Source organism: Namhaeicola litoreus (assembly GCF_042679565.1).
GTDB classification, from domain to species: Bacteria; Bacteroidota; Bacteroidia; order Flavobacteriales; family Flavobacteriaceae; genus Namhaeicola; species Namhaeicola litoreus.
The window spans coordinates 115,344-230,686 of record NZ_JBHTMY010000004.1 but is presented as its reverse complement, the minus strand read 5'-3'; the positions used below and the strand labels follow the sequence as shown (position 1 = coordinate 230,686).

The 115,343-nt window shown below is 33.8% G+C and carries 100 protein-coding genes (2 of these 100 cut by a window edge); 69 read left to right on the top strand and 31 right to left on the bottom strand.

Going from position 1 to position 115,343, the window contains the following annotated elements; all coding sequences use genetic code 11:
* Together ACFQ39_RS14995 and ACFQ39_RS14990 are read right to left on the bottom strand one after the other, a co-directional pair.
* Window positions 1–109 carry the 5' portion of a SulP family inorganic anion transporter gene (locus tag ACFQ39_RS14995; protein ID WP_377180459.1) on the bottom strand. Its footprint begins 1,511 nt before the window's first position, so only the first 109 of its 1,620 coding nucleotides appear in the window; the start codon lies at window positions 107–109; its stop codon lies off the left edge, out of view.
* Between the two features lie 56 nt (window positions 110–165).
* A complete protein-coding gene (locus ACFQ39_RS14990) occupies window positions 166–768 on the bottom strand; it encodes an NUDIX hydrolase (RefSeq protein ID WP_377180457.1) in 603 nt (200 codons plus the stop codon).
* Window positions 769–775: 7 nt separating this feature from the next.
* On the opposite strand from ACFQ39_RS14990, the gene pyrE reads away from it, so the two are divergent.
* A complete protein-coding gene (gene pyrE / locus ACFQ39_RS14985) occupies window positions 776–1,417 on the top strand; it encodes an orotate phosphoribosyltransferase (RefSeq protein WP_377180455.1) in 642 nt (213 codons plus the stop codon).
* A gap of 3 nt (window positions 1,418–1,420) precedes the next feature.
* Window positions 1,421–1,810, top strand: coding sequence for an SRPBCC domain-containing protein (locus ACFQ39_RS14980; RefSeq protein WP_377180453.1), 390 nt, complete (start codon window positions 1,421–1,423; stop codon window positions 1,808–1,810).
* Here ACFQ39_RS14980 and ACFQ39_RS14975 read toward each other — a convergent pair.
* Window positions 1,804–2,538, bottom strand: a complete 735-nt coding sequence (locus tag ACFQ39_RS14975) for a biotin--[acetyl-CoA-carboxylase] ligase (protein WP_377180451.1) — start codon at window positions 2,536–2,538, stop codon at window positions 1,804–1,806. The two genes, ACFQ39_RS14980 and ACFQ39_RS14975, sit on opposite strands and share 7 nt — an antisense overlap.
* Window positions 2,539–2,610: 72 nt before the next feature.
* Here ACFQ39_RS14975 and rsfS point away from each other — a divergent pair, with 72 nt between their 5' ends.
* From rsfS to ACFQ39_RS14940, 7 genes are read left to right on the top strand one after another with little or no spacing between them, the layout of a single operon-like run.
* Window positions 2,611–2,982, top strand: coding sequence for a ribosome silencing factor (gene rsfS / locus ACFQ39_RS14970; RefSeq protein ID WP_377180449.1), 372 nt, complete (start codon window positions 2,611–2,613; stop codon window positions 2,980–2,982).
* Window positions 2,983–2,992: 10 nt separating this feature from the next.
* Window positions 2,993–5,026 (top strand): ATP-dependent zinc metalloprotease FtsH, encoded by a 2,034-nt coding sequence (ftsH, locus tag ACFQ39_RS14965; protein ID WP_377180447.1) that lies wholly within the window; start codon window positions 2,993–2,995, stop codon window positions 5,024–5,026.
* A gap of 37 nt (window positions 5,027–5,063) precedes the next feature.
* Entirely contained in the window at window positions 5,064–5,654 is a 591-nt protein-coding gene (locus tag ACFQ39_RS14960; RefSeq protein ID WP_377180445.1) for a hypothetical protein, read from the top strand.
* A gap of 4 nt (window positions 5,655–5,658) precedes the next feature.
* A complete protein-coding gene (locus ACFQ39_RS14955; RefSeq protein WP_377180443.1) occupies window positions 5,659–6,480 on the top strand; it encodes a phosphatidate cytidylyltransferase in 822 nt (273 codons plus the stop codon).
* Window positions 6,481–7,134, top strand: a complete 654-nt coding sequence (locus ACFQ39_RS14950; protein ID WP_377180441.1) for a phosphatidylserine decarboxylase family protein — start codon at window positions 6,481–6,483, stop codon at window positions 7,132–7,134.
* Window positions 7,131–7,397, top strand: coding sequence for an acyl-CoA-binding protein (locus tag ACFQ39_RS14945; RefSeq protein ID WP_377180439.1), 267 nt, complete (start codon window positions 7,131–7,133; stop codon window positions 7,395–7,397). The genes ACFQ39_RS14950 and ACFQ39_RS14945 overlap by 4 nt, the downstream gene beginning before the upstream one ends.
* A 6-nt stretch (window positions 7,398–7,403) precedes the next feature.
* Window positions 7,404–8,024, top strand: a complete 621-nt coding sequence (locus ACFQ39_RS14940; RefSeq protein ID WP_377180437.1) for a YceI family protein — start codon at window positions 7,404–7,406, stop codon at window positions 8,022–8,024.
* A 69-nt stretch (window positions 8,025–8,093) separates the two neighbouring features.
* Here ACFQ39_RS14940 and ACFQ39_RS14935 read toward each other — a convergent pair whose 3' ends face one another.
* Window positions 8,094–10,724: a valine--tRNA ligase gene (locus ACFQ39_RS14935; protein ID WP_377180435.1), complete on the bottom strand. Its 2,631-nt coding sequence runs from the start codon at window positions 10,722–10,724 to the stop codon at window positions 8,094–8,096.
* Between the two features lie 111 nt (window positions 10,725–10,835).
* Here ACFQ39_RS14935 and ACFQ39_RS14930 point away from each other — a divergent pair, with 111 nt between their 5' ends.
* Entirely contained in the window at window positions 10,836–11,249 is a 414-nt protein-coding gene (locus ACFQ39_RS14930) for a DUF1573 domain-containing protein (protein WP_377180433.1), read from the top strand.
* A gap of 27 nt (window positions 11,250–11,276) precedes the next feature.
* On the opposite strand, the gene ACFQ39_RS14925 is transcribed toward ACFQ39_RS14930, so the two are convergent.
* The 4 genes from ACFQ39_RS14925 to ACFQ39_RS14910 all read right to left on the bottom strand — a co-directional run bounded on the left by ACFQ39_RS14925 (window position 11,277) and on the right by ACFQ39_RS14910 (window position 13,801).
* On the bottom strand, window positions 11,277–12,605 hold the full coding sequence (locus ACFQ39_RS14925; protein ID WP_377180431.1) for an aspartyl protease family protein: 1,329 nt from the start codon (window positions 12,603–12,605) through the stop codon (window positions 11,277–11,279).
* Window positions 12,606–12,701: 96 nt separating this feature from the next.
* Complete coding sequence (locus ACFQ39_RS14920; RefSeq protein ID WP_377180429.1) at window positions 12,702–13,040, bottom strand: hypothetical protein; 339 nt, start codon at window positions 13,038–13,040, stop codon at window positions 12,702–12,704.
* Window positions 13,041–13,067: 27 nt separating this feature from the next.
* Complete coding sequence (locus ACFQ39_RS14915) at window positions 13,068–13,421, bottom strand: phage holin family protein (RefSeq protein ID WP_377180427.1); 354 nt, start codon at window positions 13,419–13,421, stop codon at window positions 13,068–13,070.
* A 14-nt stretch (window positions 13,422–13,435) separates the two neighbouring features.
* Window positions 13,436–13,801, bottom strand: coding sequence for a YtxH domain-containing protein (locus ACFQ39_RS14910; protein ID WP_377180425.1), 366 nt, complete (start codon window positions 13,799–13,801; stop codon window positions 13,436–13,438).
* A 130-nt stretch (window positions 13,802–13,931) separates the two neighbouring features.
* On the opposite strand from ACFQ39_RS14910, the gene ACFQ39_RS14905 reads away from it, so the two are divergent.
* Complete coding sequence (locus ACFQ39_RS14905; RefSeq protein WP_377180423.1) at window positions 13,932–15,122, top strand: pyridoxal phosphate-dependent aminotransferase; 1,191 nt, start codon at window positions 13,932–13,934, stop codon at window positions 15,120–15,122.
* Complete coding sequence (gene murB, locus ACFQ39_RS14900) at window positions 15,119–16,129, top strand: UDP-N-acetylmuramate dehydrogenase (RefSeq protein WP_377180421.1); 1,011 nt, start codon at window positions 15,119–15,121, stop codon at window positions 16,127–16,129. The genes ACFQ39_RS14905 and murB overlap by 4 nt, the downstream gene beginning before the upstream one ends.
* Before the next feature lie 67 nt (window positions 16,130–16,196).
* On the opposite strand, the gene ACFQ39_RS14895 is transcribed toward murB, so the two are convergent.
* On the bottom strand, window positions 16,197–17,438 hold the full coding sequence (locus tag ACFQ39_RS14895) for an exo-beta-N-acetylmuramidase NamZ family protein (RefSeq protein ID WP_377180419.1): 1,242 nt from the start codon (window positions 17,436–17,438) through the stop codon (window positions 16,197–16,199).
* A 17-nt stretch (window positions 17,439–17,455) separates the two neighbouring features.
* Between ACFQ39_RS14895 and ACFQ39_RS14890 the strand changes: the two genes are divergently transcribed.
* Window positions 17,456–18,691, top strand: a complete 1,236-nt coding sequence (locus ACFQ39_RS14890; protein WP_377180417.1) for an ABC transporter permease — start codon at window positions 17,456–17,458, stop codon at window positions 18,689–18,691.
* Between the two features lie 52 nt (window positions 18,692–18,743).
* On the top strand, window positions 18,744–20,132 hold the full coding sequence (lpdA, locus tag ACFQ39_RS14885) for a dihydrolipoyl dehydrogenase (protein ID WP_377180415.1): 1,389 nt from the start codon (window positions 18,744–18,746) through the stop codon (window positions 20,130–20,132).
* A gap of 216 nt (window positions 20,133–20,348) precedes the next feature.
* Here the strand turns inward: lpdA and ACFQ39_RS14880 are convergent, their stop codons facing one another.
* Together ACFQ39_RS14880 and ACFQ39_RS14875 are read right to left on the bottom strand one after the other, a co-directional pair.
* Complete coding sequence (locus tag ACFQ39_RS14880; RefSeq protein WP_377180413.1) at window positions 20,349–21,035, bottom strand: hypothetical protein; 687 nt, start codon at window positions 21,033–21,035, stop codon at window positions 20,349–20,351.
* Between the two features lie 167 nt (window positions 21,036–21,202).
* The gene (locus tag ACFQ39_RS14875; protein WP_377180411.1) at window positions 21,203–23,071 is read right to left on the bottom strand and encodes a helix-turn-helix domain-containing protein; all 1,869 of its coding nucleotides are present in this window, start codon (window positions 23,069–23,071) and stop codon (window positions 21,203–21,205) included.
* A 521-nt stretch (window positions 23,072–23,592) separates the two neighbouring features.
* Between ACFQ39_RS14875 and ACFQ39_RS14870 the strand changes: the two genes are divergently transcribed.
* The 11 genes from ACFQ39_RS14870 (at window position 23,593) to ACFQ39_RS14820 (ending at window position 33,460) form a co-directional block, all read left to right on the top strand.
* Complete coding sequence (locus ACFQ39_RS14870) at window positions 23,593–24,237, top strand: peroxiredoxin (protein WP_377180409.1); 645 nt, start codon at window positions 23,593–23,595, stop codon at window positions 24,235–24,237.
* A 50-nt stretch (window positions 24,238–24,287) separates the two neighbouring features.
* On the top strand, window positions 24,288–24,602 hold the full coding sequence (locus ACFQ39_RS14865) for a thioredoxin family protein (RefSeq protein ID WP_377180407.1): 315 nt from the start codon (window positions 24,288–24,290) through the stop codon (window positions 24,600–24,602).
* A gap of 7 nt (window positions 24,603–24,609) precedes the next feature.
* Complete coding sequence (locus tag ACFQ39_RS14860; protein ID WP_377180405.1) at window positions 24,610–24,867, top strand: DUF6952 family protein; 258 nt, start codon at window positions 24,610–24,612, stop codon at window positions 24,865–24,867.
* Between the two features lie 86 nt (window positions 24,868–24,953).
* Complete coding sequence (gene tpx, locus ACFQ39_RS14855; RefSeq protein WP_377180403.1) at window positions 24,954–25,454, top strand: thiol peroxidase; 501 nt, start codon at window positions 24,954–24,956, stop codon at window positions 25,452–25,454.
* 10 nt (window positions 25,455–25,464) lie between these two features.
* The gene (locus tag ACFQ39_RS14850; RefSeq protein WP_377180401.1) at window positions 25,465–25,848 is read left to right on the top strand and encodes a diacylglycerol kinase family protein; all 384 of its coding nucleotides are present in this window, start codon (window positions 25,465–25,467) and stop codon (window positions 25,846–25,848) included.
* Between the two features lie 66 nt (window positions 25,849–25,914).
* Window positions 25,915–28,314 (top strand): FtsK/SpoIIIE family DNA translocase, encoded by a 2,400-nt coding sequence (locus tag ACFQ39_RS14845; protein WP_377180399.1) that lies wholly within the window; start codon window positions 25,915–25,917, stop codon window positions 28,312–28,314.
* A gap of 12 nt (window positions 28,315–28,326) precedes the next feature.
* Window positions 28,327–28,968: a LolA family protein gene (locus tag ACFQ39_RS14840; protein WP_377180397.1), complete on the top strand. Its 642-nt coding sequence runs from the start codon at window positions 28,327–28,329 to the stop codon at window positions 28,966–28,968.
* Between the two features lie 16 nt (window positions 28,969–28,984).
* Window positions 28,985–30,421 carry an LptF/LptG family permease gene (locus ACFQ39_RS14835; protein WP_377180395.1) on the top strand — a complete coding sequence of 479 codons (1,437 nt, stop codon included), beginning with the start codon at window positions 28,985–28,987 and terminating at the stop codon, window positions 30,419–30,421.
* Window positions 30,422–30,443: 22 nt separating this feature from the next.
* On the top strand, window positions 30,444–31,586 hold the full coding sequence (gene ribB / locus ACFQ39_RS14830; RefSeq protein WP_377180393.1) for a 3,4-dihydroxy-2-butanone-4-phosphate synthase: 1,143 nt from the start codon (window positions 30,444–30,446) through the stop codon (window positions 31,584–31,586).
* A gap of 46 nt (window positions 31,587–31,632) precedes the next feature.
* Window positions 31,633–32,676 carry a tetraacyldisaccharide 4'-kinase gene (gene lpxK, locus ACFQ39_RS14825; RefSeq protein WP_377180391.1) on the top strand — a complete coding sequence of 348 codons (1,044 nt, stop codon included), beginning with the start codon at window positions 31,633–31,635 and terminating at the stop codon, window positions 32,674–32,676.
* Entirely contained in the window at window positions 32,648–33,460 is an 813-nt protein-coding gene (locus tag ACFQ39_RS14820) for a purine-nucleoside phosphorylase (RefSeq protein ID WP_377180389.1), read from the top strand. The genes lpxK and ACFQ39_RS14820 overlap by 29 nt, the downstream gene beginning before the upstream one ends.
* Before the next feature lie 180 nt (window positions 33,461–33,640).
* Here the strand turns inward: ACFQ39_RS14820 and lipA are convergent, their stop codons facing one another.
* From lipA to ACFQ39_RS14780, 8 genes are all read right to left on the bottom strand, one after another.
* A complete protein-coding gene (gene lipA / locus ACFQ39_RS14815) occupies window positions 33,641–34,507 on the bottom strand; it encodes a lipoyl synthase (RefSeq protein WP_377180387.1) in 867 nt (288 codons plus the stop codon).
* 65 nt (window positions 34,508–34,572) lie between these two features.
* A complete protein-coding gene (locus tag ACFQ39_RS14810) occupies window positions 34,573–35,802 on the bottom strand; it encodes an Nramp family divalent metal transporter (protein ID WP_377180385.1) in 1,230 nt (409 codons plus the stop codon).
* 1 nt (window position 35,803) lies between these two features.
* Window positions 35,804–36,367 (bottom strand): RNA polymerase sigma factor, encoded by a 564-nt coding sequence (locus tag ACFQ39_RS14805; protein ID WP_377180383.1) that lies wholly within the window; start codon window positions 36,365–36,367, stop codon window positions 35,804–35,806.
* Between the two features lie 9 nt (window positions 36,368–36,376).
* Complete coding sequence (locus tag ACFQ39_RS14800) at window positions 36,377–37,477, bottom strand: glycosyltransferase (RefSeq protein WP_377180381.1); 1,101 nt, start codon at window positions 37,475–37,477, stop codon at window positions 36,377–36,379.
* An 18-nt stretch (window positions 37,478–37,495) separates the two neighbouring features.
* The gene (locus tag ACFQ39_RS14795) at window positions 37,496–37,705 is read right to left on the bottom strand and encodes a membrane or secreted protein (protein ID WP_377180379.1); all 210 of its coding nucleotides are present in this window, start codon (window positions 37,703–37,705) and stop codon (window positions 37,496–37,498) included.
* 86 nt (window positions 37,706–37,791) lie between these two features.
* Window positions 37,792–38,550 carry a GNAT family N-acetyltransferase gene (locus tag ACFQ39_RS14790; protein ID WP_377180377.1) on the bottom strand — a complete coding sequence of 253 codons (759 nt, stop codon included), beginning with the start codon at window positions 38,548–38,550 and terminating at the stop codon, window positions 37,792–37,794.
* An 84-nt stretch (window positions 38,551–38,634) separates the two neighbouring features.
* The gene (locus tag ACFQ39_RS14785; protein WP_377180375.1) at window positions 38,635–40,737 is read right to left on the bottom strand and encodes an elongation factor G; all 2,103 of its coding nucleotides are present in this window, start codon (window positions 40,735–40,737) and stop codon (window positions 38,635–38,637) included.
* A gap of 104 nt (window positions 40,738–40,841) precedes the next feature.
* Window positions 40,842–41,369 carry a YkgJ family cysteine cluster protein gene (locus tag ACFQ39_RS14780; protein WP_377180372.1) on the bottom strand — a complete coding sequence of 176 codons (528 nt, stop codon included), beginning with the start codon at window positions 41,367–41,369 and terminating at the stop codon, window positions 40,842–40,844.
* Between the two features lie 50 nt (window positions 41,370–41,419).
* On the opposite strand from ACFQ39_RS14780, the gene argS reads away from it, so the two are divergent.
* Both argS and ACFQ39_RS14770 read left to right on the top strand, forming a co-directional pair.
* Window positions 41,420–43,198, top strand: coding sequence for an arginine--tRNA ligase (gene argS, locus ACFQ39_RS14775; RefSeq protein WP_377180370.1), 1,779 nt, complete (start codon window positions 41,420–41,422; stop codon window positions 43,196–43,198).
* A gap of 92 nt (window positions 43,199–43,290) precedes the next feature.
* The gene (locus ACFQ39_RS14770; protein WP_377180368.1) at window positions 43,291–43,821 is read left to right on the top strand and encodes a DUF4468 domain-containing protein; all 531 of its coding nucleotides are present in this window, start codon (window positions 43,291–43,293) and stop codon (window positions 43,819–43,821) included.
* Between the two features lie 3 nt (window positions 43,822–43,824).
* Here ACFQ39_RS14770 and ACFQ39_RS14765 read toward each other — a convergent pair whose 3' ends face one another.
* Both ACFQ39_RS14765 and gldJ read right to left on the bottom strand, forming a co-directional pair.
* On the bottom strand, window positions 43,825–45,102 hold the full coding sequence (locus tag ACFQ39_RS14765) for a UDP-N-acetylmuramoyl-tripeptide--D-alanyl-D-alanine ligase (protein ID WP_377180366.1): 1,278 nt from the start codon (window positions 45,100–45,102) through the stop codon (window positions 43,825–43,827).
* 67 nt (window positions 45,103–45,169) lie between these two features.
* Window positions 45,170–46,858: a gliding motility lipoprotein GldJ gene (gene gldJ / locus ACFQ39_RS14760; RefSeq protein WP_377180364.1), complete on the bottom strand. Its 1,689-nt coding sequence runs from the start codon at window positions 46,856–46,858 to the stop codon at window positions 45,170–45,172.
* A 188-nt stretch (window positions 46,859–47,046) separates the two neighbouring features.
* Between gldJ and porU the strand changes: the two genes are divergently transcribed.
* From porU to ACFQ39_RS14740, 4 genes are read left to right on the top strand one after another with little or no spacing between them, the layout of a single operon-like run.
* Window positions 47,047–50,823, top strand: coding sequence for a type IX secretion system sortase PorU (porU, locus tag ACFQ39_RS14755; RefSeq protein ID WP_377180362.1), 3,777 nt, complete (start codon window positions 47,047–47,049; stop codon window positions 50,821–50,823).
* Between the two features lie 26 nt (window positions 50,824–50,849).
* Window positions 50,850–51,992, top strand: a complete 1,143-nt coding sequence (gene porV / locus ACFQ39_RS14750; protein ID WP_377180360.1) for a type IX secretion system outer membrane channel protein PorV — start codon at window positions 50,850–50,852, stop codon at window positions 51,990–51,992.
* Entirely contained in the window at window positions 51,992–52,474 is a 483-nt protein-coding gene (gene cdd / locus ACFQ39_RS14745; RefSeq protein WP_377180358.1) for a cytidine deaminase, read from the top strand. Before porV ends, cdd begins: the two co-directional genes overlap by 1 nt.
* Before the next feature lies 1 nt (window position 52,475).
* On the top strand, window positions 52,476–52,862 hold the full coding sequence (locus tag ACFQ39_RS14740; protein WP_377180356.1) for a group III truncated hemoglobin: 387 nt from the start codon (window positions 52,476–52,478) through the stop codon (window positions 52,860–52,862).
* Here ACFQ39_RS14740 and pepE read toward each other — a convergent pair.
* Entirely contained in the window at window positions 52,857–53,552 is a 696-nt protein-coding gene (gene pepE / locus ACFQ39_RS14735) for a dipeptidase PepE (protein ID WP_377180355.1), read from the bottom strand. The two genes, ACFQ39_RS14740 and pepE, sit on opposite strands and share 6 nt — an antisense overlap.
* Window positions 53,553–53,627: 75 nt before the next feature.
* Here pepE and ACFQ39_RS14730 point away from each other — a divergent pair, with 75 nt between their 5' ends.
* A complete protein-coding gene (locus ACFQ39_RS14730) occupies window positions 53,628–54,398 on the top strand; it encodes a hypothetical protein (protein ID WP_377180354.1) in 771 nt (256 codons plus the stop codon).
* A gap of 3 nt (window positions 54,399–54,401) precedes the next feature.
* The gene (locus tag ACFQ39_RS14725) at window positions 54,402–55,133 is read left to right on the top strand and encodes a hypothetical protein (RefSeq protein ID WP_377180352.1); all 732 of its coding nucleotides are present in this window, start codon (window positions 54,402–54,404) and stop codon (window positions 55,131–55,133) included.
* Here ACFQ39_RS14725 and ACFQ39_RS14720 read toward each other — a convergent pair.
* Window positions 55,130–55,726, bottom strand: a complete 597-nt coding sequence (locus tag ACFQ39_RS14720) for a DNA-3-methyladenine glycosylase family protein (protein ID WP_377180350.1) — start codon at window positions 55,724–55,726, stop codon at window positions 55,130–55,132. The genes ACFQ39_RS14725 and ACFQ39_RS14720 overlap by 4 nt on opposite strands.
* Before the next feature lie 59 nt (window positions 55,727–55,785).
* On the opposite strand from ACFQ39_RS14720, the gene ACFQ39_RS14715 reads away from it, so the two are divergent.
* Both ACFQ39_RS14715 and ACFQ39_RS14710 read left to right on the top strand, forming a co-directional pair.
* Complete coding sequence (locus ACFQ39_RS14715) at window positions 55,786–56,283, top strand: DUF6702 family protein (protein ID WP_377180348.1); 498 nt, start codon at window positions 55,786–55,788, stop codon at window positions 56,281–56,283.
* 67 nt (window positions 56,284–56,350) lie between these two features.
* The gene (locus ACFQ39_RS14710) at window positions 56,351–58,627 is read left to right on the top strand and encodes a M1 family metallopeptidase (protein WP_377180346.1); all 2,277 of its coding nucleotides are present in this window, start codon (window positions 56,351–56,353) and stop codon (window positions 58,625–58,627) included.
* 35 nt (window positions 58,628–58,662) lie between these two features.
* Here the strand turns inward: ACFQ39_RS14710 and ACFQ39_RS14705 are convergent, their stop codons facing one another.
* Window positions 58,663–59,121 carry an Lrp/AsnC family transcriptional regulator gene (locus ACFQ39_RS14705; RefSeq protein WP_377180344.1) on the bottom strand — a complete coding sequence of 153 codons (459 nt, stop codon included), beginning with the start codon at window positions 59,119–59,121 and terminating at the stop codon, window positions 58,663–58,665.
* A 148-nt stretch (window positions 59,122–59,269) separates the two neighbouring features.
* Here ACFQ39_RS14705 and ACFQ39_RS14700 point away from each other — a divergent pair, with 148 nt between their 5' ends.
* Window positions 59,270–60,499 (top strand): aminotransferase class I/II-fold pyridoxal phosphate-dependent enzyme, encoded by a 1,230-nt coding sequence (locus ACFQ39_RS14700; RefSeq protein ID WP_377180342.1) that lies wholly within the window; start codon window positions 59,270–59,272, stop codon window positions 60,497–60,499.
* Between the two features lie 466 nt (window positions 60,500–60,965).
* A complete protein-coding gene (locus ACFQ39_RS14695) occupies window positions 60,966–61,511 on the top strand; it encodes a hypothetical protein (protein WP_377180340.1) in 546 nt (181 codons plus the stop codon).
* A 1,590-nt stretch (window positions 61,512–63,101) separates the two neighbouring features.
* Here ACFQ39_RS14695 and ACFQ39_RS14690 read toward each other — a convergent pair.
* Entirely contained in the window at window positions 63,102–64,049 is a 948-nt protein-coding gene (locus tag ACFQ39_RS14690; protein ID WP_377180338.1) for a phosphoribosylaminoimidazolesuccinocarboxamide synthase, read from the bottom strand.
* Between the two features lie 14 nt (window positions 64,050–64,063).
* Window positions 64,064–65,002, bottom strand: a complete 939-nt coding sequence (locus ACFQ39_RS14685; protein WP_377180336.1) for a PhoH family protein — start codon at window positions 65,000–65,002, stop codon at window positions 64,064–64,066.
* A 169-nt stretch (window positions 65,003–65,171) separates the two neighbouring features.
* Here ACFQ39_RS14685 and ACFQ39_RS14680 point away from each other — a divergent pair, with 169 nt between their 5' ends.
* The 6 genes from ACFQ39_RS14680 to ACFQ39_RS14655 all read left to right on the top strand — a co-directional run bounded on the left by ACFQ39_RS14680 (window position 65,172) and on the right by ACFQ39_RS14655 (window position 70,127).
* The gene (locus tag ACFQ39_RS14680; RefSeq protein ID WP_377180334.1) at window positions 65,172–66,002 is read left to right on the top strand and encodes an SAM hydrolase/SAM-dependent halogenase family protein; all 831 of its coding nucleotides are present in this window, start codon (window positions 65,172–65,174) and stop codon (window positions 66,000–66,002) included.
* Window positions 66,003–66,009: 7 nt separating this feature from the next.
* Window positions 66,010–66,306: a putative quinol monooxygenase gene (locus tag ACFQ39_RS14675; RefSeq protein ID WP_377180332.1), complete on the top strand. Its 297-nt coding sequence runs from the start codon at window positions 66,010–66,012 to the stop codon at window positions 66,304–66,306.
* Between the two features lie 10 nt (window positions 66,307–66,316).
* On the top strand, window positions 66,317–67,036 hold the full coding sequence (gene gldF / locus ACFQ39_RS14670) for a gliding motility-associated ABC transporter permease subunit GldF (protein WP_377180330.1): 720 nt from the start codon (window positions 66,317–66,319) through the stop codon (window positions 67,034–67,036).
* Window positions 67,037–67,041: 5 nt separating this feature from the next.
* Complete coding sequence (gldG, locus tag ACFQ39_RS14665) at window positions 67,042–68,697, top strand: gliding motility-associated ABC transporter substrate-binding protein GldG (protein ID WP_377180328.1); 1,656 nt, start codon at window positions 67,042–67,044, stop codon at window positions 68,695–68,697.
* A gap of 83 nt (window positions 68,698–68,780) precedes the next feature.
* Entirely contained in the window at window positions 68,781–69,623 is an 843-nt protein-coding gene (locus ACFQ39_RS14660; RefSeq protein WP_377180326.1) for a DUF2911 domain-containing protein, read from the top strand.
* Between the two features lie 12 nt (window positions 69,624–69,635).
* The gene (locus tag ACFQ39_RS14655) at window positions 69,636–70,127 is read left to right on the top strand and encodes a DUF2911 domain-containing protein (RefSeq protein WP_377180324.1); all 492 of its coding nucleotides are present in this window, start codon (window positions 69,636–69,638) and stop codon (window positions 70,125–70,127) included.
* A gap of 45 nt (window positions 70,128–70,172) precedes the next feature.
* Here the strand turns inward: ACFQ39_RS14655 and ACFQ39_RS14650 are convergent, their stop codons facing one another.
* Window positions 70,173–71,849 (bottom strand): sodium:solute symporter, encoded by a 1,677-nt coding sequence (locus ACFQ39_RS14650; RefSeq protein WP_377180322.1) that lies wholly within the window; start codon window positions 71,847–71,849, stop codon window positions 70,173–70,175.
* Between the two features lie 118 nt (window positions 71,850–71,967).
* Complete coding sequence (locus ACFQ39_RS14645) at window positions 71,968–74,487, bottom strand: PIG-L family deacetylase (RefSeq protein WP_377180320.1); 2,520 nt, start codon at window positions 74,485–74,487, stop codon at window positions 71,968–71,970.
* Between the two features lie 210 nt (window positions 74,488–74,697).
* Here ACFQ39_RS14645 and dnaN point away from each other — a divergent pair, with 210 nt between their 5' ends.
* The 3 genes from dnaN (at window position 74,698) to ACFQ39_RS14630 (ending at window position 78,046) form a co-directional block, all read left to right on the top strand.
* Entirely contained in the window at window positions 74,698–75,816 is a 1,119-nt protein-coding gene (gene dnaN / locus ACFQ39_RS14640) for a DNA polymerase III subunit beta (RefSeq protein WP_377180318.1), read from the top strand.
* A 710-nt stretch (window positions 75,817–76,526) separates the two neighbouring features.
* Complete coding sequence (locus ACFQ39_RS14635; protein WP_377180316.1) at window positions 76,527–77,222, top strand: hypothetical protein; 696 nt, start codon at window positions 76,527–76,529, stop codon at window positions 77,220–77,222.
* 128 nt (window positions 77,223–77,350) lie between these two features.
* Window positions 77,351–78,046 carry a hypothetical protein gene (locus ACFQ39_RS14630; RefSeq protein ID WP_377180314.1) on the top strand — a complete coding sequence of 232 codons (696 nt, stop codon included), beginning with the start codon at window positions 77,351–77,353 and terminating at the stop codon, window positions 78,044–78,046.
* A gap of 517 nt (window positions 78,047–78,563) precedes the next feature.
* Here the strand turns inward: ACFQ39_RS14630 and ACFQ39_RS14625 are convergent.
* From ACFQ39_RS14625 to ACFQ39_RS14615, 3 genes are all read right to left on the bottom strand, one after another.
* Complete coding sequence (locus tag ACFQ39_RS14625) at window positions 78,564–83,846, bottom strand: choice-of-anchor D domain-containing protein (protein WP_377180312.1); 5,283 nt, start codon at window positions 83,844–83,846, stop codon at window positions 78,564–78,566.
* A 170-nt stretch (window positions 83,847–84,016) separates the two neighbouring features.
* Entirely contained in the window at window positions 84,017–87,598 is a 3,582-nt protein-coding gene (locus ACFQ39_RS14620) for a right-handed parallel beta-helix repeat-containing protein (protein WP_377180310.1), read from the bottom strand.
* 333 nt (window positions 87,599–87,931) lie between these two features.
* Entirely contained in the window at window positions 87,932–91,756 is a 3,825-nt protein-coding gene (locus ACFQ39_RS14615) for a T9SS type A sorting domain-containing protein (protein WP_377180308.1), read from the bottom strand.
* A gap of 588 nt (window positions 91,757–92,344) precedes the next feature.
* On the opposite strand from ACFQ39_RS14615, the gene ACFQ39_RS14610 reads away from it, so the two are divergent.
* The 23 genes from ACFQ39_RS14610 to ACFQ39_RS14500 all read left to right on the top strand — a co-directional run.
* Window positions 92,345–93,157 carry a sugar transferase gene (locus ACFQ39_RS14610; protein WP_377180306.1) on the top strand — a complete coding sequence of 271 codons (813 nt, stop codon included), beginning with the start codon at window positions 92,345–92,347 and terminating at the stop codon, window positions 93,155–93,157.
* Window positions 93,158–93,697: 540 nt separating this feature from the next.
* Window positions 93,698–95,134 (top strand): MBOAT family O-acyltransferase, encoded by a 1,437-nt coding sequence (locus ACFQ39_RS14605; RefSeq protein ID WP_377180304.1) that lies wholly within the window; start codon window positions 93,698–93,700, stop codon window positions 95,132–95,134.
* A 62-nt stretch (window positions 95,135–95,196) separates the two neighbouring features.
* Window positions 95,197–96,066, top strand: a complete 870-nt coding sequence (locus ACFQ39_RS14600) for a hypothetical protein (protein ID WP_377180302.1) — start codon at window positions 95,197–95,199, stop codon at window positions 96,064–96,066.
* Between the two features lie 37 nt (window positions 96,067–96,103).
* Entirely contained in the window at window positions 96,104–96,526 is a 423-nt protein-coding gene (locus tag ACFQ39_RS14595; RefSeq protein WP_377180300.1) for a sugar 3,4-ketoisomerase, read from the top strand.
* Entirely contained in the window at window positions 96,498–96,932 is a 435-nt protein-coding gene (locus ACFQ39_RS14590) for a sugar 3,4-ketoisomerase (RefSeq protein WP_377180298.1), read from the top strand. Before ACFQ39_RS14595 ends, ACFQ39_RS14590 begins: the two co-directional genes overlap by 29 nt.
* A complete protein-coding gene (locus tag ACFQ39_RS14585) occupies window positions 96,922–97,857 on the top strand; it encodes a hypothetical protein (RefSeq protein WP_377180296.1) in 936 nt (311 codons plus the stop codon). Before ACFQ39_RS14590 ends, ACFQ39_RS14585 begins: the two co-directional genes overlap by 11 nt.
* A 2-nt stretch (window positions 97,858–97,859) precedes the next feature.
* Entirely contained in the window at window positions 97,860–98,816 is a 957-nt protein-coding gene (locus tag ACFQ39_RS14580; protein ID WP_377180294.1) for a DegT/DnrJ/EryC1/StrS family aminotransferase, read from the top strand.
* 3 nt (window positions 98,817–98,819) lie between these two features.
* Window positions 98,820–99,941, top strand: a complete 1,122-nt coding sequence (locus tag ACFQ39_RS14575) for a DegT/DnrJ/EryC1/StrS family aminotransferase (RefSeq protein ID WP_377180292.1) — start codon at window positions 98,820–98,822, stop codon at window positions 99,939–99,941.
* Window position 99,942: 1 nt separating this feature from the next.
* Window positions 99,943–101,430 (top strand): O-antigen translocase, encoded by a 1,488-nt coding sequence (locus ACFQ39_RS14570; RefSeq protein WP_377180290.1) that lies wholly within the window; start codon window positions 99,943–99,945, stop codon window positions 101,428–101,430.
* A 9-nt stretch (window positions 101,431–101,439) separates the two neighbouring features.
* Window positions 101,440–102,342 (top strand): glycosyltransferase, encoded by a 903-nt coding sequence (locus tag ACFQ39_RS14565; protein ID WP_377180287.1) that lies wholly within the window; start codon window positions 101,440–101,442, stop codon window positions 102,340–102,342.
* A gap of 1 nt (window position 102,343) precedes the next feature.
* Window positions 102,344–103,033: a hypothetical protein gene (locus ACFQ39_RS14560; RefSeq protein WP_377180285.1), complete on the top strand. Its 690-nt coding sequence runs from the start codon at window positions 102,344–102,346 to the stop codon at window positions 103,031–103,033.
* Between the two features lie 42 nt (window positions 103,034–103,075).
* Complete coding sequence (locus ACFQ39_RS14555) at window positions 103,076–104,416, top strand: oligosaccharide flippase family protein (RefSeq protein WP_377180283.1); 1,341 nt, start codon at window positions 103,076–103,078, stop codon at window positions 104,414–104,416.
* Entirely contained in the window at window positions 104,409–105,407 is a 999-nt protein-coding gene (locus ACFQ39_RS14550) for a sulfotransferase family protein (RefSeq protein WP_377180281.1), read from the top strand. Before ACFQ39_RS14555 ends, ACFQ39_RS14550 begins: the two co-directional genes overlap by 8 nt.
* Before the next feature lie 4 nt (window positions 105,408–105,411).
* On the top strand, window positions 105,412–106,146 hold the full coding sequence (locus tag ACFQ39_RS14545; RefSeq protein WP_377180279.1) for a sulfotransferase family 2 domain-containing protein: 735 nt from the start codon (window positions 105,412–105,414) through the stop codon (window positions 106,144–106,146).
* A complete protein-coding gene (locus ACFQ39_RS14540) occupies window positions 106,139–107,056 on the top strand; it encodes a sulfotransferase family protein (RefSeq protein WP_377180277.1) in 918 nt (305 codons plus the stop codon). The genes ACFQ39_RS14545 and ACFQ39_RS14540 overlap by 8 nt, the downstream gene beginning before the upstream one ends.
* Window positions 107,040–108,383 (top strand): O-antigen ligase family protein, encoded by a 1,344-nt coding sequence (locus ACFQ39_RS14535; RefSeq protein WP_377180275.1) that lies wholly within the window; start codon window positions 107,040–107,042, stop codon window positions 108,381–108,383. The genes ACFQ39_RS14540 and ACFQ39_RS14535 overlap by 17 nt, the downstream gene beginning before the upstream one ends.
* A complete protein-coding gene (locus ACFQ39_RS14530) occupies window positions 108,380–109,228 on the top strand; it encodes a sulfotransferase domain-containing protein (RefSeq protein ID WP_377180273.1) in 849 nt (282 codons plus the stop codon). The genes ACFQ39_RS14535 and ACFQ39_RS14530 overlap by 4 nt, the downstream gene beginning before the upstream one ends.
* A gap of 12 nt (window positions 109,229–109,240) precedes the next feature.
* A complete protein-coding gene (locus ACFQ39_RS14525; protein WP_377180505.1) occupies window positions 109,241–109,999 on the top strand; it encodes a glycosyltransferase family 2 protein in 759 nt (252 codons plus the stop codon).
* A gap of 9 nt (window positions 110,000–110,008) precedes the next feature.
* A complete protein-coding gene (locus ACFQ39_RS14520; RefSeq protein WP_377180271.1) occupies window positions 110,009–111,190 on the top strand; it encodes a glycosyltransferase in 1,182 nt (393 codons plus the stop codon).
* A 4-nt stretch (window positions 111,191–111,194) separates the two neighbouring features.
* Window positions 111,195–111,926, top strand: coding sequence for a WecB/TagA/CpsF family glycosyltransferase (locus ACFQ39_RS14515; RefSeq protein ID WP_377180269.1), 732 nt, complete (start codon window positions 111,195–111,197; stop codon window positions 111,924–111,926).
* A complete protein-coding gene (locus ACFQ39_RS14510; protein ID WP_377180267.1) occupies window positions 111,923–112,927 on the top strand; it encodes a Gfo/Idh/MocA family protein in 1,005 nt (334 codons plus the stop codon). The genes ACFQ39_RS14515 and ACFQ39_RS14510 overlap by 4 nt, the downstream gene beginning before the upstream one ends.
* 15 nt (window positions 112,928–112,942) lie before the next feature.
* Window positions 112,943–113,800: a hypothetical protein gene (locus tag ACFQ39_RS14505; RefSeq protein WP_377180265.1), complete on the top strand. Its 858-nt coding sequence runs from the start codon at window positions 112,943–112,945 to the stop codon at window positions 113,798–113,800.
* Between the two features lie 39 nt (window positions 113,801–113,839).
* Window positions 113,840–115,343, top strand: partial view of a GumC family protein gene (locus ACFQ39_RS14500; RefSeq protein ID WP_377180263.1) — the 5' portion only. The gene runs 806 nt beyond the window's last position; only the first 1,504 of its 2,310 coding nucleotides appear in the window; it begins with the start codon at window positions 113,840–113,842; the stop codon falls past the right edge of the window.

Below are 115,343 nucleotides of genomic sequence, written 5' to 3'. Positions count from 1 at the left end.
CGACAAAAGCAAAAGCAACTGCCTCTGGCACCAATGCCAAGGCAACGGTGATTCCTGATAAAATATCATTTTTTGCCGTTGGTATTTGTTTTGTGATAAATTCTCTCATGGTTCAACTTTAAAAAGTTGCAAAAGTACATTTTTAAAATGAAAGAGAAATTTACCCTAATACTCACCTTTTAAATATTCCAATATCACTTCTTTAATGTTTTGAAAAGTATTTTGAAAAACAACATCGAGGTTGTCAATAGTAGTCCATTTTACCTCAGTAATCCCCTCTTCCAACTGGGGTTGAAGGTTTTGTGTTTGTGAAGTTTCCATTAAAAACCAATGCGTGGTTTTAAAATAATGCTTCGAATTTAAATCGTATAAATGATAAGTCTTACCCAAAACATGCTTTATTTCAATGCAATCAATCCCACATTCTTCTTGAACCTCTCGCATAGAAGCGACATCAATTTCTTCATTATCTTCTACTTTACCCTTTGGTAAATCCCATTTCCCGTTTCTAAAAATAACAAGGAGTTCTTTTGAAGAATTTAGGACTAGACCTCCCGCTGCTATAATTGATGTGAATTTTGACTTGAACTGTACGAATAACGTCTCTAGATCATGGTAGTAAAAAAACAAACGTTCTGGATACCTCAAAATCAATTGATTAATAAAATCAACATCTTGGTTATCCCAATAAAAAAACGCTGGCTCGTTTCGGTTCGTCAAAGAATCGACTAAAAAAATTGTACAATCATCTTTAAAAATTCTATACATTTGCGACATGATTTCGGACAAAAATACAGCAAAAAAAACTGCCGAATTGCTTTTATCAATCAAAGCAATCAAACTGAATCCCGAAAAGCCTTTTAAATGGGCTTCAGGTTGGAATTCCCCTATTTACTGTGATAATCGCGTAACATTATCTTATGTTCATATCAGAAATTTCATTCGAGAAGAATTATCTAATTTGATCTTGGAAAAGCACGGCAAACCTGATGTCATAGCCGGTGTTGCGACAGGAGCTATTGCGATAGGAGTATTGGTAGCGCAAGAATTAGGGTTGCCATTTGTATATGTGAGACCAGAACCAAAAAAGCATGGTAGGCAAAACCAAATTGAAGGTTATTTGGAAAAAGGCCATAATGTTATTGTTGTGGAAGATTTAATCAGCACCGGAAACAGCAGTTTAAATGCGGTAAAAACTTTGAAGGAAAATGATGCTGTTGTTAAAGGTATGGTGGCTATTTTCGATTATGGATTTGATATCGCAAAAGAAAATTTTAAAAAGGCTAATTTAGAACTCACAAGCCTTAGCGATTACGATCACCTTATTGAACAGGCGATCGATACAGATTATGTGACCGAAAAAAACAGAGAAACATTATCAGCTTGGAGAGAAAATCCTGCTGAATGGAAAATATAAGTTATGAATTTAGAAAGCCCTAAAATCACGATCCCCAAATCAAAACAAGAAATTTTTGATTTTTTGAGCAATGTTGAAAACTTTGGTAAAATAATGCCGGAAAATATAGACAAATTTGAAGCGGCTGAAGATTCTTTCATTTTTGCACTTAAAGGTATGCCTGAAATAAAATTAAAATTAAAAGAAGTTATACCTGGAGAAAAAATTGTTTTAGGTTCGGCAAGCGAGAAATTACCTTTTTCACTTACAGCCAATATAGTAGAAAAAGAATCAAATTCTAGCGATGTACAATTGGTATTTGATGGGAATTTTAATCCGATGATGGCAATGATGGTTAAAAGCCCTTTGCAAAAGTTTATCAATACCTTGATCTCAAATATTCAGAATCAGTAAATAAACTGAATTTCCTTAAAACCGTAGGAGGACTTTATTTCATCTGAGTCTTCTAATATCAATTTTCCCAAATCATCGACATCTATAATTTTTGCCATCATCAATTCATTTTGTTGGGTGCGAAACATTTGTGGTTGCTGATATTTATAAAGTCTTTGTAAATACATTGATTTTAACATCTTTTTCTGATCATTTTCGAGCATAAGCATCGTTTTTTTGAGCTCACTTATTATGTTGAGCAGTATCTCATCTCGATCAAATTCTTTGTCCGATAAAATTGCTAAAGAAATGGCTTGAGGCAGATCATCAGGAAATTTTTTTTCGTTCACGTTGAGGCCAATTCCGATGATCGAATGAATAATTTGGGTATTTCTCATCGAATTTTCTATCAGAATACCAGCAATTTTTTTATTTCCTGCCAAAATGTCGTTAGGCCATTTTATTCTCAAGTCTTGTTCCAAATGATTTTGCAAAGCAGAAATTAGACCGAGTGAAATACTCATATTCAAATAAAAATGATCTTCTGCTTTTAAGCATTCAAATTTTTTAAACACACTAAACAACAGGTTTTTACCTTTTCCAGAATACCATTTTGTTTCTCTTTGCCCACGTCCTTTTTCCTGAAAATCAGTTGAAATTATAGTAAAATCTTCAAGTTCATGCGCTAATAAATATTCTTTCAAAAGAGTATTGGTAGAATTTGTGGCATTAACTTTGAAGAGCTTCATGTAGAATGCAATTGTATTCAACTAAAATGACAAAAATGTAATACATTTGCAAATAATTATCAAAATTAGTGAATGACGAAAAAAACAGCAAATCCTGACATACTCATTACCGAAATTATTAAGGGAATTGAAGAAGTAAAAGGACAAAATATTACCCTACTCGATTTAAGAGAAATTGAGAATACTGTTTGTGATTATTTTATTATTTGCGACGGTACATCTAACACACAAGTAAGCGCGATTTCAGGATCAATTCAAAAATCTGTAAGCAAAAAATTAAAGGAAAAACCTTGGCATATAGAAGGCGAATCTAATGCAGAATGGATTTTAATGGATTATGTAAACGTAGTTGTAAATATTTTTCAAAAAAGTACAAGAGAATATTACAACTTAGAAGAGTTGTGGGGAGATGCAAAAATTACAAACTTCACGGAAGTGAAATAAGGATGACTAAATGAGTAAAGAAGATAAAAAACCAGAAAAAAAAGATAATAACAACCCATTAAAACAGTTCAATTTTAAATTCAATTTTTATTGGATTTACGGTGTTATTTTCGCCCTAATATTGGGTTATCAGTTTTTGAATAGTGCCGATATGGTAAATTCTAAACTGACAGAAAATGAGTTTAATGATATTCTCAATGAAAATGACCTAAGTAAAATTGTCATTGTTAACGGTGATTATGCGCAGTTGTATTTAAAAAGTGAAGCTTTAGACAAAGAAAAACACTCAAAAAATTCAAACCCTTCTATTTTCAATGCAGCAAGTCCAACTTATACTTATGATTTTGGAGATCTTCAAAATTTTGAAAACAAATTGAACGAAGCAAAGCAAGAAAACAATCTCGATTTTGATAAAGATAATATTACTCAAACCAGCTTTTTCGATACTTTCTTAGTTTGGTTACCTTTTATTTTTATCATTGCTTTATGGATATTTTTCATGAAAAGAATGTCTGGTGCCGGAGGCGGTGGCGGACCAGGAGGTCAGATTTTTAACATTGGTAAATCTAGGGCAAAAGTTTTTGATCAAAATACCAAAGTTAGAACTACTTTCAAAGATGTAGCAGGATTAGAAGGAGCAAAAGAAGAGATACAAGAAATTGTGGAATTCTTAAAAAATCCTGACAAATTCACCAAGTTAGGAGGTAAAATCCCAAAAGGCGCTTTATTGGTGGGTCCTCCGGGAACAGGTAAAACATTGTTAGCCAAAGCCGTTGCAGGTGAGGCTGATGTACCCTTTTTCTCTTTATCCGGATCTGATTTTGTTGAAATGTTTGTAGGTGTAGGAGCATCTCGAGTAAGAGATTTGTTCAAACAAGCACAGACAAAGTCTCCTTCAATCATATTTATTGATGAAATTGACGCGATCGGTAGAGCAAGAGGGAAAAACAATATTACCGGAGGAAACGATGAAAGGGAAAACACGCTAAATCAACTTTTGACTGAAATGGATGGTTTTGGCACTGATACAAACGTAATTGTTTTAGCCGCTACCAACAGAGCTGATATTCTAGACAAAGCCTTAATGAGAGCGGGAAGGTTCGACCGTCAGATTTATGTAGACTTACCGGATAAGAATGAGCGATTCGAAATATTCGAAGTTCATGTGAAACCCTTGAAACTTGATAAAGATGTCGATTTAGAATTTTTGTCAAAACAGACCCCAGGGTTCTCGGGTGCAGATATTGCAAATGTGTGTAACGAAGCCGCTTTGGTTGCTGCGAGAAAAGATCACACAACAGTGCATCACCAAGATTTTCTCGATGCTGTAGATCGTATCGTTGGAGGATTGGAGAAAAAGAATAAAATTATCACAAACAAAGAGAAGCGAACTATAGCCTATCATGAGGCCGGTCATGCCACTGTAAGTTGGATGTTAGAACATGCTGCTCCTTTGGTAAAAGTAACTATTGTACCTCGTGGAAAATCATTAGGCGCAGCTTGGTATTTACCTGAGGAAAGACAAATCGTTCAAACAGATCAAATGTTAGACGAAATGTGCGCTACCCTAGGTGGTAGAGCTGCCGAGAAAATTATGTTTGACAAGATTTCGACAGGGGCTTTGAACGACCTTGAAAAAGTTACCAGACAAGCAAAAGCTATTGTTACGGTTTACGGTTTAAATGATAAAATCGGAAATATAACCTATTACGACTCTAGCGGTCAAAGTGATTATAGCTTTAACAATCCCTACAGTGAAAAAACGGCTCAGGTAATTGATGAAGAGATCTCTCGTATTGTGGAAGAACAATACCAAAGAGCTATCAAAATACTAGAAGAACATAAATCTGAATTAACTGTTTTGGCTGAATTACTCATGGAAAAAGAGGTAATTTTTGAGGATGATTTAAAACGAATTTTTGGAGGAAGACCTTTTGCTATAGAAGAAGAACATCTCGTAAGTAATCATCCGATTGAAAAAAGTATAAAAGCTGATGAAAAAAGCGAAAGTGAAAGTGAAATTTCAACAGAAAACATAAATTAATCATTTGTTTTTGTAAATTTGATTTTTACCATTTTCAATGAGCCTATTTAAAAAGTTTTTCCAACAAAAAAAAGCACCAGCCGATTCTCAAAAAGAAGAACTTTCTAATATCAATCTATCTACGGATGAATTATTTGTAAAAAAGTTTATTCAAAAGGGAGGAAAGTTCCTCTACTGCAATAATAAGCAAGAGGTTACTGAACATTTGATAAAAATATTAGCCGAGAATAATTGGAATAATGTTGTTTGTCTGGATGAATCGCTCAATAAAATTCTATCAGAAATAAAAAGTGCGAAAACATCAAAAATTCTGTTGAACCTGCCCTTTTTTGCATCATGCGAAGCTCTCGTGGCAGAAGACGGATCAATTATGTTTTCCACAGAGCAATTAGGAGACAATAAACTTAAAGATTTACCTACTAATTTTATCGTCTTGGGTAAAACCAGTCAACTGGTAAAAACCATTAGCGACGGTGTAATGGGGGTGCGTTTGAGAGCCACAAAAAACAAACCTACCATTGTAAGCTCAGTTAAAGATTATCTCCCCAATAAATCTGAAGTTGATTTTTTAACCTATGGCAATACCAATTCTAAAACACTCTATTTACTGTTGTTAGAAGACCTATAGAGCCATGAACAACTTTACCCTACGCATTATTTTCGGTTTACTATATGCCCTATTAGTTATTGGAGGTACTTTAGGCGGACATCTTTTTTTGTACCCATTATTTTTGATTTTCATGCTGTTATGTATCTATGAGTTTTCAAAATTGATAGATCTTCAAAGTGGTTATCCAGTTGTGTTGGCGATAACATTTTTTTCAGCGGCAATTATAACAAATGAAGAAAAAGTATTAAACAACCAAGATCTAATCCATAAAATACTTGTAGCACTTTTTGGTTTTGCTTTATTTTTTACTTTTATTTCTGCCTTAATTTCATCACGTAAAATAGCGATACAATATTTAGGAAAAATTTTCCTGGTTCTCATTTATATTATTATTCCGTTTTCCTTATTTGTAAAAATTCCATTCATTAATTCTACCAGCACTTATGATCCATATGTGGTTTTAGGTATTTTTGCACTTATTTGGAGTAATGATGTGTTTGCCTATTTAATTGGAAAAAACTTTGGAAAGCATAAATTAATTGAACGAGTTTCTCCAAATAAAACAGTTGAAGGATTTATTGGGGGATTTATTTTCACCTACATAACGGGGTATTTTATTAGCCTTTATTGCGATTCACTCCTTTCTTATCAATGGCTAGCTATTGCTATTATAGTGAGTGTATTTGGCGTTTTAGGCGATTTGATTGAGTCTATGTTTAAAAGACAAGCCGGCGTAAAAGATAGTAGTAACCTAATCCCTGGCCATGGTGGTTTTTTAGATCGATTGGATAGTATTATCTTTGCAACACCATTTATATTTGTTTATTTATATTTAACTGCATAAATGTTTCACAAAGAAGGTTATAAGATCATATTAATTGCATCGTTGATTCTGGTATCGATGATGTTAATTGTCGACCATTTTATCACGATTTGGTGGTTGCAAAAAATATTAATGATTGGCTTTTTGGTACTTTATTTGTTAATCCTTAATTTTTTTAGAAATCCGAAACGAGTAACTGTTTTGAATGACAAAGAAATTATAGCACCCGTAGACGGCAAAGTTGTGGTGATTGAAGAAGTTACTGAAAATGAGTTTTTTAAAGACAAAAGAAGGCAGATTTCAATTTTTATGTCGCCATTAAATGTTCATGTAACACGTTACCCAATTAGCGGAGAAGTACTTTTTAGCAAATATCACGCAGGAAAGTATCTGGTTGCTTGGCATCCAAAATCATCTGAAGAAAACGAGCGAACTACCATTGTGGTTGAGAATAAAACTGTTGGACCAATTCTTTACAGACAAATTGCGGGAGCAGTAGCGAGAAGAATTGTAAATTATGCAAAAGTAAAACAAGAGGTTATCCAAGGCCAAGATGCTGGTTTTATAAAATTTGGATCGCGAATAGACGTTTTTATTCCCTTGGATATGAAAGTTCACGTAACCTTAAATCAAAAAGCAAAAGGAGGTAAAACAGTTATTGCTTCGGTTGAATGAAAGATTTAGATCAAAAATTTAAAAAAGCTTTTGAAATTGCTTCTGGCATGACGGAAAAATTACCTCCGGATGTGATGCTCCAATTTTACGCTTATTATAAACAAGCCACCGTTGACACTCCTTTTTATTCTCCATCAGGAGAAGACGAAGTTAGAAATGCATTCAAATTAAATGCCTGGTTTCAAGTGAATCACTTGAGTCCTGATGAGGCAAAAGAGAAGTACATTCAGCTTGTCGAAAAATACAATCATATAAAACTATAAATCAAAATGAGAAAAAAAATTATTTACATACTACTAGTAGGCGTACTTTTCACTTCTTTTTCATGTAAAAAAGCGAATAAAGAAGAAGTAATTGAAGAAAAAATAAGCAGCTATATCCTATCTTCTGATAGCATTAACTTGGAATGGACAGCCTATAAGACAACAGAAAAAGTACCTGTAAAAGGAACCTTTACCAAAATTGAATTGATCAATATCCCAAGCGGTAAAAACCCTCAGGCAGTTGCGGGAAATGTGGAATTTAGTATCCCTATTGAAAGTATCTTTACGAAGGATACCATAAGAGATGGTAAACTAAAAAAGTTCTTCTTTGGAAATTTGATGGGAACTTCTAATATTACGGGTAAAACCTCATTAAAGGAAGATGGAACAGGCGAAGCAACCATTACGATGAATGGTGTCGAAAAAACAGTTCCGGTTACTTTCACCACAAATGGGAATGATGTAGAAATTAACGCTAATTTAGACTTGGATAATTGGCAGGCTCAAATGGCTTTAACTGCTTTAAATGAAGCTTGTTACGAATTGCATAAAGGCGCTGATGGTGTGAGCAAAACATGGAATACAGTTGATGTTTTGGTGAAAGTTTCTACCAAATTACAACCTTAAATTAAAGTTTTATATATAAAAAAAGCGAGTGATTTACACTCGCTTTTTTTTTGCTATGTGCTTTCTAAATTAACTTTTTAAGTTTTCTATACTTTCCTCTAACACCTTTATCTTGGCTAGCGCATCAGCTTCTTTATTCCTTTCATTCTTTACTACCTGTTCAGGTGCTCCTGCCATGAATCGTTCGTTTTTTAATTTCTTTTGAACAGATAATAAAAATCCACGTGTGTAATCCAGTTCTTTATTCAATTTTTCAATTTCAACATCAACATCTAAATGAGCCGAAAGCGGAATGAAGTATTCATTACTTTTAACTCGAAAAGAAATGGCTCCTTCCAATTTATCTTGAATATATTCCAATCTGGAAAGATTTGCCAATCTCACTAAGACCTCATCAAAATAGTTGGTTTGAGATTCAGAATTTACTATACTCACCTCTAAGCTTTCTTTCTGAGCGATACTCTTGTCTTTTCTTACAGACCTAATACCAGAAACAACATTCTGCATAAATTCAAAATCTTCTACCAAGGTATTTTCTTGCTCTTCTACTTGAGGCCAAGAACTAACTATTAACGCATTTTCTTTCGTTCTTTCCTCAATGGTTTGCCATATTTCTTCAGTGATAAATGGCATAAATGGATGAAGGATTTTTAAGATACTTTCGAAATTACGAAGTGTTTGATTCAAGGTAGTGGCATCTATGGGTTTTTGATAATCGGGCTTCACGATTTCCAAATACCATGCGCTAAAATCATCCCAGATAAATTTATAAGTGGTCATTAATGCCTCCGAGATACGATAATCCTGATAACTTTTTTCTAAACTTGCTAAAGTTACAGCTAACTTTACCTGGAACCATTTATTTGCTTTCTCCGCATATTTTGGTTGTGGCAATTCATTGCTCACCTCCCATCCTTGCACCAACCTAAAAGCATTCCAAATTTTATTTGCAAAATTTCTTCCCTGTTCGCATAATTCTTCGTCAAAAGGTAAATCATTTCCGGCTGGTGACGTTAATAGCATTCCAACCCTCACCCCATCTGCGCCATATTTTCCCATCAGTTGAATTGGGTCTGGTGAATTTCCTAAGGACTTAGACATTTTTCTACCTAGTTTGTCCCGAACAATTCCCGTTAAATAAACTTTTGAAAAGGGCTTTTCATTTCTGTATTCATATCCCGCGATGATCATTCTCGCTACCCAAAAAAACAAAATCTCTGGAGCTGTTACTAAATCTTGTGTTGGATAATAATAATTGATCTCTTTATTATCAGGATTTCTAATTCCATCAAAAACAGATATAGGCCACAACCAAGACGAAAACCACGTATCTAGAGCATCTTCTTCCTGCCTAAGATCATTGATTTCATATTTTTTTCCAGTCCTTTCTTCGACTTTTTTAATCGCCTCATCTGCTGTTTTTGCCACAACAAAATCCTCTTGTCCGTCTCCGTAATAAAAAGCTGGAATTCGATGACCCCACCAAAGCTGTCTCGAAATATTCCAATCTCGAACATTTTCCATCCAATGACGGTATGTATTCTTAAATTTTTGTGGAACCAGAAGCACATCGTCTTCCATGACAGCTTTTAGAGCCGGTTCAGCCAGTTCTTTCATTTTTAAGAACCATTGGATCGAAACTTTGGGTTCGATAACAGCTCCTGTTCTTTCAGATGTACCTACTTTATTTGTATAGTCTTGGATCTTTTCAATATGGCCTAAACTTTCTAATTCCTTCACAATTTCTTCACGTACCACAAATCTGTCCTTGCCTTTGAAATGTAAACCAAATTCATTTAGTGTTGCATCATCATTAAAAATATCAATTACTTCTAATTGATGCTTTTCACCAATAATCTTGTCATTTGGATCATGTGCCGGTGTAATTTTTAAGCAACCAGTACCGAATTCCATATCCACGTAATCATCAAAAATAATAGGTACTACCCTATTCGAAATTGGAACGATAACCTGTCTTCCTTTTAAATGTAAAAATCTTGAGTCATTTGGATTTATACACAAAGCTGTATCTCCCAAAATTGTTTCAGGCCTGGTCGTCGCAATCGTTACAAATTCTTCACTGTCTTCAATCTTATATTTTACATAGTAAAGTTTCCCTTGTTTCTCTGTATAAATAACTTCTTCATCAGACAGCGTAGTTTTCGCCTGCGGATCCCAATTTACCATACGGTAACCTCTGTAAATCAAATCTTTATTATATAGATCTATAAAAACATCAATCACAGATTCTGACAGATCCGGATCCATGGTAAATTTTGTCCGATGCCAATCGCAAGAAGCACCTAATTTCTTAAGCTGTTCCAGAATAATCCCCCCGTGCTTATGCGTCCAATCCCATGCATGTTCTAGAAATTCATCCCTGGTTAAGTCCGATTTCTTTATCCCTTCTTCATTTAATTTTGCGACGACCTTTGCTTCGGTTGCGATGGAAGCGTGGTCTGTACCGGGCACCCAACAAGCATTAAAACCGAGCATTCTCGCTCTTCTAATCAAAACATCTTGAATCGTGTTGTTCAACATATGACCCATATGCAAAACTCCGGTAACATTTGGCGGAGGAATAACAATGGTATATGCCTTTCTTTCATCCGGAACAGAGAAAAAATACTCATTTTCCATCCAGTATTGATACCATTTTTCTTCCACAATTTTGGGATCATATTTGCTCGAAACAGACATATTTTATATTTTGAAAACGTTTGCAAAATTACAACTTTAAGCAATATTTTAGCTTTATTTTAGTTAGTATTTTGTTTAAAATATTACCTTTGAACCTTAAAATTTAAGTAAATGAAAAAATTAGTTTTTGCATTATTTATTGGATTTTTGGGACTTAACTTAAATGCCCAAACGAAAGAAGAAATTAAAAAAGATTTTACCGGACCAATTTTTGAATTTGAAAATGAAGTCATAGACTATGGCGATATTGCCAAAAATAGTGATGGAGACAGAGTTTTTGTTTTTAAAAATACAGGAAAATCACCTCTAATTATTTCAAGTGTAAAAGGGAGTTGCGGTTGTACTGTTCCAACAAAACCAGAAAAACCAATTATGCCCGGTGAAACTGGTGAGATTAAAGTGAAGTACGATACAAATAGAGTAGGTCCTTTCTCAAAATCAGTTACAATCACTTCTAATGCCTTTGAAAGTACGAAAGTCTTGAATATTAAAGGACGTGTTCTTGCTGAAGAAGTAAACGGTTAAAAAAAAGCTCCATAAGGAGCTTTTTTTTTATAGCATTCCTTTTAATTTGAATTTGTATTTTATTTGTCTGCCGCCACGGTCGACCAATACATTAATTTTCTGACCTTCTTGTTTTGAAAGTGTTAAGATAATTTCATGCAACTTTTGGTCGTACGCAGGTTTTCCGTTTATTTCCAGGATAATATCACCAACTTGTAATCCTGCTTCCAAAGCCGGAGATTCAGGCCTTAAATATGAAATTTGGTAAGAGGGCTTAAAGCTCAAACCAAAAGCATAACTTATTTCTGAGAATGAACTTTGGTTTTTTATGTTTTCAGGACCAATAAACTGTGCCTTACTCTCTTTTACCAATACATCTCCCCCATGAACCAGCTCCATGCCACTTTTGTTATACAAAAATGGATCTGAAAAACCTTTATTTGGTCTAATGGATAACTGTTGGTTTGAATAATCAAAAATCACTCTAAACCTACGTAATACTTCTGCCCCTAAAGTACCATTTCTTTGCTCATTTTGCATAGCTGTAAAAACAGAGGATGAATCTGGAAAAGATGTTGACGGGTTTTCTATAATATAATCGCCGATGATTAATTCTTTAATTCTACTTCGTTTACCATAAATATTTCCACTGAGCCCTTTACCTAAAAAATCTTTAAAATAATTATCAGGAACACTGATGTCTTTTTCATCATTGGCAAATAACCACAAAGCATCACTTCCTCCTGAATCTATTAATAACTTCACTTGTTTAACGGTCTCCTTATGATCCTTTATTTTTAAATTGACATAGGGTTTATTCTTTATAAATTCTAACGGGATAATTTCACACTTCGAACATAAATTGTTCGATTTATAAGAAATTGGATCATAAAAAGTGATTTTTTTTGTCCTGTAATTGATATCTACAATAAAATCTTCAAACAATTCGCCTCCAATTATTCCATTAATGTTTTCTCCCATTTTAGCAGAAAGATCAAAGGTTTCATCCAGCACCACATAAACCATATGGTCAATATTTTTGATATTGCCTATGGTTACCCTATTTTTTGTAGAGCGCAGGGCATCAAGTGCTTCCCCTTCTCCAAGTCCATAAAGTTTGATTTGTTCTATATTGTGTAGCTCAATTGAATCATTGAGCTGAAGATTAAAAAGTATGGTTTTATCTACACCCGTATCTAGAATAAAAGAAAGTTCCTTACCATTTATCTCGAGTGGGATTACCACAATGTTATTGATCAATTTAAAAGAAAGAGATTGCTTTTGTTTATATTCAGACAACAAAAATCTGTCTTGGGCCTGCATATTTAGTATAAACAACAAGAAGAAGAATAATCCGAAAAACAGTCTTTTTGACACAATATTATCTTAATCAATCTCTCTAAGTTATAAATTAAACTTATAAAAGTCAATGATTTAAGAAATATTTAGCTTAAAATTAAGAAAGATGATTATCTATTTTTTGAGAAAATCTTGAATTTTCATTATCGTAAAAGGAATCATTTCTTTAGCAACAGTATAGGCAATAAAGTATTTACGGGTTGATTTACTCGCTAATAAAAGCGTGCTTAAAATTCCTTCGGCGCCAAACTTTAAATTAACGTCTTTATTAAAAGATAAAGGGTGTTTAAAAGGATTATCACTTTTCGATTTAAATCCACCAATCAAACTGTTTGATATTTTCATAATCGGATTATTACGAAAGCTTTGCTCCTGCGCACGAATTTCGTTTTTTAACCTTTGTTTTTCATTCCTCAATTCTTCAAAAGAATTGATTTTAATAGAATTTCCCAAAATAAAAATCTTTGAAGATTAAAGTGTTTATAACTCTTCGTAATCAGTTGAACCCTCAGATTCATCTACACTATCATATATAGCCTTTACAACGGCATCTTTAATTTTTCTGTCAATTGTATCTTTACTGACCATCATATAAATTATCAAAAAAAGGGCATAAATCCCTCCAACAATTGCAAAACCTCCAGCATTGCTATTTACCAAATCCCCAAGGTAAAAGCCAAGTGCAAAACTCAGCATCACCACAATAATCATCCCTATCACTAGCAATACAATGGAGCTAACCAAACTCGCAGCCACATTGGCTGAGGCTCCGGTAAGCTCCAATTTTAATAATTGCAATCTATTGTCGACATATTTCATCAAAAGATCGTACATAACAATAAAGTAGTTTAGACAGCTTTAGACGCTTCTTTTTCGAGTTCCTTAGCTTGTTTTTGAAGATCTTCTATTTTCTTTGACAACTCTTTTTCCAGATCTTTTACGCTTGAAGCTACGTGAGCATATTTCTCTTTTAAAGCTCCTTTAACGTCATAGAATTTCTCTTTAAAGTCATCAACAGAATCTTTCTCAAGACTACTTATTTTCTTGGAAATTTTCTTGTATTGTTTTTCGAGATCACTACCTACATCACCAGCTTTACTGGCAATTATTTCGCGGGTTTCTTTACCTGAATATGGAGCAGCCAATAAACCGGCTACAGCACCAGCTACGGCTCCAATTACCAAGCCTGCTATAAAATTAGATTCGTTAGACATAAATTTGAATTTGGTTAATAACGTAAAGATACGGTAAAATTTATGGATTCTAAAATGGTCATATAATAATTTAAATTATGTCTAAAAGAATTGATAATATTTCGCAAATTTGTGCTTCAAAATATTTGTTATGCCTAAAATTTCGAGTAAGGGTAAAAACATGCCCGAATCACCGATTAGAAAATTGGTTCCTTATGCGGAACAAGCTAAAAAAAACGGAACAAAAGTTTATCACCTCAACATAGGACAACCTGATATTAAAACCCCTGAAGTTGCACTTAATGCAGTAAAAAACGCTGACATTAAAGTGCTCGAATATGCCAGAAGCGAAGGTTCTGAGACCTATAGAGAAAAATTGACCAGTTATTACAAAAAACATAATATTTCTGTTTCTGCTCAAGATATTATAGTAACAACAGGTGGATCGGAAGCGCTACTATTTACATTGGGAAGCATCTGCGACGCTGGTGATGAAGTGATTATACCTGAACCCTTTTACGCCAATTACAACGGTTTTTCTACCGCGAATGGGATAAAAGTAATTCCAATTATTTCTTCAATCAATGATGATTTTGCATTACCTCCAATAGAAGATTTTGAAAAGCTAATTACACCAAAAACAAAAGCTATTTTGATTTGTAATCCGGGAAATCCCACCGGCTACTTATACAGTGAGGAAGAAATAAACCAGCTAAAAACTTTGGTATTAAAACACGATATTTTCTTAATTTCTGATGAAGTTTACAGGGAATTTGTTTATGATGGAGTGAAACACAATTCTATTATGACGGTTGAAGGCCTGGAGAATAATGCTGTAATTATTGATTCTGTCTCGAAAAGATATAGCATGTGTGGTGCGCGAATTGGTTGTATTGTTTCTAAGAATAAAGACCTTATTCAAACTACGCTTAAATTTGCTCAGGCCAGATTAAGTCCTCCAACTTATGCCCTGATAGCAAGTGAAGCCGCATTAGAAACCACCGATACTTATTTCATCGAAGTCAATGAAGAATATTTAAAAAGAAGAAATACACTGATCCAAGAATTGAAGAAAATTCCTAATGTTAAAGTTTCAGTTCCTAAAGGTGCGTTTTATTGTATCGTAGAATTACCAGTAAAGGATGCAGATCACTTTGCCCAATGGATGTTAGAAAAATTTGAAGACAAGGGAGAAACGGTAATGGTAGCTCCGGCAAGCGGATTCTATTCGACTCCGGGTTCAGGAAAAAATCAAATTCGAATTGCTTATGTTTTGAATAGAGAAAGTCTTGTACGCGCTGTTGAACTCATTGGTCTCGCCTTAAAAAAGTACCAAGCTTGATTAAAAAAGAAAACATATCTCTTAAACTTTACAACACTTTTGGCATCGATGTTATTGCCCACCAATTTATCGAATTAGAAGAAATTACTGAAATTCAAAGTTTTATAAACAAAGAAAAAGATTTTTTCATTCTCGGTGGCGGAAGCAATATCCTGTTAACAAAAAACATAGAAAAGCCGATATTAAAAATTGAAACTAAAGGTAAAAAAGTACTAAAAAACTCCGATAATGATTTTGCCTACATACAGGTGGAAGCCGGTGAAAACTGGCATGAATTTGTTTTGTGGTGCATCGAAAATGGTTTCGGCGGAGTTGAAAATTTATCTTTGATTCCAGGAAATGTAGGTACAGCGCCCATGCAAAATATTGGAGCCTATGGGGTTGAATTAAAAGATGTATTTCATTCTCTGCAGGCGCTGCACATTCCAACAAATCAAATTGAATCATTTTCTAAAACCGACTGTAATTTTGGGTATAGAGAGTCGTTTTTTAAGAATGAAGGCAAGAATCAATATATCATTCTTAATGTTACTTTTAAACTCACAAAACAAAATCACCACATAAAAACAGATTACGGAGCCATTAAAGATGAGTTGTCTAGAAAAGGTATAGCAAACCCGAGTATTAAAGATGTTTCCGAGGCCGTTATTTCTATTCGACAATCAAAACTTCCCGATCCAAAAGACATTGGTAACAGCGGTAGCTTTTTTAAAAATCCTGTGGTTTCTATTGCTCATTTGCAAAAGCTTCAATCAAAATATGAAGTTATACCACACTATATTCTCTCCGAAAATGAAGTTAAAATTCCTGCCGGTTGGTTAATTGAACAATGTGGTTTTAAAGGTAAAAGATTTGGTAACACGGGTGTACATGAAAAACAAGCTCTAGTTCTTATAAATTATGGAAAAGCAACTGGTATTGAAGTGCTTGACCTTGCGAAATTAATTCAAACACAAGTTAAAGAAAATTTTGAGATTGATTTGGAGATGGAGGTAAATATTATATAAATTTCACATCCTTATCTTCATTCATTTTGAAATCTCAATTGGTTGGAAGGCAAAATAAATTACTCAACTATTTATAAATTAAATACTTATTTCTAATTAACTTAAATTTTTCTATGTCCTTTTGCCATGATTTTCTGATCTCTTCAGCACTCAATCCAGCTTCTATTTGTTCTCTCAATTTTTCTGTGCCTGCATGAATGGTAAATGAGTCGCCAAAAAACTCGTCTTTTTTAGGCGTTTTTTGATATGCATCAATAAGATAAGAAATGTTGACAAAATTTAATTTTTCCACCTTACTTAAATCTACACCATAACATGATTCATTTTCAAACTTAGGATGCTTAGATCCGAAATTAGGTTTTGGCCTATATGAAAACTCTGATTTCGGAAAAAATGGAGCGCCATAGCGCTGAAATTGAAAATCTGTTCCGCGACCTGCGTTAATGATAGTTCCTTCAAAAAAGCCCAAACTTGGATATAAATTAATCGACTGATCATTAGGTAAATTTGGTGAGGGTCTCAAAGGCAAAGAATAATTATTTTGATAGGTATAATTAAGCATTTCTACAACATCCAGTTTGCATTGAATTTCATTATCCAACCACTTTTCTCCATTTACCATTTTAGCATATTCAGCCATGGTCATTCCATAGACTAGCGGAATGGGATGCATACCAACAAACGATCTATGCTCTAACTCTAATGTTGGACCATCTATATAATGCGCATTTGGATTTGGCCTATCCAAAACAACTACAGCAATTCCCTTTTCTGCGCAAGCCTCCATTACATAAGTCAAAGTAGATATATAGGTGTAAAACCGAACACCGACATCTTGAATATCAAATAAAACTATATCAATTCCTTCTAAGGAAGATTGCGAAGGTTTTTTGTTTTTCCCAAACAAAGAAAAAATAGGTAAACCGGTTTTTAAATCAACATCATTTGCAACATGTTCTCCCGCATCGGCTTCCCCTCTAAAACCGTGTTCAGGTGCAAAAACTTTTACTACTTCAATTCCGCTGGAAAGTAAGGTATCTACTACATGAGAATAGGTTCCGTCAGGTCTAAAAACAACGGAAGTTTGATTTGCTACTACCCCCACTTTTTTACCTTTTAATAAGGGTAAATATCTTTCTGTTCTATTCGCCCCTACCACAATCTCCTTTAATTCAATTTTATCTTTGCTTATGCCATCCAGGGCTATGTCATCTGATTTTGCCGGACTTTTACAACTTAGAATGATTAGACCAAAAAGAAAAAAACTGAAGGTTTTCACTAAAATTAAATATGTACTTTTGAATTTCATTTTGTGAACGCTTTAAATTGAACTACGAATTATTTATTGCCAAGAGAATTATTGCCTCAAAAGGGCACAAAAGTAGTGTATCCTCTCCTATTATAAAAATCGCGATTGTAGCAATTGCTATAGGTATTGTTGTAATGATATTATCTATTGCTACTGGAATTGGTTTGCAAAAAAAAATCAAAGAAAAAATTTCAGGTTTTAATGGAGACGTGCAAGTAACTTTTTACGACGCCAACAACTCAAACATCACCTTAAATCCAGTTAAAAAAAACCAGGATTTTTATCCAAATTTTGAAAAAGTTCCCAATGTAAAAAAAGTTCAACCCTTTGCAACAAGTGCCGGTATTATTAGAACCGAAGAGAATTTTGAAGGGGTGATTTTAAAAGGAGTAGATAGTGACCATGACTGGACATTTTTTAAGGATTACTTAGTCGAAGGTGATATTCCCGTTCTTTCAGAAAAATTATCAAATGATGTGTTGATATCATCAACAACAGCAAATAAATTAAAGTTGAAGGTGGGTGATCATTTTTACATGTTTTTTGTAAAAGATGATCCAAATAAAGCTCCAAATACAAGAAAATTTTTTGTTTCAGGCATATTCAATAGCGGATTTCAGGAAATTGATGAAGGATTTATTGTTGGAGATATAAAGCATATCCAGAGAATTAATAAATGGAAAGAGGACGAAGTAGGGGGGTTTGAAATATTGTTATACGATTTTGATGATTTATATAATACGGGCAATGAAATTTATCAAAATATAGATCCCAACTTAAATGCCACAACGGTTGCTGAAAAATTTCCAGCCATTTTTGAATGGTTAGATCTTTTCGATACCAATATTGTTGTAATTATTTTTATTATGATTTTGGTTGCAGGTATCAATATGATTACGGCACTTCTCGTATTAATTTTAGAAAGATCGCCAATGATAGGCGTGTTAAAAGCGCTTGGAGAATCTAATTGGAGCATTCGGAAAATTTTTCTTTACAACGCGGCTTATCTTATCGGAGTGGGATTATTTTGGGGAAATTTAATTGGACTTGCGCTTATTTACGCCCAAAAAACATTCGGAATTATCAAGTTGAATGCAGAGAATTATTATGTAACTGAAGCACCGGTCCATATTGATTTAACACAAATATTCTTGCTGAATTTAGGCACTCTCTTATTGTGTTTGACGATGCTGCTCATACCGTCTTATATAGTCACCAAAATTAGTCCTGTGAAAGCCATAAAATTTAATTAAATTTGCAGGGCAAAATCAAAAAAATAATTTCAAATCAAATAAATACACAAGCATGAAATATGACATCATTGTTTTAGGTAGTGGACCAGGTGGATATGTTACGGCCATCAGAGCTTCTCAGTTAGGCTTTAAAGTAGCTGTTATTGAAAGAGAAAACTTAGGAGGTATTTGTTTAAATTGGGGATGTATACCAACGAAAGCACTGCTAAAAAGTGCACAAGTCTATGAATACCTTAAACATGTTGATGAATATGGTCTAAAAGCTAAAGAAATTGATAAGGACTTTGATGCCGTCGTAAAGCGCAGTAGAAATGTGGCGGATGGAATGAGCAAAGGAGTGCAATTTTTAATGAAAAAAAATAAAATTGATGTCATCTACGGTTTCGGAAAGTTAAAAGGCGGCAAAAAAGTTGTCGTTACAGACGATCAAAACAAAGAAACAGAGTACAGTGCAGATCATATTGTTATTGCTACAGGAGCAAGATCTAGAGAATTACCTTTTTTACCAATAGATGGAGAAAAGGTAATAGGCTATCGCCAAGCGATGACCCTTCCAAAACAACCTAAAAAAATGATCATTGTGGGTTCAGGCGCCATTGGAGTTGAATTCGCTTATTTCTACAATTCAATGGGTACAGAGGTCGTTATTGTTGAATTCTTACCCAATTTAGTACCCTTAGAAGATGAGGAGGTCTCAAAACAATTTGAAAAATCCTTCAAAAAATCAGGGATTAAAGTTATGACCAATTCGAGCGTGACTAAAGTTGACACCTCAGGTAAAGGAGTAAAAGCCACGGTAAAAACCAAAAATGGTGAAGAAGTCATCGAGGCTGACATATTGCTTTCTGCTGTAGGAATTAAATCAAATATTGAAGGTATCGGATTAGAGGATATCGGGATAGTTGTAGATAAAGACAAAATACTTGTCAATGATTATTACCAAACCAATTTACCTGGATATTATGCCATTGGTGATGTAGTTCCGGGTCCGGCTCTAGCGCACGTTGCATCTGCAGAAGGAATTACCTGCGTAGAAAAAATTGCGGGTCTGAATCCCGAACCAGTAGATTATGGAAATATCCCCGGATGTACATATGCTACCCCGGAAATTGCTAGCGTAGGATTAACAGAAGCTCAGGCGAAAGAAAAAGGTTACGATATCAAAGTTGGTAAATTTCCGTTTTCGGCATCGGGTAAAGCGTCAGCTGCGGGAACAAAGGACGGTTTTGTTAAAGTGATTTTTGATGCTAAATATGGAGAATGGCTAGGTTGCCATATGATTGGTGCTGGTGTAACTGATATGATCGCTGAGGCGGTAGTAGCCAGAAAATTAGAAACAACTGGACATGAAGTATTAAAAGCCATTCACCCTCACCCAACAATGAGTGAAGCTGTAATGGAAGCAGTAGCGGCAGCTTATGACGAAGTGATTCATTTGTAAAATATAAAATATTTTGCTCATAAAAGAACCGGACACCATATGTTGTCCGGTTCTTTTTTTTGAAGGAAGAAAAATTCAATACAAATACATTTGTGTTTGCTTGTGATTTGTTTATCTAAACGGAAAGTTATTGTACCAATATCCTAAATTGTAAATCCAAATATTATAATTTAAACAAATTTGATACTTATTTAAACGGTTGAATACGAAATACATTTAATTTTTCATCTTGTGATTACCCAGACCCGGAGAAGTTGAATTCTTATACGAATCACTCGTAAATGGGAATGGAGGTTCTCCTGTCGTATTTATTTGGACTATGATCAAATCAGGCCAATCAGACGCATATCCCAGCTCATTACCATTTCTGTCGTACCAAATACCATTTATAAGCTCATCCGAAGATCTGGCAGCAACTAGTTTTTGAAATTGTGACCAATTCTTGTGATTATTTATGCCACTATAGTGAAAAGTTATCCAACTACCGCTGTTGAACCAATTATCCGGATAAACCCCAAAATCTGATATCAGAGTTTTGCTCCAGTGCATAACAAGATGAATATTTCTAAAACTCCAAAGCATTTGATATTCCTCGAGAGCTAGCCAAGGATATTTTGCCAAATAAGCTTCATCGTCACCATTATATGGATCAAGACCCATGGCAGGATTACCATTTTCATCAATATAATCTCCAAAAATTGCATTCATTACGACTCCATTAAAGTGATGGGCCTGCCAATTGTAACCGAATTCATTAAAACCGGTATATTTTGAGTTATTTTGTTTGTTTGCCTCGAAAGACTTACTCAACTCAAAAGATTCATCCATTTCATCTCTATTGCACGATACATTTACTAGTAAAAAAATGGATATCATTCCTGTAAAAAGAAGTAATTTTTTCATGATAAAGAATTTTAATTTTAAATTCTAAAATTCATCATAAACTAAGTGAGGTGCATAGCAATTTTATTGCAAAATATAATAATCATAAAGCAAGATTGACAATTATAAAGCATGAATTATATTCTTAAAGTATCTACTGATTTTATTACTTATCAAGATTAGTGAAATTATTCTCTTATGGGTCTTGAAATATGTACGCCTGTCTTTTCTAATAAATCTATAAATCTCGAATCGTCATAAAGCGATTCGAAATGAGGCTTGAGTAACATCTTTGGTAGATCGCCATCTCTCATTGCATAAGCAGCCTCAAGATAATCAAGAGCATTGTCTTTCTCGTCCATAAATTGATATACCATAGCTATTTGACTTGGATTTGAGCAATATAGGGGCGCCTTCCCTTTGGCTTTTTCTATAAAATATGCAGCAGCTTCATCAAGTGTGTTTAATCGCATTTTTTCTTCCATATCTCGGTTCTTCATCAACTTTTGAAAATTTACAAACGATTGTCGAGCTCCATCTTTATCTCCTGTAACCCATTGCACATAACCTAAACCATCCCATCCAAAAGCGTAATTAGGATGTAACTCAGTAATTTCTTGAAATTTTTTTAGCGATTTGTCGAATTGTCTATTATAAAAATATTGCTCTGCAACTATGCAGCTTACCCGCGGATTAAGTGGATCTAATTTTTCTGCCAGAACTGCCTCTTCAATTGCTTTATTTAAATCATTCATGAACAAATAATATTTTGACATTTGGGTATGACCATATGAATGATTTGGGTCGAGTGCTAGACCCTTCATTGTCATATGGCGCATCCCTTCCCAGTCCCAATTAAATTTTTCATAAATATGGCCTTTTGTTATAAAGGCTTCCGCTAAATAAGGCCCCTTTTCAAGTGATTTATCAATGGCCGTCTGCCCTAATTTGATATTCCTTTCTTTTTCATTTTCATCACTATTGAATTTATTCATCAATATATATGATTCGGCGAGAGTTGCGTAAGCAGGAGAAAAATTAGAATCGATCTGCACTGATTTGTTTAAACATTCGATAGCATTTTTAACCGTTTCTGGTGTCTGTTGGACGTACAGATGTTTCCCTCTTAAATAAAAATCATATGCCTCGGGATTCAAAAAATAAGTATCACTCTTTTGATCAAATGGTAATATTGCCAGATGAATCTCTCTAGCAACCGAGGAAGAGACCTCATTGATAAAATGAAATACATTTTCAATCTTTAATTGATACTTATTTGCCCAAAGATGTTTCTCCTTAGGCAAAGGTTCAATCAACTGGGCTACTACACTCAGACTATCCTGAACAAATAAGATGGAACCTTCCAATAATAGATTTACATCTAGTTCCTTCGCAATATCTGCATAAGACTTTTTGGTACCTTTTAATGCCATAGATGATCCTCTGGAAATCACCCTTAAAGACGAATTTTTTGATAACTCAAGAATTATCGCATCTGTAATACCGTCAGTAAGATATTGAGAATTCTCCTCTGAAAGATTTAAGAATGGAAGCACTGCTATTGCATATTCCTTCCCTGATTCTCTCTTGTGATAAGCATCTTTTAAAAAATGAAAAACTAATATAACCAAAAGTACAGTTAGGGTTCCTAAAAGTGTTTTTGTCACATAATTTTTATGGTGGGATTCTCCACGATAAGAATTTAAATCATTTCCGTTAATGATTAATTCGTTTTTTTGGCTGGCTTTGTAATCCCCGGGAGTTATTTTAAAATGTTCGTGAAAACACTTATTAAAATATGATGGACTTCCAAAGCCTACACGGTAAGAAACTTCTGATGCCGTAAGGTCTTCTTCACGAAGCATTCGTGCAGCTTCCTGCAAGCGAACATTTTTAATTAATTCTGATATGGTTAAATCTACTTCAGCTTTTAACTTTCTCAATACTTGCGACTTACTATAACCCAACTCCTGCGATAATTCACTTACCCCAAAGGATTCGTTATCGATATGTTCTAAAATTATTTGCTTCGCTCTATTGACAAAAGGACTGTCCATAAATCTTGCTTCAAGAAATGATTTGAGGCATTAATTTACAATTTTTGATCTCAAAAATCAAATATTCTCGAGTTATTTCCATTTTAATATCAGGTTATTATCCAGATTATTACGCATCAGAACTACAAAATGTTAATAGGTAATACATGATGATAAAACAATTTTACTTCCCCCTTTTAAATTTAAATATTATATAAACTGTTAAGAAGCAGACTTGATTACTCGAATTTGTGAAATGCTCCTGATTTTAAAAAAAATACAGGTGGATCTAATTAATTTCCATAAATACATCCGGGATATATTGCTGAAATAGAAAAAACTATAAGACACTGCTTTTTGAACATTTAGATTTCTAGCGCCGGAATAAGGATTTATGAAAATTGAACACAGTTATTTTAGAAAAATATTTGATAAAGAATATTTATAGTTCTATAAGAAGAAAAAATTTAAAATGCACTAACCCTGGATTTCTAAAATCTATTTTTGCCCTTTAAAAAATAAATCATTAAAACAATTATTATATGTCATTAGTAGGAACAAAATTTCCAAACCTAGCTGTCGATGCAATGAACGACATGGGAGAAACATTCAAAATCAACGTTTTTGAAGAAGCAGTAGAAAAAGGCAAAAAAGTATTACTTTTTTGGTATCCAAAAGATTTTACCTTCGTGTGCCCCACAGAAATTCTTGCTTTTCAGGATGCATTGAAAGAATTTGAAAAAAGAAATACCATTTTAATCGGTGCTTCTTGTGATACTGCTGAGGTTCATTTTGCTTGGTTAAACACATCAAAAGAAAATGGTGGTATAGAAGGAGTAACTTATCCTTTGTTGGCTGACACCAACAGGAACCTTGCGGCACAATTAGACATTTTAGATATCGGTGAAGAAAGGTATGATGATGATACAGATAACTTAATCATCACTGGTTCTTATGTAACTTACCGCGCCACATATTTAATCGATGAAGAAGGTAAAATTTTCCACGAAAGTATCAATGATATGCCATTAGGACGAAATGTAAACGAATACCTCCGCTTAATTGATGCCTATACGCATGTTCAAGAAAAAGGAGAAGTTTGCCCTGCCAATTGGGAAGAAGGTAAAGAGGCCATGTCAGCCACAAGAGACGGTGTTGCAAATTATTTGAGTTTACACCAAAACTAAATAACAAAAAATGTGGCTAGAAATAGCCACATTTTTAAATTACACGTATTATGATAAAAGAATTAGAACAAGATAATTTAGCAGAAATTGTAGCTAACAACCCAAAAGTGATAGTACAGTATTCTGCATCATGGTGTGGAAATTGTCGTATCATGAAACCCAAGTTTAAAAAATTAGCCTCAGAAAATGAAGAAATACCATTTTATTTGGTTGATGCAGAAAAATTTCCTGAATCGAGAAAACTTGCTACAGTAGATAATTTACCAACTTTTGCTTCCTTTCATCAAGGAAACAAGGTAAATCAAGTTCAAACAAATAAATTTGAAGTGCTTCAAGATTTAGTGAATGATGTTTTAAAGAATTAGATCAACTATGAAATTACCAATTATAAAACACCTGTCAAATTTTATCGAAAACAACGATGAAGATTATTTGGTTGAAACCATTGAGGTTCTAGAAGATCTTACTGAAGTACCCTCACTAAAAGATGAGGAGTTAGATGTCTTAGGCGAACTGATATCAAACATGTATGGCGCATTAGAGGTTCATAAAGAAATGAAAAATGGTGTGAGCAAAAAGGAAGCTCTCAATGGTTTTATGAAGCGCGTCGTTGGATCGATAGATCAATAACCGATTCTCCAAACTTATCAAAACTCTCTTGCAAAAGAGAGTTTTTCTTTTTGTAACTTTGACAATTAACATAAAAAATTCTGACCATGACAAAAATAACCCTTAAAGGGAACGAGACAAAGACAATTGGCAAATTGCCCAAAGTAGGCAAAAAAGCCCCTGATTTTAAGTTGATCAAAAATGATCTTACAAAAGCAAGTTTAAAGGATTTTAAAGGTTCTAAGATTTTATTAAATATTACTCCAAGTTTAGATACCGGGGTGTGTGCAACTTCTTTGAGAAAATTTAATGAAGCAGCAGCAGCTATAGAAAATGCTGTCATCATTAATGTTTCTAGAGATCTACCTTTCGCACAAGCGAGGTTTTGCGGAGCTGAAGGCATAGAAAAAGCGATAACGCTTTCTGATTTTAAATCAGGTAAATTTGGTAAAAAGTATGGAGTTACCATAAAAACTGGACCTCTAAAAGGCTTGCATTCCCGAGCGGTTGTTGTAGTTGATGAAAAAGGAAAAGTTTCTTATACAGAACAAGTTCCTGAAATTACACAAGAGCCAAACTACGAAGCAGCATTGGCAGCTTTAAAATAGTTTTTCATCCATGAAAAAATCATCCGATGAGAGTTTTTTGATCAATCGAATCAAAAGTGTAAAGTACGCAGTAAATGGAGCGGTTCACCTTCTCAAAACAGAAGGCAGTATCCAAATTCAAGTCAGCATTGCACTCATCATGACTGTCATCGGATTTTTCTTTCATCTTTCTCCTTTTGAATGGATGGCACAATTCTTAGCCATGGGCCTAGTAATTACAGCTGAATCTTTAAATACTGCCATCGAAAAATTAGCAGATTTTATTCACCCGGATTATCATCTTAAAATTGGAATTATAAAAGATATTAGCGCTGGTGCCGCCGTTTTCGCTGCTGTTGTAGCGATTATTATCGGCGCCATTATATACATGCCAAAAATTCTCTCTTTCTTCTAAATATTTCTTTTCATCCTATATTTTTGTTTAATTTGAACCAAAATTATTTATGTACTTTTGTGGCTTATGGCAAAAAGGAAAAAGAGTAGTGTAAAAGCTGCTGGGCAGGAGAAAAATAAGAAGAACTTTCTATCGTTTTTTAAAAGACAAGAAGTGCACCTAGCTTTTGGGGTATTGGTGTTTTCTTTTGCTATTTTCTTAATTCTATCTTTCTATTCTTTTATTAACCATTGGAAACAGGATCAAAGTCAACTGGGTAACTTCACGGATAAAAGTACCACCGTAGAAAATATGCTAGGAAAATCAGGAGCTTCTATCAGTCATTTTTTTATTTATGATGGTTTTGGTCTCGCTATTTTCATTTTCCCTGTTTTGCTTTTTTTTACGGGCCTATACATTATTTTAAATATTCCAGTACATAAATTAAGGAAGTATTGGTTTCACGGTGTTTTAGGGGTCATTTGGCTTTCTTGTGCACTTGCCTATTTGTTTCCTTCTAGCGATTTATCAGGAGGAAAAATAGGCTATGAAGTAAACGACTACATCCAAATTTATCTCGGGAAAACAGGAGATTTACTTTTATTGATTTTTACTCTGCTATTGTTCTTTATTACCTATTTCAAAATTACACCATCAAAGATCAAATCTTGGATTCCTGAGAAAAGAGTGAATGAAAATTTAACTACTGAGGATATTACTGACGAGGGATTTATCATTGGCACCATCCATGAAAATGAAGATAAATCTGTCGATTTCAACTTAAAAAAGAAAGAAAAAGCAGAAGAGCTATCCACGCAAGAGTTGGTACTTAATACCCTCGCCGAAGAAAAGGACAATAGGCTTAAAACCACAACAGAAGAGGAACCGCAACCTAATTTGACAATGGAAGTAGAAAAACCCATATCAGAAGAACAGGTTGTTGATAATTTGTCGAATAAACTGGTTGAAGAATTTGGAGAATTTGATCCAAAATTAGATCTACCTAAATTTCAATTTCCTTCCATCGAGTTACTCAATGGTTATAACAATGAAAATATACAAATCAACAAGGAAGAGCTAGAAGAAAATAAAAATACCATCGTTGAAACGCTGAGCAATTACAATATTGGAATAGAAAGTATTAAAGCAACCATTGGCCCTACAGTTACTTTGTATGAAATAGTGCCAAAAGCGGGTGTGAGAATTTCGAAAATAAAAAATTTGGAAGATGATATCGCTCTTTCCTTAGCTGCCTTGGGAATTCGAATCATAGCCCCAATCCCTGGAAAAGGGACAATTGGTATAGAAGTACCTAATAAAAATCCTTCGGTGGTATCGATGAAATCTGTATTGGCTTCGCAAAAATTCCAATCTTCAAAGATGGAATTACCCATCGCTTTAGGAAAAACCATATCAAACGAAACTTACGTTGTAGATTTGGCAAAAATGCCGCACTTATTAATGGCTGGAGCCACAGGTCAAGGAAAATCTGTAGGACTAAATGCCGTTTTAGCCTCATTGATCTATAAAAAGCATCCTGCAGAAGTTAAGTTTGTATTGGTAGATCCTAAAAAAGTAGAACTCACCCTTTTCAACAAGATTGAAAGACATTATTTGGCGAAACTACCAGATACAGAAGAAGCAATAATTACAGATACCAAAAAAGTAATTAATACTTTGAATTCTCTGTGTATTGAAATGGATCATCGCTATGACTTATTAAAAATGGCTTTTGTTCGAAATATAAAAGAGTACAACGAGAAATTTAAACAACGAAAATTAAATCCCGAAAACGGACATCAATACCTGCCTTATATTGTTTTAGTAATTGATGAATTCGCCGATTTGATCATGACGGCAGGAAAAGAGATAGAAGCCCCTATTGCACGTCTTGCTCAGTTAGCGAGAGCCATTGGGATACACTTGATTGTAGCTACACAAAGACCCTCTGTTAATGTGATCACCGGTATTATTAAAGCTAACTTTCCAACTCGAATTGCGTTTAGGGTAACTTCGAAAATAGATTCAAGAACGATTTTAGATTCTCAGGGCGCAGACCAATTAATAGGAAAAGGCGATATGCTTATTTCGACCGGAAGTGAATTGACTCGTTTACAATGTGCATTTATCGATACACCTGAGGTTGAAAAAATCACAGAATTTATCGGTTCACAGAAAGCCTATCCTGATGCGCATCTTTTGCCTGAATATAGCGGAGATGATGAGCTTGGCACCAATCTTGATATCGACATTTCAGAAAGGGATCCTTTGTTTGAAGAAGCTGCCAAAGTGATTGTAATTGCACAGCAAGGTTCAGCGTCACTCTTACAAAGAAAATTAAAATTAGGGTATAACCGAGCCGGCAGATTAATTGACCAACTAGAAGCGGCAAATATTGTAGGCCCTTTTGAGGGAAGTAAAGCCAGACAGGTTTTGGTAAATGATATGCTCTCCTTAGAAACACTTCTGGCGAGCGAACAACAATAAAGAAAAAATATTATGAAAAAACATGTTGTATTAATTGCATTTTTAGTCTCTTGCAGTCAGCTTTTCGCTCAAAACAATCCAGGAAAAGCATTACTCGACAAAGTTCATAACAACATCAAGAGTTTCAAAAATGTGGTTATTGAATTTGACTACACTTTAGAAAATAAAGCAGAAAATGTAAAACAAACCAATTCAGGTAAGGCAGCATTAGAAGGAGAAAAATATCGTGTAGACCTTTTCGGAACAACACAGATTTTTGATGGTACAAAAACCTATACCATTGTACCTGATAATGAAGAAGTGAATATATCAAACACTGAAGAAAATAATGAAAATACGCTTACGCCTTCAAAGTTTTATTCTTTTTACCAAAATGGTTACACGTATAAAATGTTGGGCGCCAAAAGTGAAGGAAACAAGAAAATTGAGTTTGTTCAACTAGATCCTATTGATAGCGAGTCTGATACCGAAAAAATTGTAATTGGCATTGATGCTAAAAAAAATCAAATAGAAAACATAACCGAAACCGGTAAAAATGGAACACAAACCATACTCTCTGTGAAGAAATTTTTATCCAATCAATCGCTACCGGCAAATACATTCAACTTCGACGAAAAGAAATATACCTCCATGGGTTATTTGATTAACGATTAACCCTTTTTGAGACTTTGTGAAAATACTCAGTAGATATATCATCAAAAGTTTTTTGGCACCTTTTTTAGCCACTTTTCTTATCATTTTGTTTGTTTTAATCATGCAAGCCCTTTGGCTTCAATTTGATAAAATAGCAGGGAAAGGAATTAGTCTCGCTATTATTTTTAAGTTCTTGGGCTATTTATCCTTGATGATGGTTCCAACGGCACTGCCAATTGCCATTTTGTTATCATCAATTATGACGCTCGGTGGTATGGCCGAAAATTATGAATTGGCTGCGGTAAAATCAGCTGGGATTTCATTGAGAAGATTTGTTATTCCATTGTTGGTCATGATGCTTTTATTAAGTGGATTTAATTATCTTTTTTTGAATTATGTCTTTCCCTATGCCTCCTTAAAATCTCAAAATCTTATTTATAACATGAAGATGAAGGAGCCTTCATTGGCTTTGGTTGCAGGTACTTTTAATACAGAAATTCCAGGATACAGTATAAAGTTTGAAGAAAAATATGGTGAGGATGAGAACCTGTTAAAAAATGTATTAATTTATCAAATACCTGATAACGAAGTAAATAACAAAGTTATTACTGCTCAAAAAGGAACAATTTTAAGTGAAGAAGGTAGCCGCTACCTCACCCTAGTTTTAGAAGATGGAAACTATTACGAGGATATTCAAAAAAGACGACCAAGCAATGCAGAAAAGAAAAGAATGGCTTTTAATAAAGCCAAGTTTGAGGAGTATACGGTTAATATTGATATTTCTAGAATAGGAAACTTTGATCCCGACAGTGTGAGGTATAAAACTGGAAAAGAAATGCTGAGTCTGAAACAATTAGATTTTTACATTGACTCACTTACACCTCATTATCAAGAGTATTTAAACAATAAAAGTAGGCGCTTTTATTTAACACTTCGGGCAAATACCTTGTTGGCAGATTCGATACCTCCAGGAAATCTAAACCCTGAAATCATCACTAACTTTGAGGGCGAGAATAAGTTAATCGTATATGACAATGCTATCGTTCTTGCACAAAGTAATCTCGACAACCTCAACTCTTATCGAGATCTCGCTAAAGGAAAACAGAGAATTATTAATGCTTATGAAACAGAATACCATAAAAGACTGGCTTTCTCTGTTGCTTGCTTGGTGCTATTTTTTATTGGAGCCCCATTAGGTTCTATTATCAGAAAAGGTGGATTTGGACTACCCATGATCATCGCTATTATTATCTTTGTGATCTATTTTTTCCTATCAACTTTAGGTAAAAACATGGCTGAATCAAATAAAATTTCACCCTTTATTGGAGGATGGATGGCAACTTTTGTTCTACTTCCCTTTGGGTTGTTCCTTTTAAAACGAGCCACAAATGACAAAGGATTATTTAGTATGGAGAGATTTTTATCACCAATAAATCAAATCGTTAGACGCTTTAAAAAAACAGAAAAATCATAGGATGATGTTAAACAAAGAATTGATGATGAACAAAAATAAAAAATCTGTTTTAGACTCAATAGAAGATGCTATTACCGATATTAAACAAGGTAAGATAGTCATAGTAGTTGATGACGAAGATCGAGAAAATGAAGGCGATTTTATTGCAGCAGCTGAAATGGTAACTCCTGAAATGATCAATTTTATGGCTACTCATGGCCGTGGATTGATCTGTGCACCGATCACCGAAAAAAGATGTGAAGAGCTGGGCTTAGAATTGATGGTCGGTAAAAATACGGTACTTCATAATACCCAGTTTACCGTGTCTGTAGATTTAATCGGAAATGGCTGTACAACAGGTATCTCTGCACAGGACAGAGCCAAAACTGTAAAGTCACTTACTGCATCAGAAACAAAAGCTGAGGATTTAGGTAGACCGGGACATATTTTCCCATTAAGAGCCAAAGAAGGTGGGGTCTTGAGAAGAACAGGGCATACCGAAGCGGCGATTGATTTAGCCCGATTAGCCGGATTAAAACCTGCCGGAATATTGATTGAAATTTTGAATGAAGATGGTACCATGGCTCGCCTACCCGAACTTGTAAAAGTGGCAAAGAAATTCGATCTTAAAATAGTTTCTATTGAAGATCTTGTGGCTTACAGAATGTTACACGACTCTTTAATTCGTAAAATAGATAGTTTTGATATCGAAACTCGTTTTGGTACCTATACTCTGCATGCCTATAAACAAACAACCAATGACCAAGTGCATATTGCGCTCACCAAGGGAACCTGGAAAAAAGATGAACCTATTTTGGTTCGCGTAAATTCAACCCTGGTGAATAATGATATCATCGGTACTTTGGTCAATAATCCCGATGATAAATTAGGAAAAATGTTTGATGTAATTAATGCCGAGCAGAAAGGAGTACTTGTTTTTATTAATCAGGAATACAATACCTACGACTTAATTCAACGATTAAAAGAGCTAAAAAAACACCAGGAAACAAATGAAGGTGATTTACGCGTAAAAAAAATGGATGAGAAAGATTTCGGTATAGGTGCTCAGATTTTACACAATTTAAATATTCATAAAATTAAATTGATATCGAACAACCCCTCAGCGAAGAAAAGAGTTGGAATGATTGGTTACGGACTCGAAATTGTGGACCACGTTACTTACTGAGAAGTGATTTTTAATTCTTATTAATGATTTTCGTACTTTAGTTGTGATGAAAAAAATCAGAAAAATACTTTATCCTCTTTCTCTGGTTTACGATCAAATTACAAAGGCGAGAAATATGGCATACGACAAAAACGTACTTAATGCCACTACGTTTGATTTACCCATCATTGCAGTTGGAAATCTAAATATGGGAGGTACTGGAAAAACCCCAATGATCGAATACTTGATACGATTATTAAAAGATGAGTTTAGAACAGCTGTCTTGAGCCGTGGCTACAAAAGGAAATCAAAAGGGTTCCAACTCGCAACCACAAATTCCACATTTGAGGATATTGGGGATGAACCGCTTCAATATCATAAAAAATTTGACCCATTAATGGTAGCTGTGGATGCCGATCGTGTAAATGGAATTAACCATTTGTTGGAGCAAAATCCTCATCCAGAAGTTATTTTATTAGATGATGCTTTGCAACATAGAAAAGTAAATCCCGGAAGAACCATTCTCCTTACATCATACGATAAGCTTTATATCGATGATCAGGTATTACCTGCGGGTGAACTTAGAGAAGGTAAAACTGGCGCCAAAAGAGCTCAGATTATAATTGTGACGAAATGCCCTGAAGGATTAACTGAAATAGAGCAATTCGAAATTGCTAAAAGATTAAAACCCGAACTCGATCAAACAGTTTTTTTTACGAGTATCTTTTATCCGGATGAGATTTATTCTAAAACAGATACGATTCAAATTAAAAACCTTAAAGATTTTAAAGTTTTATTGGTAACAGGTATTGCTAAAACAACACCTTTAACTAATTTTTTAACCCAGCATAAAGTTGACTTTGAGCATATCAAATTTGGAGATCATCACAACTTTAGTGAAAATGACATACAAAAGATAAATCAGAAGTTTGACAACATCCCATCACAAAAAAAATTAATTCTTACAACAGAAAAGGATTTTATGAGGATGTACGATTATGCTTCTCAACATATGTTTTTCTTACCCATTCAAACAAAATTCATAGGCAATGGGAAAGATTTTGATAGCCTGATACTAAATTATGTACGACAAAATTCAAGAAACAGTTAAATTCCTTCATAATAACGAAATTGGCCATATAGATTACGGAATTATCATGGGAACCGGTTTAGGTTCTTTAGCAAATATCCTAGATAATCAAAAAGTCATTCCCTACGCTAATATTCCACATTTCCCAACTTCAACGGTCGAAGGCCACTCTGGAAATATGATTTATGGAGAAATAGGAGATAAAAAAGTACTGGCTCTTCAAGGAAGATTTCATTTTTATGAGGGCTGGACAATGGAACAGGTCACTTACCCCGTCCGAGTTTTAAAATCATTAGGTTTAGATAAATTAATACTCTCAAATGCCTCAGGTGGCGTAAACTCAGATTTTTCTGTTGGTGATATTATGATTATAAGCGATCATATAAACTTAATGCCCGAACATCCATTAAGAGGTAAAAATGATAATAGATTTGGATCTAGATTTGTAGATATGCACGAGCCTTACGACAAAAAAATGATCGAGCATATAAAAAAAATTGCATCTATAAATAGCATTGAGCTAAAAACAGGTGTTTATTTGGCGTTGCAAGGACCTACTTTTGAAACACCAGCAGAATATAAAATGGTTCGTATACTCGGCGCAGATGCGGTTGGCATGAGCACGGTGCCCGAGGTGATCGTTGCTAAACATATGGGTATGAAATGCCTTGGTATATCTGTCATCACTGATTTAGGAATTGAAGGAAAAATTGAATCTGTCTCACATGAGGAGGTGCAAAAAGCTGCACTGAAAGCTGAAAAACCGGTTTGCTTTTTGGTAGAAAATTTCATCAAAACCTTTTAGTATAAGGCTTTAAATAAAAAACATCCGCCGCAGCGGATGCTTTCTAAACTTACTAACTCAAAATTAATTATAATGAAAACAAAATTAGTGGGGAATTCTGCTATTCGATAAATTATTTACAAGAAACATGCCAAAGTTTCATTGCATTGTTAAGTTTTTGTTAAATAACAATATGCTATTTTACTCAATATGTTTATGAGCTTTATAACTAGACCTAACCAATGCCCCACTCTCTACATGCCTAAAGCCCAGTGACAAACCTATCTCTTTATATTTTTCGAACTGCTCTGGCCGGATAAATTCTTTTACAGGTAAATGCTTTTTGGTAGGTTGTAGGTATTGCCCCAAAGTAACAACATCGACCTTGGCATCTCTCAGATCATGTAAAGATTCGATCACCTCCTCTTCTTTTTCACCTAACCCAAGCATAATACCGGATTTTGTTCTTCTTTGTCCACTATCCTTAATATATTTTAACACAGATAAACTCCTTTCATATTGCGCCTGAATTCGCACTTCTCTTGTTAACCTTTTAACAGTTTCCATATTATGCGAAATAATTTCAGGGGCTACAGCCACTACCCTATCAATATTTACTTCAATTCCTCTAAAATCGGGAATTAATGTTTCTAAGGTGGTTTGCGGACTTGTCCTTCTAATTGCTTTAATCGTTTCTGCCCATATAATAGAACCTCCATCTCGCAAATCATCTCTATCAACAGAGGTGATAACAGCATGCTTGATATGCATAATTTCGATTGATCTGGCAACTTTTTCTGGTTCATCCCATTCCACATTTTCCGGTTTGCCGGTTTTAACCCCACAAAATCCACATGAACGAGTACAAATATTTCCCAAAATCATAAAAGTGGCGGTACCCTCTCCCCAGCATTCACCCATATTCGGACAGCTTCCACTGGTACAAATAGTATTTAACTTGTACTTATCTACCAAACCACGCAATTGTGTATATTTTTTACCAACAGGAAGCTTTACCCTTAACCAATCGGGTTTTTTATGCGGTAGTATAACTGATTCTTCTGCCATATTGAAAATTTGTTTGCAAAAATACGAATAAATTGAAACAATTTCTTTTGAAACATAGAGGAACTCTAGAATAAGCTAAGAACGTACCATACACCAAATCCAATAAGAAAAAGAATTCCCAAAACACTCCAAACGTGCATTATTCGACCAGGGCGATAAGAGGTAGGCGTGTGCTTACTTTTGATCAACACATAATTACAGATAGCATAAAAAGGTGCCGTTAGAAAAGAAAGTATAGTCGCAATTTGAATAAGGGTAGCCATGTTGGATAAAAAAAAGTTCAATATCACCATTGTTCCAATTACCAAAAACAAAATCCAAAATAAGTAACTCCTACTTTTACTGGAATTAAAAAGTAATTCAGTTGTTCTAGCCATCGATCTCGGAGAAGCATCTAAAGTTGTTAAAGTCGTACTAAACATGGTAGTAAATGCCGCTAACGAAATGAAAATTGCGCTTTCTTTTCCTAGACTTTTGGTGTACAAATTAATTAATTGTTGAGAAAACTTTCCGGCAGAGGATGAAAATACTTCTTCAGATCCATACATTACCAATGCTCCTAAAGACAAAAAACAAATTCCTAAAAATACCGTAGACACATAGCCAATATTGAAATCAAAAAAAGCTCTTTTACCGATAAAATCTTTATTGCTTTTTCTTTTCTCAACTGTCCACAGAGATTGCCAAACAGAAACGTCAAGTGGCGCTGGCATCCAACCCAAAAAAGTAATCAGAAATGAAATTTCTATCGCTCCTTCAGGGAAAACCTGTTTAAGGTTTACTGTTCCATCATAATTGAAATAGGCTATACCGAGCGCAACAATTGTACAAATAGTGAGCACAAGCACAACCAATTTCATTACTTTATCCAACAAATTGTATTTCCCGAACAACAGTAGGCCTAAGCTAAAAAGTGTTATGATCATACTCCATTGTGTTATGGATATATCAACACCAAATAAATTGGCAGCTAAGCCGGCAGTAACAATTGTGACTGCGGCCTGAATAGTGAACATAGTGAGGAAGGTAATTGCAAAATAGGCCCAAAGAAAACCTTTACCCAACTTATTATAACCGTCAATTAAACTATCGCCGGTGGCCATCGCATAGCGGAGTCCAAATTGCATGAAGGGATATTTGAATAAGTTGACGATAAGTAAAGCCCAGATCAAACCAAAACCAAAATCTGCACCTGCTCTGGTAGATTGTACCAAATGAGAAACACCAATTGCCGCCCCTGCAAAAAGTAAACCCGGACCTAATGACCTAAAAAAAGAAAGTAGTTTTACCCGCATTTTATGGCAAATCTTTAGACAAAATAATCTCAGATAAAATCTTTTTTGCCCTCAATAGACGGACTTTTACATTACTCAAAGGTTCATTTAAAACCACAGAAATTTCTTTATAACTCAAATCCTGAAAATACCTCAAGTGTATAACCTGTTGATAATGTGGCTTTAGTTGCTGAATATAGTGCTTTAATTGAAGTAAATTCTGTTCCTGAATCAATAAATCAGCTGGAGAAGGCTCTTCGTCTATTATACCCAGCAATCTATGTTTTTCTTTGTTCATTGAAACAGTTTCCCCTTTTTGGGATCTGATGTGATCCACAAAAATATTCGCAGAGATAGTGATCAACCAATTCTTGAAAGAATAAGTTTCGTCAAAAGTTTGTATTTTATCAAATGCCTTCGCAAAAGATTTTATGGTAATATCTTCGGCTTCGTCTTCATTATTACTCTTGCTAAATTGAAAACGATAAACGTCTTTCCAATAAGTATTTAATAAAGTAGTGTACGCATTTTGATCTCCTTGTTTGGCGCGTTGAATTACCTCAGTTAGTTGCTCTTTTTCTTTCATCAATTTAAATTACCATTTTTTCGAAGGAGAAAATAGATTTGCAATAAATATATACAATTGAAAACAAATTAAACAAAATTCTAGCCAAACTGATCTGTAGATTAAATCATCCTCATCCAGTACTTTTGCGTTGTGTTTAATCTTGGCATGCCAAAAAAAATATCTAACTAAAACCAATGCTAGAACGATATATACTTGAATGTGATGAAATAACAGATAAAAAGATAAAATCCAAAACAGTAACTGGCTTACATAAAATAAGGTGAGTAAAAACTGATGTTTAAACTGGTAATGTACAGAAGTTGTTATATGTCGCCTCTTCTGCCTTATCCAGGTTTTCATTGTTTCGGGTGGCTCTGAAGTGACGAATGATTCTTTCGACAAACAAATGGCCGTATTCTTATTATTAGCCACTGCACTTACAAAAAGATCATCATCACCCGAAAGGATACTTTTATGCGATTCGAATCCATTCTGACTCAAAAAAACATCTTTATGATAGGCCAAATTCCTACCTACACCCATATAGGGAATCCCTCTTTCAGCATAGGAGAAATACTGAATTGCGGTCATAAGCGTTTCAAATCGTATTAATTTATTCAAGAACGATTTTTGTATTTTGCGATATGGGCCATAACCCAATACAATTTCTCTATCCAAGTTTAAATCGACGGTCATTCTTTCTAACCAATTTATAGAATGAGGCAAACAATCAGCATCTGTAAATAATAGGTTCTTAAATTCAGTTACTTCGATTCCTTTTTGAATAGCATTTTTCTTACCTGTTATCTCTGAATTGCTGAGATCTACAATTTTTATAGGGCGATCTAATTTGTTATGTGCTTTTTTAAAAGATTCCAAAATGGAAAGTGTTCCATCTTTCGAACGGTCATTCACCAACACAATCTCATATTTTGGATAGTTCTGACTGGCTAAGATTGGCAATAAATGAGGTAAGTTGTTTGCTTCATTCTTTGCACAAACAACAATGGATACACCAGGAGGACATTCTAATTTATGCGAAGATTTAGACTGAAGTTTCTTAAAAAAAAACGAGAAGAAAAATAATTGGACAAAAAAAACGAGAAGAAAGACTATAAATACAGTCATTTTTTAAATCGCCACCTTTTATTGGGCAGCAATGTTTTCTTGGGCTAATTTTTTATTACTGCACCCCTCTTCATTTCCACAACCACAAGTTATTCCTTTGGCTTTCATTTTAGCATTACTTCCTGCACATGTTCCATCGAATTCACCATCTTTCTTTGCCCAAATTTTAATGGCGATTCCTGCAAAAGCCAATCCTAATAAAATAATAGAAATAATGAGTAGTTTCATGCGAAATAAATTTGTGCAAATTTAAGCATTTTTCCAGTTTTAAAAGGGATATAATTAGCTTTTAACAAATGTTTCTATTTACAAAATTAAACATCGAGAAAGTAGTTTTTATCTCGCTTAAAATGATCCAATTCAACTGAAGCATCATTTTTACATTTTTCTTTTAATAACTTCATATCATTATTCCACACATTTCCATCAAAGAATTCGAGTCCTTTAAAATCTCTGGCTTTATAAAGCGCCTTTTCTCCATAACATGTACCTAAATAAACAGCTTCCATTTTCTGTTCGAAAGCCCATTTGATGACGCTAAACATCATATATTTTCCCAATGAATAAGCGGGGTAATTGAGATCAAAAAAAGAAAACCAATAATGTAATGTCCCACCATATAGGATACAAAGAACAAAACCTACTTTTTTGTTGTTTAAAGAAAACTCGAAAACATGACTCAAACTTTTCCATTTCAGTATATACTCAATCCGCTCTATTGAAATAGGTTCTGTGAATCTTTCTTTAGCAAACTCGAAGCAAAAAGTTTTGAAAGATGCTTGCTCAGTGTCAAACTCATTTATGGGTATAACTTGAAAGCTTGGATTAAGTTCTTCTATTTTTTTTAAAACCCTTCTGTTCTCAGAAGTCTCTTTAAAATCTGACATATTAACTCTTAGGCTTCTAGCCATATAAAAGAGTTCTTTTTCTAATTTCAAATCATTAGAATAGGGTAAAAAGCCCAAGTTGTAAATATCCGGTATTTCTTTATCTTTTTCCTTCAAACAATAGAGGGCATAATTAAAGGTATAAGAACTGTATTGCACTAAACTTTCTGATAAGAATATTTTCATGGTGAGAATCTATTTGGTAAACATAGGAAAACTTGCAGAATCCCCTTTATGTTATTCTGCAAGTTCAAAAACCTAATTTTCCTTTTATTGTGAGACCAATTCTTCTTGAATATTTGATGGAACTACTTCAAAAGAAGCAAATTTGGTCTTGAATGTTCCACGACCCTGTGTGATTGATCTTAAATTTGTAGAGTATTTATACATTTCAGCCAATGGGATTTTTGCTTTGATGATCTGGTATTTTCCATCACTATCCATTCCCACAATAATGGCTCTTCTCGTTTGAAGATCAGTCATAACATTTCCCATTAATTCCTCTGGAACTTTTACCTCTAGATCGTGTATAGGCTCTAACAATCTCGGTTTTGCATTTAAAAAAGCTTCTTTAAAGGCATGTGCCCCGGCAATTTTAAAAGAAATATCGTTAGAATCTACGGAGTGCATTTTTCCATCATAGACCATGACTCGGATATCCCTTGCATAAGAACCTGTCAAGGGTCCTTCTTCCATCACTTCCAAAATACCTTTGAGAACAGAAGGCAAATATCTTGCGTCAATTACTCCTCCGGTTATACAATTGTAAAAAACAAGTTTACCTCCCCATTTTAAGTCAACCTCCTCTTTACCTCTAATATTAAATCCCTCAGGTTCAGGCATTCCTTCTTGAAATGGTTCTATCTTTAAGTGTACTTCACCAAACTGGCCCGCTCCACCAGATTGTTTTTTGTGCTTGTAATTAGCATTGGCAGGTCTTTGAATTGTTTCTCTATAATTCACCTTGGGTTTACTGAGCTCAACATCAATACCATAAACATTCTTCAATGTCCATTCGATAATTGATAAATGAAGTTCTCCCTGACAAGATAGAATTAATTGTTTCGATTCTGGCGAATATTTTGCTTCACAAGTAGGATCTTGGCTAAACATTCTTTTTAAAGCCTCCCCTAGTTTCTCTTCATCTTTTTTCTCTAACGGTTGAATTACTTTTTTAATTCTTCCATCAGGAAATTTGATCGGTTTAATTGTGATTTTTTTACCGGCAGTATGCAATGTGTCGTTCGTTTCAGTATCTTTTAATTTGATGGTAGCGCCTATGTCTCCTGCAGAAAGTTTTTCGACCGATTCGCGTTTTTTTCCATCCATAATAAATAACTGGTTTAAGCTTTCCAGTTCTCCGGTTCTGGAATTTTCTAATCGATCACCCACTTTAACTTCACCAGATTTAACTTTGAAGAAATTAATTTTACCAACACTCGGTTCAAAAAATGTTTTAAAAACGAAAAGTGCTGCAGGCTCCTCTGGTTTGCAAACTACATCGTTCCCTTCTACACTTTGCTCAGGTTTCAATTCTCCTGCCGCAGGGGCCACATTATCAATAAATCCCATTAATCTTCCGGTACCCATATCTTTTAGTGCAGAAACGCAAAAAACAGGAAATAATTCATGGTTCATCATTCCTTTCTTAATTCCTTGACGCATTTCTTCTTCAGACAGTGTTCCTTTATCAAAATAGAGTTCCATTAAAGCTTCATCGTTTTCTGCTGCTCTTTCTACCAATTCGTTGTGCAACTCATCGGCCATACTTTTGTGCTCATCAGGAATAGCCAATTTTTCTGGCTTACCTCCATCGGGACCAAATTTATAGGCCTTCATTTTTAAAACATCTATGATGGCTTGGGCTCCATCAATAATAGTTGGATATTGAATTTTTACAGTATTCTTGCCTGCTAAATTGACAATGCTATTGTAGGCTTCATCGTACTTGGCATTGGGATGATCGATCTGATTAATGACGAATAGTGTAGGTTTGATAAATTTATCCACATATTCCCATATGATTTCCGTCCCAATTTCTACCCCATGCTGGGCGTTCACTACAACGGCAATTGTGTCTACAACACGCATGGTACTGGCAATTTCGCCAATAAAATCATCCAAACCGGGTGTGTCAATGATATTGATCTTATAATTTCTCCACTCAGTGTGCAACGGAGTTGCAAATACAGAAGTCTGCCTAATTTGCTCGATATCTTGAAAATCTGAAATGGTATTTTTGTCTTCAACAGTCCCTCGGCGATTGATCAATCCGGCTTCAAACAACATAGTTTCGGCAAGCGTGGTCTTGCCGCTGTTATGAGAGCCAACAAAAGCCACATTTTTGATGTGTTTTTCGTCATATATTTTCATAATAGTGTTTTAAAGGTTAAGAAGTCTAAATTTAGCAAAAAATAGGGCTTCTAACTTATGACGAATGTTAGGAAATACAAAAAAATACTTTTTTTTTGAAAAATTTAAAGTGGTAACTTTTTCTTGAGTTCTTCGAGAATATGAAAAACGGCCGGGCAAATTTCTGCGTTTTTAAGGGTCAGATCAGCAATACCCAAAAATTTTTTTCTGTTTGTGTGCGGATACTCTCTGCATGCTTTAGGTCTGAATTCATAAATAGAGCAACTATTATCATCATCTAAAAAAGTACAAGGCGCAGATTGTAAGACCATAAATCCATCCTCATCCATCCTCAAATAATTTTTGACAAAATCAACCTCCTTCATTCTCAATTTTTTAGAGATCGATGCGATGTCTTTATCGGTAAACAACGGACTGGTAGTTTTACAACAATTGGCACAAGTCAGGCAATCCATTTGATCAAACTCTTCGTCGTGTAAATCTTGCATCAACAAATCCAAACGTTTAGGCTTTCGCTTCTTCAACAACTTTATAAATTTTTTGTTCACTTCTAAGTTATCCAAAGCTGCATTGGGCAAGTTTTCTGGTCCTATTCTCATATGATTATATCTGAAAGCATTTCTTGTTTCCATGCTAAAATTCCTGTAAAATTAGCTATTTTTGCAGCCAAATTTATGTTTTCATGCAGATTTACAATATTTTAGAAAGTGAAGTAAAAAAGGGAATGAACCAAATTTTCAAGGTCGATATTCCTAACGTTGATTTTCAGGAAACTGTAAAAGACTTTGAAGGAGATTTAACCATATTAATATTTCCTTTTTTGAAATATGTAAAAGGTAATCCTGCTGATATAGCTACCAAATTAGCTGAATATTTAAAATTAAATGTCGAGGAAATTAAGGATTTCAATGTCGTAAAAGGGTTTTTGAATATTAGTTTAACTGATCAATATTTCCTGCAAACCTTTCAAGACATTACATCGCAATCTGATTTTGGGATTACGAAACCTGATCCAAAAGGGAAATCTGTCATGGTAGAATACTCTTCGCCGAACACCAATAAGCCTTTGCATTTGGGCCATATCAGGAATAATTTGTTGGGCTATTCTGTCGCTGAAATTATCGCTGCCAATGGAAAAAAAGTGTACAAAACGCAGATTATCAATGACCGTGGGATCCATATCTGCAAAAGTATGCTGGCCTGGCAAAAGTTTGGTGAAGGCAAAACTCCTCGAGATTTAGACCTTAAAGGTGATAAATTTGTTGGAGATTTTTATGTGAAATTCGACCAATTATACAAAACCCAAATTCAAGAATTGACAGAAAAGGGGATTTCTGAGGAAGAAGCTAAGAAATCAGCTCCTGCCCTATTGGAAGCTCAGGAAATGCTTATCAAATGGGAAGCTGGAGACCAGGAAGTTATTGATCTTTGGAGAAAAATGAACGGATGGGTCTATGAAGGATTTAATAAAACCTACCTTGAACTTGGCGTTGACTTTGATGTGAACTATTACGAAAGCAACACATACCTATTGGGCAAAGATGTTGTTCAAGAAGGCTTAGAAAAAGGTGTATTTTATAGAAAAGAGGATGGCTCTGTTTGGATTGACCTCACAGAAGAAGGCCTCGATGAAAAAATTGTGTTAAGGGCAGATGGCACGGCAGTTTATATGACGCAAGATATAGGCACAGCTATTCAAAGAATAAAAGATTATACAGACATAGACACACTTGTTTATACTGTTGGAAATGAACAAGATTACCATTTCAAAGTTCTATTCTTGATTCTGAACAAATTGGGTTTTAGTTGGGCAGAAAATTTATATCATTTATCTTATGGAATGGTCGATCTCCCTTCCGGTAAAATGAAATCCAGAGAAGGTACAGTGGTAGATGCTGATGAATTAATCTTAGAAATGACCAATACCGCAAGAGATATTTCTATCGAACTCGGTAAACTGGAAGGTTATAGTGAAGAGGAAAAAGAACGACTCTATAAAATTATTGGCTTAGGCGCACTTAAATACTATATTTTAAAAGTTGATCCTAAAAAAAGAATTCTGTTTGACCCCAAAGAATCTATTGATTTTAACGGTAATACCGGGCCATTTATACAGTATACCTATGCGAGAATTCAATCTATTCTTCGAAAGGCAGATTTTGATTACGCTGAGCCTATTACCAACCTCAACCTGCATGAAAAAGAGCGCAATTTAATTCGATTTTTAGAGAATTTTCCGAATGTTCTTCAACAAAGTGCTGAGCAATTAAGCCCTGCTCTGATGGCTAATTATACATATGAGTTAGTCAAATTGTATAATTCTTTTTATCAGACCGTCCCGATTTTAGGTGCTGATAATGATAAAGAAAAGATCTTTAGAATACAATTAACAGAACAAGTTGGCCAGATTATTAAGCGGTCTTTCGCCTTATTGGGAATTGAAGTACCAGAAAGAATGTAACCATAATTTTAAATCCTTTTTTTTTTGAATAAAAATTTATGTTAACTTCGTACCCTTGGCGACATAAATAAGAGCCCCCTAACTTTTATACTATGAAATTGAAAAGATTAATATTTTCCCTCGTATTTATCTTTGTTTTAACCAGTATCCAAGCCCAATTGATAAAAATTGACGGTGAGACAGGTGAATTTAAATATGAAGAAGTAGTTCAGGCCGATGGCCAATCAAAAGACATTCTACTTCAAAAATCCGAAACATGGCTTTCTAAATTCTACAAAAATGCTTTAATCAAAAGTGATACTGCATTTTCTATAAGTGCTACTATTCCTTATAGCTTTTCATGGAAGTTCATCTCAAAACCATTACCGGTAACATTAATTTATGATGTGCAAATTATGGCAAAAGATAATCGATATAAGTATTCTTTTACCAATTTTAGAATTGGCAAAGTTTATTTGGATGAAATTGATGCCATTAGTTTAAAAACTTATATGGATCGATTTCCAAAAAAATATCTTCTAGCTCTTGAAGAGCCGATTGATGCAGAAATTAGTCGAGCCATGGCTAGCTTGGAAAATTACATTCAAACCGGTAAAATGGAAGAATCAGAAGAAGATTGGTAAACCCTATAGTAATTCCAGTACTCTTTCCAAAGCCATTCCCCGAGAAGCCTTCACTAGCACCACTCCTCTAAGAAATTCATTTTTGTTTATTCCTGCTTTTAGTTCATCAAAAGTAGGATAGACAACAATTTTATTTTCATCATAATTTGTTGCAGCAAAATTTTTCCCTACTAAAATAATTTTGTCCAAATCGGAATTTTGCAAAAGATCTGTGATTGCTTGATGTTCTTCATGGCTTTTTTCTCCAATTTCGAACATATCCCCTAGAATTACCATTTTTTTATTATCGCCTAGTTGAAACAAATTCTCGAGCGCAGCAACCATGCTATTAGGATTAGCATTGTAGGCATCTAAAATAATTTTCAATTCACCTTTTTGAATAATCTGTGAACGGTTATTTTGAGGGATATAAGCCTCAATTGCTTCTTTAATCTTAAACGGTTCAACTTTGAAATAACAACCAATCGCAATGGCTGCACAAATATTGGCAAAGTTGTATTTCCCTATTAATTGACTACTCACCGACATATGATTGAATTCAACCACTACAAAAGGATCTGCCTTAATAAATGAGATTGGGTAATCAGATCCTTGCGGACCAAAAGTTTTCCTTAGCTGATCTTTTGATCTTTCCAATTGTACTTCATCATTTGCATTGACAAAAACCATTTTGTTTCTCGCGGCTAGTTCTCTATACATTTCAGTTTTCGATTGAATCACACCCGCCAGATTTATAAACCCTTCTAAATGGACTCTACCAAAATTTGTGATATAACCAAAATCTGGTTCGGCAATTCTACATAAAAAGTCAATTTCTTTGGGATGATTCGCCCCCATTTCAACAACCCCGATCTCCGTTTTGGGCGTCATAGAAAGTAAAGTCAAGGGCACACCAATATGATTGTTCAAGTTACCCCTTGTAGCACCGCAATTAAATTTTTTAGATAAAACGGCTGTAATTAATTCCTTTGAAGTAGTTTTTCCATTGCTACCCGTCATGGCCACTATGGGTAAATCAAGTTTCCTTCGATGAAACCGAGCCAGCGCTTGTAATGTTTCCAAGACGTTGTCAACCAAAATAAACTTGTCATTCTTTGCAAATTCCAATTCATCAACTACGGCATAAAGTGCTCCTTGAGCCAAGGCCTTTTCTGCAAAAAGATTCCCATTAAAACGATCTCCTTTAAGCGCAAAAAAAATGGCATTTTTCAGATCTTTTCTCGTATCTGTTTCAACCTTATAATGCTCTGAATATAGGTGGTATAATTGTTCTAATTTCATGGTATAAATATAAAAAAACTCAACACCGTTTCCGATATTGAGTTTTTCTTTTATGAATTAATTTAAATTATTTTACTTTTCTTCCTTCTTTTCTTCTTTTTGAGTAAGACATCTGTCCTAATTTATCCGTAGCACATCTGAAACCGATATAATTTGTAGCCATATACTCTGGCAAATATCTTCTTTGAGATGGATCTAACCAAAATGCTCTGTCTTTCCAGGAACCTCCTTTGTAAACTCTAGTTTGATCACTAATCAGAGTGTGTCTTGTCTTGGTATCATACTGCTGAATGATTAAACCGCTCTCTCCAATTTGTCTTGGAATTTCTGGTGAATTGTACATTCTTGGTTTGATATCATCGTCCATTTCATCATCCATCATCTGGAATTTATTCGTCGAAGCTAAATCTCCATCTCTGCTGTCAATATTGTAAGCTTTCTCGTAATTTCTACGCATAAAAGCATCTCTTTTCGTAATAGGAACATATTTAATCGAGCCTGGTAAATCTTTGGGTACTAATTTTCCGTTGTCTAGTGTGTCAAATTCAACAGAATTATAATCTACCACAACTACATTTCCAAATTCATCTATTTTCTTTTTCTCGAAAACATTTCCTCTAAAATAGCTAAAGTCATTAGCATCGTTATCAATAATTGGACGGTAAACATCAGCTACCCATTCTGCTACGTTACCTGACATATCATATAGTCCAAACGCATTGGGCTTATAAGATTTAATTCGCATTGTAATATCAGCACCATCATTACTCCAACCGGCTAGCCCACTATAATCTCCCTTTCCTTGTTTGAAGTTAGCCAACTGATCTCCTTGATATCTTCTTGAATCCTCTCTTGTGGTATTACCATCCCACGAATATTTCTTGCGACCTCTAATTGAATTGTACTCTCTGTTTTCTACTTCTGCTTTTGCAGCGTATTCCCATTCTGCCTCTGTAGGCAATCTAAATCTTTGAGCAAGAATACCATCAGATATTTTTACATGTCTTCCTGTAAACGAACCTTTAGGTTTCTCCCCAGATTTTTTTGAATAATCCTTAATTCCTTTATAGTAAATACTTGAATCTCCGTCAAATAATAAATTCGGGTTTGCTAGATATGTTTCTGTATCAAATCGATTTGCTCCTTCAACTTTTAATGAATCATGATCAAAAAGGGTATGTAAAACACCTTTCTCTATCAATATTTTTTCATTTACACGGTCGGTTCTCCATTTACAATATTCAGTAGCTTGTCTCCAAGAAACACCTACAACCGGATAATCTGCATAAGCAGGGTGACGCAAATAGTTCTCTGTTAACAATTCGTTATACCCTAATGTATTCCTCCATACCAATGTATCTGGCAAAGCTGCTTGATAGATTTTTCTGTAAGTATCATCTGATGGTGGGAAAACCTTTTCTAAATATTGAAGGTACAATACATACTCGCGATTTGTTACTTCGGCCACATCCATATAAAATGAACGCACCTGCTGCTTCACCGGAGTTGTATTCCAGTCAAACATCACATCGTCTTGAACAGACCCCATCGTGAATGTTCCTCCTTCAATTAATACCATCCCCGGTGGTGGTGGAGTTTCCCTAAAACTAGGATTTGTCTCAAATCCTCCATATTTCGGATCGTTGTATTCCCATCCTGTTAAGGTAGAAACACCCTTACTGCTTTTATTACAACTCGTAAGAGCAACCGCAGATAGAAGAATGATTAATAATTTGTTACTGCTAAACTTTTTCATAATTTTTTGTTTGATTACAATGTAGAGCAAATGATTTTAAAATTTTCTCGTCAATTACTGCCGTTCGGAAAATTAGGAACGGTTCAAGTATAACGATTGTTTTTTTTCTTTATTATGTTTAATGTTGTATTTTCATTGAACTTTAGTATTTAGCCGCAATTTTTATGCCTCAAATCAAATTCTTCTTGATGATTTTTACATTACTCATGTCTTGTAAAATGATTGCACAAAATACTGAAAACAATGTGGTTAACCTTCATTGGAAGACTACCCAAGTAGTTATTAAATCAGGGGTGCAAGTTACGATTCCTACCTTGGAGAATGAAATTTTTAATGAAAATCTTTTACCTGTTTTTAGTACCGATATACCTATATCTGATTTAAACCAAAGTTATACTTATGATTTTATAGACATCAAAACGCAAATATTCCTAAAAAATGAACTTCCACAGAATAGTTTAGCCTTTATTCCTAGTCAACCTCAAATTACACATCATAAAACGTATCACAACAAACAATGGGTTGACAGAATTTCTGTTATACCAATTTATAGAGAAAATGGTGCTATTAGAAAGATCATTTCATTCTCCTACAAACAAACTCCTGCACAGAACAATCAAAGTCGAAACAACCTTAATAAGTCAGTGGTATCAAATTCCGTGCTTTCCCAAGGAACTTGGTATAAATTCTCAATTGATACGAGTGGAGTTTTTAAACTCGATAGAGATTTTTTGAATAAACTCGGGATTAGTACCCAGAATATAAATCCTAACAATATTAGAATATTTGGAAATGGCGGGAAACTGCTTCCCCAAGCCAACAGCATTGCAAGACCAGCAGACTTAATAGAAAATGCGATTAAAGTAGTAGGTGGAGAAGATGGGCGATTTGATAATAACGACTATATCCTTTTTTTCGGTCAAGGACCTGAGAGCTGGAATATCGAAAAGATACTACAAAACAGCAACCATGTGAATCATATTTATTCTGACCTGTCCTATTATTTTATTACAGTAGATCAAGGTAATGGTTTGAGAATAGGAGAAAAAGAGCAAGTAGAAATCCCAAACCCTATCTCAATAAACACCTATCATGATTTTTATGTCCATGAATTAGACGAACGCAATTTATTCGCCAATGGTCAACAATGGCTCGGTGAAGATCTTAGCTTTTCCAATAGCCTGAGTTTAAACCTTCCTTTTGAGAATATGGCAGCAAATGAAGATCTATGGGTCAGATTTCGAGGTGTTACGATTTCCAGTACATCATCTCAGATGAGTCTTTCTGTAAATGGAGTCCAAACCATTGACCTTAGTTTTGCGCCAGTCTCAAACAATTCTCTTCGATTGGCAAGTACGGCTGAAGGAATTCAATTAATTCCAGCACCCAATACCAGTTTAAAAATAGATGTTAATTTTAACAACAATGGTAATCCTTCCGCCCGAGGTTTCTTAGATTACATCGAAATTATTGGTACTAAAAAACTAGTGGCCAATGGAAATCAATTTATTTTTAGAAATACTCAGGTTACAGAAAACAATGGTTATGAGTTTACAATCGATGGTAAACAGAACATAGACGAGTTATGGGACATTTCTGACCCATACAACCCCATAGAAATTAAAGATAATTCTACCGATAACACTTTTAAATTTCAAGCAAGAGGCGGTGAAAATAGTGCTTTTATTGTGTTGAACGATTCTGATTTTTACACGCCGACTATCCCCGAAAACAGTAAAGTTGCAAATCAAAATCTCCATTCACTCAAAGATGTGCAATATGTTTTGATTACTGATAAAACATTGATATCAGAAGCGAAAAGGCTTACAGATTATCATCAAAAAAAAGGTTTAACCACCGCCTTGGTAGATATTGAGCATGTTTATAACGAATTTAGTTCCGGCGCACCGGATGTGACCGCCATTCGAGATTTTGTTAAATTCCTTTATGACAATGCAAGTTCGACCACTACCCGAATTAAATATTTATGCCTCTTTGGAGATGCTTCTTTTGACTTTAAAGACGGAATTGATCAAAACAACAATATTGTCCCGGCATTTCAATCTTATGAAAGTTTTGATTTAGCCAGAGGATATGTGACCGATGATTATTTTGGCATGATGGCAGGTAACGCAGGACTTCTTTCCGGTTCAGATCAGCAAGAGGTTGCAACTGGTCGAATTCCAGTCTCTAATTTAATAGAAGCAAAAGCAGCTATAGATAAAATTTTAACCTTTGAAAATAATTCTTTTGGAGATTGGCGTAATGAGATAACAATGGTTGCTGATGACCCTGATGACCCATCCGAATTTGTGCTTCAACAGGCAGTAGATCAAATAGCCCAGGATATAGAGCAAAATCATCCGGTTTTTAATATCAAAAAAATATATGCAGATGCCTATCAACAGGAAACCTCGGCTGGTGGCGAAAGATATCCAAGTGTAAACTTAGCCATTGACAATGCAATTAACGCCGGAACACTTTTAGTCGATTATTTTGGTCATGGGGGTGTTGATGGATGGGCAAACGAACGCATACTGGAAGTCCCTCAAATTCAAAATTGGACAAACACTCCTTATTTTCCTCTGATGATTACAGTTACCTGCGAGTTTTCTAGATTCGACAATCCTTTGCGTCCCTCGGCAGGTGAGTATGTTTTCTGGAGTCAAAATGGGGGCTCGTCAGCCATGATAACAACCACCCGCGAAATTTTTATCAGCACCGGACAAATTTTTAATAGAAGTTTGATCAAAAACTTATTAAACCTCGACAATCGGCAGTCTATGGCCGAGGCATTAATGCAAACGAAAAATCAAAATTTTAGCACTCAGAAATTCTTTGTCTATCATTTTGGTGATCCTGCTATTCAATTAGGTAGAGCCCAACCCAATGTGCAAATCAGCAAACTGAATGGCATAGATATAACTCAATCGAAAGATACCCTTAAAGCACTTTCTAAAATTAAAATTGAAGGATGGATTACCAATAGCAACAATCAGATTCTAGATGACTTTAATGGAGAAATTAGCACAACTATATTCGACAAACCATTGGATAAGACAACCTTAGACAATGATAATTTCGGACGAAAAATGGAATTTACTTCAGTTGAAAGTAAGATTTTCAGAGGTCGGGCTACAGTGTCCAATGGAAAATTTGAACTTACTTTCGTTGTTCCCAGAGATATCCGTATTGCTTTTGGAAAAGCAAAATTCAGTTTCTATGCGAATAATTCAGCCTTAGAATTTGCCGGACTGAACAATGAGATATTGATTGGGGGTTTGAATGAAAATGCGGAAGAAGATAACCTTGGTCCAGAGATAAAACTTTTTTTGAATGATGAGTATTTCGTGGAAGGAGGAAATACGGACAGTTCGCCTGTGCTTATCGCAAATTTATTTGATGCTTCGGGCATTAATACTTCCATAACGGCGGTTGATCACGATATCATTGCTATTTTAGACAATGATGAAGCCAATCCCATTGTGCTAAACGACTATTATAAAACAGAACTTGATGATTTTACCAGGGGTGAGGTGAGATATAAATTATCAGATTTAGAACCCGGCGTTCATACTATTTTATTTAAATGTTGGGATACATACAATAATCTATCCGAATCTGCGTTAAATTTTGTTGTAGTAGACGATAGTGGATTAGTTTTAAGTAATGTGCTAAACTATCCCAACCCCTTTGTAAATTATACTGAATTTTGGTTTAATCACAACAAGCCCAATCAGTTACTCGAATCACAAGTGCAAATTTTTACCATTTCCGGTAAATTGATCAAAACCTTGCAATCGAGTATTCAGACAAATGGTAATTTATCGAGGGAGATAAATTGGGACGGATTAGATGATTTTGGAAATAAAATCGGAAAAGGTGTGTATATTTATAAATTAAAGGTAACAGTCCCATTATCAAACCTTACTGCAGAAAAAATAGAAAAATTGGTAATTTTATAGCCTGAAACCCTTGTAACAATTCTTAGATGAAATCATTAAGCGCTCTACTACTAATCACCTTACTATCCTTCAATCTTTATGCTCAAGACGAACCTAATCCTATTACTACAGCAGCACCCTTTTTATTAGTAGCACCAGATGCACGTGCCGGTGGTTTGGCAGATATGGGAGGAGCAACCTCAGCAGATGCCAACTCATTGCAATACAACGCGGCGAAATTCGCTTTTTCTCAAGCACAATATACCATTGGTCTTAACTATACTCCTTGGCTTCGAAACCTCACCAACGACGTTTTTGTGGGGAATTTAAATTTTAGTCAACGATTAAATGAAAGAAGTGCATGGGCGACAAGTTTAACTTACTTTTCTTTAGGCACAATTGATTTAACCGATGATACGGGACAAATCATTGGATCTGAGAATCCGAATGAATTTGCCTTGGCCGGTGCATATGCGCTCAAATTAAGTGAAGAGTTTTCCATGGGAGTTGTGCTCAGGTATATCCGATCTGATTACGCCCTACGGGTTGAAAACTCAGATTTGAATAGGGTGAATACTTTTTCCGTGGATATCAATGGTTTTTATCAGACCGAAGAAAAGTACTACAATAATTTTAACGGTCGCTGGAGGGCAGGTTGGAACATCTCCAATATTGGTCCTAAAGTACAATTAACCGGTAGTGGCGATGAGAGTTTTATCCCAACCAATTTAAAATTAGGAGGTGGATTTGAATTTATTTTAGACAATGTCAATTCTATTACAACAACTTTAGAATTAAATAAGTTGCTTGTTCCCACTCCTCCAATTATTGATAGACAAACAGGAGAAATTATTGCCGGAAAAGACGATAATGTGAATTTTCTTGAAGGAATGGTTCAGTCTTTTTATGATGCTCCTGATGGATTTTCTGAAGAAATGAATGAAATTATTTGGTCTTTGGGTGCCGAGTACATGTACAATAATACGCTTGCTTTGAGAGCAGGATATTTCCATGAAAATGAAATGAAAGGTGGCAGACAGTATTTTACTTTGGGAGCTGGTTTTAAATTCAGAAGTAGTATGTTAGACATCTCCTATTTGGTAAATACATCGGATGTAAATAATCCGCTTGAAAATACGTTACGTTTTTCATTGACCTTTAATTTAGGTGATCTTTATGACAACTATTAATGAAAGATCTTGAACATCAAATTAAATTTATCGAAATAGAAGATCGTTTATCTTTGAACGAACAGGAAAAAGAATTGCTCAGTATAGCCGAATCGGCACGTGACAAAGCCTATGCGCCTTATTCAAAATTTTTAGTTGGCGCGTCTGTCCTATTAGAAAATGGCAAAATCATTACAGGTAATAACCAGGAAAACGCTGCCTATCCTTCGGGAATGTGCGCAGAAAGAGTAGCTGTTTGGAAAGCCATGTCCGAATTTCCTGAATTAGAAATTAAATCTGTTTTTATCGTTGCGAAATCTTTAAATCATAAAATTACCGAACCGATACCTCCTTGCGGCGGTTGCCGACAAACGCTTTTGGAATATGAATTCCGTCAAAAGAAGCCTATAACAATCTACTTCTCAGGCGAATCAGGTAAAATTATTAAAGTTGAAAGCATCAATCAACTTTTGCCCTTTGCCTTTAATCCCAATTATTTGTAGCATGAGAGACATACAGAATCGGACAGATCTCAAAGTGATCGTTGAGTTGTTTTATGAGAAACTGTTGTCTGACAAAAAGATCAATCATTTTTTTGAAAAATTTAGAGACCCAAAAACCTTGGCAGAACACCTGGATATTTTAGTCGATTTCTGGGACAATATCGTTTTTTACTCTGGAACTTACCAACGCAATGCTATGGCGTCCCATTTGATGCTCCACAGAGGACACCCAATGAAACCGGAGCATTTCGACACTTGGCTCAACCATTTATCTGCCGCTATAGATAAAAATTTTCAAGGCGATAATTGTCATATCTTAAAAACAAGGGCCTTATCCATCGCTACGGTCATGAGAATCAAAATCAATGAGTTGGATCAAAATTCATAAAAAGGTTCCTGATTCTATTTCAATTGTAGGCTCATCCTTTCTAAAAATTCTCGCTTTCAAATCACCTTTTAAAACAATTTTTTCACCAATCACTTCTAACCAACTTCCTTCTCTCAGCCCAACCACGGGCGAATCATTGAGCGTATGGTATTCCTTTATCCTGGTTTCTCTGGTTTCTCCCTGATGTTTTGAATTTGGGTCAGGGTCCACATAATGCGGATTGATCTGATAAGGAATACAATTCAAAGTTGTAAAACTAGGCGGATAAACAATAGGCATATCATTGGTCGTTTGCATGGAAGGACCGGTTATGTTACTTCCGGCACTTGTACCTAAATATGGTGTTCCAGATTTAATGCTGTCAGACAAAACGTTCATCAAGTCTAAATCGTGTAATGTTTTTACCAATAGAAATGTATTACCACCGCCTGTAAAAATTGCATCGGCATTGCAAATGGCATTTCTTGGGTCTTCAAATTCATGTATCCCACTGAGTTGTTTGCCTAATTTTGAAAATGCTTCTTGCGCTTTAAATGTATAATCATCGATAGCAATCCCTCCAGGTCTGGCATAAGGAATAAAAAGAATTTCATTTACCGATTTAAAAAAATGGATTAATTCTGGCAGCAAATACCCTAAATATTGACCTCCATATATAGTGGAAGTACTGGCGATGATCATTTTTTTCATATAAATTATTTATTGTTCAATTTAACAAAAGTTTATTAGACAGATTTTATATCCTTCTCTTTATTTTTACGGTCGATGAAAAAACTTACCCTTCTCATTTTATTATTGACAGGTCTGGCAAATGCTCAAAACGACAGAGTTGTTTTGAGGGGTTTAGTGCATGCAGATTCGATCCGCATTACAGATGCCCATGTCATTAACCTGAGTTCGAAAAGAGGAACATCCACAGATGATCAGGGTGTTTTTACCATTTGGGCAAAAGTGTCTGACACAATTATCATTTCAAATCTGGCGTACTACGATAAAAGTTGGGTGCTTTCTAAAGAAGATATAAAAAATACAACAACCTTGTTCAGATTAACTCCCAGACGCATCGAATTAGAGGAGGTACTTTTAAAAAAAACAAATAATATGGCCGGTGCGCTCAACCTACCCAATGCCGGAAAAGAACCTCTGACAAAATTAGAACGACAATTGAATCAATACAGTCAGGCGAGCACACCCCTTGTAGTTCTCGGAGCCCTGTTGGGCCAAAAAGGTGGAATCAGCGATCTCTATAATATCATTAGTGGCAACAGAAAAAAACATAGAAAACTAAATCAATATATACAGGAAGACATGGAGCGAGATCGATATTTCTTGATTTGTGAGGAAATACAAGAACATTTTGGAGAAAGCTTTTTTACAGAAATATTAAAGATCCCTAAAGAATGGATTAATCCATTTTTACTACATTGCAAAAAGTTTAATGTTTCCTATTTGTTTGAAGAACAAAGATACCTCGAACTCACTGATGTGTTCATAAGAGAAAAAGGCTATTTCTTGGAAGCTGTTCAAAATGAATAAATCGTGCTAAAAAAATTAATTCTATTTTGTTTTCTTCTTTTCATCGCATTTACCTCAAATGCACAGGAAGAGCGCATTGTTTTAAGAGGTGAGTTAATCAATGAAGAGCAATCAACAGAAGATATTCATATCATCAATCTTACGAGCAGAAGAGGCACCTTGAGCGATGCTTTGGGGCACTTCGAAATTGAAGCCAAAGCATCAGATACGCTCTTAATTTCGAGCCTTATTTTTGATAAAAATGAAATTATCGTCACCCAAAAGAATATTTCAGATCAAGTAATTACAATCAATCTAAACATCAAAGTTGAAATTTTACAAGAAGTTTTTGTAAAAAACAAAGAGTTATTGATCGTAACGGATACCCCCGCCGTTAAAGTTAGCGCTAAAACCTTGGCCTTGCCAAATAATGACGCCCGTATATTAACTCCAATAGAAAGAAAAGTAAATTATTACAATAAAGGAGGGAATATAGATAAGTTATACGGAATTCTATCAGGCGATTCTAAAGCGCTAAAACAAATGCAATCTGCTGTGAGTGATGATGAAGTGTTAGACTTGATCCAAATTTATTTTTCAGAAAAATATTTTATCTCTTTACTCGGAATCCAGGAAGATAGAATAACAGAATTTTTAAATGTCTGTCAGCAAAGAAACATCGCACAATTGTATAGAAAAGAAGCATTTAGCGAACTCATTTCTACCCTGGAAGATTGCAGTAAAAGTTTCGATTAAATTTTCCAAATGTACTTGCTGGCCAAACTTCTATAGGGTCGCCAACACTCAGAAATCTCGATCATTTTTTTCTTCAATTCGGTTTTTTCTTCATCTAATTGATAGAGTCTTTTTATACCTTGTTGTATCCCTAAATCGTCGATAGGAAACACATCAGGTCGGTCTAAAGGAAACATCAAGATCATTTGAGCCGTCCACTTTCCTACTCCTTTGATCTGCGTCAATAAATCGATAATTTCTAAATCAGACAACAAGATCAACTTCTCAAAAGACAGATCGTTTTGCAAAGAAAATTCAGCTACATTCTGCAAATACCTCGCCTTATTGAAAGATAAACCGGCATTGCGTAATTCAATTAAATCGTTATTAAGTAATTTTTCTGGCTCAGGATAAAGGTCAAACAAATCTAAAAAACGCTTCCAGATGACATCGGCTACTTTACCTGATAATTGCTGCGAAACAATTGATCGTAATAAGGATTGATAAATGTCGGTCTCAATGGATGGAGTAATGCGCAAACCGGATGAAAGGATGGCATTGTATAAAATCAGATCGCTTTGGTAATGCGGGATAATTTCTTGGTAGGCTTTCAATTGGGTTTTCTTTAATTGGTTTAGATTTGCATTTTTTACGAAGTTAACAAATATTCAATATGAGGTTTTCCAAATCTATTTTTATCCTGGTTTCTCTTTTTTTCTTGTCTTTTACTGTGCATAAGTATTATGTGAGCGTAACAGAGATCAAATTTGCAGAACAAAAACAGGAATTGCAGATCTCGATGCGCTTTTTTATTGATGATATTGAACTAGCCTTAAATCAACGCTTCAATAAAGAATTTGAATTGTCGACCGTAAAAGAACCTCTTGATACGGATAAATTTCTGGAATTATACATCGCTCAAAAATTTCAGATTAAAATAAATGGTAAAACTATTTCAACCCGCTATTTAGGCAAAGAATATGAAAACGATGTGGTCTATTTTTACTTGATCGCCGAGAAAATCAATGCTGTGGATGTAATAGAAGTTACAAATAGTATATTATTTGAACAATATGAAGATCAGGAAAATTATATCCAGCTGAATATCAACGACAAACGCAATACATTTATCTTGACAAAGAGAAATGATAAAGAAATGTTAAAATACTAAAATAAGAACCTTTAAAAAAACGGAATTATCCTATATTGGCGACGGATTTAAAGGAAAAAAATACAAAATGAGAAAAACGTTATTTTTAACATTATTAAGTGGAATTTTAGCTCTTTCGGGATTTGCACAGGAAGAGAAGCCTGCCGCAAGAGAACAAGGACATTACAACACGAGTAAATTCAGACAATTATACCAGGAATTGCCTACGCCAAACAACTACAGAACGGCATCAGGAGCGCCTGGTCATGAATATTATCAGCAACAGGCTGATTATAAAATGGATATTGTTTTGGAAGATGAAAAACAACGTATCTATGGCGAAGAAACAATCACCTATCACAACAACTCACCGGATGATTTAGATTATTTGTGGGTTCAATTAGACCAGAATATCAGAGCTGCCGATGCAAAAACACAAGATGTGAAAGAAGGCGGACCGGGGGTTTTTTACAGTCCTGAAAAATTTACCCAATCCTTTTTAGGAAAACCTTTTGACGGTGGTTTTAAAATCGACTACGTACAAAATATGACAGGCGGAAAACTGCCTTACACAGTGAATGGTACCATGATGCGTGTGGATTTGCCAACTACCTTAAAACCTGGAGCCAATACGAGCTTTAAAATAAAATGGTGGTATAACATACCAGAGCATACGGTAGACAGATCGAGATCTGGATTTGAACATTTTCCAAAGGATGGTAACAATACCTATATTATTGCTCAATTTTTTCCTAGAATGGCAGTCTATAATGATGTAGAAGGATGGCAAACACTACAATTTTTGGGTACCGGTGAATTTGCCCTTCCTTTTGGAAATTATGAGGTGAACATTACTACACCTGCTGACCACATTCTAGATGGAACTGGCTATGTATTGAACAGAAAGGATATGCTCACCAAAGAGCAATGGAAAAGATATGAGCAAGCAGAAAACTCTTTCGATAAACCAGTTGTGATTGTCACGCAAGCAGAAGCTGAAGAAAGCGAAAAATCTTTTGCGAAGAAAACCAAAACATGGAAGTTAAAAGCCGATAATGTGCGTGATTTCGCTTTTGCGAGCTCTAGAAAATACATTTTAGATGGTCAAGCTGTAAAAGTGGGTAACAAAAAAGTGATGGCCATTTCGTTATATCCAAAAGAAGGAAATCCATTATGGGAAGAATATTCTACAAGAGTGGTTGCTCATACTGTTGAAAGCTATTCTAAAAGGATGTTCGATTACCCTTACCATAAAGCGATTTCTGTGCATGCCAAACAACAAGGGATGGAATACCCTATGATCTGTTGGAATTTTGGTCGACCAAATGAAGATGGAACCTATTCCGAAAGAACGAGAAATGGAATGATCGGCGTAATTACGCATGAGGTTGGCCATAACTGGTTTCCGATGATCGTTAATTCAGATGAACGTCAATGGGGTTGGATGGATGAAGGTCTGAATACCTTTGCAGAACTTTTGGCAGAACAAGAATTTGAACCGGGTTTTCCATCGAGAGGATTTCCTAAAGATGTTGTGCGATATATGGGTGGAGATCAGAGTAGAATTGCTCCCATCATGACGCAACACGACAACGTTTACAGTAGTGGCTCTAACGCTTATTCTAAGCCTGCAGCAGGTTTGTATATGTTGAGAGAAGTAATTCTCGGACATGAACTTTTCGATAAAGCCTTTAAAACTTATGCCGAAAGATGGAAATTTAAACACCCAACGCCTGCAGATTTCTTTAGAACCATGGAAGATGCTTCAGGCACAGACCTCGATTGGTTTTGGAGAGGTTGGTTCTTTACCACAGATTATACAGATATCGGTGTAAAAGAGGTGAATAAATATGTCGTGACAGATCAACCAACGGAAAGAGCTAAAAATATGGCGGCCAGATATGGTATGAAAGTAGAGGATTTCTTGCCTGCACTTTTCTTGATCAATCCTGATAGTGAGGAGTACAATAAGGAGATGGCAAAGGATGTTGATCCGATGAAAGATTATAAATTTTTAAGTGACTTCTTAAATGAGAATTACTCAGCAGAAGAAAGACAATCTTTAAAAAACACGAAATTTTTCTATGAAATTGTATTTGAAAAACCGGGAGGTTTGGTGATGCCCATTTTAGCAGAATTTACTTATGCAGATGGTACAAAAGAACAGAAATATTATCCTGCTGAAATCTGGAGATTCAATGACAAAGAGATTAAAAAATTAGTAGCCTCTGATAAAGAAATTGTAGAGATCAATGTCGATCCGAATAATTTAACCGCTGATATAGACCAATCAAACAACAGTTGGCCTAAAAAACAAGAAGAAACAAAGTTTGACCAGTTCCAAAAGAACAATGTAAGTCAATAAATTTAAAGAAGGCTGTTCGAAAGAGCGGCCTTTTTTTATACCCTTATTTGAACAGAATTTTTCACCTCATTGATGATAAATGTAGAATAGGCACTTCCTATATAATCCAACATGGTGAGTTTGTTATTCAAAAATTCACGGTAAGCCTTCATGTTTTTTACCGCAACACGCAATATATAGTCGTATTCACCACTCACATTATAACATTCCAACACCTCATCAAATTGCAAGACTTCTTTCTCAAATTTCTTTACCAAGTCATGCCGGTGCTGCACCAGTTTGATCTGACAAAAAGCGATAAATGATTTGTCAATTTTTTCAAAATCAACCAATGCCACATATTGTTTGATGACGCCTGTTCTTTCCAATTTTCGAACACGCTCATAAACCGCTGTATTCGACAAACCCAATTGATGTGCCATTTGTTTGGTAGTAGTCTTGCTGTCGGTTTGTAAAATCCAAAGAATTTCCTGATCAATCTTATCGAACTTCATGAAATATTTTCTATAAACATCTATTAAATCACAAATTTATAGAATATTTATCTAATTACACTAATATTATAGTTTTATAAACTACTTTATAAATTAATAATTGTTATTTTATCTAATTATAACGAATTTTGTAGAAAAATAAATAACTATGGCTTCAGATTTTAAACCCGCAGACAGAATACAAGACTTACAATATTTTGGAGAATTTGGTGGTGTAAACCCTTCTATTTCAGACTCTTCTACCTATACTTTTTTGGCAGCAAAATCGATGATGGACACTTTTGAAGGAAACACCGAAGGTTGTTATTTGTATTCTCGCCATAGTAGTCCTAGTAACCTATATTTAGGTCAGGCGCTAGCCGCGATGGAGGGAACAGAATCGGCCAATGTAACCTCTTCCGGAATGGGTGCCATCACAGCTGCTTTGATGCAAATTTGTCAAGCCGGCGACCATATCATTTCGGCGAGAACCATATACGGAGGTACTTATGCTTATTTTAAAAATTTTGCTCCAAAATTTGGTATGAACACCTCTTTCGTAGACATTACCAATTTAGAACAAGTTGAAAATGCGATCAACGAGCATACAAAAGTGATCTATTGCGAAAGTGTAAGCAACCCATTATTGGAAGTTGCTGATATCAAATCACTGGCAAAAATTGCTAAAAAATATGATCTCAAGTTGGTAGTAGACAATACCTTTTCTCCTTTGAGTATTTCTCCTGCGATTTTAGGTGCAGATATCGTCATCCATAGTTTGACAAAGTTCATCAACGGAACCAGTGATACGGTGGCAGGTGTCATTTGCGCCAGCAAAGAATTTATCGATGCAACGAGAAATGTGAATGACGGTGCTTGTATGTTATTGGGCTCTGTGATGGATAGTTTGCGTTCTGCCAGCGTGTTAAAAAATATGAGGACGCTGCATATCCGTATGAAGAAACACAGCGAAAATGCCATGTATTTGGCAGAAAAATTCGAGCAGGATGGTATCAAAATGATCTATCCCGGATTAAAAAGTCACCCGCAACACGCGTTGTTTAAATCTCTTTACAATCCGCAATACGGTTTTGGTGGAATGTTGGCATTTGACGCTGGCTCATTGGAAAAAGCCGACGAACTGATGGAACTCATGCAAAAACGAAATTTGGGTTATCTGGCTGTGAGTTTAGGTTTTTACAAAACCTTGTTTAATGCACCTGGTACGGCAACCTCATCGGAAATTCCTGTTGAAGAACAAGAAGCCATGGGACTTACCAATGGTTTGATCAGATTTTCTATCGGTTTAGACAATGACATTGAAAGAACCTATGCAACCATGAAACAGTGCATGCTCGATCTGAATATTTTACAAGAAAAAGCAACTGTACAGGCCTAAAAGAAAATAAACAATTTATATCGTAATAAAGCCGCCTCAAAATTTGAGGCGGCTTTATTTTGTTTAAGTTTTAACACATGACAATTCCTTCCTGAATTCATTTTTTTGGAAACTAAATTACAAGGTATCAACATGCCGCAACTTGACATGCCAATGTGCTGATAAAACTTTTGCTGGATGCTGATGTATTCATCCGTGCATGCTGATAAAAAAAATAAAGATGCCGCATGTATTTTTAAAATAAACAATATTTTTAACCGAGAAGTAAAAACTATAAATTTAAAAATCCTGAAGGTCTGTTTTTTATATGCTTTGTACCGTGAGGTAGGGATTGAGTGGCTTAATAGGTACCAGAAAAGTATAAAAATAAGAAATAGCCACAAGATACAATCGCGCGGGAGCGAGGGTTTTACCACCCTCAAAGTGGAACATATATTCATTATAATAAAGATTTTATTCAACAGCAATGAAAAGATTGATATTATTGGTTTTCTTAGTTCTTACAAGTTGCCAAGAAAATAAAACGGAAATTGTAGAATTCAAAAAAGGTGAACTAACTGACGCTTCAAAAGAGCTTCTAGAGATTTATTGTAATGATTCAATGTTAGATTCTCTTAAATATGATATTGATTTCATAAAAAGAGGTATTGATACTCTAGAAATATTAGCAGTGGTGCGTGAGGAATTTTTTGGTGACAAAACACACTTAAATTACTACGTAGATTATTTCAAAGGATTCAGAGTTTTCATATGGATGAATAAAGATGATAGATTTTTCTATTCTTCGGGGAAAACTTTGAAAAAAGATGTTTATATAGATATAGCAGATATTAATAAAGAAAAAGATATTCCATTAACCTATGATACTCCTTATTGGATCATGATTTTAAAAGAAAATAGGATTTCCCACTTTGAGTGTCAATTTTGTACTCCCATTAAGGAGTTGTTAGATGAAATTAAAGCAATAGAATTCCCCCGCTACCACACGAAATCGAAGATTCAACGTAGCTAAATGAGATTTAGCGAAGCTAATCCTTCGCGTGGTAATAGAGGATTTGTCAGTTCTAGTGATTTTGAGTGACGAAAAATCGTATCGAGAACTGCTATAAAAGTTTAAATTCTAATTCTCGATACAAATTTTATTCATTTCATTCTTAAAATTCACTCGAATTGACAGAATTTCATCCCCTCGTTCTCGCCCGAAATGAAATTCAAAGAAGACAGATCGAAGATTCAGTGTAACTAATCCCCCCGCTACCGCGCGACATCGAAGATTCGACGAAGTCAAATCGAAGATTCAGCGTACCTAAATGAAATTTAGCGGAGCTAATCCTTCGCATGGCAATAAATATATATTATCGATTAGATAGTAGAAATTTTAGAATAAAACAATATTTTTAAGCGATGAGTAGAAACTATAAATTTAAAAATCCTGAAGGTCTGTTTTTTATATGCTTTGTACCGTGAGGTAGGGATTGAGTGGCTTAATAGGTACCAGAAAAGTATAAAAATAAGAAATAACCACAAGATACAATCGCGCGGGAGCGGGGGTGAATGATAAAATTAGAAAACTATGAAAATTTTGTTTTTGGTATTGTCATTGCCTGTTTTTACAATAATAAAATATTTTTTGTTTTTTTTCCTTTCTTATATTGATGATAGTTTAGAATTTCGATCATTCGATTTATATTCGGTCATTTGCTTTTTGATTTTCTATTACTTTGTTTTTTTTTATGGAAAAGAATCTAAGTTGTTGAAGTTTGTCAAACTTAAGATTAAAAATATGTCAGATAAAAGGTTCTCTGAGGTTATATTTGTTATATTTTTTATGATTGATTCAATGTTAAGCCCTATTCATTTGATCCGATTTGTAATTTTGAAACGAACGAAGGATATGAAATTGTTTTGTGAAATGATTATTAGGCAAATAAGTTTTGCTCCTTTATCATGATAATGTTAAAGAAAATCCGATTTGTGATGTTTGAATTCGCAGTTAGTTTTTTTATGTCGGCTTTCTTACTTGATTTTATGTTTGATTATGTTTCTATAATTTTAACCATACCCCTAATAATTATTTTTAATTTTTTTTGGCATTTTATTATCAGGAAGTCCCCTACGATGATAACTTTTCACATTTGTTTGAATGGTAAAAGTCATATTAGTTTTCAAGAAAAAATCATATTTGAATTATTATATTTAATAGATTTTGCTGCTAGTATAACACTTCTTTTTACTGTATTATTTTACAATCCGGAGAATTTTAAATTGATTTGTGAAAAAGTAACAGGTTTTGAATTTGTTAATTGTTGAACTACCACACCTTGACATTTAAAATGGCAAAACAAATGTTATTTATTTCTAAAATAGAATACATTTACGATGTCACAGGCGTAAAACAAAAAAATATCGTGAGTACCGGTACAACTACAGAATATGCTGGCAATTATATTTACGAGAATGGCAGTTTGCAGTTTTTCCACACCCCCACTACCGTGCGACATCGAAGATTCAGCGTAGCTAATGTATCGCGTGACCATTGAAATTATACGATATTTTCATAAATACCTACGAAGTCTCATCTACCCACTAAATCTTAAAAAAACTAGGCTTTTAAATAATCCAGAACATTTCGTTCAATTCTCTCTAAAATATGGGTAGTATCTGCCTTTTCAAATTTTTGACCGGTAATGTTTTCAAACAATTCGATATAGCGATTTGAGATCTCTTCAATCTTTTCATCAGTCATTTCGGGAATTACTTGTCCTTCAAGACCTTGAAAGCCATTTTCGATCAACCATTGGCGCACAAATTCTTTAGACAATTGTTTTTGAGGCAGGCCTTGATCTTGTCTTTCCTGGTAACCATCAGCATAAAAATAACGTGAAGAATCAGGGGTATGGATCTCATCGATCAAGACGATCTCACCCTCCTTTGTTTTACCAAATTCGTATTTGGTATCTACCAATAATAAACCTCTTTTCTTTGCGATCTCTGTTCCTCGTTTAAAAAGCTTTCTCGTATAATCTTCCAAGACCAGATAATCCTTTTCATCAACAATACCTTTGGCTAAAATATCTTCTCTAGAAATATCCTGGTCGTGCAAACCACTGTCAGCTTTTGTAGTCGGTGTAATTATAGGTTCTGGAAAACGATCATTCTCTTTCATTCCATCAGGCATAGCAACCCCACATATCATTCTCTTTCCTGCTTTGTATTCTCTCCAGGCATGACCGGATAAATAACCTCTTATCACCATTTCAACCTTGAAAGGAGTACACAATTTTCCCACAGAAACATTTGGATCCGGACTTGCCATTAACCAATTCGGTACGAGATCTTTGGTTTCTTCCATCATCAACAAAGCGATCTGGTTTAAGATTTGACCTTTGTAAGGGATTTGTTTTGGCATCACCACATCAAAGGCAGAAAGGCGATCGGAAGCGATCATCACCAACAACTCATCGGCAATGTTATATACTTCTCTTACTTTTCCTTTGTAAACATTTTTCTGACCGGGAAACTGAAAATGGGTATCGTTAATGGTTTGCATCCTTTTATAATTTGTTAGGTTGTTTCTAAATTTTTAAACGCTGCCAAAATTTTACTGACTAATTTATGGCGAATGATATCTCTTGCATCAAGGGTGACAAAAGAAATTCCTTCAATGTCTTTAAGTGTGACAATGGCTTCTTTTAAACCCGAAATTTGCTTAGCGGGCAAATCTATCTGCCCGGGATCACCGGTAATAATGAACTTTGCATTTCTTCCCATTCTCGTCAAGAACATTTTCATTTGGTTATGCGTAGTATTTTGCGCCTCATCCAAAATTACAAAAGCCGAATCCAGCGTTCTACCTCGCATAAAAGCCAAAGGCGCAATTTGAATCACCCCTTTTTCTAAATAAGACACCAATCTTTCATGAGGAATCATATCGTGCAAAGCATCGTAAAGCGGCTGCATATACGGATCTAATTTTTCTTTGAGATCACCAGGTAAAAAACCGAGATTTTCACCTGATTCAACCGCAGGCCTTGTAAGAATAATTCGCCTTACCTCCTTCTCTTTCAGTGCTTTTACCGCCAAAGCAACGGCAGTATACGTCTTACCCGTACCGGCAGGACCAACTGCAAAAAGCATATCATTTTCTTTGATCTCATCCACCATTTTTTGCTGATTTGGGGTTTGAGCCTTGATCAGCTTTCCTCCTACACCATGCACAATGGTATCCGATTTTTTATGATCTTTGGTTTTACTGGTTGTTAGGATTTGCTCGATCACATGAGCATCCAGTTTATTGTATTTTTGAAAATAGACTACCAGACGATCTATGTTTTTCTCAAACTCGTCGAGAATCGCTGCTTCACCAAAAGCATATACCTTATTTCCTCTTGCGACAAGTTTTAACTTGGGATAATACTTCTTGATTTCATTAAAATTCTGATTGCTAATGCCAAAAAAATCCTTGACATTTAGGTCTTCAAGTATAATTGATCTTTCGTTCAAATGCTGTTGTTTTTCTATTAAAAATTAATCAGAGATTACTTGGTTAAACAAGCCTATTTTAATTAGATTTGTAATGCAAAAATAGCATTTTAAGTCAAGAAAAAACGCATAGATTTGCAAATAGCAAACAGTTTTTTTATTACAAAAATTCAAATTATCCAGCTTCTTTATGCCTCTAATTACGCTTACTACTGATTTTGGAACCAAAGACCATTATGTGGGAGCTGTAAAAGGAGCCATTTACGGAGAACTGACCGATGTAAAAATTGTCGACTTATCGCATCACATCACTCCGTTTAGCATTACTGAAGCCGCCTATGTGATCAAAAATGCTTACACAAATTTTCCTAGTGGCACAATTCATATCATCGGTGTAGATGCAGAAGTAAGTCCGGAAAATGTTCCCATAGCCATTCAATTAGATAATCAGTATTTTATTTGTTGTGATAACGGTATTATTTCAATGATACTCTCTGAAATAAAACCCGAAAAGATTGTTCAGATTACCATTCAAAAAAATTACGATATCCTTTGTGATACGCTGGATCTTTTTGTGAAAGTGGCTTGCCATTTGGCCAGAGGCGGTACTTTGGAAGTTATCGGGAAACAAATAGACCAGATCAAACAGATCAAAGAATTGCAACCTTCCATCAATGCCGAAAAAAATCAAATCATGGGTAGCGTGATTTATATTGACAATTTTGGCAATGCCATCAGCAATATCTCAAAACATATTTTTGAGAGTGTGGGCAAAGGAAGAGAATTTGAAATCGTTGCCAAAAGACATACTTTTCAAAAAATCTATAGCAAATACAACGATATTGTCGATTTTGCTCTTCCCCTGGACAAAAGACAAGACGACGGTAAAAGCTTGGCTTTATTTAATAGTTCTAAATACCTCGAGTTATCTATTTACAGGAGCAACAAGAGAACCGTTGGTGGTGCATCAAGTTTGTTGGGCTTAGATTACCGAGATAATATTACGGTAAAATTTAAATAAAATAAGTATGTTTGCCAGAATCGTGAAAATGACCTTTCAACCCGATAAAATTGATCTTTTTTTAGAAAATTTTCACAAGAACAAAATGAAGATCAGAAATTTTGAGGGCTGTGTTTCACTTGAACTTTTTCGCGATAAAAATGATCCATCTATCTTTTTCACGTATAGTTGGTGGAAAACGGAAAATGATTTGGAAAAATATAGAAATTCAGACCTGTTTAAAACGGTTTGGTCTGATACAAAAGTTTTATTTAGCGATAAACCCGAAGCTTGGAGTATAGACAAGATCGAAAGTTTACACTAAACTGAAAAAAATGTTTTCAATTTTTAAAAAAGAAATCAATACTTTTTTTGCCTCTTCAATTGCTTATTTGGTCATTGGCGTATTTTTATTGATTAACGGTTTATTTCTCTGGGTTTTTCGTGGTGATTTTAATATCCTCGAAGCAGGTTTCGCAGATCTCAATGCCTTCTTTTTTATTACACCTTGGTTTTTTATTTTTCTGATTCCCGCTGTAACCATGCGCAGTTTTAGTGATGAAATGCGTCTGGGCACCATCGAAATATTGAAAACCAAACCCATTACCAATTGGCAGATCGTTTTGGGAAAATATGCGAGTGCAGTTTTACTCATCGTCATCGCATTAGTGCCAACCATCGTCTATGTTTACTCTATTTTAAAGCTTGGTAATCCTGTCGGAAATTTAGATTGGGGTTCAACCATTGGCTCCTATTTGGGCTTAGTTTTGTTGGGCGCTGCTTTTACTTCAATTGGATTATTTACAAGTACCCTGTCTAGTAACCAGATCATCGCATTTTTAATTGGAGTAATCCTGAGTTATTTGCTATTTGCCGGTTTCGATGCTTTACAAGAAATTGATTTCTTGGGCTTCGATTTTTTATCGTCTATCGGAATGAGAAGTCATTTTGAAAGTATCAGTCGTGGAGTGATAGATACACGTGATGTTCTTTATTTTGTCTGTGTGATCTACTTTTTTCTGGCTTTAACCAAACTCAATATCGATAAAAAATAAAGATGATGGAGCAAATAAGAAAAAAGGAAAGTATACAAATGATTTGGGTAATCGCAGTGATTGCAGTTATTCTAGGCATTAGTAATTCCTTTTACCATCGTTTTGATTTAACGACAGACCAGCGCTATACTTTATCTGAAACAACAAAGGATATTGTAGATGAGATCGAAGGTCCTCTTTTTGTAAAAGTGTATTTGGAAGGTGATTTTCCCGCTGAATTCAAAAGAATTCAAACAGAAACTCGACAACATTTAGAAGAATTGAGATCTTTAAACAAAGACATTGTCTTTCAATTTATCAATCCGCTTACCAAAACAAACGAACTGATCGAGAGCGGTTTACAACCTTCAAAATTATCAGTTCAAGAAAACGGACAAGTATCTCAAGCCATCATATTTCCTTATGCTGTACTAGAGTACAAAGGAAAAAAGCAAAATGTATCTCTTTTGAGTGAAGCACCTGCAACCTCACAAGAAGAACAATTACAGAACAGCATTCAAAACTTAGAATTTGCCTTTACAGACGGAATCAATAAATTAGTTCAAGAAAAACAGAAGTCGGTTGCAGTATTGCGCGGAAACGGTGAGTTAAGCGATCTATATTTGTACAGTGCGCTAAAGAAACTAGGTGAATATGTGCATTTGGCAGAGTTTACACTAGATTCTTCTGAAACAAATCCACAGAACACATTAAAAGAATTACAAAAATACGACCTTGCTCTGATCGCGAAACCAACAAAATTATTCACCGAAAATCAAAAGTTCACTTTAGACCAATTCATTCTGAACGGAGGTAAAACGGTTTGGTTCATCGACCAAACCACCGCAGAGCTTGACAGTTTAATGGATACGGGCAACTCATTGGTTATGAACCGTGACCTAGGATTGACCGATTTGTTATTTGCTTACGGCGTAAGAGTTAATTACAATTTAACAAAAGACATGTACGCGAGTACCATACGTCTGGCGGCTGGTAATTCAGGCAATCAGACCCAATATGAAGATTTTCCATGGTTGTATTTTCCGCTGATCTTTAGTAAAAACAACCACCCTATCAATACGAATCTGGACCCTGTTTTTTTGAGATTTCCAAGCACCATAGATACCCTGAAAAATAGCATAGAGAAAACGATTTTATTACATAGTTCTCCATATGCAAAAATCATCGGAACTCCAGCGGATGTTTCACTTAACGAGATTGCAGAAAACCCAACGCAAGAAAGTTTTAACCAAAAAAACCTGATTTATGGTGTTTTGCTCGAAGGCGAATTCCAATCTGCTTATAAAAATAGAATTAAACCTTTTTCTATTCAATCTGCCACGGATGAATCGGTTTACAATCAAATGGTCGTTGTTTCTGATGGAGATTTAATTGCAAATGATGTACTCAGAGGTGAACCTCTGCCTTTAGATCAAGATAAATGGACAAAAAAGCCATTGGGAAATCAACAATTTCTTTTAAATACCGTACTCTTTTTGTTAGAAGATCAATCCATTTTAGAATTGCGCGCAAAACAGGTGCAGATCAAATTTTTGGATAAGGAAAAGGCCTACCGAGAAAAAGGGTTTTGGCAAATTCTTAATGTGCTTCTACCACTTATTCTTTTAATGCTTTTTGGAATAATCTTCAATTATATTCGAAAGAAAAGATATACTTCTTAATTTTTTGTTAAAAAATTGTTCTTTCCGAATTGATGTGACAATTGTCACTAAATTAGAAACTCTATTAATTAAAACATAATTCAATGAAAACAAAGCTTTTAACTATTTTAATGATGTGTTTTGCATTCGTTTCGCAGGCACAAATCACAGCTCCACAACCTAGTCCAACAGCAAAAGTTGAGCAAGTAGTGGGATTAACCGATATTACCTTAGAGTATTCTCGTCCTTCTTTAAGAGGAAGAAGTGCTTTTGGTGAGTTGGTTCCCTTTGGTCAAACCTGGCGTACAGGAGCTAATGCCAATACCAAAATTACCTTTGGCACAGATGTCACCATCGACGGAAAAAAATTAGCCAAAGGTACTTATGCATTATTTACTGTTCCCAATGCAAATTCTTGGGATGTTATTTTTTACAACGATGCAACAAACTGGGGTACACCGCAAAAATGGGATGATAGTAAAGTGGCCTTAAAAACTTCGGCCAAGCCAAGTACTTTAGCGAATAAAGTTGAAACTTTTACGATCGATTTTAGTGATTTGGGTGACTTTACTTATGGTCATTTAAATATTTTATGGGACAAAACGGCGGTTGCTGTAAAAATTGAGGTTCCAACAGATGAATTGACTTCTGCTAGTATTCAAAAGGTAATGGCCGGACCAGATGCCAACGACTATTTTAATGCGGCAAGTTATTACAGAAAATCAGGTAAAAGCCTTGATCAGGCAAAAACTTGGATAGACAAAGCGGTTGCTATGAGACCAGAGGCCTTCTGGTACATGAGAGAACAATCGTTGATTTATGCAGCTATGGGTGATAAAAATGGTGCGATTATCGCTGCCAAAAACTCTTTAGCTTCTGCTCAAAAAGCAGGAAATCAAGACTATGTAAAAATGAATCAAGATTCCATTGCAGAATGGAGCAAATAAAAATTTAATAAGATGAAAAAAATAATGATTTTATTGGTGATGGTTGCAAGTGTAACCATGGCCTGTGCACAAAAAAGCCCAAGAGAGCAAGCCTCGGGAACGGTTAACGGTATCAATGTGGCTGTAGATTACGGTGCTCCCAGCGTCAGAGATCGTGAGATTTGGGGTGAATTGGTTCCTTATGGCAAAGTATGGAGAGCGGGTGCCAATGAGAACACCACCATCACATTTGATAAAAATGTAACGATAGCAGGGAAACAATTAGCTGCAGGAAAATATGGCTTTTTCATGATTCCAAATCAATCTGGAGACTGGACAGCTATTTTTAGCAAGAAAAATGATGCTTGGGGCTCAAATGGTTATGCCGAAAGCGATGATGCACTTAGAGTAAATCTGTCACCCAAAATGGTTTCAGACAATCAAGAGCAATTAAAGTTTTCTGTGGGAAGTAATGGAATTGATTTTGCTTGGGAAAAAGCTAGATTATCTATTCCAATCAAATAATACATCAGTTTAAGATATGAAAACCTCGATTTAATCGGGGTTTTTTTATGCCCTGATTTTTCTACTATTGAATTGCTGTATCAACATGGCCAAGATAATTACGAGCACACATCCCAATAAGTTCAACCAAAGAAAAGGAAGCAAATCCATTTTAAAAATAGCAATAATGATGACTTGAGTGATGATTGCCGCAACAAAAACAGCATTAGCTTTTACATATTTTATAAAAAAGGCAAGTAAAAAGATTCCTAGTATATTGCCATAAAATATAGAGCCGATAATATTCACCAACTGAATAAGATTATCAAAAAGACTTGCCACACTGGCAAAGATAATTGCCAAAACACCCCACATCACGGTAAACCATTTAGTAGCCGACACATAGTGTTGGTCATTCTCTTCTTCTCTTACACTTCTTTTATAGATATCAACAACAGTGGTAGAAGCTAAGGCATTGATTTCAGAAGCAGTAGATGACATAGCTGCTGACAGTATCACGGCTAACAGTAATCCGATCAATCCTCTGGGTAAATTGTGTAGTATAAAATGAATAAAAACATAATCTTTATCGTTGGTCTCTACTTTATCATCAGCCAAAATAATCAATTCCTTTGCCTTTTCTCGATTTTCAATTTCCTGCTCATTTAAAACAGTAATTTGTTTACGTGTCTGCGCATCAACTTCTGGATTCGCAAATTTTAATTGAAGTACTTTCTTTTCTTCTAAAATTCTAGTGTGCTCCTGTTCTAAGGAATTATAGGCTGCTGCCTGTTCTGAATTTTGGACGGCAATTGTCGCAGCCGGGTTAAAATTTAAAGGAGAAGGATTAAACTGATAAAATACAAATACAGATACGCCAACCAATAGGATAAAGAATTGCATAGGCACTTTTAAGACAGCATTAAACATTAAGCCCATCTGACTTTGTCGGACAGATTTACCGGATAAATAACGTTGCACTTGCGACTGATCAGTTCCGAAGTAAGATAACATTAAAAATGTACCCCCTAAAAAACCTGTCCAAACGGTGTACCTATTATTAAGATCAAAAGAAAAATCTAAAATTTCCATCTTTCCACTTGCACCGGCAATTTTCAATGCATTGTTGAAGCTGATATCTTCAGGTAATGAATAAATGATCACAAAAAATGCGGCAAACATACCCAGGAAAATAATCGCCATTTGCTGTTTTTGGGTGACGTTAACAGCTTTTGTGCCACCGAAAACCGTATAAACAATAACCAAAACACCGATGACAATATTGAGAATAAACAAATTCCAACCCAAAACTGCAGACAAAATAATAGCCGGAGCGAAAATGGTAATACCAGCGGCCAAACCCCTCTGAATTAAAAACAGACAAGCCGTAAGCGTTCTTGTTTTCAGATCAAAACGGCTTTCTAGATATTCGTAAGCTGTATATACATTGAGTCGATGATAAATCGGTATAAAAACCATACAAATGATCACAATTGCTATAGGTAATCCAAAATAAAATTGAACAAAGCCCATCCCACTGTGAAATGCTTGACCCGGAGTAGATAAAAAAGTAATCGCACTTGCTTGGGTGGCCATGACGGACAAACCTACAGTGTACCATTTGGCTTCCTGACTTCCCTTGATGAAATCGTGAATATTTTTACTTCCTTTGGTTTTATAAGAACCGTATAAAACGATAAATAACAATGTGGCCAATAAAACAATCCAATCTATAATGGCCATATCAATTATAATTTTGCATTAAGAAATAAAAGATCAATATATACAGCAAATTAACAACGAGGATAGCCGTATAACTTTTTTTCCAGACAAATCCTTTTTTTTCCTGATCTTCCATTATTTATTGTTTTACCGCTGTTGTTTTTTGCTCGTCACCAAGAGAAATCATGTTTACAAATAATTTATATGCACCGGGTACGCCGGCAGGTAATTCCCTAAAAAAAGACAAACCAGTATAAATATAATTTCCTTTACCATATTTGGCAATTAGTAAAGAGCCTTCTTTGGCCGATTCTCCGGGGTCATTCATAGAAAAAACAGGAGTAAATTCGTTCGACCATTGATCAGGGAAATATAACCCTCTTTCCTGTACCCAACCTTCGAAATCTTTTTGGGTAATTTGGTTGGGATAATTTAAAATCGATTGCTTTGGATTGATAAAACGCACCTCCGAGGTTTCATCTGTCACACGGTCGTTGGACAATTGAAGGTCATAAGGTGCTAGACTACCATTTATTTTTAATCCTCTGGAAGTATTGTATTGAACAATTAAATTACCGCCATTCTCAACAAATTTCAATAAAGCCTTTTGTTTATTAATAAGTTCATCATGGATATTATAAGCCCGAATACCCATAATAATTGCATCAAAACGATCTAGATCGTCACCTATCTCTTCAGGATTTAATTCTGTCACCCGATAGCCAATTTGACGTAAACTCTCTGGCACATCATCCCCTGCTCCTTTGATATAAGCCACATTCTTTGGTGCCATCGATAAATTTAATCGAACAACTTGGGCATTGGCAGGAAATAAAATACGCTGTTTTGGAATATGATCGTAATTGATCTCTGTCAAAGACTGGTTGAACTCCTTTCCTCCACTTTTAATCACACTTTGTAACACACCTTCTGATTGACCTGCCGGTGGTGAAACAAAAAAACTCACTTTTTTTACTTCTCCCTTTTCATTTAAGCGAATTGGAATTGAAGATGGTTCAACTTTCCAATGTTCTGGTACCTGTAAACTAATTTCGCCATTAATGGACGCTTTATGAGCCATCACATTGACAGGAATTTCTTTTGGACTCGTGTCATTGAACAAAATCACATTACTTTCTATGGTCGAGGTAAAATCAGGTAGAATTGCAAAGGGTTCATACACCTCACCTTTTACAGGATCGTTGTATTTATAAATTACATCCTTTTCAAAATGAATAGAACTACCTTGGATCGTCAATAAAAAATCAACTTTTACCGTTTGATCACCCATAGGTTTGCCGATATTCTCAGGATCCTCTACATAATACATCCCTAAAGAGCCCTTTTCGTTTAACCAATAAGGCGAAGAATATGGCGCATTTAAAGGAATTTTCACTTCCGAAGTGAAATTGTTAGAAACATTCTGGTCTAAGGTCTTATTCAATGCATTTGTTTCTTGAAGTCCTTCGCAAAATACCCTGTAATTTTCAATTTTCACTGGTATCCTACTGCGATTGATAGCTTCTATATTCAATTTTACTATTTCTCCTGGAGTTGATTCTGCCGTTTCAGATGACGCCTCTAAATACAATCCTAAACACGCATAAATAATCGCCTCAATTTCTTTCTTTTTGATGACCTTCCAATGTTCATTCTTTAGCGTTGAAATTAATTTATGAGCCCTGAGCAGGTCCGGTACACTTGCCGATGGATTTTTAAAATCATAATTATTTTGCACCCTGTTTAAGATATCTCCAATTTCTTTTCCACCTTCAACACGGTTCCATGAAGTATCAATTCCTTCAAAAATATTCTTAGGATCTGAAGGCATATCACCATTGATCAATTGTAAATACTCTGACTCATCACCACGAGAACCAGTACTTCCAAATCCTTGAGATTTATGCATACTTCTGCTCGTTGCCGCAATTTCATTATTAGACAAGCCCAACTCAGGATAAAATGTTCCTGTATTCACTTCCATCATTTTACTCTTATCGGCTTCTGCAAATTTCTCTCTGCTGCCATAAAACCACCAGGAAGTATTGAAAAACATGCGTTTAATTTTCCATGGTTTTGAATTTCCAACAACATAGTTCTTTTCATTTATAAGGTCGAAAGCCTCTGAGCTCAATATCGCCGAAGTTGTGTGATGACCATGGGTACGCCCAGCAGAGCCAGCATCAAAACGATTAATGACAATATCGGGTTGGTATTCTCGCATGATGCGCACCACATCACTCAATACGTCTTCACGATTCCAAATGCGCTGTGTTTCATCTGGATTTTTAGAATAGCCAAAATCGTTTGCTCGTGTAAAAAACTGCTCACCGCCATCTACAGAGCGTGCTTTAAGTAATTCATTTGTTCTAATAAGTCCGAGTTGTTCTCTAATTTCAGGACCAATTAAATTCTGCCCGCCATCACCTCTCGTTAATGATAAATAAGCCGATCTGGCATTGAGCTCATTAGAGAAATAAGAAATCATCCTTGTGTTTTCATCATCTGGATGGGCGGCTACATATAAAACAGATCCTAAAAAATTGAGTTTTTCTATCTTTTTATAAATTTCATCTGAAGATAATTTTTTCGGCATTTGTCCAAAAAAAGTAATAGGAAAAAAAAGAGCGAGTATGACTAAAATATAGATTCTTTGCATAGATTTATGTGTAAAAGGCAAATCTAAAAAAATTAAGAGGACCAAATCTAAATTAAGAAAACCTTAACAGACAAAATAACCCTAAAACATCGGGTCAAATACTTTAGTCAACCGAACTTTTATTTTTGCCATAAGTATTAAAATAATATATTTGTAATCCTTAATCTGGGAAGCTATAATCAGTATAGTTAAACCCTTAATTCCAATTAAATGAAATTTATTGTATCGAGTTCTCAATTACTGAAGCAATTGCAAATATTAGGTGGTGTAATTAATTCCAATAATACCCTGCCCATCTTGGATAATTTTCTATTTGAATTTGAGAATGATGAACTGAAAATATCAGCTTCTGATCTAGAAACGACGATGTCGGCAATTATAGAAGTCGGTGCAGATGAAAGCGGTTCTATTGCAATCCCTGCTAAGTTATTGCTCGATACCCTAAAAACTTTTCCCGAACAACCCCTGACCTTTACCGTAGAGGATAACAATATCATAGAAATAAGTTCTGATAGCGGTAAATATGCGTTGGCTTATGCGGATGGAGAAGAATTTCCCAAAGCGATTGAATTGGATGGAGCGAGTTCAATTATCTTAAATGGTGCTGTTTTAGCTGAGGCCATTTCAAAAACAATATTTGCTTCAGGAAATGATGATTTACGCCCCGTGATGAGTGGTGTGTTTTTCAGGTTTTCACCGGAAGGCTTGATCTTTGTCTCTACAGATGCACATAAGCTGGTGAAATATATCCGTAATGATGTATTTGCCAATGAAACATCTGAGTTCATTATGCCAAAAAAACCATTGAACCTGTTAAAAAATATTCTTTCCAGTTCTAATAGTGATGTAAAAGTTGAATTCAATGAGAGTAATGCAAAATTTACTTTTGACAATATTTCATTGGTTTGTAGATTAATTGATGGAAAATACCCTAATTACGAAGCGGTCATCCCAAAAGAAAACCCAAATAGATTGGTTCTTAATAGGTCTATGTTCTTAAATTCGGTGAGAAGGGTTTCTATATTCTCAAGCAAATCTACGCATCAGATCAGGCTCAAAATGGCAGGTACCGAATTAAAAATTTCTGCGGAGGATATTGATTTTTCAAATAAAGCTGACGAGCGTTTACAATGCAGCTATGAAGGTGATGATATGCAAATTGGCTTTAACTCAAGGTTTTTACTTGAAATGCTGAACAATTTAAGTGCGACTGATGTAATGTTAGAAATGTCTCTACCCAACAGGGCAGGAATACTTACTCCACTTGACGGCTTAGAAGAAGGCGAAAATATTACCATGCTTGTGATGCCTGTGATGATTGGTAACTAAAACGAAGTAAGAAAAACTTACAGCCCAAAATACTATTTTAACACAAGAACATCACTTCATGTTAGAAGCTTGCAGTATACCTGTCTTTTGTATGGTGAGTAATGGCATAACTGAAGTGGGGTTACTAAGCTCAAATTACTTGAAATAAAACTTTTCCTCCTCTTAGGAGGGGTGGTGCGAAGTACTGAGGGGTGGTACTGAACACCGATTTATTAAAAAAGGAGCAGAAACATTATAGCTCTTGAATTTCCAAATCAAAAAATAAACAATCTCAACGGCATCACCTATTCACCTTTTGCTAAATCACTTTTTCTCTCTTTCACTAAATCCCATCACAGCTGACAACATCTTACTATCATCACAACCGGTTCACAGCATAACCGCATAACCGAATCACTTTTTAATCTACTCACCTTTGCTAAATCACTCTTTCACTAAATCCCTCCACAGCTGACAAGATCTGCCTAACAACATATCCGTATCACAGCATAACCGCATAGCCAAATCACTGTTTCACCATTTCGCCTTTTGAAATACTTTTTTAAAATCAACATATTGTTAATAACTTTTTTTTCGTATCTTTCACCCATTAAATATAGTTGAATCCCCCAAAATTCAATTATTTTTAGTACAACTTTAAAAAATTGCTAATTATAAGTTGCTGTTTTACAGTGAATTAAACTTAACTGAAGTTTAACTAAAAATAATGTATGAAAAGAAAATTACTATTCTTCACCTTGTTTGTTTTGATGAGTATTTCTGCAATATCCCAAATGGATTATTCGGAAATTAAATTCAAAAGTAACGTTTACCAATATAAAGATGTAATGCCTCGAACTGAAGAATTAGGCATTAGTAAATACCTATTGGCAGAAATCGTTGAAACCTTGGGTAATTCCTTCTACACTAAAGCTGAAAAAGAAGAGATCATCGAAAAGGCCTATTTGGCATTAACAAATCCGAAACTTTTTGATTATGTCTATAAAGATTTTGCCGTGACATCCAATAACAATTGGGGCAGTAGAAACTCTCAAGGCGAGATCATCCTTGAACCAAATCCATATCTGACGGACTGGACAATAAGTGATAACGAGTACCCTTATTTTCAATTGGCCTTTAATAAGATTTTAGATCATTTTAGATTGATGTCGTATGGTGATGATGCAGAAAGTGTAGCCTCTTCCTTCAATGAATTACTGATCACCAAAGATTTCAAATTTAGTGAACCTAAAGAAGACGATTGGGCGTATTCTTATCTGGAAACAATTAATGGAGAATTAGCCGAAAAAGGACTTGTTGCACTGGTTACAAAAGGTTATTACCAGATTGTTGTCTGTAAAATTGAAAATAAAGAAAAGCTAACCGATTTATTTGAAAAGTTCAAATGGGAGTTGGTTCAACCATAATTATAAATTCCTCCCCTCAAATCAGGAAATCCTCTATTGCACTTATTGTATGGAGGATTTTTGTTTTATTATATACTATCCGCACTTTAATATCGTTATGGCATAAGAATACTTCTAAAAATATACCCTTGAAAAAGATTACGCTTTTTATCGGCATTTTACTGCTTTCCGCGAATTTGTTCTCTCAACAAATTGATTACGGAAATATTAAGTTTAAAAGCAAGATTAGAAACTATACAAAAAGCTTACCTAAAACGAATGAAAAAGGAATCGATAGAGAGGTTGTCAATGAATTGGTAAAATTACTTGGTGAGAATGTTTTAGATGACAAACAGAAAAAGGAATTGTCTAACAAAATTTGGTTAGCTCTAAGTGACCCGGAAAAATTTGACTTTGTTTATAAAGATTACTCTATCAAAACAATTGAGAATTGGGGAGTAAAAATTAAATTTGAGGATCCAAATTTTGAACCAAATCCTTATCTATATCAATGGACGATTACCGAAGATGAATACACCTATTTTCAATGGGCAATGACAAGAATATTGATTTATGAAGGACTGATGGCCTATGCAGATGAAGCAAAAGTTGCATCTAAGGAAATAAAAAACTTATTAGCTTTAAAAAAGATTAAATTGCCCTATCATTATTCTTCAGAGTATACGAATTCTTATTTAGAGCGAATGAATAAAACAATCTCCAACAAAGGATTAGTTATATTAATTTTCCAAAATAATTTTGATTTTCTTGCCTGTAAAAAAGAAAACAAGGAGCAGATTGTTAATCTTTTAGACAAATTTCAGTGGCATTTTGATTTGCCCTAACTTACGATTTGTTTTTCAAACAGATTATACCGAATCTTATCTCGCTCATTCTTTACTGCGAGTTTTTCTTATAACGTACTAATTTACTTAAGACCTATTGAGCACAATGTTTTTAGTAAGGACTTGACTTAAACGCATAACCCATTCTAATATAATGCCCCACATAAAATGGATCAATCGATGAACATGAATGAATATAGTATCCTTTTGTTGACGTAAATTGATGGGAATAACTATCTAATGAGTCTTTACAAAAGCTAAAAAATAACTTAAGACAAGATTTATTAGAACAGTAACGGCTGTCTCGGCAAGTATAATGTTTATAAATTTGAAGATCCTGCCATAGGAAAAACACAATCTTCTACTGTTACTATACGAATGTGTTCATTAGGAGAACTATAGGTAATATTTTAGTGACACCTTTAAAATATAAAAATTAAGAAATTGTATTCCTAAATTAATAAAAAACCACGCATGTAGCGTGGTTTTTTAGGATTATTATTTTAGATGAACCAATCTATAATTTGATTGCTTTTTTATTGAGTATGGAACCATTTTCCAATTTAACTTCAAAGATTAGAACTGCTCCCGTTTGTGCCTGAGGGACATCTAAATAGAAACTTTGTAAATTTGGACGTTTTACTTCTATATTTCTACCTAATACATCAAATACTTTTACTTCTTTTACCGCCTTGCTTGCATCAATTCTAAACCCAGTACCTGAATTAGACAAAACAAAATTACTGGTTTTCAATATTTCATCAACTGCCAATGCATTTTTAGAAAACTGTAAAGTGAAGCGATTTGGGAATTCTCCTACCTCGATTTGATTAAATTTATATACACCATCTTTCAAATTATGAGTTTTATTTAAGACATGGTCAACTAAATAAACATCTGTGTCCCTAAAAACACCTTCAAAACCAGAAATTTTTAAACTTAAATTTTTTGATTCTTTAAGATCAAATCCCAAATTTACTGCCTTGTCTGTATTAAAGCTGCCGAGGGCTTGAATTACAAATTTAGCATTATCTAAGTTAGAATAAAGTCTAAGATCGTTTTTACCTAAACCACCCATGGCATCATAACGAAAGTCCAACCCATCAGTAGCCTCATCAAAAAATCCAACAAGAATATTACTCCTAAGTTTGCCATCAGATAATTCGAGCCAAATTCTATTTGCTTCACTTTTCTGAACAGCACCCTTCTTAACTTCTGATTTATAAAATTGGTCATTTTGACTAATGAGCTTCATATCATTATTAAATGTCACAGCTCCTGGTGTAACAGTTCTTGCCATGAATCCTTGTCCAGAGCCAATATTATTTGTCAATGTAGGCTCAGAAGGACCTGCACTAGTATAAAATATATAACCTGCAGGATCAAATTCATTACCATCCGGAGATTTGTCCTTTGCCCATAACGCGATTTCATTAATTGCCCCGTTATCACCTATAAATTTGGCAATATCTATAGCAGTTGGATATGGATTTCCTAAAAGGTTAAAATTATTATTATCAGTACCCGTATCTACTACGCCACTAAAATAAACATTAGGTGAGATAGAACCATTAAAAGGCACTCCTGTAAAACTAATTGTTTGCACTCCTGTCGAACTTCCATCTACAGAATAACCTTTCGCCTCATCCATAGCTCCGGATGCGATCCACCAAAACTTATAGTCATCATAAATTGTATTCTCATACTTTGGATTAGGGTCATCAGGCCTGTAATCAAATATTCGATTTGGATCTACTCCTGCGAATACAGTATTCAATTGTTGATCTGCCACTGGTGAAGACCAATAAGTAGCTTCAAATATCGAATTTAAAGGCTGTGAATTTTCAATTTTTGTGATAATACCTAATTCCACATTACTAGATCTCGTTACCAATGATTCTGTATCTCCTATAACCAATGATCCGTTTACTATTAAATCCCCATCTAGAACAATACTATTATTAGTCAATCCATTTGAGTCGTAAACGACATTCGCACCGGCCTCAATGATTAAGTTACATGCAAAGAAGGTTTCGCCTGCCGCTGCAAATGATCCAGTAATAATGGCTGTTCTTGATGGATCTGGCTCCAAATTAGTCCAATTTACACCATCAATAGTCGATGTAGGTCCGACAACTTGCGTTCCTAAAGCCAGGTTTGTCAACGGTGATGCGTTATCTACTTCCTCCAAAATTAAATTACTCCAATCTAAAATACTAAAAGTTCTATGAGCCTCTTCGGAAGAACAACCACCTTTAATAAAACATCTATTATCACCCCATGATGCAGGTGGATTGTTAGAATTATTAGAAATATTTCCAATAATTTCAACTCTATCATTATAGGAATTTGTTCCGTTACTTGAAGAAATTAGAATAACATCATTACCTGTAAAAGTACAAACTGGCGTAGAAATCTGAGGAGCAGAACCCAAATTTCCTGCTGAAGGAAGAATTGCTGATCCATTTCTAAATAGAATAGCATCTCCTGGAGCTAATTCAGGAATTAATTCACTTGCCGTTGGATTTGATGTTTCAATAACACCAACTCGCGCAACCGCATCATTAAATAGAGCCAAATAAAACGCTCCAGCCGGAATCGTCTCATCTGATATGTTAATGACTTCAACCCAATTGTCGTTTGGTCCAAATCCTTGGTAATATTGACTGATCATGATTTGATTGCTCAATACTTGCACCGCCTGACCGGCAATATTCATAACAAAAAATGGATCGGAAGGATCATTACTTGAAATTAAAACTGAACCGGTAAATGACCCTAAGCTAAGTGGATTGAAAGTGACTTGAAAAGTTTCAGTACCTCCTACAGGGATGTTTAAATTTGCAGGTTGTTGGGAAACCTGAAACGCTGCCGGATTTGTTGAAAATAGCGGCCCACTAAGAACTAAATCTTGATCTCCTATATTAGTTAAAGTAAAGGTATTCACAATTGGGCTTCCCAACAATGTTTCGCCAAAGTTAGTTCCTGAAGCTAAATCTGCAGAACCAGAGTTTATAATAACAATGTTATTCCCCGAAACCTGAATTTGAGAGCCGGGTTGACCGGGTGCTGCAACATCAATAGCCCAACCTTTCGCAATTAAATTATTGTATGCTGTAAAACTGGCAGATGTTAGCTCTCCTGCATTATTCCGTAATTCCAACAATCCGTTCGATAAACCATGATTGTCTAAATCAATGACGATCTGATCCAATACAGCCGATGGTAAGTCTGATGCATGAGCACTTACTCTTGTCAGTAAGGTGTTATTTGATATATTTAAATCCGTCAATTGGCTTCCATCTGTTATCAATGTAGCTAATTGTGTATTATTTGTAATATCAAGTGATGATAGATTTGGATTTCTACTTAAATTCAATAATGTCAATAAATTATTTTGACTAACATCCAAGGTCGTTAAATTATTAAAACTTGAATTAAACGAAACCAATGCTTCCGCATTTGTCAAATCTATAGAAGTGATTTCTCTGGTAGTTTGACCAAAATTAAGCAAAGTCAATCCATCAAAACCATCTGTACTTGTAATCGTCACAGTGATTGGAGAACCATCATTTCCACTAAAATCAAACGAAGGAACATTACCTACTTGCGTAATTGTTCCAATTACCGGATTCGTAGCTTCCCATGTTAAAACTTCTCCGCTATTTGTAATACCCTGTGTTGTCCATGTAGGACTTGTTGAATTTGTGATAATAGTTATTACCTCTGTAGTCGGAACTATTGGAGCCGCTACATCTATTGTCCAACCCCTTGAAATTAAATTATTATAGGAAGCCAAACTGGCTGCGGTTAAACTACCTGCATTATTCCTTAATTCCAACAATCCATTTGATAAACCATGATTGTCTAAATCAATGACGATCTGATCTAATACAGCAGATGGTAAATCTGATGCATGAGTACTTACTCTTGTCAGTAAGGTGTTATTTGATATATCTAAATCCGTCAATTGGCTTCCATCTGTTATCAATGTAGCTAATTGTGTATTATTTGTAATATCAAGTGATGATAGATTTGGATTTCTACTTAAATTCAATAATGTCAATAAATTATTTTGACTAACATCCAAGGTCGTTAAATTATTAAAACTTGAATTAAACGAAACCAATGCTTCCGCATTTGTCAAATCTATAGAAGTGATTTCTCTGGTAGTTTGACCGAAATTAAGCAAAGTCAATCCATCAAAACCATCTGTACTTGTAATCGTCACAGTGATTGGAGAACCATCATTTCCACTAAAATCAAACGAAGGAACATTACCTACTTGAGTAATTGTTCCAATTACCGGATTCGTAGCTTCCCATGTTAAAACTTCTCCGCTATTTGTAATACCCTGTGTTGTCCATGTAGGACTTGTTGAATTTGTGATAATAGTTATTACCTCTGTAGTCGGAACTATTGGAGCTGCTACATCGATTGTCCAACCCCTTGAAATTAAATTATTATAGGAAGCCAAACTGGCTGCGGTTAAGCTACCTGCATTATTCCGTAATTCCAACAATCCGTTCGATAAACCATGATTGTCTAAATCAATGACGATCTGATCTAATACAGCCGATGGTAAGTTTGATCCAAATAAACTTACAAATGTTAGAAGAGGATTGTTAGATAAATCTAGTGTAGTTAAACCCGTGGCGTCAGCCCTTAAAGTTGCCAAAAGAGGATTATTTGACAGATCAATACTAGTTAGAGGGTTACCTCTTATTACCAATGAGGTAAGTATTGGATTTTGACTTACATCTAATGCCCCAATCTGATTAAACCTAGCATTCAAGATAGATATTGCATTCGCATTACTAACATCAATAGAGGTAATATTCTTGTCCAAACCAAAATTTAAAACCGTCAAACCATTGAAACCATCGTTACTTGTTACAGTTATATTGATAGGACTACCATTGTTCGCACCAAAATTAAATGTAGGTACGTCCACATTCTGTGTAATCGTCCCTATCAGTGGATTGGATGCTTCCCAACTAAATATGTTCCCTGAATTCACGACCTGCTGAGGAGTCCATGAAGTACTATTTGATACTGTTGTTAGAGCAAATGTTTGCAAATTTGGTAGCCCGACATCAATCGTCCATCCCTTCCCAATAAGATTATTGTAAGCACCTATACTTGCTGGAGTCAAGCCACCAGCATTTCTTCTGATTTCGAGTTGACCATTCGAAAGGCCATTATTATCCAAATCAATTAAAATCTGATCTAAAGCTGCTGAAGAAAGTTGTGAAGAACGCACCACCACCAAATTTAACAAGGGATTATTCGAAAGATCTAAATCTGTCAAACCTGTAAAATCTGCTCTTAAAGTTGTTAAGAGAGGATTATTGGATAAATCTAAACTTGTGAGGTTTAAGTTTTGCCTGACATTTAATATTGCCAGTTCTGGATTTTGGCTTAAATCTAAAGTAGAAATTTGATTAAATCTTAAATTAAGATTTCTAAGTCCAGTTGCGCTAGTAACATCAATGGATGATATTTCCTTATCTATACCAAAATTAAGATTTCTTAAATTGCCTAAACCGTCAGCACTTGAAATCGTAATATCAATTGGAGACCCGTTATTCGCACTAAAATCGAATGTAGGATCATCAATACTCTGAGTTAATGTACCAATCAATGCATTACTCGCTTCCCAATCTAATACTGCTCCTCCTTTAGTTACTAAATCCGGTGACCATGAATTTGAAGAAGATGTTGTAATTAGCTCAATGTCTTGACCATAACTAAACCCAGTAAAAATTAGAATTATTAGAAAAAGTATTTTTTTAATCATAGCTTTAGATAGTTTACGAATGTTATCACAAAAATAACCAAATATTCTAATCTATCTAAATATATAAATAAAAAATCAATTTGAACATTAATTAAATAGCCTTAATAATACATTTCTCTTAACCACTAAATAATTCAATTAATCTTAATTGAAATAAAAACCAAAAATCATTAATTTTTGATAATTTTTCTCGAATAAACTTGAACTTTATCGTAAACCTGCAATAAATATATCCCAGATGCAAAACTTGATAAGTTAAGTGTGATAGGTTTGACAGATTCTTGAGGATTAATTTCCTTCGTTGCTAATAGATTCCCACTAATATTATAAAGGTTGTATAAGTAAGAATCACTTGTAACGTTTATGAAGAAAACTCCATTACTTGGATTCGGATAAACAACAACTTCTTTTTCATTTAATAAAATTGACTCATCAATATTGGCAACTGAATCCTCTCCAATATTACTGCTGGGTGGCAAATAATACTTTGAAGCTTCGGCTTTTGCCTGTGCAGCTACAGTAACCAACACCTCAACAGTCTCTTCACACCCGTTTTTATAAACTGTTACTGAATAAGTTCGTGTCCTCGGTGGACTTACTGTAATTGATTCTTTAGCAGTACCTGTTTGCCACAGATAACTATCTCCACCACTTGCCGTAAGTGTTACCTTTTCTCCAGGATTTATTGTTACATCAGGACCTGCACTAGCATTTATCGTTGTTACCCTAACTTGAACATCATCACTGGCTTTTGAAACACCGTCTGAGACCTCCACTGAATAAACAGTAGTAGAATTGGGACTTACCGTGATTGATTTTGATGTTTGACCAGTACTCCACGCATAACTTGTCCCTCCTGATGCCGTCAACTGTACGCTTTCTCCTCTACATATTGCTACATCAGGACCAGCATTCGCTTGGATATTAGTATTAGATCCATCATTCACTGTTACTAAAACCTCTGCGGTCTCCTCACATCCATTTTTATAAACAGTTACTGAATAGGTTCGAGTATTTGGCGGACTAACAGTAATAGATTCCTTTGCAGTACCTGTTTGCCATAAATAACTATCCCCACCACTCGCCGTTAGAGTTACTTTTTCTCCTGGACTTATCGATACATTCGGACCTGCACTGGCATTAATTGAAGCTACCGTAACTTGAACGTCATCACTTGCTTTTGACGTGCCATCCGAGACCTCTACAGAATAAATAGTAGTTGAGTTTGGACTAACCATGATAGATCTCGATGTTTGACCCGTACTCCACACATAACTTGTACCTCCTGAAGCCGTTAATTGTACACTTTCTCCCCTACATATTGTTACATCAGGACCAGCGTTAGGCTGCACAGTATTGTTAGATCCATCATCGACAGTGACTAAAACCTCTGCCGTCTCCTCACATCCATTTTTATAAACAGTTACTGAGTAGGAACGTGTTCTTGGAGGACTAACATTGATTGAAGGATTTGTACTACCTGTCTGCCATAAATAACTATCTCCACCACTTGCCGTTAGAGTTACTTTTTCTCCCGGACTTATCGTCACATTTGGACCAGCACTGGCGCTAATTGATGTTACGGTAACTTGAACGTCATCACTTGCTTTTGAAGTACCATCTGAGACCTCTACAGAATAAATAGTGGTAGAGTTAGGACTAACCGTAATAGATCTGGACGTTTGCCCAGTACTCCATTTATAACTCGTACCTCCAGATGCTGTCAATTGAACACTTTCTCCCCTACATATAGTTTCATCAGGTCCTGCATCAGGATTTAAGGAAGGGTTAATAGTTTTATTAGAGGATAGAAGGATAGCAGAGCCAAATGACTCAAGGTTAATACTACCTGAGTATAAATTTCCTTGTAAATCTTCCCATGTACCATTAGGCAATTGAATAGACTTAGTTTTCAAATCAGAGTTATATGCAATCGTCGATCGAGTCTCAGGATTTTTGGGAATCCAGTTTAGATTATCTGTCGTTGAATTTTTATCCTGCCCTGTTAATGACTTCCACTCATTCAATGTCATATTTGTCCCATTCGAACTATTAATTTTAAACGCGACACACTCCGTCATATAGGGATTGAAATATTTATTATTTGTATATGTCGCGAAATTATAGTGATCCCACTCACCATTCCGAACTTTCATACTTGTGACAGAACTGTTTAATACAAATACCTCATTATTCTTTACAACATTGTTAACCATCCCACCTTTTACTCCTCTTTTATCCTCCGCCAATAAGATTCCATTCTGACTATTTGAATTGTCGTAAATTTTAGTGCCATCCAGAATTATATTTTTATTGTTATGAAGATACACTCCCCAATAACAATCAACAACGGTATTATCTGTAATTGTTATGTTTTTTGTGTGATCATCCATATATATACCACCAACTAACCATTTATCGGATAACTCCCTATTAACAACGATATTCCTATTAATCACTGTTCCGTCTGCCGTTATATCATTGTAAGTAGGCGCTCCTGTTTTTATTCCTCCACCATCATGAGAGATTAAACAAAAATCTTTTATGTAGTTTTTCTCTATCAACCCATTAGATCCATATAATCTTATACCGCAATAACCAATTCGTTCCATGGTATTAAATGAGACATTATTTCCATTCCCATTACTCGCAATCGCAAATGGTATATTTATATCTCCAGAAGTAGCTTGCTTGAGCATCGCGACATCCTTAATTACGTTATATTGAATTATTGCATTTGACGGTTGGTTCGCTGAGTCCCACATATTAACATTAATTCCATAAGCCATGCTACCCAAAATATTGTTCTTCGTAATAATTGTACCAAAACTATTTTTAGTAATGATCGCACCGTCATAACAATAATTGAATGAATTGGAATCTACCTTTAAGTTATCACAAGAATTAGCATAAATTGCTTTTCCTTTGAAAAAGTTAAAAGAAATATTCTCAATAGTAACATTATTCGAATTGGCTATATTAATAGCGTCATCCGCTATATCATTTATTACTATATTCTGAGGGCTATTAGAAGAATACAAATATAGCTTGTTTGAATTTTCTTCATAAGACCACTCACCTTCTTTAGACAATAAATTTTTATGATTGACAATAAATAAATGATCCCCCACATCAACAGCAGTAGAGGGGGCTGAATCTATAGTAATTCTTCCAGTAGAACTATTAAAATCAACTATTTTTCTACTACTAAAAACCCAATCGTTTGACTGGATTTGAATATTGGCTCCAGCTAGATTTGGCAAACCAATCAATTCTTTAGCAAAAAATACAGTATTGCTACTTTTCGAACTTACTTCAACGTAATTTTCGACAGTGCTGAAATCGTTTTTAATTTTCGGATATCTTCCATTGGATAAAACATCTTTATTCTTAAAAACCTGGTAAACATTATTTTGACTACTTGTACTCCACAAATTACCCGATTCTCTTACCCAAGCTCCAATTGACCTCGCGCCAGTAATAATCGGAACCTCACCTGAACCGTATGAAGAAATTGTAATATTATTTTTGTTCCGGATATCCAAAGTACCATAAAAAGTATCCCCCCTTCTCAAAAGAATAATGGTTCCTGATGTAAAACTACCGATTTTTGAGTTCAATTTATCTAATGTTTTCCATGCATTTGAAGGCGATTTTCCATCTCTTGAATCATTACCCTGACTCGATAAATAATATGTTTGGCTATACATTGAAAAAGTCACGCCTAAAAAGAAAATAAAGAAAAATCTCATAGCAATTAATAATTACAAATTAATTTTTTACATAATAAAAATGGGGGGAATTTTGCTAAAACCGGTTTATATAGATACATTTAAAACTTAAATGATCTGGTGGTTTAATATTGCGCAAACGTAAAAAAGAAATCTTAAGGAAATCTAAAGTCTTGTCAAAATTTTACTTTTAAAAAAATGCATTCCGAAACCAATGATTATTAATCTTTAGTCATTTAGAATATCTATAATTTTTTGACCAAATAAAAAGGGGGTATGCATTTTTGCCACCCCCCTATTTTTACGATATAATTCGTCATTGATAAGTTATAATTTCGCAAGTAGTTGAAATTATCACATAACGACTACCTTTTCGACATATTTTTCCTCACGATTATATAATTGCATCAAATAAACACCTTTGGCAAATCTAGAAAGGTCAATTTGTCCAAAATTTGCCTCATAATCCTCCTGTAACAAATCAGTACTTATCACATTGCCTTGCATATCCATTAAAACTAAATTATAAGTTTTTAAAGAATTACTACCTTGGATATTTATAATTCCTTCTGTCGGATTGGGATAAACCAAAAGATCTAAATTTTCTGTATTTATTTTTTCAGAATTATCCCTACTATTATTTTTAGTTTCGACCACATTTACATCAGGAACTGAATTATTCAAATTACAATTGATTACAGTTACCACAACTTCATCTACATCATTAAGTCCTCCTCTAGTGACATTTAATGTATATGTTGTTGTTCGATTAGGACTTACAGTAATTGAAGGACTATCATCACCCGTGCTCCATAAATACTCATCCCCACCGCTTCCATTAAGAATTATAGATTCCCCAAGACATATAGTTAAATCTTCTCCTGCCTGAGCATTTGGCGGCATCGGTTTTACGACATTCACCTTCACTTGGTCTCCTGATGTACATCCATTGCTCGATACGACGACAGAGTATATTGTAGTAACACTTGGACTTACGGAAATACTTGGGGTAGTCTCACCTGTATTCCACAAATAGTTATCTCCACCTGTAGCTGTTAAAACTATTGTTTCACCTAATGATATCGTTCTATTTGACCCAACCTTCGCTTTTGGCGCTTTATAAACCATTACAACTACCTCATCAGTATCACTAATAGTTCCGTCCGAAACCTCAACGCTATATGTAGTTGTAGAATTAGGATTGACTATAATGCTTTTGCTAGTTTCTCCTGTACTCCACTTATAACTCGTTCCCCCTGAAGCCGTAAGTATGGCACTGGCCCCTTCACATATCGACTGATCACTGCCAGCATCTGCATTTACATTGCCTTTGGTTGTTGCTGAGCCATTCACAACAACAGTAACTGAATCTATTGAAGTACATCCATTTTTAGTTACAATGACCTCATATATAGTGGTTGTATTTGGACTTACCTTTATACTAGATGTATTCTCCCCTGTACTCCATAAATAACTATCACCACCCGTTGCATAAAGAACTGCACTTTCGCCTACCTCAATTGTGACATTTGGTCCAGCATCTGCATGTGGAAGTTCATTCACTAAAACAAGCACCTCATCAGTATCACTTATAGTCCCATCCGAAACCTCTACACTGTAAATTGTAGTATTTATAGGATTAACTGTAATACTCCTTGTGGTTTCCCCTGTGCTCCACTTGAATATTGTTCCTCCTGAAGCAGTAAGCGTTGCGCTGTTACCTGCACAAATGGTCTGATCCTTACCAGCATCTGCTATATTTGCATTGCCCTTAGTGGTCGTAGAACTATTCACAACAACAGTAACTGAATCCACCGCAGTACAGCCATTTTGAGTTACAATGACCTCATATGTCTTAGTTGCTTTTGGACTTACAACTATTTCTGCAACAGTTTCTCCAGTACTCCATAAATAACCATCTCCGCCATTGGCTATGAGGGTAGCACTATCCCCCTCAGTAATCGTTACATCGGGGCCTGCATTGGCTATTGGCATTGGCTGAACTGTTACCACGACATCATCCGTATCCGAAATCGAACCGTTAGAAACTTCTACAGTGTAAGTAGTTGTCGAATTGGGCTTTACTGTAATTCTTTGAGAAGTCTCTCCAGTACTCCATTTATAGCTCGTTCCTCCTGAAGCTTCAAGTATTGCACTATCACCATAACATAAATTAATGTCCTCACCTGCATGCGCCTTAATAGAACCTACAGATTTATCTGTTATAAACAATATTACAGACGAAAATGGTTTTAAAGTGATGTTCCCTGCATAAATTTTGCCATCTAAATCCTCCCAATTTTTTGCGCCGAGAGGAAATGTTTTATCATTAAATTCAGAATTATAAATTAATCTAACCCTGTCTTCAGGATTTTTAACTTGCCAATTAAAATTGTTATTCGATGATTTAATATCTTTATTTGAAATTTTTCTCCAATCTGGTAAGTTTAAATACCTACCATTACTTGAAGCAATTTTTAAGGAAACAGTATTATTATAATAAGGGTTGTAGTATTTATTGTTATCCATTCTAGCGAAATCAAAATGATCCCCTATACTATTTCTAATTCTTAAGACTGTCTCATCCGTTTTCAACATGAAAATTTGGTTGTCTTCAACTATATTTCCTTTCATTTCACCAAGTACACCATTTCTGTCCTCAACCATTAACAACCCATTTTTCTGGGTATTATAAATTTTATTATCCAGGAGGCTTATTCTTTTATTATTATGAAGATAAACTCCCCAGTACGACTCAGATATAGTATTTCCTGAAACTAAAACATCTTTAGTGGTATCATCTATGTAAATTCCCGCAACTAACCATTTATCTCCTAGATTTCTGTTGACCGTGATATTATTTCTTATAATAGATCCGTCAGCAGAAACCACATCATAAGAAGGTGCGCCGGTTTTTATACCACCACCATCATGAGAGATAAGACAAAAATCTTTGACAAAATTATTTTCAACTATGGCTTCAGAACCATGTAGTCTTATACCACAATATCCTACTTTTTCTATTTTATTTTGAGAAATATTATCTCCCTTACTATGGCTAGATATTGCCATTACTGTTTGGAAATTTTTTGATGTAGCTTGTTTTAGCATAGCAAATTCAAAAATTTCATTACCTTGAACTATTGCGTTAGAAACTACTGTTGAGGGTTCCCAAATATTTAAATTTATACAATACTGCATACCTCCTTTGAAGTAGCTATTAATTACACTTGTTTTTAAACATTTTTTTGTCAAAATTGACGCTTCATAACAATAAAGAAAAGTACAATTTTGAATTGAAAGATTATCGCAATTTAAAGCATTAACACCTCTATTACTATAATAGTTGAAACTAATATTCTCAATTGAAATATTATTGCTATTTGTTAAATCCAAACCGTTTCCAGTTGAAGTATCTACTTTGATTTTTTTTGGATTTAATGCAGAATAAATGAACAATTTATTACTATCCTTATCATAATACCATTCCCCTTCCCTATCGAGTAAAGAAACATGATCAATTATAAAAAAATTGTCACCTTTATCAAGTGAAAATGCAGGCGCTTTGTCTAATGTAATCCGTCCAGAACCAGGATCAAATCCCTTAATTTGGCAACTAGAGAAAATCCAGTCTGCAGACTGAATTTGAACAAATGCTCCCGTAATATCGTCATGGCCGATTAATTCATCACTTATAAAAGTTTGATTATTAACAGCTTTTGTAACTTTCAAATAATTCTCTTCAGCAGAAAAATCATCTTTTATATGAGGGAATCTAGCATTCTGTAAAACATTACCTTCATAAAATACTTGATTAACACGCTTCTTAATAGTTGAAACCCATAGATTGTTGGAAAACTTTTGCCACCCCTCTAATGATTCTGCCCCAGTTAAAACAGGTTTAGGACCCGAACCATAGCTCGTAATCTTAATTCCATTTCTGTTCGTAAGCTTGAGAGTACCATAAAATTCATCCCCGGAACGAAAAGCAATAACATCGCCTGACTGAAACCTAAGCATTTCTGAATTAATTTTATTTAAACTTTGCCAAGCTGTAGACTCTGTTAATCCGTCATTTAAATCACTTCCCCCTGCTGAAACATAATAAGTTTTTGCAAAGATTAATTCAATAAATAAAAAACATACAACCCAAAATAAAAACCTAACTTTCTTTTCCATAACTTTTCCTTGTACTTAACTCCAAATGATAATTCCTAATAAATTTTAACAGAAGAGAAACACAATCTAATAATTGCCCAAATTTTATTTCCGGCAATTGAGATGTGGAGGGTATAGAACAAAACGCTAGTATTTAAGGGATATTGTATTAAAAAAAAATTGATGAAAAAATGCATTCTCTTTATCTCTGCTTGGAGTACTAAAAACTCAATTTTTACTAACCTAGTAATTAGAGGAACTTATATTTTAACAAATATATTTTCAAATAATTTTTGATGTCAAAAATACACCGTACTAATTTTATCAATTCTCTAATTCTAACTCAAAACACATAAAGTTTTGTTTTGTAAGAGTATAATTTTAAAAAAATTAACTATATTCGCACTATACTTATTACTTCAGTTTAATTTTATGCTGGCTTGGTAAGTTTTATTTATTAACATAAATCCCCTCGCTATGGAAGAATACTACATTATTTCCCCAACTTTATTGTTGCATTTTTTTGAATGAACATTAATTTCCGACAAGCAATTGTTAGAATATTAATTGTCCTTTTAATCATTTTATAATCCCCCAAAAAAATGTAACATGGAATCAAAATTTACTTTTTATAATGACTTATTGAGTTTAGATAAAACTAATTCAACATATTCAAAATCATACTTAAAAAAAAGAGATTTACTTACCGTGAAGTATAAGCTCAATGGTAATGAGTTATTGTCAAAACCAAATAATTTCTTAAGGGATACGCCTACATATTTATTTATCCCGAATGCTAGGAAAAAATTTCTTGTAGATAAAAACACATACACTTTACACTTTAAAAGAGCTTTTGACATTTTCTTTTCCTTAGGTGTGTTTCTTTTCGTCTTATCATGGTTGTATCCTATCATGTATATCTTAATTAAACTGGAATCTCCAGGACCAGTTTTCTTTAAACAACAAAGAACAGGTTTAAATGGCACACCATTTGAGTGTTATAAGTTTAGGTCGATGAGATTAAATACGCATTCAGATAGCATGGCCACATGCAAAAACGATCATAGAGTAACGAAAATTGGTAAATTTATTCGCAAGAATAGTATTGATGAAATACCTCAGTTTATCAATGTATTATTTGGTGACATGAGTGTTGTTGGACCAAGACCCCATATGCTAAAAGAAACTTCTGCCTTCGTTCAGACAATACCTGAGTTTTCTATAAGAGAACAAGTAAAACCTGGTATTACGGGATTAGCTCAAGTCAATGGCTATAGAGGCAAAATAGATCAAATTAGTGACCTCAAGAATCGTTTACGTTATGATTTTGTTTATATCGAAAGGGCCTCCTTAACTTTTGATGTGAAAATTATATATAATACCTTTCTCAAAATGATTTTTGGAGATGATAAGGCATACTAAATCTTTAATCCTTTAAAAATGTTTCAATAAACCATAACCCAACCAATTAAGTTATGGTTTATTGAATTTTACGTCATAATAGATTTACTACTTCTATTTTCTGGCTAATTAAGAAAAAATTCAAACTGTTAAATTTCTCTCATAAAGTATCACGTTAAATTTAATCTGGATTTATGCAATATTTGATATAATTAATTGTTATTAAGAAATCAAAAAAACAATTAAGTATTGATATTCAAAGTATTGTTGAATTCCTTTATGAGAAATTCCAATTAATTGAAATAAATTAAAATTAAAGGGAATTAATAGATTTATTCTATTCTCAATATGTGACTGGGAAAGGCGAAGCCGTATCAAATTATCAGGAAGACAATTGTTGTTATTATAAAAATAGAATGATACCATCGTTTTTCAAAGTCTTCAGACTCTTAATAAATGACATCTACTATATATCTAGAGCCCTGATATAAAATTAATATGTTTTTACCAAGAGGTTCATAAATCCACAATTGAATGCTCAAAAAGTATTTTTAAGAATTTATGCTTTTTAATTCTTTAGATTTTGCCATCTTCTTACCAATAGTTTTTATCCTTTATTGGTTTGTAACAAACAAAAATTTAAAGCTTCAAAACCTATTGGTTGTTGCAGCTAGCTACGTATTTTATGGTTGGTGGGATTGGAGGTTTTTAGCACTAATCATATTTAGTACATTAATTGATTATTATGTTGGTATAGGTTTATCTGGAATCCAAACGAAATCCAAACGAAAAATACTCCTATGGATTAGTCTTGGTGTAAATTTAGGGTTTTTAGGATTTTTTAAATATCATAATTTTTTTCTGGACAATTTTGTAGCAGCTTTTAGTTTTTTTGGCAAGAACATCGATGCTCAGGGTATGCACATTATTCTGCCCGTTGGGATAAGTTTCTATACATTTCAAACAATGAGTTACAGCATAGATGTTTATAGAAAAAAACTTGAACCCACAAAAGATTTTATTGCTTTTGCAGCTTTCGTCAGTTTTTTTCCACAATTAGTTGCCGGACCAATTGAAAGGGCTACAAATCTTCTACCACAATTTTTAACTAAACGATCTTTTTCTTATGACAAGGCGGTAGATGGTATGAGGCAAATTCTTTGGGGACTTTTCAAAAAAATGGTCATTGCAGATAATTGTGCAGAATTTGCCAATGAAATTTTTAATAATTATGAAAATTACTCTGGAAGCACATTATTATTGGGTGCTTTCTTTTTTGCCTTCCAAATTTATGGTGACTTTTCCGGATATTCAGATATAGCTATTGGAACCTCAAGACTTTTCGGATTCAATTTAATGAAGAATTTTTCATTTCCATATTTCTCACGAGATATAGCCGAGTTCTGGAGAAGGTGGCACATTTCATTGTCGACATGGTTTAGAGATTACTTATACATCCCTTTAGGTGGAAGTAAAGGAAATATGCAAACAAAAATCAGAAATATTTTAATCGTCTTTTTAGTGAGCGGTTTCTGGCATGGTGCAAACTGGACATTTATTTTTTGGGGATTTGTAAATGCCCTTTACTTTATTCCACTGCTACTAATAAATAAGCATAGAACTAATCTTTCCGATATCTCACCAGGTAGTATTTTTGCAAGACCAAAAGACATAATAAACATTGTTTTTACTTTTGCATTAACATTATTTGCTTGGATCTTTTTTAGATCACCCAATTTGACAGTGGCTTTTGATTTCATTTCAAATATATTTCAGAAAGATTTATTAACAATTCCTAAAATGGGAACCCTTACCCTAGTGTTAATCCTTTTTTTTATTGTTATTGAATGGTTTGGAAGAACTGATAATTACGGTATAGAAAAAACATTTGCAAAATCTAATCGAATGATTCGATTAGTATTTTATTCATTACTTATCTCGATAATTGCAATATTGTCTCCAGAAAAAGGAAGTGAATTTATCTATTTTCAATTTTAGTAATGAAGGTGTTTTTTAAAAAATTTATTCTTTTCCTTTTCATAAATACCATTTTCTATTTCATGTTTTTGTTAATATGGAACAAATACTCACCTAAACCTGAAAATTTAAGATATAGACTTGGTTCAGAAGGACACTCATTTACAAGATTTAAAGAGGTCAAACAAACGAAGCATAAGGACATATTATTTGTGGGATCCTCACATGCTTACATGCATTTTGATTCAAATTTTTACGAAAAAAACGGCTTAACCTCATTTAATTTAGGCACGAATTCTCAAACTGTACATCAAACGGAACTGCTTTTAAAAAGATATCTGGATCAGATAAATCCAAAAATTTTAATCGTCGAGGTTTGTCCATATATATTTAATCTCGATGGAGTTGAAGCGCAATGTGATTTAGTCTCGAATGAAATAATAGGCTGGGACACCCTCAAACTTACACTTAAACTGAAATCCTTAACTGCCTTCAATACATTTTGGCTAGCCTTTTTAAGAGAAAAATTATTCAGTGAAAAACTTAACTTTTCAGAACCACTGAAAAATGGCAAATTTACTTATCATCAAGGTGGCTGTGAAGAAAGAGAATTAGACTTTTATAAAAAGATTAGTTTTGAGGATCAAAAATGGAATGAGGATCATAAAAAACTCAAAATTCTATGGAGAATAAAACAAATGTGTTCGAAAAAAAACATTGCGCTCGTTCTTGTACAAACCCCTGTGACAACAGACTTTTATAATTCCTACAAGAATAATGATTTTTTTGATCGTGAAATAGGTTCAATAGCAAAGTATTATAATTTTAATGAAAATTCTACGTTTATTGATACATTGCATTTCTACGATTACCATCATCTAAATCAGAACGGTGTTGAAAAATTCAACAAAGAATTTCTCAATTTTCTTAGGCAAGAAAAAATTATTAAATAACTTTAAATCCTAATTAAGGTTTGTTAAATATTATTAAATGTATAGTACCAAAATCATAGAACTACCAAGGTTGTTGGATCCAAGAGGAAATCTAAGCTTTTTTGAGGATGAAAACCAAATTCCATTCAAAATTAAACGAGCCTACTGGATTTATGATGTTCCCGGAGGAGGTAAAAGAGGATTGTATGCTTTTAGAAAATCTGAAGTTTTTATCATTGCTATGTCTGGAAGTTTTGATATAGTAATTAACAATGGTCCCGTAGAATTTAAGTATAGTTTAAATAGATCATATTATGGCCTATATATTCCTCCGATGAATTGGTTGAAAATGGAAAATTTTTCGACTAACTCACAGGCCTTAGTTGTATCTTCCATTATCTATGATGAAAATGACTATATAAGAGATTTTGAAGTTTTTAAAAAAGAAAAGGATGAAATTAGAAAACAATACCGTCTTTGATTGCAATGTGATCGACTTTTCTAAAGTGGATACAGAAGATGGGAATATAACAGTAGTGCAAAATGATGGAAGTTTACCTTTCGACATTAAAAGAGTTTATTATCTATATGATATTCCTGCAGGTGAAATGAGGGGAGGTCATGCACATTATAAACTCGAGCAATTCATAATCGCTTCTAGTGGAAGCTTTGACGTAATCATTGATGATGGAAATTTTAGAAAACGAATAAACCTAAATAGACCTAATTTGGCCCTACACATTAAGCCGGGTCTTTGGAGAGAGTTAGACAATTTTGCTTCTGGTTCAATTTGTATGGTTTTAGCCTCACATAAATATGTGGAAAGTGATTATATAAGAGATTACAATCAATTTATTATTGAGAAAACTGGAGAAAATGCTCATTGAGGTAGATCAGAAAGAATTTAAGAATCGTTTTCCTAAAAGCACAAACCCATTTATTACTCAAAATTTTTTGGACTTAAATGCCCATAAAGTTGAAGATTTGATTTATTTGATTGAAAATAAATCAAAAAAAATAGACATTGGTTTAGTGGTTGGTCTAAAAAATAATACGCTCCTTTCACCCTTTTCAGCACCCTTTGGAGGGTTTCATTTTAGACATGAAAACATTCAAATAAATGAAATTGAAAAGTTTTTAGATATGTTGGGTGAATACCTAGAAAGAAATGGTTTGAATAGTTTTAAAATTACTTTACCACCAACAATTTACTGTCCAACATTTAATGCTAAAGTAATACATACTTTTTTACAAAATGGATTTAACATTGTATCCCCTGAAATAACCAGTTGGGTTAATCTGGAAAAATTCACGGGTATTTTCAGCGATAGTGCCGTGAGAACCAATTGTATGAAAGCTATAAAAAATGGCTTAGAGTTTAAGAAGATTGAGGATGATATTGAAAAGGAAATTGCATATCAATTAATTGTAGAAAATAGAAGAAAATTTAACCGACCCATCTTTATGACGTTTAAGGATATTATGGATACGGCAGAACTTTGGCCAATTGATTTTTTCAAAGTTACAGATCAAAACGACGGTTTCCTTGCATCGGCTATTTTTTACAGATCACACCCAACCATCATTTATGCAGCTTTTTGGGGTGATACTGAAGATGGCAGACAGTTGTGCGCCATGGATATGCTTTCGCTGAACCTTTGGAATTATTATAAAAATTTAAATTACGCTTATATAGATTTTGGAATTTCTACGGAAAATAGCGTCCCCAATCAAGGCCTCATCAGGTTTAAAGAAATTCATGACGCAGAATCTTCAAATAGATTTTCCTTTATCTTAAATAGAATATTATAATTATGTTTATTAAAAACCCTCCCCCCTCCTATGTTCCAAAATATAGGATTGGGCCCTTCAGAACTATTGACTTATCAATAAATACCAATTTAATATTCAGTTCAGAGATTGATAACTATTTTGATAATAGATTCGGCTCCTTCAATTATAGCTACCATTATCGCGGCAGGAAAGCTTTTTATCTTGCCTTATCACAATATAATCTCCAGAAAGACGATGAGGTTGCAATTATAACTACGAGCCAAAACACATATATCAGCGGCTGCGTTACTGTTGAAATAGAAAAATTTTGTAATTGGTCCAGAGAGATAAATGAAAAGACTAAAATAATTTTTGTCAATCATGAATTTGGATTCCCTTACGAGGATTTGGCAAATTTAAAACAATATGGACTTCCTATCATTGAAGATTGTGCCCATTCGTTTTACTCTGAAAGTACTAACAAAACGATAGGAAAGATAGGTGATTTTGTTATTTACAGTTTCCCAAAAATGTTTCCATTACAAATTGGAGGTTTACTTGTCTCCAATTGTGGCATTAAATTTAAAAAAGATGATTTTTTGGATAAAGGTGAATTAAACTATATTAAGTCTGTACTTTCACGTTATTTTCCAGATAAGCGAGAGGTACTCAAAAAAAGGATTCACAATTATAATTTGTTAATGAATAAATTTTCAGACCTGGGGTTTAAACCAAGATTTGAATTGCAATCAGGATATGTTCCTGGGGTATTTATGTTTAAAGTTCCTGACGAGAATATTGATCTAATTAAATTGAGAAAACATGTTGAAATACACGGAATTGAATGTAGTGTTTTCTATGGAGAGCGAGCATTTTTTGTTCCAGTACATCAGAACTTAAATGATTTTGATATAGACTACATTTATTTTACAATTCAAAACTTTGTGAATGAAACTGAAAAAAATCAATTGATCGGAAATGACCCTCAAAGTGCATAAATTATGATTAAATTTTTAGATCTTCAAAAGATAACCGCTCTCCAAAAAAGGAACTTGTCTATTGCATTTGATAGGGTTTTAGACTCGGGTTGGTTTATTAAAGGAAATGAATTAAAACAATTTGAGGAAGAATTTGCCGAATTTTGTGGTACAAAATACTGTACGGGTGTCGCCAATGGATTAGATGCCTTAACACTGATCTTTCGGGCAATGATAGAGATGAATTTGCTCTCTAAAGGTGATGAGATTTTAGTGCCTGCAAATACCTTTATTGCTTCACTTTTAAGTATTTCAGAAAATCATTTGGCACCCGTACTAATTGAACCTGATATCAATACGTACAATATAGATGAAAAATTAATAGAGGAGAAAATTACGAAGAAAACCAAAGTTATCTTACTGGTACATTTATATGGTCAAAATGCAATGAGTCCTAAAATCATTGATTTGGCAAATAAACACAATCTATTTATTGTTGAGGATTCGGCCCAAGCTCATGGAGCGACCTTTAATCATAAAAAAATTGGAAGCTTGGGGTTTGCTTCAGCCTTTAGTTTTTATCCGGGTAAAAATTTAGGGGCGCTTGGAGATGCTGGTGCGGTTACAACCAATCATGAAGAATTAAATAAGACGGTTAGAAAAATTTCAAATTATGGATCGGATAAAAAATATATTCATGACCTAAAGGGAGTAAATTCTAGATTAGATGAATTACATGCAGCACTTCTATCCGTTAAACTTAGTTCACTAGAATCAGAAATAGACCAAAGACGCTTTGTAGCAAAACGATATTTAAATGAAATCAATAATCCACATATTACCTTACCTACGGTTAAATATTGGGAGGGGCATGTTTGGCATCTTTTTGTAATTCAGACGACTCATCGTGATGAATTACAAAAATATTTACTTATGAATGGTATTGAAACTGTAATACATTATCCCATACCTCCTCATAAACAGTTGGCTTATACTGAATTTAGCCATATTTCTCTTCCAATCACAGAAAGAATACATAACCAGGTTTTGAGTTTACCGATGAGTCATGTTTTAGAAGATCATGAAATTAGTCATGTAATTAATACGGTTAACAATTGGAATTTACACACAAACCATAATAATTAGAATGTCCAACCAAAAGAATTCATATAATCAAATTCTTAAAGCGACAAGTATTTTTGGAGGGGTTCAAATTTTTAATGTACTTATTTCAATCATTAAATCAAAACTCATTGCAGTTTTGGTAGGACCTGCCGGAATTGGCATATTAGGCTTATTCAATACCTCCCTTAACCTCATTGGAGCCGCCACAAATTTCGGACTGAAACAAAGTGCAGTAAGAAATGTCGCCTTAGCGCATGAAAGTGCCGATAAAAAGAAAGTGTCGGAGATTATTTCAATTTTTCGAAAAATTGTTTGGGCCACAGGTGTATTCGGATCTCTAACTACAATTATTCTGTCTGGTTATTTAAGCCAATTCGTATTTGGAAACAAAGACTACCAGATGGCCTTTATTTGGTTATCTATTAGCCTCTTATTTAATCAATTAACAGCGGGGCAATATGTTCTTCTTCAAGGACTTCGAAAGTTAAAACTATTAGCCAAAGCAAATCTAATCGGCGCCGCCATTTCACTTATTTTCACTATTCCTCTTTATTATTATTATAGAATAGATGCGATCGTTCCAAGTATTGTTATAAGTTCTATTATCATATTTCTTGTAGCATTTTTCTTTGGAAATTCACTTAAAATTGAAAAGGTCGCTGTAAGTAGGGATCAAATAGTTGTAGAAGGAAAGGATATGCTACAAATGGGTATCGCATTGAGCTTTAGCGGCTTAGTGAGTATTGGTAATACATTTTTAATAAAGGCATTCATAAATAATCAAGGAGGAGTTAGTGATGTAGGTCTTTACACAGCCGGTTTCGCAATCATTACCACCTATGTAGGGGTTATTTTTACGGCCATGAGCACCGATTATTATCCGAGACTTTCTGGAGTATCAGAGGACAATAAAAAGTCCTCATTGCTTATTAATCATCAAGCTGAAATTAGCTTAATTTTATTATCACCTATTCTTGTAACCTTTATTGTTTTTATCCATTACGCCATCATAGTTTTATACTCTTCCAAATTTGTGGAAATGGATACGATGCTAGAATGGGCTGCTCTGGGAATGTATTTTAAGGCGGCAAGCTGGTGTATCGCATATATCCTGTTGGCAAAAGGAGAATCTAAATTATTTTTCATCAATGAATTAATAGCAAATATCTATGGATTTTGCCTAAACATCCTAGGTTATCATTTTTACGGCTTGGAAGGCTTAGGATTTGGTTTTTTTATAGGATATATTATTTATCTATTTCACATGTTTATTCTTGCAAATAGAAAATATGGTTTTGAATATAATTCGGAATTTATTAAAATTTTTATCTTACAATTTATTTTTGGCATTACATGCTTAATTACAAAAAAGTACTTTCAATTACCGTACACTTATATATCCGGTGCATTAATAATTTTTTTGTCTAGCTGGTTTTCAATATATCAACTAAAGAATAAAGTTGATTTTAGTTCTGTTTTTAATCAGCTGTTTAAAAAAAACAATAAATGAATTTTGTGAATGAAGTTAAATAGTAATTCTTATCAACCATTAGTAAGTATCGTTGTCGTCACTTATAATTCCTCTCGATTTATACTCGAAACGCTAGAAAGTGCAAAAAAGCAAACTTACAAAAACATTGAGTTAGTCATTACTGATGATTGTTCCCCAGACAATACTGTGGAAATTTGTAAGGATTGGCTTAAAAATAATGATCATAATTTTATTCGTGCCAAAATTTTAGCAAACAATACCAATGTTGGAGTCTCAGGAAATTGCAACAAAGGACTTAGGGAGGCCCGAGGCGATTGGGTTAAGTTTATAGCTGGAGACGATCTCCTTATGGAGAATGCCATTGAAGATGTCGTTAAGTTTATTAATAATAACCCTGAGTCGAAAGTTGTATTTGGAAATATATTAAAGATTATGAATGGGCAGATTCAACCTAGACACAGAAAAAAAATTAATTTTTGCAAAGAATCACGTCAAAAAGAAATGGCATATAAAGGTTATCTCCCGTTTGCCCCATCCTTATTTTTGGAAACTGATTTTATAAAAAAAATAGATGGATTTAATGAAAATTATCCTTTTATGGAAGATTACCCCCTATTTTTAAAGATCGTAAATAGAGGTGTTCCTTTTCATTTTTTAGAAAAACCTGTAGTACTGTACAGAATTCATGATCAAAACATTAGTTCCAACATTAGATTCATAAAAGATTACGAAAATTTTGTCTTTAAAGAAATTTTACCCTTTCTAAAAAAGAACAGATACTGGATGTCTTATCTCCATTTTTATAACCTCATATACGTCCGTCGATTAAATATGAAATTGAAAGATGGAAATCCTTTAGCAAGTAAATTACTTCGCCATTTGGTATTACGTAATTTATTAGAGAACATATCACGAAAATTAAAATTATAATATGATAATCTCCCATAAACATAAATTCATATTTATAAAAACAGCAAAGACTGCCGGAACAAGTATTGAGGTCTATTTAGAAAAGTTTTGTGGTGATGAAGATATCATTACCCCTATTTTTCCGTTGGTAAAAGGTCATCAATCTCAAAATTTTAAAAATTATTTCAACCCCATCAAAGAATTAAAATGTTCGCGGTTTAAATCCGCAAAGATTACTTTTTCTAATCTTTGGAATGAAGAAAAGTTTTACAATCACATTCCTGGTTACCTTGTGAGAAGTAGAATTAATAAAAATATATGGAATAACTACTTTAAATTTTGTGTTGAGAGAAATCCTTGGGATAAATCAGTCTCACATTATCATATGTTAAATTTCAGAAATCAACAAAATTTATCCTTCAAAGAATATATTAGCAAAGGAAGATTCTGCCTGAATTACCCAAAATACACAGACCCCATTGGTGGGAAAATTATTTTAGATAAAGTTATACTTTACGAAAATCTAAATGAAGGCTTAACTGAAGTATTTAATGAGTTAGGTTTACCTTTCGATGGATTTTTAAATGAAAATGCAAAAACCTCTTATAGAATGAAAAATTCTAATTATCAAAATTACTATGATAGCAGGGATATGGAAACTATAAAACATGCATTTAGGAAAGAAATCGATCTTTGGAATTATTCTTTTTAATAGTCAAATAGTTTTGGCTTATTTAACCAACCTACTTTATCCATGCTGAAATTTATAAAAAACAAAATTTCAAAATTAGATCATAACACTATTGAAGTAGTAAATAAATCTAGTTATTCTCTTATGGTAAAGATTTTTACTGTAGTTCTAGGTTTAGCCCTCAGTGTTTTCTTAGGTAGAGTTTTAAGTGTATCAGACTTCGGCATAATTAACTTATCAAACAGAATTATTCAAGTACTTATTGTCTTTTGTTTGTTTGGGATGAGACAGGTGATCATAAAGATAGTAGCTATAGATTACAATTCAAAAAATACCCAGGAAACAGCGAACATAATGTTTACCGCTTATATTTTCAATGGTGTAATTTCCATCCTTATTTCTATAGTTTTTATCCTCATCAGTGATTGGCTCTCTGTTGAGATATTTAAAGAACCTAAATTAAGGTGGCCATTGACCATATCTATTATAGCCCTAACTCCACAGATTTTTTCTAGAGTATTTTCTGGTGCATTAGTTGGATATAGGCGAATATGGCAATCTAATTTAGTTGACAATACATTATCTACTTTGATAACGATTATCATACTATCAGCATTTTATTTATTAAATTATGAGATTAACATTATCAACGTATCAATTATTTACGCTTTAAGCAGACTTTTTGTAATGTTAGTAGTTGGCACCTATTGGTATGGAATATTTCAAAATCAAAAAAAAGAAAAAACTAGAATTATATTACCAAGTATTTTTAAAAATACTTTGTCTTTGTTCATGGTCTCTATAACATCTATGATTTTTTTAAATGCTGATGCAATAATGCTCGGTTGGTTAGGAAATGTAAGGATGGTTGGTCTTTACACCGTTGCTGCCAAAATTGCAACGCTGACAATTTTTTTTATGCAAGTTACAAATACAGCTATTTCGCCAAAATTAGCACACCTTTTTGCGGAAAACAAAATAAATCAACTTGAAAGAATGACTCAATCCATAACTTTAGGTTTAACTGTTATTGCATTAATTACCTTAACGTTTATTATTGTTTTTGGAAAGTTCGCTCTTGGTCTATGGGGAAATGAATTTGAAGAAGCTTATCTTGTTTTAATAATATTAAGCATTGGCCAATTTTTTAATATAGCCACAGGGGCATCAGGAGCTATACTTATGATGTGTGGTTTACAACATGAGTATGCAAAATTATCCTTATTTTTGGTTGTTTTAAATTTAGTTTTAAATTATTTTTTAATTAAGTACTATGGAATTATTGGCGCAGCAATTGCAACTTCTGTAATAGTATTTTTAGACAATATCTCTAGAGTCGTTCTAGCGAAGAAAAAATTAAATATTTTAATAATCCCCATCCCTCGATCCTCACAGAATGGATAAAAAAGTCAAACCTATTTTTATTTTTGGGCTTCCGCGGAGCGGCTCTACCCTACTACAAAAAATTATCTCCCATTCTAAACAGGTATCTACTGTTTCAGAACCATGGATACTTTTGCCACTTACCTACTTGCAAAAAAAAGATGGTTTGCTGACAATTTATTCACATAGTAAAGCCATTGATGCTATTAATGACTTAAATATGTCTTTAAATGAAAAAGGAAATTCTATTGATGAATTAATTAGAGAATTTACACTATCGTTATACCAAAAATTATCAGGTGATAGTTCAATATATTTTTTAGACAAAACTCCTCGTTATTTTTTAATCATTCCTGAGATAGTAAAGTTGTTTCCCGAAGCTAAATTTATTTTTTTATTTAGAAACCCCTTGTCTCAATTTAGTTCTAAGTTGAATACAAGAAGGGATAATAAATTCAAAAATCTATACAGCTCTTATATAGATTTAAATGAAGGCCCTAATTTATTAGCTTCTGGTTTTAAATCGTATTCTAGCATATCATTAAAACTTACTTATGAGGATATTATTTTTCGAACTGACCAAACTATTCAAAAAATTGAAGACTATCTATCCATTTCAATTAAAGATGACAGCTCATTAGATTTAGGTATGGTTGAACTGAAAGGTTCAATGGGTGACCCATTACTGAATTTTGGAGGAAATGATAAAATTGATGAGAGTTCTATAAACAAATGGAAAGAAACTTTCAGCACAGTTCTGAGAAAAAAAATAGCTGCCAATTATTTATATCAGATTGGTGATGATTATTTTGATTGTTTAGGTAAATCCCGAAAACAACTGATCGAAGAATTAAATGATATCAATACCTCTATCGTCCATGAAATAAAAAGTTCCCCTTTAGATTTATATCATTTATTGTATAATAAAATCCTTTCTAAATTTAAACCTTATCTTATTTTTCCAAGAATATTTAAAAAACATCAATGGATTAAAAATAATTTTTTAAACTAAAAAAATGGTTATTAGTCATAAATATAAATATCTTTTTATTGAAAACGGTCAGACAGGTTGCACGGCAATTAGAAAAGAACTAATTGAAAATTATGATGGTGTTCCTATCTTAAGGAAGCATAGTATTTATTCAGAATTTTTGAATATTGCCTCTGAGGAAGAAAAAGAATACTTCGTTTTTATAACAGTAAGGAATCCCTTAGACAAAGCTGTTAGTTCCTATCTAAAATATAAAAATGATCATAGAAATAGATATACTGATAGAATCAATCTTAGAGGTCGACAGGCAATAATTGATTTAAGACATTTGTATCATTATAAAAATATTTCTAAAAAAAACTATAGCTTTAAAGATTACCTGGCATCTAATAAATGGCTGCCATATGATGATATGTCAACTCTGAAATTTTCAAAAGATATACGAACTATTAAATTTGAAAATTTAAATAATGATTTCCAACAAGTTCTTCAAGAAATTGGAATTGAACCTATAAGAGATTTACCAAAATACAACTCTACGGAGTCTAAGTCGCATTATTTAGATTTTTACACAGATGATGTTGTTAAAAAAATTGCATTCCAAAAATTTGGTGTTTTTATGAAATATTGGGATTATCAATGGCCAAAAACATGGCCGAAATATAATATTTCAAACTATGAAAAGATTAAATGGAATTTTTTTCATTCCATTAGAAAATATACTTGGGGTGAATTTAGAAAAGGATTAAAAGATGCATAAAAAGCCAAATTTTTTAATTGTAGGTGCAGCAAAATCAGGATCTACAAGTCTATACCAATATATTAATCAGCATCCTGAAGTGTTTATGCCGATTAATAAAGAGCCTAATTTTTTTGTCAGTGAATACCAAGAGTTAACATCCAAGAAGTGTCCGTCCTTCCAAGTTGACAGAAAAAGGATGGTCTATAAAGAGGATGATTATTTTAAGTTATTTGATGAGGCTAATCCTAAGCATAAAGCAATTGGCGAAGCAACAGTAACTTATTTGTATAAACCAAAGTATGCAATCCCAAAGATTAAGAAATATTTGGATGATCCTAAAATCATTATTATCCTAAGAAATCCTGTGAAAAGGGCTTTTTCTCATTATAGCTACGCCCGAGAATTAGGCTTTGAAAACGAAGAGTTTTCAAATGCTTTGCAATTAGAATCTGAAAGGTTAAATAATAACTGGTCATCTACATTTGCATACTTAGATCAGGGTTTATATTCTCATCAAGTACAGGCCTATATAGATACTTTTACAAATGTTCATGTAATAATTTTAGAAGAATTTATTAAAGATCCTCAGCGATACTTAAAAGAAGTATATAGATTTCTTAATATAGATGATAAATTTCAAAATACTTTTGCAGAAGAACATAATGTTTCTGGTTTGCCGCGTTTCAAACTATTTCATAAATTTCTTATTCATGATAATAGAACGAAAGATTTCATAAAGAAATTTTTTGGTTCAGTTATTTCAGAAGAGACATTGAGGAAAATAGCGAGGAAAAGCAGAAGACTAAATCAGACCATGAGATTGACCATGGATGAAGATACTAAAGATTATTTAGAAGCCTTTTATAGAAATGATATAATTTTACTTGAGAAACTGCTGAACAAGAATCTAGATGTTTGGAACAATTAGTATGCTATCTAGAAAAATAGACATATATGCATTTCTAATTATTTTTTTATTAGTCTTAAACGGAGGCACGCTAATAAAGGTAATGGGATATGGTCCAATCTTTCAAATTTTCACCTTAATTGTTCTATTTGTAATTTTAACTTTTTCAAATAGTTTTAGTTTTAAGAAAATCTTCAGGTATAGTTTTTTTATCTTATTACCATTGTTTATTATCAATTTACTTCATGGGTTAATATTTGATAACTATATCTTATTATCAAATCAAATTATTAACCTTTCTGTTTCCATTTTAATTGGTGTAATTATTAGTATTTACTTTGAAGGTAAATCCAGTTTATTTTCAAATCATTTGAATTTGGTTCTGAAACTTTTTGTAATCCAAGGGATATTATCTAGTTTAATTCTGTCATTATATCCGACTAGAAATATTCTAATTAAATCAACGGGAGATGGTTCTGCGTACGTTGGATACCTTTATTTATTTTTTCAAAGAATTCATATAAATTACCTTGGGCAAATTGATTTAGAAACTTTTAATTTATTTGGATTAAATATCTTTAGAGCACACGGTTTTTTCTGGGAGCCCAGTGTGTTTTCAGTGTATGTAAATATTTTTATTTTCCTGAATTTGTTTGTGGCAAAAAATAATAGAAATGTTTTAATTGGCTTTTTGGGAATTTTATTATCGTGGTCTACTACTGGAATGGCGGTTGTATTAATACAACTTATATACTATGCCGGGATAAATTTTAAACTAAATCTGAAAAACATACTAACACTGGGCAGTTTATCAATATTTTTAGTCATTGTAGGTTATGTGGCTACGATTAATGTTAATGACAAATTATATGGAGAAAAAGCAGGATCCTCTGCCCAACGGTACGTGGACACAATGGCGGCAATAGATGTTATAATCCATAACCCAGCTATTGGTATCGGAGTTGAATTTAAAAATTTTAACCAACAGATAAAAGATGCTAATCCTGACTTAAGCGGCTCTATTGGAAGTAGTTTAGCCATTGATAGAGTAAATGAAAACACCTTTTCAAATTCTTTGCTACGAGTTTTTGTTTATTTTGGCCTAATATTTGGCACTTTGTTAGTTTGGGCATTTTTTAAACAAAATCTAATCACAGAACACCCTGTTTTATTCGCAATTGTAAATCTTACAGCTGTTTCTTTTTCTCCAATCTTATTTTTAACGTTTCATTTTACTTTTATAGTAAATGGTCTTATTAATATCTTCAATAAAAGAACCATTAATATATCAAGACCTAAAGGTCATTTTGGTAAAGAACAGAATTATTATCAAAAAATTAACTTATGAAGTTTAAAGATTATGTAAAAAAATATATTCCACCAAAATATGAAATGTATGCTGGCACAGTTTATCATAATTTTCTATCAATATTTAGGCGAAAAATTAAAATTGATAAGAACGAAAAAATAGTTATAGTAGTCTCTTCTCCTCATAAAGTTGGCTCAACTTGGATATATAATATTTTAAGAAGACTTACTGGATTCCATGATATTTTCCCACCATACAAAATTTTTACGGAGTATCGAAAGGTAAAAATACCCTTAGATGATTTAATTCCTTATTTTAATAAATTGAAAAATGGAAAAGGCTATATTTTTAAAAGTCATTCATTACCTCCTAAAAAAAGTGAATCCTATATTCGATATATCACGGTAATTAGAGATCCCCGAGATGTATTTGTTAGTCTAGCACACTATGTTAGTAATCTGCCCGTGGAGTTGGGAGGATGGGGTGAAGAGTTCAGAAATAAAACAATAAAATCAAAAATTACTGATTTAATTGAAAAAGGTGACTTTATGTTCGACCTATATAATGAATGGAGTAATTATGATAATTGTTTATTATTAAAATATGAGGATTTAAAGAGTGACATTTATTCTTGCACAAATCAGATTGTAAAGTATTGTTCGGTTAATGCTCCTATTGAACAAATAGAAAAAGCTATTAATCTTAATGATTTTGCAAAAGTTTCCGGCAGAAAATCAGGTGTTGAAAATAAAAAATCATTTTATAGAAAAGGAATTGTCGGTGACTGGAAAAATATTTTTGACGAAGAATTATTAAATATACTTTATACCAGTAAAAAGGGTCGCTGGAAAATATTAATAGAAGAACTCGGTTATCCTATTTAATCTAAAAAAACCATCGAAACCATACTATTTTCAATTATAACGGTTAATTATAACTCCGGGAATTTACTTGAGAAAACATTACAAAGTGTTATATCCCAAGATTTTGATAATTATGAGTATATCATAATTGATGGCGGATCAACTGATAACTTCAATAAAATTATTAGGAAATATAAAAAGCATTTAGATGTTGTAATTTCAGAAGCCGATTCCGGAATATATGATGCTATGAACAAGGGAATTTCTCAAGCAAATGGAAGATATATTAATTTTTTAAATACAGGAGATCGCTTTTTTTCAAACAATACACTTTCTAAAGTATTTGAATCCATTTCAACTAACCAGCACAAAATAATCTCAGGGGATTTTGTTATAGAAAATGTTCAAGGGAAATATCAACAAATTAAAACTAGACAAATTAATATACCTAATTTAAAAAAGGATTTCTATGCATGCCACCAGAGTATATTTATAGATAAAAGTTTAGTCAAACCTTATGACTTAAAATATAAAATAAAGGCAGACTATAAATGGGTCCTTGAAGCGCTTTTAGAAACAAATTCACAAAATGTCATTAAACTAGATTTTCCAATCGTATTTTATTTAAAAGACGGATTTTCATCGAGAAATCAATTGCTTAACATTAAAGAATTGATAAGATTGCACAAAGAGTTTTTCGGAAATTTTCAAGTTGTAAAAAATATTCCAATCTATATTTTTCGTATTCTAAGATCTGTCAAAGATCAATTAATTGAAAAATTAACCAATTAAATTACAATGATGAATAAAAAAGTTCTTTTTATTACATACGAAAATCCATTCACAAAGAATACAGGTGATAGTATTTATAGTGCAAATATAATCGAAGCCCTATTTGATCTTAAAGCAAATGTTGATATAGTATACTTTGACTCGAATGCTTCAATACCAGAAATAGACTCAGAAAACAAATTAAAATTTAATGATACCAAACTTGTACGACATACATCAAAAAATATTACTTGGTTCGTGCTAAGCAATAAACCAGGAATGTATGTGAATCGATATTCTACTGCTTTTTTAGATCAACTAGAACTGCTTCTAAGAAATCAAAAATATGATGCAATATTTGTTAACCATTTAAAGATGGTATTTACGTTGCCTGTTTTAACAAAATATGCCAAGAATACCAAATTGAATTATATTTCTCATAATGTAGAATATCTTTTAAGTAAAAACCTGTTTGAGAACAGTGTACATTTCTTTAACAAAATTATCAATTGGCAAGATTCTATAAAAATTGGTTCATTAGAAAAAAGAATAATTCCATTATTCGATAATGTTACAGCAATTTGTGAGCATGATAGGAATTATTTCTTAAAAAAGTATAAGGCTATAAACGTTGAAATTATAAGACCCCTAGGGCCAGCTCTTTCAGCTCTAGATAAAAAAATAAATAGTAAAAAAATAAATTATGTAATTCTTGCAGGTTCTTTTATTTGGGGTCCTAAAATTGAAAATCTATTATCCTTATTAAATGCCAAAAATTTTAAAGAATTAGGACAAAATAATATTGTTTTAAAAGTCGTTGGTAGAGCTTCACAGGAGTTGGTAAATAAAATAAACTCTAAATACAATGGAGTAGAAATGACTGGAGATGTATTGGAAATGAGACCATATTATGATGAAGCAAAAATAGCCGTAATTCCAGAAAAGCTTGGAGGTGGTTTTAAATTGAAAGTAGTTGAGGCAGCAAGCTACCAGACTGCAATATTTGCGATAAATGGTGCAATTAAAACATGTGATTTCAAGCCTTCAAAACACTATATTGAAAAAAATACGTTCGAAGAACTAATTTCAGAAATAATAAAAGTTCAACAAACTCCAGAAATATTGGAAAAAATGATTGGGGATTCCTCTGAAATAGTTCAAAAATACTTTACAAAACAAAATATAATTAAATCGCTCAAAAAAATTATTTAAAAAAATGAAGTTTGTAAATGTGTTAAATTATACTGTTTTTTCAGATTTTTTAGAAAAAATAAATTTAGAAAATGATCAATGTAAAGTTATAAACACAATCAGTCCGAATTCATATGGCATAGCAACGAAAGACACTGTTTTTAAAAAATCTTTGATGACTTCAGATTACTTGGTACTCGATGGCGTATATTTTGCCTTAGCATCAATATTATTGAAGGGAGAAAATATTAAAAAAAATCAGGGACCAGAAGTTTTTGAGCATTTTATCAATCGATTTAAACATCAAAAAGGGAAAGTATTTTTTCTTGGTTCGACTCAAAATACTTTAGAATTGATTGAAAAAAGAATAAAAAGTGAATATCCAAATATTGAAGTTTCATCATATTCACCACCTTTTAAAACGGAATTTTCAAAAGAGGATAACGAATTGATGGTAGAAAAAATTAATACTTTTAAACCTAATATATTATTTATTGGTATGACCTGTCCAAAACAAGAAAAATGGGCAATTGAACATCGAAATCAAATTAATTCAGGTCTTGCTATTTGTATTGGAAATGTTTTTGATTGGTTTGCAGGAACACAAAAATCAATTAAACCTATATGGTTCAAATTGAGACTTGGTTGGTTAATACGTATTTTTTTGAGACCTGAAATATTTAAACGTAACATAGGAAATCAAATGATCTTTTTCAAAGACCTATTTTTATTAAAATTAAAATTAAAAAAATTATGATCAGAACTGCAGTAATTGGCTTAGGGAAAATGGGATTATCTCATACAGCAATTTTAGGGGCGCATAAAGATGTTGAACTTGTTGCTGTTTGTGACAGTTCCAGACTTGTTCTGAATGCTTTTAAGCATTACAATAACAATATAAACACATATGACAATTATAGAATACTTCTTGAAAATGAAAGACTAGATGCGGTTATTATAGCAACCCCAACAAAGTTCCATTTTGAAATGGCAAAAGATGCAATTGAAAAGGGTGTCAATGTTTTTTGTGAAAAACCATTTTCACTAACTCTTGATGAAGGAATTCGCCTTGTTGAGTTAGTGAGTGAATTTAAAGTGATTAATCAGGTTGGTTATCATAATCACTTTTTAGGTACTTTCGTTGAATTGAAAAGATTAATTCAAAAAAGGATTTTGGGAGAATTGTTTCATTTCACTGGAGAAGCTTATGGTCCTGTAATTACTAAGCCAAAAGGTGGTAATTGGAGAGCTAAGCCTTCTGAGGGGGGAGGCTGTTTGTACGATTATGCTTCACATGTTATCAACCTAATTCAAGAAATAATAGGAAATACAACAAGATGTGAAGGAAAGCTATTAAAAAAATATTACAGCAAGGATGTTGAAGATGCTGTTTATTCACTGTTAATTTTAGATAATGGCCTTTCAGGTGTTTTATCGGTTAACTGGAGTGATGAAACCTATAGAAAAATGTCGACAACGTTGACTATTCAAGGAGAAGGTGGTAAAATTATATGTGATGCAACTGAATTAAAAATTTACTTAAAAGAGGATCACCTAGATGAAAAATTGTCAAAGGGTTGGACAATTAAATATATTACTGATTTGACTCAGCCTGTTGATTTCTATTTACGTGGAGAAGAGTATAGCGCTCAGATTGATTATTTTATCCATAATATAAAAAACAAACAATTAGGACAAATTAACACATTTGAACAAGCTCTAAACACAGATAGAACAATAGAACTTATAAAAAGCTAGTAAACCATGAATAAGATGAATAAAGTATTATTTGGAGATAATCAATTTTTTGCTGTTAATCATTTATCAGATGAAAAAGCAAGAGCCCAGTCTATGAAATTTAAAGATACAAATTCCATAATTTCAGTATTAGATCAGGCTATAGATCTAGGAGTAAATACATTTATGTGTACAACTCATGATCGAATTGCAGAAATAACTGCTATTATGAGGAAAAATCCAGGTAGGTATAAAAACTTTGAAATATACCCTTGCATGCCATATGCCCATAAATATGCTAACGCCGTTACTGAGCTCGGTATAATGGGTACCATCAAAGAATATATTCCTGGAAATTTGTTGAGCTTTGCAACAAAAGGCGGTCTAGCTTTAATTAATAAAGATTTCTCTAAAATGATGGAAATGTTGATTGATGCAGAACTAAAAATGTTTAGAGGTATTAAAACACCCGTAATTTTTCTTCAAAATGTACTTGTAGATATGATTTTAGGATTAAAAATGACAGACATTTTTTTACATTATGATAATTATATAAGAAAAAAATATAATGCTGAACCAGGTTATATCACAATGAATATGCCATTATTATATGATACTTTAGAAGAGATAGGTATTGAAAATCCCATTATTTGTAGTTCGATAAATAAGATAGGCTTTCGAATGAGTGGAGGTATTGAAAAGTATGAAGAATATCTGAACAATAAAAAATTTAGGCCTATTGCAATGCAAGTTCTTGCAGCGGGCGCAATAAGACCGAAAGAAGCAATTGAATACATCGGTAAATTTAAAAAAATAGAATCTGTACTTTTTGGGGCATCGTCAAAAGCTCATATTAAGGAAACTTCAGATTTAATTAATAACGCTTTGGTTTAGAAAAATTAAATATTTTAAACGAATTAAATTCATTATTAAATGGAGTTCGAAAATTCATTTTACGGTATGGAGAATAAGAAAAATCATAGAGAAGATAATGTTAGAGAAATCCTAGAAAAGTTCTATTATTATAGAAAATGGTTCATAATTTCTGTTTTATTTTTTCTTTCTGCATCTGCACTTTACCTATATTTTACCCCAAAGGAATATTTGGCAACTGCCACAATTTATATTAATGAAGAGGATTCGGGGATGCCTTCTGAACTAATAGCATTAAAGGAATTAGAGATTAATGGTGGGGTCAAAACTTCAATAATAAATGAAACTGGTATATTAAAATCTAGAAAACTAATTGAAAGAGTCATAGTTGATTTAAATCTCCATATTTCGCAATTTGAAAAAAATTTCTTGGTGAGAAATGAGTTATATGGAGTAAAATCTCCTTTTAAAATATCTCTATTCCAAAACGACTCAATTAATTCTGTAATTGACACTTCATTCATACTCGTACCTAAATCAAATGACTCATACCTTCTAATGGATGATGACAAGAGGTCTGTTAGAGAATACAAATATGATGATATAGTAAAAACTAGTTTTGGTGAATTAAAAATCGGTTTAAATGCCAATAAATCAAATTTCGATAAAGAAATATTTGTAGAAATTTTACCAGTATCTAATTTAATAAATTACTATTTAGAAAGATTGAGTATAAAACTTACTGAAACTGGCGCAAATATTATATCTCTCTCTGTATATGACCGCAGTTTAAATAAAGCTAAAGATTTATTAAATACACTCATCAAACAATACAATTATGATGCTATCGAGTATAAGAATTTAATAACTCAAAATACGGATAAATTTGTAAACGATAGAATCAGTGATATAACAAACGATTTATACCTTGTTGACAAAGGCGTGGAAGAATTTAAAACCAACAATAACCTGACGGATATCGAATTTCAGTCTAATTTAAACTTAAGTGACAATTCAGATCTTGAAAAGCAAATTGTGGATATTTCATCTCAAATAAAGTTAGTTGATTATTTTCTCAATTTCATAAATGAAAACGGTGAGGATCTCCTACCTACAAACATAGGGTTAAAAGATGAAGCAAGTACGGCAAATACGAGTAAGTATAATGCTTTACTTATGGAAAGAAACCGGATTTTAAGTTCTTCGAGCAAGATCAATCCAGCTGTTGTGAATTTAGATAATCAGTTAGTTACTCTTAAATCAAATATTATCCAAAGTCTATCAAGCTTTAAGTCATCTTTGAAGTTTTCTTTAGATGATTTAAGAATGGAAGAAAATAGTCTTCGAGCAAAAAGAAATATTGCTCCCAAACAAGAGCGTGAATTTCAAGATATTACAAGAAAACAGCAGATAATAGAATCCCTATATTTATATCTTCTTCAAAAGAGAGAAGAGAACGCCATGTCAATGGGGGTTCCTGTCCCTAACGCTAAAGTAATTGATAATGCTTATGGAAAAGAAAAACCTATTGAGCCAAAACCTATACTTGTAATTTTGTCTGGTC

Bases quoted from the DNA above. Each gene is read 5' to 3' on its own strand.
- ACFQ39_RS14585 (WP_377180296.1), top strand. From the start codon at position 96,922: ATGCTCATTGAGGTAGATCAGAAAGAATTTAAGAATCGTTTTCCTAAA.
- ACFQ39_RS14960 (WP_377180445.1), top strand. From the start codon at position 5,064: ATGAGCCTATTTAAAAAGTTTTTCCAACAAAAAAAAGCACCAGCCGAT.
- pepE (WP_377180355.1), bottom strand. From the start codon at position 53,552: ATGAAAAAAATGATCATCGCCAGTACTTCCACTATATATGGAGGTCAA.
- ACFQ39_RS14620 (WP_377180310.1), bottom strand. From the start codon at position 87,598: ATGAGATTTTTCTTTATTTTCTTTTTAGGCGTGACTTTTTCAATGTAT.
- ACFQ39_RS14600 (WP_377180302.1), top strand. From the start codon at position 95,197: ATGTTTTTGTTAATATGGAACAAATACTCACCTAAACCTGAAAATTTA.
- ACFQ39_RS14940 (WP_377180437.1), top strand. From the start codon at position 7,404: ATGAGAAAAAAAATTATTTACATACTACTAGTAGGCGTACTTTTCACT.
- ACFQ39_RS14545 (WP_377180279.1), top strand. From the start codon at position 105,412: ATGGTTATTAGTCATAAATATAAATATCTTTTTATTGAAAACGGTCAG.
- ACFQ39_RS14645 (WP_377180320.1), bottom strand. From the start codon at position 74,487: ATGCAAAGAATCTATATTTTAGTCATACTCGCTCTTTTTTTTCCTATT.
- ACFQ39_RS14675 (WP_377180332.1), top strand. From the start codon at position 66,010: ATGTTTGCCAGAATCGTGAAAATGACCTTTCAACCCGATAAAATTGAT.
- ACFQ39_RS14515 (WP_377180269.1), top strand. From the start codon at position 111,195: ATGAAGTTTGTAAATGTGTTAAATTATACTGTTTTTTCAGATTTTTTA.
- ACFQ39_RS14700 (WP_377180342.1), top strand. From the start codon at position 59,270: ATGGCTTCAGATTTTAAACCCGCAGACAGAATACAAGACTTACAATAT.
- ACFQ39_RS14895 (WP_377180419.1), bottom strand. From the start codon at position 17,438: ATGAAATTCAAAAGTACATATTTAATTTTAGTGAAAACCTTCAGTTTT.
- ACFQ39_RS14615 (WP_377180308.1), bottom strand. From the start codon at position 91,756: ATGGAAAAGAAAGTTAGGTTTTTATTTTGGGTTGTATGTTTTTTATTT.
- ACFQ39_RS14850 (WP_377180401.1), top strand. From the start codon at position 25,465: ATGAAAAAATCATCCGATGAGAGTTTTTTGATCAATCGAATCAAAAGT.
- ACFQ39_RS14510 (WP_377180267.1), top strand. From the start codon at position 111,923: ATGATCAGAACTGCAGTAATTGGCTTAGGGAAAATGGGATTATCTCAT.
- ACFQ39_RS14660 (WP_377180326.1), top strand. From the start codon at position 68,781: ATGAAAACAAAGCTTTTAACTATTTTAATGATGTGTTTTGCATTCGTT.
- pyrE (WP_377180455.1), top strand. From the start codon at position 776: ATGATTTCGGACAAAAATACAGCAAAAAAAACTGCCGAATTGCTTTTA.
- ACFQ39_RS14540 (WP_377180277.1), top strand. From the start codon at position 106,139: ATGCATAAAAAGCCAAATTTTTTAATTGTAGGTGCAGCAAAATCAGGA.
- ACFQ39_RS14980 (WP_377180453.1), top strand. From the start codon at position 1,421: ATGAATTTAGAAAGCCCTAAAATCACGATCCCCAAATCAAAACAAGAA.
- ACFQ39_RS14590 (WP_377180298.1), top strand. From the start codon at position 96,498: ATGAAATTAGAAAACAATACCGTCTTTGATTGCAATGTGATCGACTTT.
- ACFQ39_RS14520 (WP_377180271.1), top strand. From the start codon at position 110,009: ATGAATAAAAAAGTTCTTTTTATTACATACGAAAATCCATTCACAAAG.
- porV (WP_377180360.1), top strand. From the start codon at position 50,850: ATGAAATCATTAAGCGCTCTACTACTAATCACCTTACTATCCTTCAAT.
- ACFQ39_RS14610 (WP_377180306.1), top strand. From the start codon at position 92,345: ATGGAATCAAAATTTACTTTTTATAATGACTTATTGAGTTTAGATAAA.
- dnaN (WP_377180318.1), top strand. From the start codon at position 74,698: ATGAAATTTATTGTATCGAGTTCTCAATTACTGAAGCAATTGCAAATA.
- ACFQ39_RS14840 (WP_377180397.1), top strand. From the start codon at position 28,327: ATGAAAAAACATGTTGTATTAATTGCATTTTTAGTCTCTTGCAGTCAG.
- ACFQ39_RS14785 (WP_377180375.1), bottom strand. From the start codon at position 40,737: ATGAAAATATATGACGAAAAACACATCAAAAATGTGGCTTTTGTTGGC.
- ACFQ39_RS14780 (WP_377180372.1), bottom strand. From the start codon at position 41,369: ATGGAAACAAGAAATGCTTTCAGATATAATCATATGAGAATAGGACCA.
- argS (WP_377180370.1), top strand. From the start codon at position 41,420: ATGCAGATTTACAATATTTTAGAAAGTGAAGTAAAAAAGGGAATGAAC.
- ACFQ39_RS14845 (WP_377180399.1), top strand. From the start codon at position 25,915: ATGGCAAAAAGGAAAAAGAGTAGTGTAAAAGCTGCTGGGCAGGAGAAA.
- ACFQ39_RS14535 (WP_377180275.1), top strand. From the start codon at position 107,040: ATGTTTGGAACAATTAGTATGCTATCTAGAAAAATAGACATATATGCA.
- ACFQ39_RS14690 (WP_377180338.1), bottom strand. From the start codon at position 64,049: ATGCAAACCATTAACGATACCCATTTTCAGTTTCCCGGTCAGAAAAAT.
- ACFQ39_RS14865 (WP_377180407.1), top strand. From the start codon at position 24,288: ATGATAAAAGAATTAGAACAAGATAATTTAGCAGAAATTGTAGCTAAC.
- ACFQ39_RS14570 (WP_377180290.1), top strand. From the start codon at position 99,943: ATGTCCAACCAAAAGAATTCATATAATCAAATTCTTAAAGCGACAAGT.
- ACFQ39_RS14975 (WP_377180451.1), bottom strand. From the start codon at position 2,538: ATGAAGCTCTTCAAAGTTAATGCCACAAATTCTACCAATACTCTTTTG.
- ACFQ39_RS14595 (WP_377180300.1), top strand. From the start codon at position 96,104: ATGTATAGTACCAAAATCATAGAACTACCAAGGTTGTTGGATCCAAGA.
- ACFQ39_RS14910 (WP_377180425.1), bottom strand. From the start codon at position 13,801: ATGTCTAACGAATCTAATTTTATAGCAGGCTTGGTAATTGGAGCCGTA.
- ACFQ39_RS14710 (WP_377180346.1), top strand. From the start codon at position 56,351: ATGAGAAAAACGTTATTTTTAACATTATTAAGTGGAATTTTAGCTCTT.
- ACFQ39_RS14625 (WP_377180312.1), bottom strand. From the start codon at position 83,846: ATGATTAAAAAAATACTTTTTCTAATAATTCTAATTTTTACTGGGTTT.
- ftsH (WP_377180447.1), top strand. From the start codon at position 2,993: ATGAGTAAAGAAGATAAAAAACCAGAAAAAAAAGATAATAACAACCCA.
- ACFQ39_RS14560 (WP_377180285.1), top strand. From the start codon at position 102,344: ATGATAATCTCCCATAAACATAAATTCATATTTATAAAAACAGCAAAG.
- ACFQ39_RS14730 (WP_377180354.1), top strand. From the start codon at position 53,628: ATGAAAAAACTTACCCTTCTCATTTTATTATTGACAGGTCTGGCAAAT.
- ACFQ39_RS14870 (WP_377180409.1), top strand. From the start codon at position 23,593: ATGTCATTAGTAGGAACAAAATTTCCAAACCTAGCTGTCGATGCAATG.
- gldF (WP_377180330.1), top strand. From the start codon at position 66,317: ATGTTTTCAATTTTTAAAAAAGAAATCAATACTTTTTTTGCCTCTTCA.
- ACFQ39_RS14605 (WP_377180304.1), top strand. From the start codon at position 93,698: ATGCTTTTTAATTCTTTAGATTTTGCCATCTTCTTACCAATAGTTTTT.
- ACFQ39_RS14575 (WP_377180292.1), top strand. From the start codon at position 98,820: ATGATTAAATTTTTAGATCTTCAAAAGATAACCGCTCTCCAAAAAAGG.
- rsfS (WP_377180449.1), top strand. From the start codon at position 2,611: ATGACGAAAAAAACAGCAAATCCTGACATACTCATTACCGAAATTATT.
- ACFQ39_RS14880 (WP_377180413.1), bottom strand. From the start codon at position 21,035: ATGAAAAAATTACTTCTTTTTACAGGAATGATATCCATTTTTTTACTA.
- ACFQ39_RS14930 (WP_377180433.1), top strand. From the start codon at position 10,836: ATGAAAAAATTAGTTTTTGCATTATTTATTGGATTTTTGGGACTTAAC.
- ACFQ39_RS14790 (WP_377180377.1), bottom strand. From the start codon at position 38,550: ATGAAAATATTCTTATCAGAAAGTTTAGTGCAATACAGTTCTTATACC.
- ACFQ39_RS14555 (WP_377180283.1), top strand. From the start codon at position 103,076: ATGCTGAAATTTATAAAAAACAAAATTTCAAAATTAGATCATAACACT.
- tpx (WP_377180403.1), top strand. From the start codon at position 24,954: ATGACAAAAATAACCCTTAAAGGGAACGAGACAAAGACAATTGGCAAA.
- ACFQ39_RS14945 (WP_377180439.1), top strand. From the start codon at position 7,131: ATGAAAGATTTAGATCAAAAATTTAAAAAAGCTTTTGAAATTGCTTCT.
- ACFQ39_RS14635 (WP_377180316.1), top strand. From the start codon at position 76,527: ATGAAAAGAAAATTACTATTCTTCACCTTGTTTGTTTTGATGAGTATT.
- ACFQ39_RS14740 (WP_377180356.1), top strand. From the start codon at position 52,476: ATGAGAGACATACAGAATCGGACAGATCTCAAAGTGATCGTTGAGTTG.
- ACFQ39_RS14990 (WP_377180457.1), bottom strand. From the start codon at position 768: ATGTATAGAATTTTTAAAGATGATTGTACAATTTTTTTAGTCGATTCT.
- ACFQ39_RS14810 (WP_377180385.1), bottom strand. From the start codon at position 35,802: ATGCGGGTAAAACTACTTTCTTTTTTTAGGTCATTAGGTCCGGGTTTA.
- gldG (WP_377180328.1), top strand. From the start codon at position 67,042: ATGGAGCAAATAAGAAAAAAGGAAAGTATACAAATGATTTGGGTAATC.
- ACFQ39_RS14680 (WP_377180334.1), top strand. From the start codon at position 65,172: ATGCCTCTAATTACGCTTACTACTGATTTTGGAACCAAAGACCATTAT.
- ACFQ39_RS14695 (WP_377180340.1), top strand. From the start codon at position 60,966: ATGAAAAGATTGATATTATTGGTTTTCTTAGTTCTTACAAGTTGCCAA.
- lipA (WP_377180387.1), bottom strand. From the start codon at position 34,507: ATGGCAGAAGAATCAGTTATACTACCGCATAAAAAACCCGATTGGTTA.
- ACFQ39_RS14795 (WP_377180379.1), bottom strand. From the start codon at position 37,705: ATGAAACTACTCATTATTTCTATTATTTTATTAGGATTGGCTTTTGCA.
- ACFQ39_RS14915 (WP_377180427.1), bottom strand. From the start codon at position 13,421: ATGTACGATCTTTTGATGAAATATGTCGACAATAGATTGCAATTATTA.
- ACFQ39_RS14905 (WP_377180423.1), top strand. From the start codon at position 13,932: ATGCCTAAAATTTCGAGTAAGGGTAAAAACATGCCCGAATCACCGATT.
- lpxK (WP_377180391.1), top strand. From the start codon at position 31,633: ATGAAAAAAATCAGAAAAATACTTTATCCTCTTTCTCTGGTTTACGAT.
- ACFQ39_RS14955 (WP_377180443.1), top strand. From the start codon at position 5,659: ATGAACAACTTTACCCTACGCATTATTTTCGGTTTACTATATGCCCTA.
- ACFQ39_RS14505 (WP_377180265.1), top strand. From the start codon at position 112,943: ATGAATAAAGTATTATTTGGAGATAATCAATTTTTTGCTGTTAATCAT.
- ACFQ39_RS14805 (WP_377180383.1), bottom strand. From the start codon at position 36,367: ATGAAAGAAAAAGAGCAACTAACTGAGGTAATTCAACGCGCCAAACAA.
- gldJ (WP_377180364.1), bottom strand. From the start codon at position 46,858: ATGAAAAAGTTTAGCAGTAACAAATTATTAATCATTCTTCTATCTGCG.
- ribB (WP_377180393.1), top strand. From the start codon at position 30,444: ATGATGAACAAAAATAAAAAATCTGTTTTAGACTCAATAGAAGATGCT.
- porU (WP_377180362.1), top strand. From the start codon at position 47,047: ATGATTTTTACATTACTCATGTCTTGTAAAATGATTGCACAAAATACT.
- ACFQ39_RS14950 (WP_377180441.1), top strand. From the start codon at position 6,481: ATGTTTCACAAAGAAGGTTATAAGATCATATTAATTGCATCGTTGATT.
- cdd (WP_377180358.1), top strand. From the start codon at position 51,992: ATGAAAGATCTTGAACATCAAATTAAATTTATCGAAATAGAAGATCGT.
- ACFQ39_RS14800 (WP_377180381.1), bottom strand. From the start codon at position 37,477: ATGACTGTATTTATAGTCTTTCTTCTCGTTTTTTTTGTCCAATTATTT.
- ACFQ39_RS14550 (WP_377180281.1), top strand. From the start codon at position 104,409: ATGGATAAAAAAGTCAAACCTATTTTTATTTTTGGGCTTCCGCGGAGC.
- ACFQ39_RS14715 (WP_377180348.1), top strand. From the start codon at position 55,786: ATGAGGTTTTCCAAATCTATTTTTATCCTGGTTTCTCTTTTTTTCTTG.
- ACFQ39_RS14820 (WP_377180389.1), top strand. From the start codon at position 32,648: ATGTACGACAAAATTCAAGAAACAGTTAAATTCCTTCATAATAACGAA.
- ACFQ39_RS14705 (WP_377180344.1), bottom strand. From the start codon at position 59,121: ATGAAGTTCGATAAGATTGATCAGGAAATTCTTTGGATTTTACAAACC.
- ACFQ39_RS14650 (WP_377180322.1), bottom strand. From the start codon at position 71,849: ATGGCCATTATAGATTGGATTGTTTTATTGGCCACATTGTTATTTATC.
- ACFQ39_RS14765 (WP_377180366.1), bottom strand. From the start codon at position 45,102: ATGAAATTAGAACAATTATACCACCTATATTCAGAGCATTATAAGGTT.
- ACFQ39_RS14860 (WP_377180405.1), top strand. From the start codon at position 24,610: ATGAAATTACCAATTATAAAACACCTGTCAAATTTTATCGAAAACAAC.
- ACFQ39_RS14875 (WP_377180411.1), bottom strand. From the start codon at position 23,071: ATGGACAGTCCTTTTGTCAATAGAGCGAAGCAAATAATTTTAGAACAT.
- ACFQ39_RS14770 (WP_377180368.1), top strand. From the start codon at position 43,291: ATGAAATTGAAAAGATTAATATTTTCCCTCGTATTTATCTTTGTTTTA.
- ACFQ39_RS14935 (WP_377180435.1), bottom strand. From the start codon at position 10,724: ATGTCTGTTTCGAGCAAATATGATCCCAAAATTGTGGAAGAAAAATGG.
- ACFQ39_RS14530 (WP_377180273.1), top strand. From the start codon at position 108,380: ATGAAGTTTAAAGATTATGTAAAAAAATATATTCCACCAAAATATGAA.
- ACFQ39_RS14565 (WP_377180287.1), top strand. From the start codon at position 101,440: ATGAAGTTAAATAGTAATTCTTATCAACCATTAGTAAGTATCGTTGTC.
- ACFQ39_RS14655 (WP_377180324.1), top strand. From the start codon at position 69,636: ATGAAAAAAATAATGATTTTATTGGTGATGGTTGCAAGTGTAACCATG.
- lpdA (WP_377180415.1), top strand. From the start codon at position 18,744: ATGAAATATGACATCATTGTTTTAGGTAGTGGACCAGGTGGATATGTT.
- ACFQ39_RS14580 (WP_377180294.1), top strand. From the start codon at position 97,860: ATGTTTATTAAAAACCCTCCCCCCTCCTATGTTCCAAAATATAGGATT.